This window comes from Sphingobacterium sp. InxBP1 (assembly GCF_026191775.1).
In the GTDB taxonomy this organism is placed as follows: domain Bacteria; phylum Bacteroidota; class Bacteroidia; order Sphingobacteriales; family Sphingobacteriaceae; genus Sphingobacterium; species Sphingobacterium thalpophilum.
In genome coordinates this window covers 403,700-519,042 of sequence record NZ_JAINDX010000048.1, presented here as the reverse complement: position 1 = coordinate 519,042, position 115,343 = coordinate 403,700, and the positions used below count along the sequence as shown (strand labels likewise).

Here is a 115,343-nt window from a genome sequence, read left to right as displayed (position 1 = left end):
AAACTGCCGTTGTCTATCATGTCACGTACCCAAGCAGCATGCCGCGCTTCGACCGAAACGATCTTACCTGCCAATAACAGGTAATTGGGATCTTTAATAAGCCATCCGGCACCGTTATACGCTGAAACGCCCAGGTCTTCAAATGTTTTGGCCGTTGCCAGGACATTTTCCCGGCTACTGAAATTAATACCCGAAAGATTTAAATCAAGGCTGGAGATTGCTTTGGCACCCAGTGCAACTTTAAAAAATTCGCGATGGGCAATCTCATGATCACGGATATCCGTAAAGAATGCCTTTTCCATATCGGTCATGCCAGCGTAGGGGTTATTGACCAATTGAATATAAAAGGCGGCTTCAAGCTGTTCGAGCGCATACGCATAATTGAGAATCGCAATATCGCCGCTGCCAAAATAAAGACCTTTACCGCCGTTATCCATGCCGTCGTCGTGGTCTTTTTTACAGCTAGACAAACCGAGTATAGCTAATGATGCAGCACTAGCGCCTGCAAATTTTAGGAAATCCCTTCTGCGAAGATCCCTTTTTTCAATTTCACCATTGGAATCCAATAGCGAATCATGGTGGGGCTTTGTTGTCTTTTCCATAACAAAAGTCTTTAAGTTTTATAATTTTTCTGTACTTATAACCATTTACGACTTTTTGAATAGCTTGGATTTTATAATTTTATTTTTTTTTAATTTTTTTTTTTGATGTAGGTTTTAGCTAGTGTAAATAAAGATCGTTGCACACGTAAGTGGATAGCTCATTTCGTTACTGTTCGTGGGATAGCAGCGCACAAAAAAACTGATGCAGACTTGCATCAGTTTTTGCTAAGAGCCTTTTAAGCTATACCATTTACTTCTTGGCTAGCAAGGGCAAATATTTTTCATAACCCTTGGCTTTCATTTCTTCTTTAGGCACGAATTGGAGAGAGGCACTATTGATGCAATAGCGTAGCCCCCCTTTGTCGGCAGGGCCGTCATCAAAGACATGTCCTAGGTGAGCGTCGCCAGTTTTGCTACGTACTTCCGTGCGGCGCATGCCGTGAGAATTATCAGCTAATTCTTCGACTAAGTCTGGATTGATCGGTTTGGAAAAGCTGGGCCATCCACAGCCTGATTCAAACTTGTCGGTCGAGACAAATAGCGGTTCACCGGTAGTAATATCTACATAAATGCCATCTCTGAACTCATCATTGTATGCGTTATCAAAGGCACGCTCGGTTGCCTGATTTTGGGTTACATCATATTGTAGTGCTGTAAGTTCTTTTTTAAGTGTGCTCTTGTCCTTTCTTTTGTAGGTTGGTGACACAACTGTATCTTTGGCGGGCGCAGGATTGGCTTTGCGAGCCATCTCGAATAATTCCGGATCAATATGGCAGTAGCCACCTGGGTTTTTGTCGAGATATTTTTGATGGTATGCCTCAGCGTCGTAGTAATTTTGTAAGGGTTCCAGTTCAACAACTATTTTTGCCGGATATTTTCTGGCCAGTTCGGCGAGGCTTTCCTTGATAACCGGAATGGCTGAATCATTTGTATAGTAAATACCGGTACGATACTGTGTTCCGATATCGTTTCCTTGCTTATTGAGCGAGGTCGGGTCGATAGTCTTTAGGAATAAATCTACGAGCAGCTTTAAGTCAACGACTTGTGGATCGTAAGTGACTTTGACAGTCTCCGCAAAGCCCGTTTTTCCTGTTGAAACCTGCTCGTAGCTTGGGTTTTTTAGATTGCCATTGGCATAACCAACTTCGGTAGCGGTCACCCCGCGGACCTGCTTAAGAAAATGCTCCGTACCCCAAAAACATCCTCCTGCAAAATAAATAACCTGATCTTCATCGCCGGTAGGGTTCATAGTTTGTTTTTTAATTATTTTGGAATCATTAGTTTTCTGCGAAAAACCAAATTTGCTGAGCATAAATAAGCCTAATCCTAGTAATAATAATAAAAATACCTGTTTCATAGCGTTTCTCTATTCTTGTTTTTTAATATACGATGTAAAGATCCAGATCGGTTTTAATCAATTTAAAAATTGAGATTCTTTGCTTCGTTATTGGTAAGATATATCTAATTATGAAATTCCATAAAGATCGATAGAGAGTTTTAGGATGCAGGCACTTTTTTTACCTGCACCAGACAATGCGATACAGTTACCGATAGAAATCTATTGTTAAGTTGCTAAAAGTTGACGGATAGGTGCTTCCCATTTTTAAACTTAAATGGATGTTTATTGTTTCCTATTCGAGATAATGCCCTTGGCGGATAAGCAGTGCCCTGTATTTATTGAATACGCTAGATTTGGACACAAAGCCCAGATATTTTTGCTCAGGTCCAAGCACCGGGAGGATCCAAGTGTCTTCTTTGTTCATTTTTGACATCACAGATTCCATACTTTCATGAATAAGGACGATGTCATTGGGTTTTTGAGCCAATTTTTCAAATGCTGTATCCAACCCATCCAATTCGCCAAGTAGAATCGAGAATAGATATTCGCTGTTGACCAGCCCTATGAATTTGCCATCATGGCTCACAATAGGAAATATATTTCGTTTGCTATGAATAATATCGTGCTGCTCCAGTTATCACCCGCAGATGTTGTTGAAAGTTTAAGTGTTTGGCTATGTCAGTAATGTATACAGCAGCCGCAAACTGGAAACGGCCTGCCGGGAGAATATCAACTTTATGTGGCTGAGCGGTACCACATCATTTTTTCCCAACCTTAAAAAGCAGTCCGCAAGCTACCGCAATAGCGGAATAAATCAACACAAACATTAGATTCAACGTTTTTGATAATTGATAGTATGTCAGACAGATTCCAATAACTGTTAGTGATATTAAGATAGGCTTTACCCATTTTATATGGATCTTATAATGATTCAATACAAAAAATACCAAGATATAGGCAAACAGCGTTGGTAGGGAAAGAATAATACCACCGATCAATATATAAGGAAAAAGCCAAAGGTCTCTAAATATTACATTGTTTTCAAACCCTCCAAATATCGGGAGTAGGAGAGCAGCTAGTAGTATTGTACTTCCCCAGTGCAAAAAAATATATGACCATCTCATCCGGATTATTGTTTATTGATGATAAAAGCTGCTTCTCAAACGATTCTATATTGAGACCTAAAACGTTTACTTTTTCGGTAATGTAATATTGATCGGTAAAGAGTAATCTATCCGCCTAGGCTCACCGTCAAATATGACAACTTTCCAGTTTTTAGAGGCTTTAAGTTTTTTTATCACTTCTTCGTCAACTCCAAAGCCCATGCTATCTTTGACTTGAACATCTCTGACGGTACCGTCGGTCTCTACAGTAAACCTATAAACACCCTTTAATATTTTCTTGCCTGTTTCCTTGCGCGTCGGTAGTTTCAATCCCTTAGTTAAGGTGTCGGTGATCGAGCGGTTGTCGACTTGACTGAAGGCGGCTGTCGCTGTGAGCAAGAGGACAGTTGCAGCGAGAATCTTGAATGTATCTAACTTTTTCATTTTTTAAGTATAATAATATGAGAGCGGAAGGCATAATGGTTACCCATCTTTCCAGTTTTTGCGGCGAGATCGCCAAAATAAATGTCTGTGGCCCATTTTTTATTGGTGTTGAAACGCTTGTTTCAATTCATCAGTCGTCGGCTGATGAATTGAATTCATCTTGTAGTCAGAACTTTGTAATTGGTCAGTCAGCGATTGACCAATTTGAATTCCTTTTAAGTTACTTTCGATCAGAGCATCTTTTACAGCAGATATTAGATGGGGGTATGCAATATAAAATTGTCGGAAAGTCTATTCCATTTTCTCACTATTCATCACGTCACGAAGACCCTAGGCAGTAGGATTATTGTCGTCCCTAGGTTTAACAGCTTTTGCGATAACTTTTAGAATATCATTTTGCTCACGGAGCGCTGCGGTGTGATCGCGTTTGGCAGCAAGATATCTATCAAGTAGTTTAGATAGTACGAGGTAAAGTCCATAGAGACAGATTGCTATAAATCCTCCGTATATGAGGTACATCAATAATCCAAATGAGAACATAATTTATAGTTTGTTGGTTAATGTATTATTTTTCTTTATAATATTAAGCTATATCAGTCAGTTTAACTATCTTCCCGTCCGCAGAAAACTCAAACACGGATCTGCCTTTTAAGGTTATCTCATCGCCTTTTTTCAAGCCATTCGGAAAGTCCATTGCGGCAACCGCCCAGTAGTTAATAGAGATCTCTGAAGAGTCAATATTGTGAGTCAATGTCTCGATAGACTGTTTTCTTTCGCTGAAATAGGAGAGAGCCTCGATAGCTTGTTTTTTAAACTCTTCAATTCCTTGCAATTCCATTGTTTTTTCGCCATTCATTAGGTTTAGGAAAACGATGTGGTCATCAAAATCCACTGTCATTTTTCCTACGTCCATACTATTATAAGCCTCAACATATCTGAAAATCTTGTTAGTCCTGTCATTTAGGATGGCTGGTTCCATAATTTTATTCCACTTCTAAATTTGGTAGAGATAAACTACTCTTTAATACTGTTTAATTTGTTTCTTTTATCTATGCTAAGTTTCTGTGCCAATACTCCTGTCACACATACTGCAGTAGATATTAAGAAATTTTTTGAACTGATTTCTCCTATAGAAAATAGAACTATTGAGGTAATTTCTATTACAGCAAATGCTGCGATAATAAAATAAGAAAATTTATTCATAACGTTAGGTTTTAAGAACACGAATCAATTAACGAAGCCGTTGAAAGCCCTTTTCCAACTAAAGAAACAATGAGGCCTGCACCTCTTGTTACAAATGCAAATCCAGCCGTTGCAACTACAGCACCCGCCAATGCAGGCCCACAGCTATAAGTCAGCTATCTACCCCCTCAAGAGACGCCATTTGATCAAAATTTAATGTTTCTATTTTTCTTAGTTTAAGTTTGAAATAATTAATTAATGAGTTTAAATTAGTGATTGTTTAGTAAAAAAGCAAGAATATTTTTATAAAATACAAAAAAATCGACCTCAAACATTAAAAATGCAATGTTTGAATCATTAACGTCCAAAATAAAATTTAGGTTACAAAAAAATGCCATTCTTCTGGTCAAGAAGCGTATTATTTTAGATTCCTCATTAGCTATCTTCCCTTATTTTAAAACATGCCAAACTGCCCGTTTTTATCAGGAGTTTTTTTAAAAATAAAGGGGCGTTTGCCCATTGCCAAAAATCAATCTTCACAGATATGTTCATGCGTATAAAAGCTAACAAGATTGGACAGATTCCACTTGTAGATAACCTTTTTCTGTATATATTTCAGTAAAAGTATTCCGATAGGGGTCGTCCATATCTATACATGGTGACATTAATGCCGAGGACGGATAAGAACGTTGAAAAATTAAATCAAATCCGCATTCGCTAAGCATATTGAAGTACTCATACAATAAGTCCTTATCATAAATGTAGTGCTACAATAAAATAGATTTGTACCTATTCGAACCGCTTCCCTCAAATTAAAAGGCGGGACAAACAGATGCGATTTGATCAACTTTTTTTACGAATTGACCAATACATAATTTAAAAATATTTTCTTATCTTTAGGTGTATGGACCTCTGCCGATTAAAGTTATGGTCCGATCAGTAGGTAAGCCAACTGACAAGCTTCCCCGGCCGATTAGGGGAGGCTTTTATATTTCTAGCCTATGGAGCCGACTTTTCGGTTTCTTCCATATACAGCTTACATACCTATATTTTTTGTTAATATGATAGTTAATAATGTAGATTTTGAAATCGCTTTTACCAATGCTTTTGGTGATTTGAATCGTGTATCCTTATCTTCTATACATGATAATAGATTAAGATTTGAGTTGGCAGGAGATTTGGAAGAAACGCAAAGCAGAATAAGGGAAGCAATTGAGAGAAGTACCGATATTTTAACGTATTGTTTTAAAAATAGAGAAGTGTTGTTGCGTATCCTATTGTGGGATGATAACGCTGTCGAATTATTGGAAAAATTAATAATTGGAACAGATCACCAAGCAGAAAGGACAAGGGACTTAGAGTCGAGTGTGATATGTTATACGTTAAAATGAAAAAATATGACGAATTTATAGGGAATTACATAAAGAAATTGATAATTCATCATGATATGGCAATAGAGCCTTCTGCTAATATAACGTGTTATTATATAAATTTTGAAATCCCTGTTGTCATTAATATTTATGATGATCGTGGGATGGATGTTTTTTCTGCTAATTTTGAATTTATTAATGATTTACGTTTGAATTTCTTAAAATGGATTTTGTGATCAACTGTTGATTGTTAAGAATAAGGAATGCAGAAAGACCGAAAATATTTGTCGTGAACTGGAAAATCAGCAAGGCTACTCAAGAGTTGGATTTAAAAGGATGTTTTCCAGTTGCGGGACAGGCAGTAAATCATTATCATGAGAGGTAAATATTGTGAATAAAATTGAAAGCTACTTAAATATTGTTCATTACTGCTTTTATAGGGCCGAATAGAGACTACATCTTTTATTTAATAAAATCAATCCTGTATGCTTTTGATCTGGCTTTTGATGAAGATTCCTTTTATTAAAAGGAGATATGAAAAAATGGGGGTAACTCGTCAGAGTATTGATACAGATAACAAAAACTTGTGGGGAGACAAGCGGTTTGGTCTCAGTACTGTAGCTGCTGGCGGTTTCCTTTGGGGTGGTTTGGCTCTCTTCTTTTTTTCGGTTTTGATGATGTTGAAGGTAAGCATATCCACACCGCTTATAATAGGCTGTGGGGTCGGCTCTGGTCTGATCTGTTATGTATTTGTTTTCAGGCAGGATAAATACATAAAATACTTTGACAGATATGAAAAGTGGTCTAAACAGGAAAAGCGCAAATATGCCCAGCTGACCGTAGGGTCAATACTTTTTGTTCTGTTATCCTTTTATCTTTGTCTGGTACTCTAATATCGTAAACAAGTAAGTAACATAGCCCAATCTTTCACCCAGATTAGGCTTTTGTTATTTTACTGCATGTACGTTTTTAGCGCCTTATAATCCCTTATTAATGCATTAAGCATAAGAAATATCTGTACTGTACAAACGTTATCATAAACGCGGTTACCGTTATGTGGATGACAGGGGTGTTCCGAGCTCAGGCTATCGAGTGTATAGCTATCGCCATACCGTAGATACAGAGGCCGAGACCCATTTCAAAATGGCAGCGATTGATCAACTTTTTACGAATTCACCAATACATAATTTAAAATATTTTTCTTACCTTTAGGTGTATGGACCTCTGCCGATTAAAGTTATGGTCCCGATCAGTAGGTAAACCAACTGACAAGCTTCCCCGGCCGATTAGGGGAGGCTTTTTTATTTCAAGCCTATGGAGCCGACTTTTCGGTATCCAACACGGTTAATATGCTACGGGAACACCGTATTATTAAAGATACCCCTTCGAGATTTAGAAGACAGCTTATTGTACGAACTTAATTCACGGCAACTTCAAAACTACTTCACTTCCGCAATTGAAGTTGCAAATAGGGGTAGAAAACTTGCGGAAAAGCAAATGATTTTTCTTGAAAAGAGGTTGATAATTTTTCAATTTTACAATGCCGGAGATCGATACATCAAATTATTAGAGTCATCTGCAGAAATTATACAAAGAGTTCCCTTAAAATATATAGCCTCATATCTAGGCATAAACCAAGCAAGCTTGAGCCGAATTAGGAGTGATGTCAAATAAATGATTTTTTAACATTTGTAAAATCAAACAGATAGAAACCATATTACCTTTGTTAAGATTATTTAATATAATAAAACTTTTTATATATGAATTGGTTTGCATTGATTTTGGCTGGTCTTTTCGAAATTGGTTGGCCGCTTGGACTTAAAATGGCACAAAACGGCTCGTCTAATAAATTCGGCTGGATTGCCATGGCTGTTATTAGCATGGGGATAAGTGGTATGCTTTTGTTTTATGCGCAAAAGACAATCCCTATTGGAACTGCCTATGCTGTGTGGACGGGTATAGGTGCAGTAGGGACATTGGCGATAGGTATTTTATTTTTCGGTGATTCCGCCAGTATTTTTAGATTGCTATCCGCTTCACTCATCGTTGCTGGCATTATCGGCCTCAAGGTTTTTTAAGAGTACTGAATGATTAGCCCGATAAACTATTAAACCTGCTTCTTAACAAATGCAGGTTTAATAATTTTTTACAAAATTGGGCGGCTTGAGAAATTGTGATTTAGGCCGTAGTGATACTTTTTAAGATTTTATATTGCAAGAAACCAAACATTGAAATTGAGCCAAAGTATAACATCGCTATTGAAACTGCAGAAATCAGATTTTGGTGTTCAATGTAATGCAGTAATCCGGTGAAAAAAGAAGCGATGAAACTCAACGGGATTAATACAGCCAGCCCAGTGATCATGATAAGGCCTGTAATTTTATCACTGTTGAAAGAGCCTGTAACTTGAATCCGTTTCTTTAAAAATTTATTAAGCTCATATGAAAGCGAATTAATAACCTTTGTAAATAGAGCAAAAACCGGTTGCAAAAGATTCTTATTCTTTATAAAACGAATAAACCCGATTATATGCTTACTGAGAGAAAAAGCAGTATTGATATTTGACAGGATAGGAAAATAGTCAACAATCCAACTAGCCGCTGACTCAAAAAGATCGTTTAGCAATTTTTTCATTTTTTCTTACTTTTAGTTTTATAAGTTGTTTATTTAAGATAGGAAAATAGATCCCTTGCTCAAAGCTGTTGTTTTTTCAGTTATTTTTCACAGATCGGAAGACGCTAGCAGTTTGTACAATCGTTGTAAGAATGCTGATCAATTTGCTAGCAGATTTCGCATTACCTATATAAGTCAAATTTATAAGTGTCAAACTGCTAGCATTTATTTTTTGTAACTATTTTATTATCTTTAATGAGATACAAGAGGAGCATGTAATTTTTTCTACAGTTGCGATTTGATCAACTTTTTTTACGAATTGACCAATACATATTTAAAAATATTTTCTTACCTTTAGGTGTATGGACCTCTGCCGATTAAAGTTATGGTCCGATCAGTAGGTAAGCCAACTGACAAGCTTCCCCGGCCGATTAGGGGAGGCTTTTTTGTTTTTGATGTTTTCCTTTCTTATTCCTCGATTCATTTGACTAATCTTTGCTAAATTAGTATCAATGAACGAAGACCTCTATATACCTATTTAAATGCTCTTGCTTACGTAAAGAGGGCCAATACCAAGTATGGGCTGGTACGGCACAAGCCTGTATTGGTATTGACACTCGTTGAACTCATCGAAAAAGGTATTGTACTTGATAACCGCTTTGAAGTGGGGGTGGATCTCGTGGGGCTGTTTCAGGAAAACTGGCGTCTGCTGGTGCGTACGGCACATCAGTCTGATTTTACGCTGCAATCTTACTACCTGCAGTCTGACAAAGTCCTAGATGAGTGCCTCTGGAAATTATACCTAAATTCAGGGTATCAGATCAATGCCCATTTTCGGAGGGTGCAGACGCTGTCAGAAGTAGTCGCCTACGGATCGTTTAATGTTAAGCTGGTAGTATTCTTCAGCGATGCGATAAACCGTGCCTTTGCGGGCGATTATCTGTATTTATTTTTCTGACGATAGAGATAAAAGCCAATAGATCAATCAATTGAATGATGGTTTTTATCACGAAGTGCAGTCGCTAGTGCTCAATGAACCGGAAGTGCGATATAAGCATATGTCCAGTCAGACGGAGGAAGATGTGTTTGTAAAGTAAACTCTGTCCAAGCGTTGTATCGCGTAACGATATAACTTATATATTAGTATCAAAATCACATTTTGCATTCGAAGGAAATAAAATTAAATTTAACGTTTAAGAGCTACTGGTCTAATAGTAATAGAAGGAAGAAAGAAGGAATGGCATTAATGTATTGTAAACGGCGGCTGTTTTTAACTAGTTTCAAATCATTTTCTCTCAGCAAAGTTTAACTACCATCACAGCGCGAGATTGCTAGGGATCACAATACCAGTGTTTTTACTCTATTTATTGTAGTTTATAAAGATCTAATTTACTATATTTAATTTTTTTTGTTACCCTCGCTTGGTTTTTAATCAATAATTTCTTTATTTTTAGCCCAGCAGATAGTTTAACAAATTATTAACCGTCCTTAGTCCATAGTTAGACAGCGAATTTATTAAATGCTCGGATGTTCATAAGGTATTGTAACAAATGATTTATTCTCAGATATGATTTACTACCATTTTACTGATTTTCTACGAAATCAATGCAAAGGTGATGAAATATTTCTTGAAGTTCTTAGAAGTTTTTTCGAGGAAAACAAGGACAAAAATTCTATAAAAGGTATAGGAAAAGTAAGTGCATTTACAAAAAGCATTTTCGTATTTAGAAACAAAACACCATATTTTGAAGCTATTTTAGAAGAAAGGTCTATTACTCTTCATGATCAAAAATTAACAGTTTATTTTGTTAGAGCTGTTAAAAATCTGAAGAATAGCCTACAAGAATATGTCGATATTAGAGATGGTAAATGGACTGAGAAGAAGCCCTTTGATATTAATGATGAGAGGGATTTCATCGCCGAATATGAACGTTTGCAACATCCGGAAATTGATCTGCAAAAGATGCCGGAGGATCTAATAAGTTGGCAAAATGATTATAAATTGAAGATAACATATGATATTTATGAGTCGGAACAGTGGGCAACCTATGCTATAAATAATTCACCAAAAGACGGATTGAGATTAGAAGATTCTAAAATATTCTTAAACATTTTAAGAAAAGTCGCCAATCAAAACTTGTTAGGTAAACTAGTGTCGCGTAATGAAACCACCGATTATTATAAATATGTAGACGAAGATTTTAAGATAGAAGTGTTGTACATATCAGTAGCACTAGGTCAAAAAGTTTATATTATACTATTTGGAGGATCTCATACGATTGAACAAAAAGATTATAGCTTACAAATTAATGAGAAATTCGAGCATCTTTTTGGTACATGTTTCAACAACATTCAAGAGATTAGCGAATACTGCTTAAAAGCATACCCCAGTTGGACACTTAAAGAAAATGATCTATGGTTGAAAATTCAGAAAAATACAGAGTTCGGAAATCTGTCTTTATTACCTGAACAAACTGATTTTTTGGATAACTTTAAATTTCCTAAATATATTAACGGTCAAGCAGGAAGTGGAAAGTCTACGATCTTATACTATCTATTTTCTAATATTTATTATTACAAATGCGCAGAAGAGATAAAAGGTGATATAATTTTCATTACTGAAAATGAAAAACTACTTGAGCATACGGTAAATTCAGTATATGATTTGGTTATGAATAATCCCGAGTTTCAACTCTCAAGTGAAGATACGGATTTACTTAATCTAAGAAGGCATTTTTATTCGTTTAAGGACTTTTTAAGATCTTTTTTAGCCGACCCAGAAATTTTTAGCGATGACCGATACCTTGATTTTTCAAAATTTAAATTACTATATGAAAATTCTGCAATAAGTAATTCGATCAAACGAAGATTTTCCGCTGAGCTAGTTTGGTTTACTATCACTACTTATGTGTACGGCTTGGAACTTAATGATACTATTACGTATCAAACTTACGATGAAAAAATGCCGAAAGAAGGTAAAGAAATTATCTCTAAAGAGGATTTCGGTATAATCGAAAAGGAAATATTAAAGCCATTTTATGATAAATTAATAGATGCGGACGGCTATTGGAACAAGATAACGCTAATAAAGTATTTAATTCAAACGAACTCTATTAATAGAAAATTTGAGGTCATTTTTTGTGACGAGTCTCAGGATTTCAGTAAAGTAGAACTAGAGTTTATTATTTCGCTTTCTCTTTATTCAGGCTATAATTTAGAAAACGTTTCACAGTTCCCAATAGTATTCGCGGGAGATGCGCTACAAACTGTTAATCCTACAGGGTTTCGGTCGGAAGTGCTTACCTCTATGATCTATACTAGCTTAACGAATCCATTAGTAGGATTCAAATTAAATCAAAAAGATCTTGTCTTTACTCCTGAATATAACTACAGATCATCTCCTACAATTGTAACATTTGCGAATGTTGTACAAAATTGGCGTAAAACCGATTTAAAAGAAGATATTAAATATCTTCAAAAAGCTAAAAGAAAGAACTCCTATGAAAATCAAAACTTGAATATATTTGTAAATATTGACCAATTTTTAGCTGATGGCGAACTGCAAAACAAAATAGAGTTTAAAACAATCATTGTACCAGTAAATAATGAGGAAATAGAGCAATATATCTCGGAGTTCCCAATTCTTAAACAATTCAAGAATATTATTTCCTCAATTGATGCAAAAGGACTAGATTTCTCGGAGGTTGTAATTTTCGGGTTTGGAGACTTTTTTACGAAGAGTAGTTTCGGTATTTACGAACGCAAATATTTTTACAATAAACTTTATGTGGCGATAACAAGAACTCGGGATGAATTAATTATAATTGATTCAAAATCATCAAAAGAAGTTTTTTGGGATAAAATCATTATTAGCTTTATTCATTCTGAATGGAATCAAATAAGTGGAAGATTGACGACAGTTGATGAGCTATTGATTTCAAATGCTGGCAATATTGTGCAAAGCAAAGATAGTATAGTAGAAGATGATGCGAAGGCTCAAAAGGAAATTGGATGGGTAAACAAAAATATTCCATTACTGAAGATAGCTTCAAATCATTTTCTGAAGATTGGGAACAATCAAGAATATTATTTTTGCCTCGGATTGATCGATGAAATAAGCGGAAAATACGAAAAAGCCGCTGAAAGGTACTTGAATAAAGAATTAATATCTAATTCCGCTGCAAAGAAACGTGCGCTCTATTCGTTGTGGAATGGGAAGCATTTCGAGAAGTTGACGTCATTAGTTAGTGTCGATGGGATAGATAAGAAAGTATTGGATTCACTTTGTACAGTTCTTACTGAAAAAGCAGAAGTTTTTGATGAACAGGATATATTGTTGTATGAAAACCATACAAAAAATCTAATTGACATCCGGAAAAATACTGTTTGGCTTGATGATTTCAAGAATTTATTTATTGAGAATATTATAAACAACTATCAGGAAGACCTCAATTTGAGAATCTATGAAGTTCTTAAAGAGGTTTTTAACGATGGAATAAGCAATACGGAGAAGGAGCAAATTGCAGATACTCTACAAAAAAATGGGCAACACAATTATGCGTTGAAAATTTATGAAAACCTTAACGTTAAAAGTGTTAATTATTACCGATGTAAAGCGGAGATATCAAAGAGGAGAAGGAGACACGAAGATTATATATTAAGTTTAGGGAAAATTATTTACGAGGATTTCGGAAAAAATAGACTAGAATCTATTGATAAAGCTATTATTGCTGAAGAGTTATATGAATATTATTTAGAGAACGAACTCGATGTAAATTTACAGCCAAATGATCCCTACTTTTACGCTTACGTTTTATTGGGTAAATTGTATGTTAGAAATGTTGACGATTTTGGCAGTTTGTTCGAATACGATGAGACAATTCACTATTTTACGAAGGAAGGTAGAGAAAACGAGCTACTGGCATTTTTTTATTATTTGCTTGAAGAGGAGGAATTCACACATATTATTTATAACAGGGCTATCATTGATTGGGCGAAATTGTATACAAAATTGTATGGATTAGCTGAGCTTAATAATGAATATAAGATATTATGTGATCTCAGAAAGATCTCATATTTACCCTTTACTGGTAATGATCGGGATTTCGATGAAGTTCATATTACAAAAATTTCGGTTTGTAACTTCAAACAGTTTAATAAGATTGAAATTAAGGATATCGGACTATTAAATTTGATAGTTGGCGATAATAATATCGGAAAAACTACAGCTTTAGAGATGTTTTTGATTACTGATGATCCAGATGAATACTATAAGAGATTAATTTATTCTTATATAGAGAGAGCCAAAATTATTCCTGATAAATATCCTACCTCTGCTAAAACAGAATATTTTTATAGAATCGATGAAACTTTTATAAATGACTTTTTAAATTATAATAATCCTATCAACCCGACCTTTGTTTTAACTTCGGGACGGAGGATAAATAAATTGAATGTTCTTATAAACGAGAACCAAGAACTGCTTTCGTCCTTCAAAAATCTCAACCTAAAACGGATTAAAAAGCGTATAGACATGTTATCGTACAATGATTCGCTGATGTTACCTCTTTATTCCTATGGCAGAGGATATGGAAAGGATTTATCAACATTTTTTGATTCCTATATAAGAAAGGATCGAAAATTGGAAGTGGAATTTATAGAGAATCTGAAGCTTTTTATTTTAAATGTCGAAAATGTCTTGCTCACAGCAGATGGCTCAATCAACTTAAGAATTAAAGATGATATCGTTGATAAACCGTTGCATAGTTTTGGTGACGGAGCTAACAAATTGTTTCGAATCTTAGTTTTATTAACGATTCATAAAGGAAAGATATTACTTATCGATGAAATTGATTCTGGCATTCACTTTAGTCGATTTGAGAGGTTTTGGGAGATAATAATCACAATCGCGGTAAGGGATAACACTCAGATTATTGCAACGACACATAACTTGGAGTGTATCAATTATTTTGCTCGCGCACTTAACAACGGAGCTAAAGACCTAGCAAGAGTAATTCAGATATCTAAAACTGATAGATTAAAAACCACCACATTTGATTTTTTGAATTTTAATTTCGCATTGGAGGACAATTTTGAATTAAGAGGATAGTTATGTTAAAAATATTTTGTGAAGGAATTGGCGATCAGGTATTTATTGCTGATTTTATTGAAATCCATTTTGGTGTAGCGTTCGAGAGAACTATTGGGAATGATACGAGAAAAAAGGCGATCTCAATAAAGAGCAGTGATATTGAAATTATACCGATAGATGGCTGTAAAAACATTCATCAATTGATAATAAAAAAGCAGTTCATGGATAATACTGAAATGGGAGGGAAGAATTTGTTAATATTCGATGCAGATTATTCTGGCGTTAATGGAAATAATGGTGTTTTAAATTGTGTGACAATGATTGAAAATTTGAAGTCGCATCCTGAGCATCCAATAGAGTTTTCCCATTTCTTGTGGCCTAATAACGAAAGTGATGGACTGTTCGAAAATTTATTAGAAAAGTTAATTCCAGAGGAAAACAAAATACTTATACAGTGTTTGGAATCTAACGTATCATGCTTAAATTCATTAAAATCGATGCTACCAATTAAAGTCCCTGGAATAAAAGAAAAAATTAATTCTTATTTACATCTTTTTAATCAGCCTACCCAGTTGGAACGAAGAACTTATAAAAATAGCTTCTGGCAACTTGATGTTGCCACCTGTAATGAATTAAAAATATTAAGAGATTTCTTAGAAAAATTCATTCCATTTGATATGGATTCTGGTAAGTTATTGGAAACAACTCATCAAGTGCGAGGATAATGCTGTGATGAATTCAACGTTTTCTGACTATGCTACTCCCTATTTGCTGGACAACTTTTTACTAAACTAAGATATAATTACGATACATTTTTAATTTCCTGATAGAACTTTTCATGTAGTGTTATTCGTCCTAATGACTTGTGCCTTCTCTGGGTGTTGTAGAAGTGCACATAATCTTTCACCTGTTTATACAAGTCAACCCCACCATTGGGTGGATTTGCTCCAATAAAAATTAATACTACTTGATGTCTCGATAATATAGGGTGAATTATTTATATTTAATCTCCTAAAATTTAAATGTTATGAAGCAAATAGTAAGCAATGAATGTAAGGCGAATTTGGAGATAATAGCATCGTTAATGGCAATAACGGGTGGTGTTTATGCAGTAATACTTAACTGCTATCAACATGGTATATGGCAATATAATGATCAGTATCAGGTTGTTCTTCCTATAATATTGGATAATAAGAAAATGTTGGTGGGGACGTTTTTCGTTTTATTTTTACTTGCTAATGCATTGTTGCTATTGAAAGACCGTTTCGTAGGAGAACCGTATGATTGGGAAATGTTTGGAATAAATTCTATTACATTTTCACTTCCTTTTTTGCTGATCGCATGTCTTGTATCTGTTTTTTCAAAACCTTTGGCTGGGGCAGAGCTTTTTGCTTCTTTAATTTTCGGTGTGCTAATTGGTTGGTTCTTAATTATGAATCTTAAAATAACACTTCACAGAATCAGGAGCCATTTTCAATAATATAGGTTACCTTTTGACTAAATATACCCACAACTGCTAAAATATAGTAGTGTTCAATTTGACCCTCTGTTGTTATTGAAGTTTAACAGCTGTTTTAATACTTGAGGAGAAATCAATCATTCTCTATCATCTCAATTGTGATCATTTTTAGGTTACGTTCTTCAATTCCTATTTCATCTTTGGCAATATCTCTCAGATGTGCCTCTTGACTCTCTCCATAATAACTTATGCTCCAAATCGCATTAGGAAATAAATTTTTAAGCTCTCTGAAATAGATCAAATCTGGCCTTCCGAGCGAATGTCCCAGGACTGTGATCTCAGTTATGTTTTTGAGGCCAGCAAAATACTCTTTGTTATCATTTAATATTTCGTGCGAATTTTTCATGAAGGCATAAAATGGGTATCTCGCTGCATTCTCAGAATCAGTGAATATTGTCCTGTTTGAATTTCCATCCTTATCGAGTTCCTCAATAGCCGGTTCATTTTCTTCCAATTTTCCGTGACCGAAAATCAATTCACCATTAAGGTCATGCGCATTGTTATGGATATACAAAATGTCTTTTTTAGAAATCCTGTATAACAATGCGAGCGTGTCTGTATAATTGAAATTAATAAAACGGGCATTTTCAGGAAATACCAACTTATTGGACTTTGCAGAAGGATATTGTACTTCTTCGATCCAGTCTGTAAATGCAGCTTTCATTTTGTTTATGAAATGGTCGACATTTTCTTTTATATCGTCTTCCAATCCGAAAGCTTCACTTGGACTGAAACTTTCGCTCATGATATCAATATGATTGTAGGCATCAAAAAGATTTCGGTAATTAAAAGTTGCAAGGTCATTTTCGAAATCTTTCCACAGATATTTATCATCGACACTGAATGAAAAATACTCTTCAATATCGTCTTCCAAATCCTTATAGTTTTCTGAAATGAATTTGTGAAAATCAGCGTAGCGTGTATCAAGATCATTGAAAAGATCAAAGCCATTACCAATTATGAATAGAGCCGACATATTTCTTATATTATTTAGGATTTACTTGATTGTTTGTACTGTTTCCTTATCTGTCAATTCTTTTACTTATTTTAGCGTTTGAATAATCGGTTGTGATAGTTCATTTATCAAGTTTGTTCTTTATGTTAGCAGACTAAGTGAATTAAGAAATATCCGTTAAGCGACTTATCTTCCCATCCGCAGAAAACGCAAAAATCGACTTCCCTTGTAAGTTTATTTCATCACCTTTTTTCAGCCCATTTGGAAAGTCCATCGCCGCGATTGCTCTGTAAGCAATTGAGATTTCGGTCGAACGATGGGAATGAGTTATTATCTCGATAGACTGATGTCTCTCGCTGAAATAGGAGAGAGCCTCAATGGCCTGCTTTTTAAAAGCATCGATTCCAAGCAATTCCATCGTTTTCTCACCATTCATAACATTCTGGAAAATAATATCATCAGAAAAATCTGCTATCATATTTTCCACATCCATCTGATTATAGGCCTCGATATATTTGAAAATTTTTTCCGTTCTTTCATTTAAGACGGATGCGCTCATAAGTTTTGCTAGTTGATTTTCCATTTATTTGCTAGTTTGTGTTACACTTTTTCCATATGCGCTCCTCTATTCTAAATCTGAAAATATAGATCCAAAGCGAGTATTAGCTCATCTCGCTGTCATCCAGGATTACACTTTTTTTTTCATTTGACTTTTCAATTTTGGCTCAATTTCATTCTGTATAATATCTATTCTGGATAAATCTGCATGTCTCGGCGAAAATGATCGCTATACGTTCATAAATGATCCCTTTAAGCATATCAGGCGTATTCATTTCTTGATGAATTTTATTGAATTCATATTGCACTATATCGAATTCATAATTGGTTAGCTTTATAACTGGAAAATGTTTCAAGAGATTAATGGAGGAAGAAGACAGAAACGGTATGTGATTAATAATGCTTTTGCCAATTATCAAATAATGGACATGAGTATTTTTCTTGAACGTCCATTGATATAACTGCCCGGTAAAAGCAAAACAAAGTTGATATTCAGGTGCCGCGCAACCAGAAGAATAAGTGTCTTTATCTGAAGGAAATAAAAGGACATAACAAAAGTTGTCGATTTCATTATCTCCAACTATTATTTCGCTGGTTTCCCAAATACCACTTGAAAATCCTCGGAATTGTCTATTTCCTGAAGCTTTTTGGCTAATACTTACGTTAGATATTTTCTTTGTCATTTTGTCCTCTATTCAATCTATCTTCTAATTCTATTAAAAGTTTAGTGCCATAACTACGATGTTTATTTTTAAACATCCCTCAACTTTTTTAAAATCGTTTCATACTGTTTTCTAGAATTAAGTTTAATATTGGAAAACCTTTTGCTTGATATGGTTCCAACGGTTAACCCCAATGCCAGTTCTATCTTCGTTAACTCGTCGATCTTAATAGTTTCATCTTCGTTCTCTAAAATATAGGTAATTCGATGAGAAGAGATTCCTGTTGCCTTACATAATTCTTTCTTTGAAACTACTTCAAGCCTATATTTATCCGTTAGAATTCTTCCAATAGGTGTTAAACTAGCGTGTTTTTCAATTTTTATTACTTCCGAAAAGTGTTCTTTTCCAAAGATCTCATATACAAAATCCTCATAATTTTTATTCAATAAAAGCTTAAGTCTGATAAATTGTTCAGCCTTAAAACTCTCATGTTTTTGATTGCTCATATTACTTATCACGGATGTTGAGATATTTGTCCAAGCATGAATCTCCCTGTCAGAAAAATCTGAATCGTTTATAATTTTAGCGAGGTTTTCTTTCCAATCCATCTTTTGTATAAAATTTTTGTTTTTTAGTTTTTGAAAAATCAAAAACTATTTGTAAGTTTGTTTTGTATTAATAGCGAATTAGTTAAGCGGAATAATATTTCCGCTTATTACGATGTTTGCTCGTGTCACGTTCCGCCAGAATAAACCCACGAGTTAACCTTGAGTTCGCCTATTGACTGGATTTCGTTATATTTACCATATGATATGTAAGTCCAGTAAGGCGATCTCTTGATAAACTTGGGGTACTCATGACTTTAAGTTGTGAGCGGTCTGGCGGCCGAAAAGTGACCAAGCTAAAAGAGGTTTGCATTACTGGCAGTATCACCAATTCTAATCATCTCCTTTAGTTTCGAGAAATCATCGTTTCGTATATAACCAAAAAAATTATGATGAAACGATTAGAAAACACACCCAAACAGTATCAAATCCACCTCCAGGAGGTAGAACACTGGTACGCCCACACCATTCCCATAAAGAACGCTATCCGCGCGCCAGAATAGATTATTAAATCATTAAAAAACCGAAACAGGAGAGGGCTGCTATCGCCAATTTGTAATGTGTCGATAGGATACGAATAAGTACTCCCTTTTTAAAGGTTTTTCGATCTGTCTGTAATACAACATCCCTTTTTGATCTGGTTAATAATAAAGTTAATTGCTCTATTCAAGCGTCGATAACTTAAAGGTAGCACTTAATATATATTCTTCCAAATAAATAAAGGAATTTTTGTATAGTTTTTCTATAAACTGCAGGTCGGTTTTTTACCTGTCCCGACAGGAAGCGCCATAATATTCCCCCAATCAATGCTTTGCAATCGTTTTGAGGCGCTTTGCGGGATTTTGTTAATTCTTAATTTGTGACACCTGCAAGGACTGTGAACTCCCTGCAATGACACCTCTTTGGAATGCAAAATTTTTTGCAATAGGGAAAGGAATGTCCGATTCAAACGAAAGGACATAGCCGAAGTCATCTTTATGAACCTTAAAAATGAACCAAAAATATGCAAATGTGCTCGCGCTGCAGCTAGCCATATACGAAGCACACGACCATGGATATGATCCTATAGAAAAGATCAACGATTTCTGGAAAAAATACGATATCAATACCCTTCAGAATTCGTTCGACACGATATTAAAAAACGCATCCAGCTACAAGAAAAGCGGGAATGTCTTACAGCTCTGCGATAGGCAGGTATTTGCAGCTGATGTGCTGCGCGTACTTATCGCTTACTTCCACGTGCATATCGGTCACATCGATATGCAACAGGTGGATATCTCTGGGACTGAAACCACACTGAGCAGTCTCGAGGAGCTGGAAATCACAAAGCGTATTCACCATTTTTTCAGCGAATCCATTAATCAATAAGCAGATGAGGACTATATCAAATCTTGCGTCTGCCTTATTGGATAAGGTAGCGCACCGGTCCCAGTTTTCGCTGACGACTGTACTGCTCATGCTGGTTTTTAGTTTTCATATGTTTAGTTTATCGGCTCAGACGCCCCGCAAGGACAGCGGGGCGGATGGGGCCTTAGTAATCTCCGGTACTGTAGTGTCGACAGCGGATGGCAAGCCGATCGAAGGGGTGTCAGTTCAGGCCGAGGGGCAAAAGGAGAGGACTTCTTCCAAAAGTGACGGCTCCTTCCGGTTGCCGGTCTCCAAAGCTCAGAGCACTGTTTCATTTTCCCATGTGGGCTTCAGGCGTTTAGAATTGCAATACACTGCTGGAGTATCGATGACTGTAAAATTGATACCGCTGGAGAATCAATTGGAAGAAGTGGAGGTGGTCTCCACAGGTTACCAAAAGATTCCGAAGGAAAGAGCAACGGGGAGTTTTGCTCAGGCGGATATGGGGTATTTTAATAGCCGTCCGTCTACAACGGTGCTTTCCAGATTAAAAGGACTGGTTAGCGGTCTCCGGTTTAATAACGAAAAGGAGATTTCCGTGCGAGGGCAGAGTACGATTTTCGCGAACGATCAGCCTCTGATTGTTATGGACGGATTCCCGTACAGCGGTGATATTGATATGCTCAATCCGGAGGATATCGCTTCGGTTGATGTACTCAAAGACGCGGCCGCGGCCAGTATCTGGGGAGCACGGGCCGGCAATGGTGTAATTGTAATATCGACCAAGAAAGGGAATGCAGGCCAGTCCGCGTCAATTTCTTTTGGATCGCGCTTATCAATCTCGGCAAAACCAAATCTGAAATATGCTCCCAACTACATGGATTCCAAGACGTATTTGGCAGCTGAGAAGCTGCTTTTCGAAAATGGGAGATATAACACATCATTTGATGACACACAGAATTATCCTGTGATTTCTCCCTATGTGCTTTTATTACATGAGGGCAAAACCGCAGAGGCCGAGGCACTGGCAGCGACACTAGCTGGTAATGATGTTAGAGATGATCTTTCGACGGCATTTTATCGCAACCGGCTGCTGCAAAATTATGACTTCAGTGTCTCCGGCGGCTATGGTAAAGGACAGTATTATACCTCCATTGCCTATAATAAGGAATTACAGAGTTTAAGGGAGAACCAGTCGGATAGGCTGTCGGTCAATCTCTCGAATACAATTTCCCTAACCGACCGGATCAAATGGGCCATAGGACTCAACTATATTAAAGCAAAAAATTCGGTAGATAATACGTTAGCGGAAATGATTTCGGGAAATGGGTTATATCCTTACTCACGTCTTTGGGACGAGCATGGTAATCAGATCCCTCTCTATCCGATATTTAATAAGTACTGGATAGATGAATATGCTCCGCATAAAGGTTTCCTTGACTGGACATACTGGCCTTTAGAGGAACTGGGACGTACCGAAAACATGACGAATAATCACGATATCCGCGCTTATACATCGGTAAACTTGATACTGCTAAAGGGACTTGTAGCTGATATAAGTGCACAGATACAGCAAAGCTTTTCGGAAAATGATCTTGTGGCACCGGTGGACGCTTTTATGACTCGTAATCTGATCAATCAATATGCTAAACTACAAGCCGGACAAGTGGCCGGGTTCAATATTCCCAAAGGGGATATTGCTAGTTTCTCAAAGGGCCGAACGAGATCTGCAAATCTAAGAGGGCAGCTTACATACATGAAGAAAGCCGATAAGTGGAGGGTGGATATGTTACTGGGCGCTGAGATTTCCCAGACGGGGCACGGCTCGGATTATTTTAGGCTGTATGGTTACGATGCGGATATCCTGACGGCCCAACCTGTTGACTATACGTCTTACTTTAGTCTAGCACCTTACGGTACTTCTGCGGCAGTTCCAAATTATAGTGGCCAGAGAAAGGGCGTGTCGAGGTTTGTTTCTTCTTATTTCAATGGCTCATTTGATTTACGAGATCGCTACGTACTTTCTTTGAGCGCCAGGGTCGATGGGTCCAATTATTTTGGCGTAAATGCAAATCAAAAATTGGTTCCGCTCTGGTCTGCTGGGTTTAAATGGAGACTGTCAAAGGAGCCATTCTTTGAGATAGGAATTTTGGACAAGCTCGATATAAGAGCTACGTATGGTTATAGTGGGAATCTGGCTTCCAATCTGACTGGTATTACCACATTGACTTATCGGAGCAACGCGAGTATAACGCGTTTGCCCTACGCAGTCATGGCTAATCTTGGCAACCCGGATCTACGCTGGGAACGGATCGGGCAGGCAAATTTTGCTTTAGATTTCCGTCTGGCTGGCAGCCGGTTTGAAGGAAGCCTAGAATACTACATGAAAAATGGAAAGGATATGATCGGAGATAAACCTTTTGCTCCGAGCAGTGGAGTCCGTTTCATGAGAGGTAATTATAGCGAAATGTCTGGGCATGGGATGGATGTTAAGTTAATGGCAGATGTCTTGAGAGGAGAGGCGCTGAGCTATCGATCTGACTTGTATCTCAGTTATACCTATGATAAGGTAAATGCTTATGATAATGGATCTGCATTGGTCACTAGTTACACCGCCGATGACAATATTCCTCGTGTGGGTTTTCCGGTTCACAGCTTATTTAGCTTCCAATGGGCGGGTTTAGATCCTGTGAACGGCGATCCCCGTATTTTGGATGAATATGGAAACCCGAATGCTGATTATAGTTCGGTGCCCGGTACTCTAAGGGTAAATGATCTTGTTTATGGAGGAATGAAGCGAGCGAGGTATTTTGGCAGCTGGATTAATCGGATTCGGTACAAGAATTTGGAGATTGGAGCAAGTATACTGTATAAGCTGGGCTATGTATTTCGTAAGCCGAGCCTTTCTTACACACAGCTAACGAGTTCAGGAAGAATCTTGGGCCACTCCGAGTTTGATGATCGCTGGCAGAAACCGGGCGATGAGCTAAGGACCGATGTCCCTAGCTTTAGGTATCCTGTGAGTAGCGGCCGGGATCAGCTATATCAGCAGAGTACGATCAATGTTGGGCAAGCGTCGCATGTACGTCTGCAGGATGTATTTTTTTGCTATAACCTCCAACCGAGGATCGGGAGTAAAAAAACAGCACTTAAGCTGTCATGCCAGCTCGAAAATTTAGGACTATTATGGAAGGCAAATGATTGGGGGTATGATCCCGATTTTATTTCAGATAACGGTAATCCCCTTTCTGCTCATCCAGCACCTTTTCAGGTGACATTTGGAGCATCCTTAACTTATTAAACAATAAATATGGTTATGAAATTTCTTTTTAACATAGTAATAGTCTTGACGACTGGTTTCTTCGGCTGTTCAAGTTCATGGCTTGAAGTTAAACCTGACCAGTCACTTGTCGTGCCGGGGAATGTAAAAGACTATCAGGCATGGTTGGACAATGTTTCTAAATTCAATGTCTCCAATGCGTTTGGAAATCTGGAAGTAATGGCCGACAATCTTTATCTTCCCGACGAAACGTTCAATGGTTTGAGCTCCTCTGTAGTACGTAATGTCTATTCTTGGGCACATGGCGGTACCGATTTCTATGATGGCGCAGGCAGCGCGAGCTGGGACGATACATACAGCAAATTATTAGAGATCAATGCCGTTCTCGAAGGCATTGACAAGGTGGATAGGAGTAGTAATCCGAACGGATGGGATAATGTCAGAGGAAGCGCACTATTTTACAGAGCTTTTTATCACTATGCGCTGTTGTCAGAATTTTGTCGGTCCTATAGTGAGGACGATCCGCTGGGGATTCCACTTCGCACATCATCCAACGTTAACGACAAGATGGTACGTAGTTCGTTAAAAGAAAGTTATCGATCTGTACTTAGCGATCTTGAGACAGCGGAAAACCTCCTTCCAGTCACGCCTGAAAATAAATTGAGACCGTCACGCATGGCCGTCTGGGCGTTATTATCAAGGATTTATCTGGCTATGTCCGACTATGCGACTGCACTACGATATGCGAAGTTCTGCTTAAGCAATAATGACGTATTGTTGGACTATAACACCTTAGATGCAACAGCAGTTTTTCCGTTTGACCGATTCAATGATGAAGTGATCTTTTCACTATATATTGCCAATCCGTCAGCGCTGTCACAAAGTAATCATGTGATCGATAGTAACCTTTATCGTTCATATGTACCAAATGATCTTCGGAAAGAATTGTTTTTCCGAACGAATGCTGGCCTCCCACGTTTCAAAGGTGGCTACTTTGGTGTTGCCAACTGTTTTGTTGGTCTTGCAACAGATGAAGTGTATCTAAACACAATAGAATGTCTTGTTCGCGGAGGGAAATTGAATGAAGCTGAGATGCTCTATAATAAATTTATGTCGAGCCGCTGGAAGAGCGGTCAGTACAGTTCAATAAATTTTAGAGACTCTGAAACGGCACTTACAGTTGTACTTGAAGAAAGGCGCAAATCATTGCTGTTTAGATGTCTGCGACTACCCGATGTCAAGCGACTGAATAAAACAACAGCTCGCCATGTCTGGATGACGCGAAGATTAAACGGGAAAGAAATCGTTTTGGCACCGAATGACCCAAAGTATGTGTTACCGATTCCCTTACAGGAGTTATTATTAAATCCAATGCCCCAGAATCCAAGATAAATGAAAACAATATATATAGCTTTACTGATACTGTCAAACATGTTTTTTGTGCTTTCGGCGCAAACGAAGACAAGTTTTACAATTGATCTACAAGGTTTTGATGAATATGATCATGCTGTAGCTACGATTCAGCGCTTAGATGAAGAACCCGATATGCTGGTGGAGGAATTGGAGCTGACCAATGGCTATGTCGCGCCGCTGGTGAATGGCGGTGGTAAAATTACGGTCGATAACGTACCTGATCACTTCATAATGTCTTTAAATTTCTACATAAAGGAGTCCAAATATAGATTTATAACGAATTGGTATGTAAATCGCACGGACAGTATCGCTATCAAAAACAACCGATCTAAAAATAATTTTGATCGAGTCACTTTCTGCGGTCGGGAATCCGCTCTATTTGATTTGCAGTATAAACTGGATGGGTTAATCTGGAACAGGGTGGATTATTCACGGTATGCACAGAAATTGTCTTATTTTAAAACTGATCTTGCCCGTTCTTTCGATTATGAACGCGTAGTGGACTGCAATATAGAGGTAGGTAGGCTGGTACACGGGAGCGCGGTGGAGACTGCTGCAAAACAGTGGATACTTATGAACATGTTTTACAAATTGTACTACAGCCGCTTCATTAAGCCACTATTTGTCTCTTTCAAAAAAAATGACCCTAAGCATAGAATGCAGGTTAAAGAGTTGCTTGATATTTTTAGATCGCATTACTTGTCTGCGATCCATGAGAAAAAGGCGCTTTCAACCGATTATATTACTTTTTATCTTTATTATCGAGCATTGGAGGCAAAATGCTTTCCAATAGATAATTTAGTAGATTATCGAGTGAAACAGCTTCAACATGATTTTCAGAATGAAAATCTCGAAAAAATGGCCTATGCATACCTGGCTGGATCCTTCTACTTTATGAATACAGATGATAGGTTAAAAGTACTCAACTGGATAAGTTCTATATCAAAATCCCCCAGACGATTAGCCAAGCTAGAAGAAATGAAAGCAATTGCTCCTGGTATGCCTTTCCCTGAATTTGAGTTAACTGATCTCAGCGGGAAGCGCTGGCGCAAAAATGAATTACAGGGTAAAGTGGTATTCTTTGATTTTTATTATACGGGATGCAGTAATTGTGCGAAATATTATCAGTTTATTGTTTCCAAAGCTGAAGAGCATTTTTTTAATAATCCTGACATAGTGTTTGTAAGTATAAGCATTGATAAGAAAATGGAGGTATGGAGGAAATCGGTCGAGTCAGGACAATATAATTCGGAAGGGAGTCTAAAATTATATACTAACGGGATGGGAGAAGCTCATCCCCTAATCAAAGATCTTCGAATAGTGGGATATCCCTTTCCGATAATTATGGGAAGAACTGGACTTATCGAAACTTCAGATAGTTCTTTGTTAGGAATAGGTGCTTCAAAAGCCGATGGGCTAATTAGCACTATCAACAGGGCATTGGGACAATAAATAAAGGCCGGTCTGAACCGGCCTTTATAGTTAATTTGAGGGGGCTTGATATTCACCTGCAACAGCTGAATTTGGTACGATACTCGCGCCCATTGGAGGCGCCTGTCCTATGGTTGGATTAGCTGTGCCAAGATCCCATTCTCTGGAACATTCTTTTGAATTGTCCGAATTACAAAGCTCCACATCATCTCCCTGATATACAAAATCATTGGGATTTGTTGATGGAGAACCAGTTGTATTGTAATAACGGTGAATACCTGCCAATTTTTTACCATTGGCCGCCTTTTCTGTAAACGACTGCGTCAATACTGCAGTTCCCAAAATTGCTACACCCAGTAGCATTTGCCCATATTTTTTTAATTTAGTTTCCATGGGTTTAATTTTTAATGGTTATTAATTTTGTTTTTAACAGGGCATAGAGTCCCGCTATCAGCCAGATGAAATTAAAGACGATATGCGTTTTCCAGCCCATCGATTCGATTACACCGCCACAATGACAAAGCTTTTTTTCTACGAACTTGACCATCAGACTGAGGTAAAGGGTAAATACACCCATTAATAATGTCGATGCCCAGAGTGCCGAGCGCTTGATCCAATATACAGGGATAATGAGCAGGACAGCCAGCACAATCTCCAGGGAGGGGATGCCATAGCCGATCACTTTCGCATACTGGCCTAGATGGGGGATCTTGCTATTGCCTTTAATAAAGGTGTCCATATTATTGAATTTGGCCCACCCAGTGTACATGTACATAAAGGCATAGCCAAAGATGATCAGATCAGGTAAGCGAATATACATCCAGCGTGCAGCCCGGCGGATTGAACTACCGCGTTTTGTGGAGCTCGCAGGGTGATCCTGTTGATATACCGATATATTGATGCGCTTTTCCATAAGCTTGTACATATTGCTGTTGTAATTTTTTTCTTTGCTGCGGAGCCGCCTGCCATGGCCGACGGATTTCCTGGGTAGTCCTGCTGCTTACCGACATCGCGGGAACAGGGCAAATTTTCTTCTGTGATGTTTCATAATTCTGTTTTTTATTGGGCAGTCCGGAGCGCACAGCTTTTACCTGTACTTTTACTTTCTTCGATTGGATGCTTGTCTTCGATGTGCTGCATCCGACCTGCTATTACAAAATTCAGTAACACCGACCGGTATATTTTGGGATTTTGAGCACTATGTTTTGGGTTTACAAGCCCAAATTATTGGGATTTGGAACCCAAAAAATTGGGCTTCCAACTTTTTGATTTCGCGAATGATCCGCTAGCCCCCCTGCAGATGCGAGTGATGATGGCATCTGCGGCACAGCTGGGCAGTGTGCAAGCCATACCGAAATGACCTGGCAAATACGAAAGTGTGACGGGATAAATGTAACCTTGTGGCGAGCGGCAATAATAACTATCTTTAAGCTAGCCAAGTGACTTTCAAAAATCAAGATGGAGAAAAGTAAGTCCTATTTGCCCCTGATGATCGGCGGTTTTCTGTGTTTGTTTCAGACAGGATGCTCCATGAACCATGGTCACTGTAAGAAAATGAAGTTTCTTTCTCTTTCTTCGTCAGACAGTGGTGACGGTCTCTATATTACGGTATTATCCGATAAATATCAGTCCACATCTTTTGTGTCCGATAGCAGAAGGTCGCTAAGACAAACAGGCTTAAATAAACAAGATAGGATAGAAGTAATAAATGAGTACTTATGCTTTTACAAAAATCAAAATGTAAGTAATCAAAAATTTGCATCTAACTTCGGGAGAAGTAGTAATCGCCTTAGATTAGTAGAGGAAAAAGTCGAATTTCCAATCGAGGTAGAGGCATTATATTCGCTGACCAGTATGTTGTTTGATGATAACGTGCCAATATCCCCGGTTCTTATTAACAAAAAAACGGGGGAAAACTGTAACTTTAAGAGACATGATCTGGATAAAGTTTACGAAATTTATAGGACTTGGTTTAGCCGGATGAAAAACAGCGGATTCTCTGATATGAAATGGCCATTAAAAAATTCAGACTACATGTGGCTGGGTGAGGATGTTGTTGATCATATTGAAACTTTGCTCAGAAAAGAGATATAAATTAGAAAGACAAACTGGGTTTTAATTATTTAGATAACGCAACAAGAGGGTGCAGCTCCTTTAATTCCAATGACTTAACCGACCCAAATGATAAGACCAATAAGCAGAAGAAATCAAATACGGTTTATATGTTAATCAGAATAAAGAACTCAGTATTAATTTTTATAAGTCTTTTCTTTATGGGATGTAGCTCGAGTAAAAATTTCACCACATTTTCAAAGCAAATTTACAAGGCTCAAAAAGGTAAAAAAAAGTGTGGCGTTTCTCCAAAACTATCATTCGAAAGTAGAAAAAAACTGGCCGACACGATTGACTTCATCGATTATAGTAATGATACAGTTTATTGCCTTGAATCTTATTATATAGAAACTGGTGAATATTATGGCGCGATATGGACAAAGAAAGGGACTGTGGAATTCAAAGTCCATCTGAACAACCTCGAATATGGCCAAAATTTTTTTATCAAAAGACTATACAAGATGATTGAAAATTGGGATCTCCCAGCATTAAGAAAAGCTGAAAGAGAATCAAGTGGTATGTTTGGAGGTGGTGTAATGAGCGGAGCCAAAGTAATCATTGATGGCAATTTTAGAATGGACTGTGTCCAATTTGATGAATTCTTTAATCTAAAGTTAGATAGAAAATAGTGAAATGGTTTTATCAGTCTCTTGCCTTAAACCGTACACAAATGTTAGTGTAGAGCTTTGCGAAGCTCCGAAGGCTATATCTCTTTTATATCAATGAGTTATTTTAAACAATTTTTTTGCAGTACTGAGCCTGAATACTCAGTAGTTATCGAAGATGACGATAAGGTTTGTTACGCCTACTTATACTTCAATAAGGAGATCATTGGAGATGTATGGTTGTATAATAACGTAGAGAGTCCTGTCACTATAAAGATTCCCGCTCACGGATGATACGGCGGAGCAGCTCTTCGCTGATTCCCATGAACTGGGCAAGCTCCTTGTGCAGGATGTGCTGCCGCAAATCGGGATACTTGTCCAATAAAAAATCATACTTGTCCTGATTGTGGAGGGAAAGGAGTTTGTGCCTATAGTCCAGGTACTGCTGCTGTCTGGCCATCATCTTGGCGTATAAGAAAAAGACTCTGGGATTGTGGGCATTGATCTCCATAAACTGCGAGAGGGAGCTGCGCAAGGTATTCCCCTCTGTGATCGCCACAAAATGATAGCTGTGCTTTTGAATGGGGATCATCAACGGCTCACCCGCAATGGCGTAGCGGACGGGACAGGTCTTTTCGTATTTGCCAAAGATGCCGTTGACTATCAGATAGAGTTCACCACGGTCATTGATCAGCTGCTCGCCACGCTCAAAGCGCTCCTCATCAAAGATGCTGGCCAATTCGGGTATATCTTTCTGCCAGCTTGCATGGATGTCTTTAAAAAATAGGTCCAAAAGATCTTCTTTACTTTTCTTCATAATTAAGTATTTGGCTATTTGATGGTCTAAAATAAGCCGACAATTTACTAAAGGTGGATGACGATGTCAATTTTAGGGAAATAAAGGTCGATTTGAGGGACGAATGTCCTAAAATAAGGGATGAATAGGGGACGACACGGCTTTCTCTTCCAAAGAAGGGGCGTTTGTCCCAAAATATGGCCTTATTTCCCACGAATCTTTTATTTAAAAAGCAAATTTCATCTTTGTCTCGCTGGCCGGCACGATGAGTTATCAGAGCCTCGAAGGAGGCAGCGAGACAGACCTGACTCGGATGGTTACAGGTCATAAACCGAGAATTACGATGGAAACCGAAATGCAAACAATGGATGCTGTCATCTTGGAAGGAATTTCAATCCTGGACTTTTTTTCAGAAGATCCGCCATTGATCGACTTGGGCGATGATAAATGTTGGCCTGAGTCATTTTAAACATTCATCTACAGATGAGGCTAGGGAAGACGCGATCTTCTCTGGCCTAATCGAGTAACCATTTTGATTTAAACAACTTGTTGATTTATGGAATTACAACAAACAAACGACTTACACCGCTTGCTATGGCTGGCCAATGTACAGCAGTTCTTTCCGGATAAAGCATCTAGTCAAATATGGAATGACTATGCGGCTTGGCGAAAAAATAGGGATGCGTTTCAGCAATTGTATCAGCGTTTTCCGCTCCGGCGTCTATACGACCTGGAAATTCCGGATCTTGGAGTGGATCCTACGGGAACAATACTGATTACATTCCACTATGGGCCGTATAGACTGTTGCCCAAATTACTGGTGCGCTTAGGGTATCGGGTGTCTTTATTGGCGTCAGCTCATATCCTGCAGAGAGAGATGGCCTATTACAGAGCAGAGCTTGAGGAGGCTGGTTCTGCGACCGAGCTATTGGAGTGCATCGACGCCAATAGCCCCAGCTCGCTCAAAAAGATCGTCTCCGGAGTGCGCAACCGCCGTGTTGTCATCGTCATGCTGGATGCTAATGAAGGTCTGCAGCAGCCTGCTGCAACGCCCGGTAAATATACATTGGCAGTGCCTTTCGGGAATCACTACTTGTGTTGGCGGACCAATATCGTCAAACTGGCGGCAAGATTTCAAATCCCTATGTTTTGCTCTTTTATGAAGCGCGACCATAGTGCACTTCAATGGGGGATACACCCCTTGATACCCATCATGGATGCGGTGGGTGACGATTCGGCAGATCAGCTGATACAGGCACTGTCTGCGTTGCAACTGGCCTTCCAGCGGATGATGAAACAGGGATGGATTTACTGGGAAAACTGGGCATTTATACATCAGCACACGAGCCCCACCGCCAGCGAAAAGAAAGGGATGACCGCTGCGGGAAGCTGGCTTATACCCTGGGTATATCAGCAAAACAAATATTTGTTTGATGTATATAATAGACAGTTCTTTAAAATAGAGGATTGATTTCCTTAAAGTTAATTATTATGTTTGGTTAAAAAACTTAAACATATGAAATCAAAACTCTCTTTAGGCGCTATTCAACGTAGCTTGTTGCTGCGGATGGGTATTACATTGGCCATTATGCTCATTGGCCTGACTTTAATTAACGTGGCCAAAATCGATCGCTTCACGCCATTGACCTACGGGGTATATGTGCTGCCTCACGTGGCTTATTTTTGCCTGCTATACGTTGGCTATAGCTATGCGGTGGGGCGTAACAGCTATGCCTGGCTTGCCTGGCTGCTGATGTTTATTGCTGTGCTATCAGCGTATACGGCCGTGAAGTACTATTACTATGAACTTGTCACGCAGTTTATCGATGGTTTTTCGGCTCCTTGGAGACCTGAGCATCGGCCTGTCCTGATGGCTAAGATCATTGGCGGACTGCTGTTCTTTGCCCTGATCCTTGCTGCAGATTATCTGGTATGGGAATGGTATGTGATTAGGATTCAATTTAAAAACACACAGGTCCAGCTCAGGAATCTGTCTGATGTACAGCTATTGTCCGGACATTTTCTGCGGCGACTATACCATATGCTGGATGGAAAGCCGAAGGCCATCCAGGCCAGTAGCCTTCGCTTTTTTCAGTATATCAGCGATAAGATCACGCATCCTCAGGTATTGGTGCCGCTCCGCGAAGAATGGTCCTACCTAAAATCACTGATCTCTTATTGCCATCAGCGGAAATTTGTGGTCCAAGGGGAGGAGCTGCTGGACAGGCAGCTCCTCAACCGCTCGCTGCCGACGCTGTCTATCATGACTTGGATAGAAAACGCCGTGGCATATAGCCCTGCAGATCCTAGCGAATTTATCCTGTTGAGATGGACAAAATTGAACCACGGTATACAGCTCCTTGTTCGTAACAGGATAGCAGCGGTGGATATAGAGAAAGGTACAGGGAAAGGACTGGAGCTGGTCAACCGGCTATTTGAAACGATGAAAAATCAGCGGATCGAACTGGAATACGTGATAGAAAATAGACAATACTTTTTGGTTAAACTGACTTTTATTTACTGATAGTATGGCAAAGTACGACGTTGTTATTATAGATGATGATCCATATGATGTGAGGATGGCCGAAAAAGCATTTCGGGAGATCAAACAAGTTGGGGAGGTGCGAAGCTTCGGGAAAGCGATAGAGGGATTTAATGCCATTATCGAGAATCCTCCGGATGTGCTACTGCTCGATGTGGAAATGCCACAGATGTCGGGGCTGGATCTTTATCAGACCTTGCCGTCTGACAAGCGTCCGCCGGTGATCTTGTACACGAAAACCGAACAATATGCCTACGAAGGGATTAAGCTTGCCGTAGCCGATTATCTGATCAAACCGGTCAGTTTCCCTGACCTGTACGTGGCTTTTAAACGTGCCCTGGAGCAGAACAATATCCATATAAAACTGGATATCCACCTCGAACCTAGTGGCAAATGGTTTCGCTTCAAACATATGGACCGCTTGATCAAGTTCAGTGATATTGTCGCATTGTCTTCGGAAAAGAACTATGTTGTTTTTCATCTCCGGCAGGCAGAGGATGATTTCCATTATCGGCTTACCATGGCCGAAGCGGAGGGCATGCTGCCCAAAAGTAGATTTGTGCGGGTACATCGTGGCTTTATCGTGAATGTCGATTTTGCATCCAAGATCGTTGCCGGTCAACTGGTCTTACCGGACCGTTCGGATCTGAGGATCTTTGTCAGTGGAGAAGGAGTGCGGCGATTGCACGCTTTTGGTTAAAGTACGATCTTTTATAAACCCTAAATAATCAAGTATGCGTAAAAATCAGTACCTCAGGGGCTTTTCCATAAGCCCCCAGCAAGCTCATGCTTATCGCTGGATCTTGCTGGAACTCATGGCAACACGGCGCAAGCTGGCCGCTTACCTCGACCTGCGCGAGGAGATGGAGCAGGAGCAGGTGGTGCTCCGCGATGCCGAATATGTTAAATCGTATGTGGGTATCTCCACGGAGACGCTCTATCGCCTGCAGCGGGACGGCTATATCTGTGTGGCCAGACGGGAACGCAACAAGCGCTACTACCGAGACAGCGATGTGGAGCGGCTGTGGCAGCGTTACCGCGGATAATCCGGCCGGGTCCTCTGATTTTTACCGGTATGCTTTTACTTTCTTCGGACGTCTTCCTGCCAGGGGAGACGTTTTTTATTGGCCCTGATTTTTTTCCATCACGTAGTTGGTCAGCCTGACCCCACGTCTGATGACCTGCTGCTCCTTGACGACACGATAACCGCGACTTTCAAAAAAGGGCTTAGCCGTGATCGAGGCATGTGTGGTAAAACGGGGCGTGTCAACGGCATGCTCCAGCGCGTCACACAATGCCGTGGCGATCCCCTGGCCCTGGTAATCTTTGTGGACAAATAAGCGGTCCAGATAGCCCACATCGGTCATATCACCGAATCCTGCAATTTGTTCATCGATAATGGCAACAAGCGTATGGTGCGCCAGAAATGAGCTGTTCCAGGCAGCTAGATCCAGCTGGCCGCTGGCCCATGCGTCGAGCTGCTCAGGGCTATAGTCCCGGGCGTTGACGGTATGTACGGTGTCGTAAAATAACTGGCTGATCTGCTGCAGATCGGATGGCTGGTAACGTCGTATTTTCATTGCTGATGAATTAGCTTTCAAAAATAGTATAAATATTTCGTATGGACTTTCTTCGGACATACTTCGGACCAACTTCGCCCCGTGATGCAGTTTTCATCGGATGGGCATCGGGATTTCATCGGGAAAATTGCATCAAAACCCGATGCGACCCCGATGAAATCCCGATCAAAAGCCGAAGCTGCTTCCCATTTGGTCGCCTGTATAACCCAATAATCTATCCTGAATTTGAGGCTATTTTCACGCCGGATTTTGGCCGCATTGAGGTGAAAAATAGCAGGCATTCGGTCGTCCATCGGTCAGAAATCCGAGGCTTCCCGGTCAGTAATCGGTCTACTTGTTTGTTGCTATTTGTTGTTGATTTAAAGTGTTTTATGTTTGTTATGTCAATCACAGGTACCGGTACAAACCGTGATGATCACATACATATGGGAACTATTGTAAATGGAGCTAATGGAGGCTTTAAGGGTAAAGCCGGCTCAATTATCGGAAGTAGTTGGAAGAGTATCAATTACATCAAAGGGCTGTATAAAAAACGGACCAAGCCCGCGACGGAAGCACAACTGATGCAGCAGGAAAAATTTAGGACGCTGATGCGTTTTCTGCTGCCGATCAATGTCTTTCTGAAGATTGGTTTCGGACTTAAAAATACGAATAAATTGACACCAATCAATGCGGCATTTCAATTTAATCTGGACCGTGCCATCACGGGCAGTTATCCGGACTACAGTCTGGATTATTCAAAAGTGGTGATCGCGGATGGTTCGCTCTATGGCGGCGGAACGGTGGGCGTAGCCTACGATGCGGGTGACCTGACGTTTAGCTGGAGCACGGGTGCCAGCGATACGTTCGAAACATTTGCGGATGATATGGTCTATGTACTGGCCTACCATCCCGAACGGGACGAGTTTATCTCCGCACCGGCACCGGGGACGCGCGCCAATGGTGAGGTGACCTTTACGGTACCTGAACACCTGGCGACAGGCTCGGTGCACACCTGGATGTTTTTGTCCAACCGGACCAAAACGAGGGTATCCAAAAGTGTGTATCTGGGCGAGGTACAGCTGATCTAATTTTAAAACCTGGGCTGGGCCGTTCTGGCCCGGCCCTTATTTGCAGAAGGTAATTATGACTAAAAAGACAATCAGCCCGGGACAGCAACGGGCGCGGGACTCCTTTAAAGCTGCTGTGGATTTTTTGGCTCCGCTGCATGGACTGGTCAAAAAGGGCTATGGCGAATTGGCAAGGCGCAAAAAATCGCTGGCTGCAGGACTGGCCCTAGGCCACACACTGCAAGTGGCCATAGGGCTGCGCCCCGAGGGGCCCGTCGTGGATCCCGCTCTGGTGCGGCTCAGCGATGGTAGTCTGCCGGGCATCCGTGTGGAACGCCTGATCCGGCATCCGGACCGTTTTGAACTGGTCCATGATGGCTTTTGCGATGCGCCGTTCAGCGGGGATGACCGCCTCATACTCTGTGCGTATCAGGTGGAAAAAGGCTATGCTTTTGTCAACGAACGGATCTGGCAGCGTCAGGAGGGACGGGTCGTCGTGCCGATTCCGGAGGGATTCAGGAGCGATGGGTTCCACCTCTACGTGCTGCTGTCGGACAGGAAAGAACTCCGCTACGCGCGGTCTAATTATTTGGGTTATTCAACAGTATGAACACAAAACATGTCCTGCTGCTCCAACGGAAATATGGAGCACGGGGAACCAACGGCAGCCTGACCTATCTGGGCGAACATATCTGCCACACCATTGAGCTGCCCGACCGTAACAACATCCCGCGGATCAGCTGCATCCCTACGGGGCAGTATAAATTGGAAAAACGGCGCTACCCCAGGCATGGGGAACAGATCGGTATCCCGCATGTCCTAGGACGCGAAGCGATATTGATCCACGCCGCCAATGATGCGCTTAGGGAGCTGCAGGGCTGCATCGCACCGGTCACTACGCTGACCGGCGAAGGGCGTGGTGACCACAGCGGCAAAGCGCTGGCCCGCCTCAAGGCTCTGGTGTACAGCTTGTGGGATATGGGGGATGAGGTGTATTTGAATATTCGATAAATGAAGGGCCTGAATAGATCATTGCATTATTAGGTGTATGAAAAAAATCTTAAACAAAATCGGACGGCTGCTGCAGGTGGTCCTGACGGCTCCCGTAAAACTGCCGGCCAAGGCAGTGAATGTATTGAAGTACCTGGCCTTGGGGCTGGGTATATTGGAAACAGTCATCGACGAAGAGAAACCGCCACCGGAACAGCAGGGGCAGCGGGGACAGAGTGCTGAGCGCATGGAAGCGTCCGTTAGAAATAGACCCGCTGGGGCCTCTACGGACAAGGGGGGCGCAGCTTTACAGGCCACTGGAGGTGCCGCTGCACAGGCTGCAGGGGACGAGTCTGGTCAGCTGGACGTGACCGCGCATGATGATGCCGGAGGGCCCGGAGAAAGGAGCGGCGGCGATGAGGGTGAATGATATCCGTATCTCGGCCGTCGGCGGCACCCTCTGCTCCATCTGGGCCAGCATCTCGCTGGGGGATGTGCTGCAGACCGTGCTCACAGCTGCACTGGGCACACTGGTCAGCTTTGTCACCAGCTGGCTGCTGGGCCGCTACGGCCGCAAAAGGCCACGACGGTAGGGCTTAGCTTGCCCCATTTAACAAAAATTAGCCGTTTGGATAATTCCCAAACGGCTTTTCAATTATAGCGATCAGTTGTTTATTTTGCGCTGACTATTTCTCCCACCAGACCTTGGTATGGAAGTCATCTCCGCCCATCTGCTCGACGGCTTTGGCGTAGTTATCCGGATTAAAGCGGCGTACTTCATTTTTGTACATAAACCGTGTCGGCATGACGCCATTGTAAAACATATACGGCGTCTTAGGTAATTTAGGATAGCCCGTACGGCGGTACTCAAACCACTGCTGGTAGTCCACCATAAAGAGGCCTAAATATTTTTGAAGCATAATCCGCTCCAGCGTGCCATTGAATTTGGCTGCTTCATTGGCAAAATAGTCTGCCGGAACTTTACCTCCATATTGCTCGATCGATGCACGTACACCCTTTTCGTAGGCTGTTTGTGCCTCGGCATCCATGCCCAGCGACAGATAGACTTCGGCTTTGATGAATTCAACCTCTGAATAGGGCATCAGGATCTCCTGGATAGGGGTGCCGACCGCCTCTGGGTACATGAGGTCACCATTTGGGGTGCTCGGATTAAATTTATAAGCGGATAGGTCGCCGGAGTGTCCCGCAGGTATCCCTTTATAACCTATTTTTACGGGTTTGCCGTTGACCATTTCGGTCGCCTCGGTCATGATAAACGGACGGCGCGGATCATTCAGGGTGTTTAGATTATCCACGAAAAATTCGGCCATCGCCGTAAAATTGACATAATCCTGCCGTCTTCCCCAGGCATAATCGTAGGGTGACAGACCTGTGATCTTTACGATGGCAGCATCTTCATTGGAAGTAAAGATCGGATACTGTGCGGGGTTATCCAGGATGTTTTTGATCTTTGCCGCCGCTGGAATGCGTTTGGACTGGCGCAGGTAATAGCGCAACAGGAGTGAGTTGTTGAATTTGCGCCACAGCTCTTTCTTGTTGTTGTAGAGCAGGTCACTTCCAGTCATTGCTTCCTCGCCGGCATACAGCGTGTTTGCGGTCTCCAAGGCTGCGATCATATCCGCGTAAATCTGCTCCTGCTTGTCAAACTTGGGCTGGTTGATGTGCTCTTCGGCACGGAGTGCTTCGGACATCGGCACATCGCCAAAGCTATCGGTCAACAGGCCGGCAATATAGGCCTTTAAGGTGGTGGCCACGGCCTTGTAAACGGCTTGTCCGCTTGTTTCGGCTGCCGATTCCATCTCGCGGATATTCCGAAGGTACCGGTAACAGGTATTCCATGTACCGTCGCCGGAGGTTTCGGTAAAATAATACCGGTGTACGCCATTGGCCGCACTCGGATTGGCCAGGCCGGTCTGCATGATTTCCCAGGTAAAGTCGTTGCTCCGTACAGTGAAATAGGTTGACATGCCGTATACCGTAGGCGTAATTAATGCACTGGGGGTCACATTTTCGACTTTGTTGGGATCAGTATTGATTTCATCAAAGTTTTTGGTACATCCCTGCAGTCCGACCATGGCCGACAACAGAAGTGCAATGCTGATATGTTTGATTTTCATTGGTCTCGATTTAAAAGTTAGCTTTCAGATTAATTCCGAACGTACGTGTGCTCGGCATTTGTCCCATCTCCACACCGGGCATGATCGTGGCACCATTTAATGCGGCTGTCTCCGGATCATACATCGGGAAGTCGGACCACATCAATAGGTCACGGCCAAAAAATGCAATCGATGCACTGTTCATCTTCCAGCGCGACACCAGGCTTTTGGGCAGCCCGAATTCCAGGCGGACCTCGCGCAGTTTCAGATAGGAGGCATCAAAGCTGTTGGTCTCCATATTGGCCCGGCGATAGTAGTCGCCATACCAGGTATTGATAGCCACCTCTTTGGTATTGGGGCGATAGGTTCCGTCGCCATTGTCCACCACGCCCTCTCCGACGATAAATCCGGTCTCACGGCCTTTTAGCGTATGCTCCAGCTTACCTTGCTCGGTCATCTTGTGGTGTGTCTGGGAGTAGACAATGCCACCGTACTGTCCATCCAACAGGAAGCTAAAGGAGATATTCTTGTAACGGAACTCGTTGTGCAGGCCGCCCCGCCAGTCGGCGTAGGCATTTCCGATCTTGACCTTATCCGTAGGGCGGACAGCCAGACCGGTGCTTGCATCAATCAGCACGTCGCCATGCTCATTGCGTACAAGACCATAACCCCACAGGTCTCCTGTCGAACCGCCAATGGTTGCCCGGATCTCTGCGGCGCCAGAACCGCTGCTGGAGATAATCTGATACGGTGTTTCGACACCTTCTGTCAGCTCCAGTACTTTGTTGTTATTCTTCGACCAGTTTGCGGTTGCCGTCCACTGGAAGTTTTCTGTTTTGACGGGTGTGCCCGACACGCTCAGTTCCCAGCCTTGGTTCCTGATCAAACCGCCATTAATGACAGCTTGGCTGAAACCGGTGCTCACGTCCAGCGGAACGGTCAGGATCTGGTTACGGGACCGGTTGTAGTAAAAATTGATATCCGTCGTCAACCGGTTATTTAAAAATGCAAGATTCAGTCCGGCCTCGGTGGATGTGGATATCTCGGGTTTCAGATTTGCATTATGCAGCACCGAAGGGGCCTCGGCAGATCCCGGAAAAATGGATGTCGCAAAATATTTGATGGTGCTGTATGGATCTGCGTCGTTACCGACCTGTGCCCAGGAGAGCCTCAATTTTGCAAAAGATACCGCGGATGGCATCGGCATGAGCTCGCTCAACACAAAACTACTGCTCACCGAAGGGTAAAAATAAGACCGGTTGTTGGCTGGTAAGGTAGATGACCAGTCGTTGCGTGCGGTCACATCCAGAAAGATTTTATCTTTCCAGGACAGGTTTACCAGACCGAACACACTTTGAATTTCTCTTTTTATCAGCGTATTTTCGGCCACGGCATTGGTAAGTGCATTGCTCAATTTGTAAACACCCGGCGAGATCAACCCGCGCGCCACGCCAATGTCTTCCTTCATATCACGCTTCATCACGTTACCGCCCAAGGATGTCCGGAGGCTGAAATACTCGCTCAGCTTGTCGGTGTAGGAAAGCAAGGCGTCGGTATTGGATTCCATATAGAACAGGTCCTGCTGCTTATAGTATCCCTTAGGGAAATTGGCGGTGTCCCAGGGCCGTCTTTGTTCGCGGCGGTCTGAACGCATATTGATACCCGAGCGAAGCATCAGCTCCCATTTGGGGTTAAAGGTGTATATTCCCTGCAGCATACCGTCGATGCCGTTGCTTACCAGGCTATTCGTCATTTCATAGGCAATGACAAATGGATTTTCGATATAGGAGCTAAATGGATGGATCTGCTCGAGATTCTCCTTTCCTTTCTTCCATCTCGGCCGGTACCAGTTGAGGTCAATACTCGGGTTTTGGAAGATCATGAAGTAGGCAATGGACTGATTGTTGTAGCCCGTTCCGGGAAGGTTGTCACTGCTTTTGTTGGTGTAGTTGGCCTTGAAATTAATCTTGAGCTTTTCGCTTAGGTTGGCCGAACCATTGAAGGCAGCCACAAGGCGCTCAAACCCGGTATTGGGCATGATCCATTTATTCGAGGTATGCGTGAGTGATGTTCTTGCGGTAAATTTGTCCGTTCCGCCGTCGAATGCTACGCTGTTCATATAGGTCGCTCCTGTGCGGAAGAAACCTTTGACGCCGTCCTTGTAGGGTACCCATGGTGTCCGTTCGGTACCTGTTGTCTCCAGTTCTGGATCGTACTGGAAGTACATCTGCCCGTCAAATTTAGGTCCCCAGGCACTGGAGGTCGATCCGGTGTTGGGACCATCCTCAGTCAGTCCGTAGGAATAATACAGATCGCCATTGGCATTGCGGTTTAAGTTACCTTGTCCGTATTCATATTGAAAATCAGGCCATTTTAATACATTTTGAAAACTGCTGTTTGAATTGACGGTTACGCCAATGCCTTTACCGTTTCTTTTTCCGGATTTGGTGGTAATAATCAGTGCGCCATTTCCGGCACGGCTACCATATAGTGCGGTCGCTGCAGCGCCTTTCAGCACGGATATGGATTCGATGTCATCGGGGTTGATATCGCCCAGTCCATTTCCAAAATCTACGGGAATATCTTTGTCTGCACCGCTGGAACCGGCGCCATAGGCATCCGTCACACCTGAACTAAACCGGCCATTGACCAGTGGAACACCGTCCACGACTATCAGCGCTTCGTTTTTGGTTGGATCCAATGAGCGGTCGCCCCGTAAGTTGATGCGCGCGGTGTTTAAGGGACCGCTGCTTGCCTGCGTGATGTTGAGTCCGGCGACCTTACCTTTCATGGCATCCACCCAGTTGCTCGGTGTCGCATCGGTCATCTGTTGGCCACTGATCTTACTCACGGCATATCCGAGGGATTTTTGCTCGCGCTTGATGCCCAGGGCCGTCACCACGACTTCCTCCATCTTCTGGTCGGAGCTATGTAAGGTGATGGATGCGTTGGTTGCGTTTGCCGACCATTGTCGTGCTAATGGTTCATAGCCCACGCTTTGAAAGGTCACTTGCTGACCAGCGTCGACCTGGAGGGTAAAGCGACCTTGATTATCTGTCGTTGTCAAGGGCCTGCCGCCTGCGGTGATCGTCACACCGGCTATAGGCTGACGGGTGTTGTCGTCCAGCACCGTACCGGATACCGATATTTTCTGCTGGTTCAACCATACGTGTTTGTTCCCGTGAGGAGAAAAGGAATGCGCCACTGCCGGTGCAAAACCCAATCCGACCAACAGTAAAAATGCGCGGCTTGTACGCCCGGAGTATCGCTGGAACGATGAGGTAACTTTTTTCACTTGTTTCATAATAGACAAATCATAGAGCAGAAATCACTGCCATGGATTCGGCAAAGCTAGTCACCCAGTATAAAGTTTGTGTTAATAAAGGATTAACAATAAGATAACAAAACGCAAGATCACGCATTAAAAACGCATAGATCACGAATAAATAGGGTGTAAATAGTGCATAAAAAACGCAAAATAGAACTTAAATAACCAAGGGTCCCCCTTCATGTAAGGACTCTTGGTTATTTAAATGAGAAGAGCTGTTATTTTGTAGGAGGGGCGGGCTCTGCCTTTCCGGCTACCTGCTGAATGACCAGTTGGTGAAAATAATCAACTATGTCTGCATAGTGCTGATCGTTTGCCAGATTAGTCAGTTGATGGGGATCGCGAAGCACATCTGTCAGCGATTTTCCGGCACCATGGCCGAAAAATTCCGCATAGCGCCATTTTTCAGTTCGAACAGTGATTCCTGTAACACCTTTTCCGTTTTCACTCCAAACCGTATAAGCAGGTCTGTCCCAGGTTTTGTCGGGTTCATAAAGTAATGGCTTTAAGCTTTTTCCTTCTAGGCCTTTATAGCTGGGTAGTCCACATAAGTCGACTAGAGTTGGGTAAATATCGAGCAGTTCCACAACACGTGGAGATGGCTTACCATTGCCCTCAGCGCGTGGATCGTAAATAATAAAAGGCACACGGGTACCCTGTTCCCACAATGAACCGGCCTTGGACCACTTTCCTTTTTCACCGAGTTGATACCCATGATCACTCCAAAAGACCACGATGGTGTTTTCTTTTAATCCGGATTCCTCCAATTTCTTTAACACACGGCCGACATTCCAATCCATATAGCTGATGCAGGCTAGATAGGCCCTAATATATTCTTTGGCTTCCTGTGGCGATGCTGTGCGATTAACGAAAAAATCAGCATTTCTCCGGCGGATGGATCCGGCCGGGAATCCCACGGGGATGCCGGGCAGCGATGAAAAATCAGGTGGCAGCACGATACTGTCCAAATTATATAGATCGAAGAATTCCTTTGGGGCGATGAACGGTGTATGTGGTTTTGAAAAACCACAGGCTAAAAAGAAGGGTTGATCGTTTTTTTTGAGTTCTTCTAAGTATTCAATGGCTCTGTCGGCCACTTTCGTGTCACCCAATAACTTTGCATCTTCACCTGTTAAGGCTGCCCAATTGTCTGATGACGATGATGATGCATAGGGCTCGATTCGGGGAGGTGAGTTTGTATAGCTTTGCCAGTAGGACTGTGAATCTACAGCAGCCGGAGCAGCAGCATTGATCACCGTGCCATATCGGCGGCTCTCTCCTCCAATATCCCAGGCCTCAGTGTCATCTATGCCGCCATGGAACACCTTACCGCTTCGAATGGTTTTGTATCCGTTTTGCTTAAAATATTTAGGAAGGCTGATCCAATCTGGAAAAGACGCGTTAAACCATTCTCTATTGCCATAAAGACCGCTGGTAGTGGGGCGCTTTCCTGTTAACAAGGACGACCTGGAGGGATTGCATAGTGGATATTGACAATAGGCATGTTCAAACCAGACGCCTTTTGCTGCTAAGCCATCTAGCTGGGGTGTATGAGCCAAAGGATGTCCATATATGCCCATATCTGTCCGCAGGTCATCTGCAATCAGAAACAATACATTGTATTTTTTTTGGACCGAATCTACGGATGTTCTGTGTTGAGATTGTCCTCTTAAACAGGGAACAAGATTGAGGAAGCAAAGTGAAAGGTAGAGATATATTTTCATTTTGATGTATTTTCGTTTTCAGTGTCGCGCAATTCACATATTGAATTGGCTATAATTTGGATATTGTTAACCATTTGATGACCTGTCGGCTTGCGGTAAGCCGCAGACCAAAATAGCCTTTGGTATTTTGGATATGTTCATCAGCGAATAGGAGCTTACCGTTCATCCACACTTCTGTTTGTCTCTTTGATGTACGGACAAATGTGCTGATTGTATCGGATCGCCCTGCCTCCAGTAAAAAAGGCTTTTCATTTTTCTCTGCCAAAAGTATCCTTTCGCCAGACCCGTCATACCGGCGAAACCGCGTTGTGCTGTTGTTGTTGCCGCCAATACCCACATAGAAAAGTGTAAGGTCATTGTAACTGTCTAAGCTGCCATTCCGAGGTTTCAATTTTGTTCCGTTGTGCGGCTCCTGTGCGAGCCAAAATTGGTTCAGGTCGGAGAGCCGTTTGTTTTTGCCTTTGTCAAGACTTATCTGTCGCTCGTATTGGATGAGGTAATCGCCAGTCAGCAAGGTGTCTAGCCATAACGTGGCTCCGCCATAGGAATCAATTACTAGCCCTTCGTCAGTCGCTTCAACACGCGACTTGTCGGGATACTCCAGTTCGATGATCCATCGGTTTATTTCGTTTAATGGTACTTTCCATGTCGACTTTTCCTGCGCTGTACTAATGAAATGAATGGACAGCAGCAAAGTCAATGTTAAATAACACCTTTTATAAAATTTGACCATAACTTATCTTTTTAGAAAGTTACCTACATAATGCAGACACTGAAACGTACTTAAGCTCCACTGGGCTGCTTCGTTTGTTGATATATTTCTCCATTCCTGCTGATTGTGGACGTGTTTTACGAGTGGTATAGCAGTAGCTTTTTCAATGGATCCGGTACTTTCACCAAGCAGTTCCCGCCAGGCTCTTTCTGCCATCAAATCATCGCCCAGTTTGAAAGCGGCATAAGCGGTGAGCCTCGCATGGCTGCTTCGTAAGTTAAACTTACCTTCTTTCGTACCCAGTTCATGTATCCGCTCTTCATCGGATGCGTTGTATAAGCGACAGTATTGCAACCAAGCTGTTTCAAATCTTTTATCAGGAATTACCTGCAGTATTTCCTGACAGATCTCAACAAGTCCAAACACAGCATTCAGATGCGATACGTGCACGGTCTTATCTTTTTGGCGGTCAAATTTGCCTGAAGCTATGTCCAACAGACTCAAACCTGTGAAAAATCCCTGCGGTTGGTCAGCAATGCTGTGCATGCTCGCTTTGAGGCGGGCCAATAACCTGGGGTCGAGAGTGCGTTCCCATTCAGTAAACCATGCGGCGGCGATGGCTCCCCAGTCGGTCCCGAAACCTACTAAAGCTTTGCCTTTTGGCGCGACAATAGGTTCGTTCACACGTTTTCGAAGTGCGACAACATCCTGCAGCCTATAAGCGGCCTCCAACTGCTCACGCAGTAGGTCACCTGTACGTTCATCCGCCGTAAGGTAGTAGTAAAATCTTCTGTTGAGCGCCGTACTGATACGGAGCTGCTTGGCACTGCAGCCCCAATGCATCACATTGTGACGGCTTCCTAAGGGGGCAAATCGTCCCAGATGATGTACATCTACTTCTCCAGTGTGACGGCACATGGCTTCGGCAAAACGAAAACAATCCCGATTGCCCGAACGTAGGTAATAATACCAAAGCCAAAGGTCGGTACCCAGTTCGGAATTATCCCAGGCAAAACCGCCCACATCGTATTTCCAGACATGTCTATCCGTATCATAACTATGCATGACGTCTCCGTAGTTCCAGAATCCGTACCAGCCCCTACGATCGACCTCGCCCTGATAGAAAGCAACAAGTGCATCCAGTTTATCTTCCAGTGCTGATTTTAGTGGCGAACTCCGGTCCGGAAGCCCCCAGTTGCCACCGAATACTTTATGCTCGTAGAGATAAGAGGGACTGGCCGACAACAGTGGCGGCTGCTGATAAGCCTGTGCCAGTCGCCCCAATTTTTCAGGCGATGGGGTCTGCTCAAAGCATGATAAATATAATTCGGAAGTACGTGCTGCGCCGACCGGACTTCCGTATCCTGCCTCATAGTCCTCATAAGTTATTTCCAGGCCTTCCCATTGTTTTTCATAGTTATCTTGACCCATGCCGTCGTGATAGAATCGCAGATCCATGGCTTCGGCCATAGGAGCCCACAACCAGGCTGTCAGCGTAGCTTCATCAGATGCTGCATCACGGATGTCAAGCTGGCCGGGATAACTCTGCCAGAAGTTGCGGATACCCAAAGCGATACCATAGGAAGGTGTCCCAAGGTAGAAGGTTCCCATAGCTCTTCCGCCATCATGGCTATGGAGCCAGGCATGTCCGGATCTCGTGCGTTTTTCTATGCGGCTGGCAGAGGGATGTGCCTGGAGCAAGGTATAATCTCCAAATTCTGGAATATAAGGCATCCCTTTTTTTACCGCCTCAGCAATTTCCTCCCATTTGACTTCCTGACCTTGCAGCTGGCGGTCACGCACTTCTTTCCCTGGATCACGTCGCAGTCCAGTGAGTCCCTTTACAGCTTCGGAGAAGACTTCTCCGCCTTCACCGACAAAACGAACGTAACGGTTGTAAGTCGGCGTATCTTGCAGAGGCATCACAACGGACAGACCTATTCCCTTGATAAAATCATGCTGCTCATCACCGTCATATAAAAAGGTGTGTATTATTTTTATCGTAGGCGACTTGTGGTAAAGATAAAAACGGATGATAAACGGAATTTTTTTAAGCTCGCCCTGCTGATGTATTCCCTCCACGCGAATGAGCACCCGCTGGCTGCCGCTGTTTTCTATGGCTGTTTTATCGATATAAGACTGCCACACAGTTCTATTTAACTTGTTCCCGGGTTCCCCGTCAGGAGCATCCTGCATCCATATCTGCAAGATACCGGCTCTGGCAACGAGCCGGCCGTTTTGCCAGATTTCCTGCAGCAGCTCATTTCCGGTCTTTCCGAAAGTCACCTTTAAAAACCCATTGTCGACAGTGATGGACTGATCGCGCTCCTGTACCAGAATACCTGGCGGTGTGTGCTCACTGGTTGTCAAAAAAAGTTTATCCTGCGCCAGCCCAGATGGATCAGCAACTGCACATGCCGACCATTTCACTGAACCATCCGGCCAGAAGGCCAATGGCCAGGTCTGGATGGGGACCGTATGACCATGGCTATCGCGAAGCTCAAACTGCTGCCGTTTCTTAACTTTCCCTTCTGGCCAGGGGACACCGAAAGTTGTGCCCAAATAGGGTGCTTCCTGCTGCCGGTCAATCCAGTTCAATGGAATACCCAAAGTGGCATCTGATGGACTGTCACCGCTTTGATGTGTAGCCGGGATTGGGCGGCCATATAATTTCAGACTGGCGAGCGGCCCGATGCCCAAGCCGAGCAGGCTGGTGTTTTTTAAAAATTTCCGTCTGTTCAATTTCATTTTAACAAAGGTTAATATCCGGGATTTTGATAGACACGACGTGCTGTTTCGTCCAGAAGGACACCATCTTTATCGGTTAACATACTGATATACGATTGCGGAAAGGGTTTGAATGTATGCGCTGCCGAAAAGGTTCCCTTTCCATTTCCGTCCTGACCATTCACGCCGGATGGATTATCGGATCTGGGCCAGCCCGTGCTTCGGTTTGAGGCAAGCTGTGCATGATGCAACATACGCTCCAGCTGGATACCTGCATGGTGTATTCCTTCGTATAAAATCTGCTCTGTATTAAACTCGCGCGAGTATTCATTATAGATAAAATGAACAAAACGTTTCAATTCAGTATTCGCCTCGGGAGGATATTGTTCGGCCTTGGATTTCATAGAGCTTCCGTCCCAATAGGAAGCATCCACTCTAATTTTATCAAAAGTGGCCGTCGCGGAGCGGTAGGGGTAAGAGCGTTCTTCCGCGCGCAATGATTCGGCTCCTGGGTATAGGCGGGCCAATACTTCGGCCCGGTTTTCTCCGGCCTTATAGGCAGCCCGGCTTCGTAATTTGTTGATATCGGCAATAGCACTGGCATAGTCTCCTTTTCGGCCATAGGCTTCTGCCCGGATCAGGAAAGTTTCGGCAAGGCGAAAAATGGCCACGTCACGCGTGCCAAAATGGTTGTCTACCGTACTGCGATTCGGATCGATAAATTTGCGTGAAGAAGGACGTACTTTCCGGTTCAATAGTAGCCCTGCGTTTCCACTGTACCGGTCAGCGCCTGTCTTTCGGTAATAGTATTTTCCATTGTCCTTAATCCATCGTGGATAGAGTATATAGGGCTGTGCGAGAGCTTCACTGATATCGATAGCCGTTTCTTTGCTGTTTTCAAGAAAGACAAGCCCCAGGTCGGCAGTTCCGATTTTCCGCTGTCCAGCCACGGCATTACGCCCATTCCACGAAGGACGGTTATAGCTGGGCTTGATATTCACATTAAAGAACTCGGCTTCATTTGTTTGCCAGGTTAGGGAAGCATTCTTTGCATCCGTATAAGCCAGTCCGGGACCGTCCGATTGGGAGGCGTTATCGAAAGAGGCACTTTGATATTCGAGCTGGAAGGATTTTTCAAAACGGGAATCGTTGATTTTATCCGTAAATACATCATAGCCCCAGTCAGAGGGCAAAAATCCCTGACCTTTTAGCAGGCCATAGGACCAGGTCCAGCTCGGGATATTCCAGGCTGCATTGCGATAATCGGCGGTAAAGGCTGCATTGGTGCGCATACCGTAGCGGCCATTGTCCAAATTATTGCCATAGGAGGCCTGCAGTATGATCTCTGCATTTGTTTCGTTCGCCCAATTGCCTTTCTCAATGGCAAAAAGGTCCCAATAATTTGAGGCAAGACGGATACCTGAATTGATGACCCGTGAGGAATAATAAATGGCGGAATCCAAATCTGCGCTTCCTTCCCCTTTATATAATAGCCCTTGGTATGCATTCGGGCTTGTTGGGTCTACGGTACCGTCTGCATTTCGGTAGGGTTTAAAGGCTGCAGCCTGATGGCGCTGCAGGTAAAGTTTTGCCAGGAAATGCAGGGCAGCATTTTGGGTAATCCGGCCACGCTGGGTCTGCCCGGCAGCAGGTAAATACTGCTCGGCAAATCGTAGGTCTGAAATTAATTTGGCATAAATGGTCGCCGAATTTGTTTTAGGCAGATAAAAGTTTGCAGGAAGACTATTATTGCTTTTCAGCGGAAAGGGAACATCTCCCAATTGGGTAACAAGCAGGTAATAGGCATAAGCCCGCAGAAAATAGAGTTCGGAAAGCTTTTGATTGGCATAGGCGGCATCACTTGCATATTTTCCCGGCGCTCTCTCGGTAATGATTTCGATAGCTTTGTTACAATCGTTTATAATCGGATAGGCTCCCAATAACTGGGTTTGATAATAGCCGATCAGATTATTGGCATATTCGCCGGCAGCACCTGATGGCGACCACACGGCGGGGCTGAAGGTTGCCCAGGCATTATCGAGTGGTTCAGTGATATCGTTGCCTGTTTCAAAAAGAAAGGGGCCTTCCATAAACCCATATTTCCACCGTAAGATGTTGTAATTTGCAACGACCAGTTCGTCAAGTCCTTTTTCAGATTCAAAATAGTCTTGGGTGATCGTAGAGACCATTTCTTCTTTGAGAAAGTCTTTGCATGACGTTAATCCTGCTCCTGTCGAAAGCATTGCTATAGCCCAGAGGGCTGCGGTTTTTATCGTATATTTTTCAAGTCTCATGTTTTGTTGGTACTATAGATTTAAAGACCCATTCTCAAGCCGAGAACGGCACTGCGCAATAAGATGGTGTTGGCGGTCTGACCACCACGCTGGGCTGCGGCAGCATTGTCCCAGCCATTCACATCGTCTGGATTAAGGCCTATTTTCACAGCTTCGCCACCCCAGATCACCGGATTTAGGATCTGTGCATATACCTGCAGACTTCCAATATTGAGCTTATCCAACAAAGATTGTTTGAACGTGTAGCCCAAGGAGATATAGCGCAACGAGACCAAACTGCCACTGGTATAATTCCGTGCAGCATTGTAGTTCGTAAACGTTGCGGTCGTCTGCTGGGGAAAAGAAGCCGAGGTGTTTTCGGAACTCCATACATCGTTTTCTATCCGGCGTCCATACGTCTGCAGTGCACCATAATAGCGGCTGCCGATACGGGCATAGACAAAGAAAGAAAGATCCCAGTGTTTGTAACGGAAAGCGTTGACAATGCCGCCGCTCCATTTGGGCCTATTGCTGCCCAATATCTCTTTATCACTGTCGTTTATGGTTCCAAATCCGTTGTCAAGATAGGTGACGGTTTCACCGGATGTGAGGGTTACAGATTTGGCACCGTCGGTACCGGCCGGCACTTCTACCAGTTGCTGATCTTTAATCTTTACTTGTCCCGGCAAAGCGGTGATGTTGCCAATTTTTTTATAAAGTTCAATCAACCGGAGATCTTCGGGCGTTTGCTGCCACAACCGGTCATATACATAGTCCCTAAATACGGCTATAGGTTGCCCGATAAACCAGCCATTGGCTACATCATCTACCTTACCATCGACCAATTCGACGATCTTCTCGCGGTTTCTGCTCCAGGTCAGGGTGGTGTTCCAGGAAAAATCTGGCCGGTCGACGTTTTTACTTGATACAGAGATTTCAAGTCCGCTGTTACTCGTCTTACCGATATTGCCCAGTATACTGTTGTAACCTAATACTGGAGGAATGGATCGACTGAGCAGGAGATCTTTGGTATTCGCCTTATACCATTCGAGCGAACCTGATATCCTGTTGTTCAGAAATCCAAAATCCAGTCCGACATTATGCTGAACAGTTTTTTCCCAGCCGAGACCTGCATTTGGCATGGAGGATGATTTATAGCCCGGATATTGGGTCTCGTCAAAAACATAGGCTGCTCCGGCGATTGTTCCCGAGGTGGTGTAGGGAGATACGGAGGAATTGCCGGTCACGCCAATTCCATAGCGGACTTTCAGCTGATTGACCCATTTGATCTGTTTTAGCCAGGGTTCTTCTTCCAGTTTATAAGCTACCGCCAGAGAGGGAAAGAAATCAAACTTATGTCCCTGGGCGAGTACCGACGCACCGTCCCATCGTCCGGTAGCTGTAAGGAGGTATCTATTTTTCAGGGCATAATTGGCTCTTAGCATGTACGAAAGAAGTGTGTATTTGCTATAGGATGTCCCATAGCTCATGGGGCGCCCCAGATCATTCGCCTCCAGATTGTACCACAGCGAGGAGGGAAAGGTGATATCCTGTGCCCGGATATTAATGCCATTGGATCTATTTGCCTGTGACGACTGCAAGGCATCCACTTTCAGCGACTGATCAGTCCATTTTTTATCGAACGTCAACATATTCTCAAACACCCAGGATAATCTTTTACTATGGGAATTATAGCCAATCAGAGGAGCCGTACCCACTGCAGAAAACGGGTTGGTATAGTCAGGGCCATAGAAGGAACCATTTTCCACACCCGTATACTGTACCCCAAATTTAAGCTGATATTTTAGCCAGGGAGTAAAATTGAGCTGCGCAAAAGCATTGGAAAGCACACTGTACTGCGTGTACTCATTTTTGCTGTTTTCAATATTTAGCAACACATTATGAGCCGATAAACCTGTGCGATTGGTGTTTAAGAGAAGGCCATTTTCGTCATAAGCAGGCGCATAGGGCATGAGTGCAAGGGCTTGGCTGTAGGAGTCTTTTCCGCCCGAATTGGCGGTATTATCGGCCATGCCATAATTCTGAATGGAGTAACTGCCTATTGTTGACAGGCCCAACTTTAACCATTTCCGTGGAGAAACATCACCTTTTAAAGTCGTGGTATAGCGCTTATAGTCCTGATCGATCATGGCTCCTTGTTGATCCAGCAAGCCTGCTGACAAATAAAGGCTCGAATTTTCGTTACCCGAAGAGAGCGAGATGCTATGGTTATTGGTTTTTGCAAGGCGCGTCACCAGATCTGCCCAATCCTGATTGAGAAGATTATTGCCATTAAATACGGGGACTTGCTGTGCATATCCTTTCGCAATCTCCTCCGCAGTAGCGTCACGAAGTAACAGTTTGCCGTCTGCTCCCCAGCTATACGCGTTTCGGATGGACTCGATACCATAGGTTTCGCCACCGCCAAAATTTTGAATATCAAAATCAGGATCGGGCGCTGTGCCATATTTTCCTGTATAGGTCCCCCCGTTAATGTGGCTCTGCCGTTGCCAGTCCAAAAGCGCCTTTGAATCCATCCAGTCTGTGGTCGAATGGATTTGATCGAAAGATAATGATCCATTGTACTGCACGGAGACCTGTCCTTTTTTTCCTTCCAAAAGTGAAACCAATATAACGCCGTTTGCACCACGTGAACCATAGATTGCCGTTGCAGAAGCGTCTTTTAGAATTTCGATGGAGGCGATGTCTTTTGGATTAATAATAGCGGCTTCACTGGCAGATATTGGAATTCCGTCGACCACATACAGTGGCTCATTGGAAGCATTTATAGAACGGTTACCGCGAATACGTATGGTTCCTATGCCACCGGGACGGTTATTTGAGGTAATGTCCACACCGCTTGCTTTACCCTGTATGCCCTGCACAATATTCGCTATTGGCCGATCATTGAGATCCTGCCCCTTGATCTGGGAAAGTGCACCTGTAATATCGCCTTTTTTGGCCGTTCCATAGCCGACGACAACAATTTCGTCAAGCTGACGGTCGTTCGGCTGCAGTTTGATTTCTACAGGCGAGCGTTGTACAATGAGGGTGTCCGAAACATAACCAAGATGGCTCACAATAATCTTAAAAGGTAATTTTTGACCTGTTCGGAAGGAAAAACGGCCATAGGTATCGGTTTGTACACGGTGTGTGACCGCGTCTAGTTGTACGGTCGCTCCAGCGATGGGCTTATTGGTCCGTGCATCAAGTAGTGTACCAATAAGATCTGCATTGATAATAGGTGAAACTGGTTGCTGTGCGACTACTTTACTTGACTGAAATGAGACAAATAGAGCCACAGACAATCGTTTCCAATTGTTTATACTCATGATTAAAACAGTAGATTAGGTTGATTTTGAACTCTAAAAAAACGAAAGCTTTTCAGCTGGCTTGTATCATGTGATGCACATTCGCCCTTTCATGAAGAATAAGGTGGTCAGCAGGGGACTGTTTTTGGGAGAGATCGCTTGTCTAAAATAATACTTGCTCATAGGAATTTAAATTGTTAAAACTACATTTAATAAAAAACGTTACCAACGCCAATTGAGAAACGGTAAGCAAATATAAAAATAGAATACAATAAAGTCTACTGTTTTTATAGATTTTTTTTTTGTTTGCCTAATAATAGACCTATTCATAATACCAGAAGTGCATATATACGCATTATTAAGGGTGCTGGTCGGCAACAAGGAAGATACTTTCAGCTACATGAGCTATGTATGCTCATCAAACGTAACCGTAAACAGAAAAAAAATCTACTAATCTACTATACATTATTTGTTTTTATTATTACATTTGTACATCGTCGTTTCAATTGGCGTTGGCAACGATCTAATCACTATCTAAACAAAGTAAAAATGAAACAGTATTATCTAAACCCATCTTTTAGTCAAAGTAAGTCATCTTTCCCGTTTGCACACCAAGCGTTCCCTGCGCGACGAATGTGTAGCTAGTCCTTTTCCTCCGGTTCTTTTAACTACAAAAGCAATAGCTAGCCTGTTGCTTGCTTCCTGCTGTCCTAAACACGGTTTACGGCCAGTACCTCTATTTTTTTAACTAAACGATTCAACCTATGAAAAAGAGAAGATTACTACACTATTCTGCCTACCTATTGCTGGCAGGGCTGGCCGAAAAGCCATGCTACACCTATGCTCAGGATTCCCCGAAAACAATCGTCAATGCCTCGTTTAGGGGACTGGTGATCGATGCGGCAAGCGGACAGCCTGTCGAGGGGGCCACAGTCAGGCTTTACGGAGTTACTCATGCGGTGACCACCGACCGAAAAGGCAGTTTCGCTTTTGTCACCGGACAAAAGCTGCCGGCCCGTGTCGTGGTATCCTCCGTCGGTTATAAGGAGCAGACCGCGCTGATCCGCGAGCAGGGGGACACTGTCCGGCTCCACAGGGACGACCGCGCACTGGAGGAAGTGGTCGTCGTGGGGTATGGTACCCAAAAACGCAAAGATTTTACCGGGGCTGCATCGAGTATCACTGCCGAAGCGATCAAAGATATCCCAGTACAGAGTTTCGACCAGGCGCTGGCCGGCAAGGCCTCCGGGGTCAGCATTTCTTTGCCCAACGGACTGCTCAATAATCCGCCTGTCATACGAATAAGGGGACTCAATTCGATATCCCTCAGCTCTTATCCGCTGATTGTCATCGATGGGATTCCGGTCAATACCGGCAATATCGGCTCATCCAACGTGGCCAACAATCCGCTCGCGGATATCAATCCATCGGATATAGAATCGATCGATGTGCTGAAAGATGCGGCTTCCACATCCATCTATGGTTCAAGGGCAGCCGGTGGTGTGCTGATCGTAACGACCAAAAAAGGGAAACAGGGCCGCGCCAAGGTGACCTATGATGTCTGGGGATCTGCTGTCTCCGCTGTTCGCCTGCCCAGATTGCTGAATGCCAGCCAGTATATGGCGATCAAAAATGAGGCTGTCCTCAACAACAAGGTGCTGTCCGGCAATGCGGACAATGACAAGGTGGCGAGCGAACTTTTCTTTCCGCAGTATGATGCCAATGGCAACCTCGTCGAAACAAACTGGTATGATCATGTCTATAATACCGGATATAGCCACAACCACAGCTTAGCGGTCAGCGGAGCGAATGCAAGTACGCAGTATTATTTTTCGGGCAACTACTCGGATCAGGAAGGCTTTTTTGCGAAAAATAGTTTTGACCGAAAGGGTCTGCGGTTTAATATCGAACACAAAGTGAACGACTGGTTCTCGCTGGGCAGCAACCTGACCTACAACAACACCTTCAACGATGCCAAAAATTCGGGCTCATTGCCCAGCAGCCAGCTGCTGCTGATCGGGGGAGCAAGGCTGGCGATTGCTTTGCCGCCAAATGTGTCGGCTTATAACGATGACGGTACATATAATCTGAGCAGCACGGGATTATTGGGCCCCGGGGCCAACCTGTTTACCAATACGCTGTATAATCCCGAAGCTCTCTTTGCCTATAGCAAGTATACCACTCGCAATGATCATATCCTTGGCAATGTGCACGCTTCGCTCAGCTTGCTCAAAGGTTTGAAATTCACAAGCACCTATGCGGTAGACCGTAACCTCTCGACCACGAAGACCTTTCTGAGCCCCAGCCTGGGGTCCTCTGGCTATTCAAATGGGGGATCGGTAACCAATGTGAGCAGCCTGCGCAACAACTGGAACTTTACCAACACGCTGAACTATGACAAGGTCTTTTCCGAAAGGCATGCGCTATCGCTGTTGCTCGGCTACGATATCCAGAAGTACGACAACGACAGCTGGAATGCATCGCAGAATAATGCTTCTGATCCATTTTTTGAAAATTTTCAGGGCAGTTGGACCACACTCTCTGGAGCAGGAGGCAGCATCACCGAACGTTTTTACCGCTCGACATTTGTCCGTGCTACCTACAACTATGACAAGCGCTATTTCCTGACAGCCAATTTCAGGCGGGACGGCAATTCGGCTCTGGGCGCCAACAGCAAATACGGTGACTTTGGGGGCCTGTCGCTAGGATGGTCTGTGTTTGAAGAAGACTTCTATAAGAGCAGCAGCCTGGCTGCGGTGCTGGGCGACTTGCGCCTCCGGGGGAGCTGGGGCAAGGTGGGCAACGGCAACCTCTCGGCCTATGAGTCGCTCAATCTGTACAGCTCATCGCTATATGGTACCGCGCCCACATGGAGCCTCTCCCAGGCCGGTAATCCGGATCTGGGCTGGGAGACTTCTGAACAGACGAATCTGGGGCTGAGTGCCGACCTGGCCAACAAGCGCCTGCACTTGGACGTCGATTATTTTAGAAACAATGTGAACGGATTAATTCTGGATGTGCCGCAGTCCCCATCGAAGGGTATCCCCGGCAACAGTATCCTCAAAAATGTCGGAAGCATGTACAACAGAGGGATCGAGGTGGCCATCAGTGGTGACATCATCAGAAAGGCCGATTTCACCTGGAACGCCGCCTTCAATTTTACCCATGTAAAGAATAAAGTAACATCACTGTCTGACGGAAATGCGGATATCATTGGTTACACGCACACCACTACCGAAGCCAATAATATCACCCGCGTCGGATATGCCGTGGGTAGTTTGTACGGTGCTGTGACGGATGGCGTGAATCCCGAAAATGGCCAGCGCATATTTATCAATAAGAATGGGGAGCGCGTACAATACAGTGCTGCGGTGGCTTCGGGACAGAGCAACTGGACCTACCTCGACGGTCGGGTTGCGAGCCCCATCACGGTGGCTGACTATCAGGTGCTGGGGACGGCCCTGCCAACCTGGTATGGCGGTTTCAACAATGCGCTGCGCTATAAATCCTTTGATGCAGCGGTGAGCTTCACCTTTGCCGGGGGTAACAAAGTCATGAACGGCACTAGGGGTACCTTGCTGGACCAGCGTTTTTACAATAATTCGGTCGAAGTACTCGGCAGATGGACTGCTCCGGGGCAGCACACCGATATACCACGCCTGGTCTACAACGATGTGATATCCAATGGTTCGGCTGGCTTTTCGATCGATCAGAATGCTGAGAAAGCAGATTTTCTGCGTCTGCAGCAGCTCACTATCGGCTACACCTTCCGTGGCAACCTGCTGAATACCGTCGGTCTCTCCAGCATCCGCATCTATGGGCAGGCTTCCAACCTGTTCCTGATCACAGGGTATTCGGGCACTGATCCGGAGTCCTCTTCCAACGGCAATTCCAATACCTCGGTCGGCGTGGAAAAGAATTCTATCGGACAGGGCCGTACGTGGGCGGCCGGTTTAAATGTATCATTCTAAAACTCTGAAAACATGAAAATTAACATAACCACAAAGAGCTACCTGCTCAGCGCATTATTACTCGTATCTGCCCTGTACTCCTGTACAAAGGACAGTGGATTATTTCCCGTGCCGACGACATCCATATCCGACAAAAACGTCTTTGATACACCGGCCCGCATTGAGGGTGTCGTCAACGGCATTTACAAGAGCTTAAAAGGGGCCAGCCTGTACGGTGGGCGTTATCTGCTTTATCAGGATGTCCGGGGTGAGGATTTTATCAACGTCACGGCCAACAGTTACACTGCCTACGAGAGCTGGAACAACTCCTATAGTTCGGGATCCAATGATATCAACAACCTGTGGTCTGCCGCCTACACAGCAATCAACGGCGCTAACATCCTGATCGAGGCGCTGACTCCGGGTACGGATGTGATCAGTGCGGATCTTTCCAGAGCGTATATTGCTGAAGCGAAGTTCCTGCGCGCGGTTGCTTATTTCAGCCTTGTGACCGTGTTCGCTCAGCCCTATAACAAAGATGGGGGAGCTTCCCCGGGACTGCCGCTGCGCCTGAAAGCGGAAGTCGACGGAAACAACAATGATCTGGCCCGCAGTACGGTTGCCAAGGTGTACAGCCAGATCCTGAGCGATCTTGACGATGCTGAAAAGGACTTGCCGGACAGCTATTCAACCGCCCTGCTCAACACAACGCGGGCGCATAAAAATACAGCACGGGCTTTCAAAACGCGGGTTTATCTGACGGTCAGTAATTATGCAAAGGTACTGGAAGAGGCAAAAAAGATCGTTCCGCAGCAGGCCGCACCATTTAAGGCGCAACAGGGGGTCGCCCATGAACTGCAGCCGGATATCACGACGGTGTTTGGAGGCAGCTATACCACGGCGGAGTCTATCCTCAGTATGCCCATGAGCACAACGGATGCGCTGTCGGGGCAGTCAGCAATCGGCTATGTCTATTACATAAATAAGGAATATTATCTTAATCCCAGTGGGATCGTAAACGACACCCAGTGGGGGCAGGCGGATAGACGGCGTAGTCTTCTGCTGGCCAATGCCGGTAAGCAGTACTTAAAAAAGTACGCCAAAGCCTCGCCCTATGTGGATTATATTCCGGTGATCCGCTATGCCGAGGTGCTGTTGAACTATGCCGAAGCGGCGGCACAGACGGAGCAGCTTGCTCTTGCGGCGGCGCTGTTAAAGGCGGTACACCAGCGCTCGGATGCAGACTTTGTATTCCCGGAGGCGTCTCTGGCAAGCAAAACGTCCATCCTCCAGGCGATTGGCAAAGAACGGCGTATTGAGCTGCTCGGAGAGGGACTGCGGGGGCATGACCTCCTGCGCCAGCTAAAGGAACTTCCCGCAAAAGGGGATGCCAGTATACAGACACCCAGCGTACCCGTAAATGCACAGAACTACATTTTTCCGGCACCCAATACAGAGCTGGCGACCAATAAACTTTTTAACTAAATCATCTGAACAATGAATAATCTGACCAAACTCATGATGACTGTACTGCTCGGCACTACCGGATCGTTGCAGGCACAGCAGCAGACCTTATCCCTCCAGGGTACGGTGAAGAACGCGGACGTCCCTTTTGTCTATCTGCAGCGTTTTGAAAACAAAATATTTACGGTCATTGATTCTGCCCGGGTCACAAACGGCGGGTTTTCATTCCGGCGGCAGCTGCCGCTTCCGGATCTGTACGGCATTTCCACACAGCGGGAAGGTGACCCAGCCTATGTATTCCTGGATACAGGCGATAATAAGCTGCTGATCGATGCTGCAGCGGACGACAGAAAGAGGGTATCGCTGTCGGGCTCAAAAAGCCAGCAGATCTTTGAGGAATATCGCGTGCAGCGCAGGCCTGATATCGGCTCTTTTATCCGAAAGTATCCTGATAACATCGTACCGGCTTATCTGCTGTACCGCGAATGGTCCTATCGGCTGTCTCCCGAACAGCTGGAAGCGAATATTGCTCTGCTCTCGCAACAGCAGCAACAGTCGCGTTACATACAGGATCTCAAAAAAATTATTGCAGTCACCCGGCAGGTAGCCGTAGGCAGGAAGGCGCCGGCCATTGTTGCCAATGATCCCGACGGACGGCCGCAGGCGCTCTACGATCATCTTGGCAAATATACGCTGGTTGATTTCTGGGCCTCCTGGTGCCCGCCGTGCCGCAAGGAAAACCCGAATATTGTGGCGAATTACCAAAAGTACAAGTCTCAGGGTTTTGCAATTTATGCCGTCTCACTGGACAAAAACAAAGCCGCCTGGCTGAAGGGTATTGCAGATGACCACCTGACCTGGCAGCATGTGTCTGAACTGAAGTATTGGAACAGTGACATTGCAGCCCGCTATGCGGTGCGTGCGATTCCCGCCAATTTTCTGGTGGATAGGGAAGGCACCATTATCGCCCGGAATGTGCGCGGCGAAGAGCTCGGCAGGGTACTGGATAGCCTGTTTAATCCCGGGAAACCCACTACCGCGGGACTAAAAAAGGATTTTAAAGGACAGGACCCCATTGGCTATGAATCCACAGAATCAAGGGCGATTGTAAAACAGCAAAGGGGTACTTTTTCTGTTGACCAACGTGTCTTTTTTACCAACGACTATGATGGAGCACGTTTGAACGGTCTGACAAAATCCAGTGATGGGGTCTATCATGTGCAGGTCGCCCCGGAGCGGACTCCGGTCAATCCGAGTCCCTGGTATGGCTTTCAGGTCTGGGCGGTCCGGGATACCACGATCCGTATAGCGCTGGACTATCCATCGGGCGTGAAGCATCGTTATGATCCGAAAGTGAGCAGCGATGGTGCACACTGGCGCAGACAAAGTGGTGCTTCTTTTGATCTCCCGGTCTCCAGCGAACGCACCTGGATTTCTGCGCAGCCAAATATTCCTTCCAGTACGGTATATGAGTGGGTAGAGCGGCTGAATCCTACAGCCGAGGTACAGAAAGTCGAAGTGGGCAGAACCGCGCTGGGTAAGGCGATCAATGTCTATGTGGCAGGCAATCGACAGGGTAAAAAGAGTATTGCGGTCCTCGGAAGACAGCATCCGCCCGAAATCACAGGCCATTACGCTTATGCCAGTTTCGTCGAATATCTGCTCGGCGATACCGAAGATGCACGGCTGTTCAGGGATAAATTCCGTATTTATCTGGTCCCGCTGGTGAACCCCGATGGGGTGGATCTGGGGCACTGGCGAACCAATGCTAACGGGGCCGATCTCAACCGGGACTGGTCCGAATTCAACCAGCCGGAGACTACCGCGCTACGCGACTACTTTGCAGGGGAATTAGGCGGACAGGGTAACGAACTCTATTTCGCCATTGATTTTCATTCGACCGGAAGCGATATTTACTACACGGTGGACCCTGCATTGCCAACCCGGTTTCCCGGCTTTATCCCCAGCTGGATAGCCGGCGTCCGGGAGGCTATCCCCGGGTACGAGCCGCTGGTCAAACCCCTCTATCTGGGGGGACCGACCTACACGGCGTATAGTTACCTCTATAAAACCTATGGGGCCGAGGCTCTTGTCTATGAAATTGGTGACAACACCGATCCCGATTTTATCCATCGCAAAGCCCACATCTCTGCTCAGAAACTAATCGAAAAACTCAATGAAATATAGGAAGTACTTTACCTGGAAAGATGGGCTCGGCTGGCTGTTGTTCTTGCTGGCTGCGCTTCCGCTGTTTGCGGGCGCTGCGGTGAGCGATAGTCTGATCGTGGCCAGCGACCTGCTACGGATCAAAAATATCACCGACCTGCAGGTGAAGCCGGACGGAAGTGAACTGGCCTATGCCGTGCGTGGAATAGTCGCAGATACATCCGACCATACCCGCTTCCGCTATGAAACGGTCTGGTATCTGAACAGGACGGCAGCGCCTTCAGCGGCGGAGCGGATACAGGGGGATCATCAGTTTACACAGATTCTGTATAGTCCGGATGGACGCAGATGGGCGATCGGCAAGGGCAGAAATAAGAAGCCGCAGCTCTTTTCCTTTCCGCCGGACGGGCAGCCGCCGCTGCAGGTCACGGCACTGGAGCAGGGGCTGGGTACGGTACACTTCAGCCCAGATGGCTCCAAAGTACTCCTGTCGGTGAGCCATACGCTGGACGAACTCTTAAAAAGCAAAGATTTCAATGCGGCGGGCACACTGCCGCCATGGCCTTTGGAGAAGCCGGGCGACAGTCTTCAGGCTTCTTTGCTGGCAGGTCCCGCAGCGGAGGACCGCGACGGCAGTCTGGCCGGGGTCATGGCCTATCTGCAGCACAACGAACGGCAGGGTATTGCCAAAGTAACGAACAAACTGCAGTTCCAGACCGAAAATTCAACGACCGGTGAGCTTCGCTTCACGCATTGGTATGTTCTGGACTTGGCCGCTAAGGGACAGCAGGTGCCAGTAAGTGAGGGGTTTCGAAACCATTCGGCTGCGGAATTTTTGGGGAACGACAGGGTGCTATTTAGTGTGGAAACGGAAAATGGCCTGCATCCGGACCGTACGGTATCCACTGACCTAGTTCTGCTGGACCTCCGTACGCGTAAACGGCAGCTTGTATTGGGAGACGGCATACATCGCTATCAGCTTGCTGCGGTGGCCGCTTCAGGAAAATGGGTTGCGGTAAATCGTGTACAGTACAATTCACTGACCGTAGGTGAGCTTTTTATTTATGACGCCCGGCATTGGAAAGGTTTCAGCCTGGCACTGGATCGAAGCCTGACCAATGTACAGTTTTCCGCGGATGAACGATCGGTCTATTTCATTGCATTGGACAGAGGCGGGCGGACCATCAATCGCGCTGACCTGAAAACTGGAAAAATCCGCAGGCTGAGTCCGGTGGAAGAGGGAATCGGCGATTATTGGGTAGACGGCGGCCGGGCCTTCTTCACGAAAACAACTTTTGCCAATCCCTCGGAACTGTACCGGGCAGATGCAGACTTTAAACATGCCACTGTCATCAGTGATGTCAACCGACGATGGCTGGCCACAAAAAATATCGGTATCGCCGAGAAAAGCAGTTTTCGAAATGAAAAGGGGCTGGAGGTGGATTATTGGCTGCTGAAGCCTGCAGACTACCGTGAGGGGCGACAGTACCCACTGCTGGTGGAGATCCACGGTGGTCCAGCTTCAATGTTCGGGCCCGCTGATGCCAGCATGTGGCTTGAGTACCAGTACTTTCGTGCGCGGGGCTATGCGGTCTTATTTTCGAATCCACGTGGTTCCAGTGGCTATGGGGAAGACTTCCTGAAAGCGAATTTTAAGGACTGGGGACCGGGACCATCGCGCGATGTACTGGAAGCGGTCGACCGGACGCTTGCGACAGGTATCGTGGACTCTGCGCAGCTGTTTATCACCGGAGGTTCCTATGGCGCTTATCTGACCACCTGGATTCTGGCGCATGACAAGCGGTTCAGAGCAGCATCTAGCCAGCGGGGCGTGTATGATCTTTACGTCTTTTTTGGCAGTGCCAATGTCTGGCCCATGCTGAAGCGATATTTTGATGGGTTTCCATGGGAAAAGGAAACGCGGGAGCTTCTTTTGGCACAATCGCCGACCAGCCATGCCGAAAGAATAAGCACACCCCTGCTTATCTTCCATGGAGAGCAGGACAACCGTACAGGGCCCGTACAGAGTGATTTCCTGTACAAACAGCTCAAGTACCTAGGCCGTCAGACCGAATATGTCAGGCATCCCGGTGCGGACCATGAGATCACGCGTTCAGGGGACGTCGGGCAGCGCCTCGATCAGCTGCTGCGCACCTATGCGTTCTTCGAACGCTATCGGCACTGATCAGGTGGACATGCGATGGCGCTGCAGCAACAAATAGGGGGATTCGCACATAAAGCGCAGCGTTATGTGCGAATCCCCGGCTGTCTATGCTGTCCGGTTTTACTGCTCCTGTTCTTTTAGGTATTCGATCATGGCATCCAGGCTCTGTAGCAGCTTTTCACCTTCAAATCCAACTTTCCGGAAACGGATATTGCGTTTGCTGTCGAGAATCAGCGTGGTCGGAATGGAGGTGATATCGAGCTTGCTGCTCAGTTTCTTGTCCTGGTTGTAGTAAAAGGGGAAGTCGAATTGCGGATTGGCCTGCGCCCATTTGTAGGCATCGTCCCAGCTGTTGCCGCTGCCAGAATTGAGCACGACAAACTTCACTTTGGGGTCGTCTGCATACTTTTTGTACACCTGATGCAGGTAGGGGAAGGAGGCAATACAGGGCTTGCACCAGGTCGCCCAGAAGTCGATGACCACAATCTTGCCTTCCAGATCCTGTGGGCCTAATGGCCTGCGCGACATATCGACGATGCTGAACTCCGCCGGAAAGGGGCTGCTGCCGATGGTCTGCGCAAATTCCTGATAGTAATGCTGCTTCCACTGCCTGTCGAGCTTGCTGAAATAGGCCTGCCGGTCGGCGGCAGTACGGATCCCCCGATGGCCGATTGCATCCTCCAGCAGCTGCCGGATCTTGGGGTCAAAGGGCGCCTGCTGATAGGCAGCTTCGAGTACAGGTAAGGCACTTCCGGCATCATTCCATTGCTGGTACTGCGCGGCGACGGCGCTCAGCAGTGCCGGAGACTTCAGCGTGGGGATGCTCCGGGCAAACCACTGCCGGGCGGCTTCCGGCTGGTTCAGCCGGGCTGCCAGAAGTCCCTGGCTGGCCATGATCTCCGCCTTGACTGCTTCGATTTTGTCGGCCCGCGCAGGATCGTGGGCGACCAGATAGCCGGTTTCGGGAAAATAGCGGATCAGACTCACGGGGTATGCCGCGATACTGTCCAGAACATACAGATTGAGCCTGGAGGCTTCGCGGAGCAGGATCTTGTGGTCCAGCATCAGCTGCACATAGCTGCGGTACGCGCGCCATTTGTAGGGATCTGGCTCCCAGGTGGTGATCAGGGGCAGGTAAGTACGTGCTGCCACACTGTCGCCACGCTGCACGGAGTAGCTGAACAGGTACTCGTAGGCACTGCCAAAGGCCTCCTTGTTGCTGTCCGTGCGGCGCTCGAGCAGCTGCTGTATCCCAGCCACCACCGCGGACGAGTCCGGCTCACGCAGCAGCGTATTGAGCCGGTAGGAGATCCCGATCTTTTCGTTCGGAAACTCGTCCACCACCACACGGCGGATCGAGTCCACCTTCTGGTTCTGTCCCAGGATCAGATAGCCCATCGTCACTTTGTTGAGATTGCCCTCGGAGAGGGGATTGCTCCTGAATCTTTGCTCGATCACGGCCAGCCCTTCTTTCAGCAGCTCCGACTGCCGGGCGGGACTGCTCTCCTTCATCTGCAGAGCGATCAGCCGCAGCCGGGCCTCATAGTTGTCGGGATACAGGCTGAGCTCTTTCTTTAAGTAATGTTCCTGCAGGGCGACGATACGGTCGGAAGTCTTGTTCTGCACCGGCACGCTATAGGATTTACCGAGGTAATTGCCGGCAATGAGTTTGCCCTGTTTATAGATATAAATTTCATACTGGCTGCTGTCGCTGGCCTGCTGCACAAATTTCTTGTCCTTATCGGAAATGGTAAAGCAGGAAAAGTTGGCATAAGGCGGCAGCTTAAACTGTACCTGCCAGCGGCCATGCTGCTGCTGCATGGGCATCCGGCTGGGCAGCTCGTAAAAGTTGGAGTAGCCAAAGTCCACGAAAAAGGGGCCTGCGGCACTGGGTGCAGCGCTGCCACGGGGATTAAAGCTGATCGTCACGGTATCACCGGCCACGGCTTTTGCCGGCACAATGCGGACCTGCGCCCGCAGCACTGGGCCGGTTTGCAGCAGGACGAGCAGCAGCGAAAGGTTGAGTAGTTTAATCATTCTGCTGGAGATTAGGGTTGGTCAATAGAATAGAACTTGCGATCGGTATTTTCAAGTCGCTTTCGCTAAAGTCTGTTTTGGCTGCTTTGAGCACCGGCAGGGCCCGGTTGGTCCGGACCAGGTCAAACCAGCGGTGCCCCCATTCGCCGAGCAGCTCCAGCTGCCGTTCTTTTTCCAGAGCCACTGCGATATCGGCTTTGGCCATCGTGTGGGGCAGGCCATCGAGTCCGGCACGCTCACGGATATGATTGATATCGTCGATGGCGGCACCGAGCTTGTTCTGGTTGAGACGGGCTTCGGCACGGATCAGATACTGCTCGGCCAGACGCAGCACGGTGTTGTATTCGGTGACGGGTGCACCGGTACGCACCTTGTACTTATAAGGCATATAACGGGTCTCACTGCCGACGGCATAGGGCTTCAGCCAGTTGGCCTTACGCAGGTCACCGTCCCCATAATCTGCCAGTGTGCTGCCGTACACCTGATAATAGCTCCGCGCTGTGGCCACTGCCGGAACGATGCTGAACCCTTCCCAGGTATTGACACCAGCAGTGGAGAGGTTGACGGTCTGCAGCTGCCAGATGGCTTCTTTGCTGGTTTTCAGGAACACGGTATTCAGATCGCGGGACAGCTCATAACGGCTGTCGCCGATGACTTTGGTGGCTGTGGCTTCGGCATTGGCCCAGTCCGAGCGGTAGAGGTATACCCGGGCCAATAGGGCTTCCACTGCTTTTCGGTTGGGACGGGTGCGTTCGGTGCCGATGTAGGTATCGGGGATGTCCGCAGCAGCCTGCCTGAGGTCTTCCACCATGAAGGAATAGAGCTCTTCCCGGGATGCTGGACCTTTCTGGTTGTTGGCCTCCAGATTTTTGGTGTCCGTGATCAGAGGGACTTTGTTGAACAGATTGCTGAGGTAAAAGTAGCAGAATACCCGCGTAAAACGGGCTTCGGCAGACAGCTCTGCCTTGACCTCAGCACTCAGCGCCGAGGCTTCCAGACCTTCGATAATTTTGTTGCTATGGTTGATATAGCTGAAAGGCTGGGACCAGAGACGGTCGAGATAAGAGGTGGCGGGACTGAGTTTATTGTATTTATACTCATCATAAGTGGTAAAGGCTGAATTGTACTCGTCGGCCAGGCTCGCCAGGACGATGGTCATCAGTCCACTGGCAAACTGGTTGTTGTAATTGTTCATGCTGGTATACAGCCCGGCTACTGTTGCGCTGGCGGTTTTGGCGTCGCTGAAAGCCGCGCCGGCAGCCACTTCGGTGCGCGGTGGATCGGTCTCCAGAAATTTGCTGCAGGACAGGTGGAGCAGCGGCGTGGCAAAGAGACTGTAGATGATATATTTTTTCATGGGATAGTTCGTTGGTCGTTTCATGATTGATTAAAAAGTGAGCTGCACACCAAAGGTATAGGTACGCAACGACGGTGTGGCGCTGGTGCGTACAGACCCGAAGGGGTTGACATCCGAAAGGTAGCTGCGGTCAAAACCGGGCATCTCGGGGTCCATGCCCCTGAAGCTGGTCCAGGTCAGCAGATTCTGCGCGGTAAACTGCAGGGCGGCCCGGCTGATGTGGATCTTTTGCGCCCACCGCGAGATATCGTAGCTGAGCGACACATTTTTTAGCCGGATGAAGGAGGCGTCGTCCCAGACCGCAGAGGAGTACCGGTAATTGTTGCGGTACACCACATTGGCCTCGTTGGCACTATTGGCCGTGGCACGTGGGATATCGGTGATGTCGCCGGGCTGCTGCCAGCGGCCCAGTACGTATTCGTCCAGATTGGCCATGGCACCGATGGTGGTCGCCAGTGGCCCATAGCCGATGGAGGGGCCTTCCTGCTTGACAAACTGCAGCATGAAGCCCAGACTCAGCGGGCCATAGCTGAGGTTGTTGCTGAGGCCGCCGTAATAGCGCGGCATGGTTGAACCCAGGGTCACGTAGTCATTGAAATCGGTAATCTTGCCGTCGCCGTCCACATCCCTGAACTGGGCGATGCCGGTCTGCGGATCCACACCGGTGAACTGGAACCCGCGCACGATGCGTGTGGACTCGCCGATAACGTAGCGGCGCGCATCGCTGCTGCTCTCAAGCCCCGGATATTCCAGCAGGGTATTGGACGGAAAGGTGATATTGAAGCTGGTCTTCCAGCTGAACTGTTCCCGCTGGATATTGGTGCTGCTGAGCTCCAGCTCCCAGCCGCTGTTTTCGATCTTTGCCGGCTGATTGCCAAAATAGGAGGTAAAGCCCGTCTGTGGCGCCAGGGTAATATCGATCAGCTGGTTGCCGGATCTATTGTTGTAGTAGTTGAGGGTCATGAAGATGCGGTCCTTCAAAAATCCGAGGTCAAGGCCCAGCTCTTTCTTTCTGATTTCTTCCCAGCCAAAATCGGGGTTGTATACCCGTGTCGGGTATAGGCCCGAGATGCCCTGGTAGGCAAAGTTGGTGCCCCAGGTATCGAGATACTGGTAGTCGCCGATCTGGTCATTGCCCGTCACACCCCAGCTGGCCCGCAGCTTTCCGAAGCTCAGTACGGACTGCCCGCGCAGGAACTCCTCGCTGCTGAATACCCAGGCCGCGCCCACTGATCCGAAGTTACCGTACTTGTTGTTGGGGCCGAAGCGCGAGGATCCGTCCCGGCGGTAGCTGACATTGAAGAGGTAGCGGTCATCGTAGGCGTAGCTGATCCGGCCGAAGGCCGACTGGTAGCGGTAGTCGGCATACTGGTTGTTGCGGACCGTGAGCGCTCCGGCTGCAGCCATGTTTTCAAGCTGCGAATCACTCGGGTAGCCGCTGCCGTCGATGTATTTGCCCTCGCTGACCCGCTGCTGCCAGGTGCCGCCGGCGAGCAGCCTGACATCGTGCTTACCAAATGTTTTGCTGTAATTGAGCTGAGGCTCAACGATGTAGGACTCGTAGTCCGAATTGCCGTAAGAGGCCATCGAGCCGGTACTGGTGGCGGGATTGAATCCGGCATTGGGCAGCAGGCGCGTCTGGTCCATGCTCTTGAGGTTGTAGCCCACGCTGATCTTGGCCGTCAGCTCGGGCAGGATCGCATACTCGGCAGACAGATTGGCCAGCAGCGATTTTGACTTCGACAGCGCCGATCGCTCCATATAGGCCGCGGGATTCTGCTGATTCTGCTGGAACCAGTAGTAGTCCCCCTTTTCGTCGTACAGCGGATAGTTGGGTGCCACGTTATAAAACTGTGCGATATCGGTCGGCACCGTGTTGTTGCGGTCCAGATTGAGGCTGAAGCTGCTGTTGAGTTTGAAGCGCTGGTCCCGGGACTGAGTGGACAGATTGAGCAGGGCTCCGCCACGCTGATAGGTCTTGTTGCCGGGCAGGGGATCGCCCTGCCGGTTGAAGTTGGTACTGGCGAGATACTGTGTATACTCGTTGCCTCCGGCAAAGGAGAGCTGGTAGCTTGAGAACGGCGCCCCGGCACCGTAAAATGCTTTCTGCCAGTCACTATTGGCCTTCTGGTCCCAGGTCAGCAGGTCCGGTGCGTTATCCACCGTGGGTTCAAACTGGTCGTTCGCAAAGCCTTCCTTACGGATCTGCAGGTATTGTTCGGTATTGAGCATCTTGAGGTTACGGATGGCTTTACCCGAACCGATGCTGGCGTTGAAGTCTATTTTGAGCCCGCTTTTATTGCCTTTTTTGGTAGTGATCAGGATCACCCCGTTGCCACCGCGGGAGCCATAGATGGCCGTGGCGTCGGCGTCCTTGAGCACGTCGATGCGCTCGATGTCCTTGGGGTTGATCAGGCTCAGGGGACTCTGATTGCCATTGGCAAGGGAAAACTGGTTCATGCTTTCGTCCGAAAAGGGAATGCCGTCGATGATGTAGAGCGGGCTGCTGCCGTTGCTCAGTGAATTGACGCCGCGCAGCTGCACCTGAAACGAGCCGCCGGGCAGTCCTGAATTGGATGCGATGTTGAGGCCGGCGACACGGCCCTGCAGTGCGGCAAGGGGATCCAGTACGGGCTGCGTTCCGATCTCCCGGCTGGTCACACTGGATACCGAACCTGTGTTTTTGCGGACGGAGGAGGTACCGTAACCGATGACCACCACTTCGTCGAGATTGCCGGGATCGGCCTCAAGGCTCAGCTCAAGGGGGCCGCCGCCGGCAACTTTAACTTCTTTGCTGCGGTAGCCCACATAGCTCAGCAACAGGATGTCGTCGGCCTGCAGGCCATGTAAGGTGAAATGTCCGCCGGCGTCGGTGACAGTGCTGGTCACTTTGTTTTTGACACGGACGCTCACGCCCTCAAGGGGGGCGCCGGCGGCATTGCGCACGCGGCCGCTGACAGCGGTCTGCTGGGGGCTGCCTGTAGCTTTGCCCTGAAGCACAATGGTATTGTTGACAATGCGGTAGCGGATGCCCCTGGCGGTAAAGGCCTGCCTGAGCAGTTCCGGAATATTGGTATTGTCCAGGTTCACATCCAGGTTCAGGTCGGGCTTAATTTCGCTGGGGTCATAGACAAAGCGGTAGTCGCTGCGCTGCTCGATGGTTTTGACGAGCTGTCTGAACTGAATCTGATCTGGCGCACCGGCCGGATGCTGGCTAAAGGCATAACCGTTGACATGCATCAGCATAAACAGTACTGCTTTTACGGAGTTTTTCATAGGGTATTAGATTAAAATTCGTTTGTTTAGTTTGTGGGTCAGGGGGCAAGCAGCAGGCGGTCCTTGTCGACCGTGTAATTGATGCCGGCAAACCGCAGTATGCGGAGCACCTCCGCAAAGGGTTCCTTTTTGCTGATCTTTCCGCTCAGGACTTTCTTTTCATAGGCCGGCGACAGGGTATAGGTAAAATTGTACCAGCGGGCCAGGTCGGCCATGATCTCGGGCAGCGGCGTCTGCTCGAAGGTAAAGTAACCGTCTTTCCATTGGCCTTCGGGCTGGCGGCTGTGCTGCTGTAGCTCGAAGCTGCCCTGCTGCAAGTCCACCTGTACCGCCTGTCCGGGCAGCAGCACCTGCTGCCGGCCGGCATTGCTGACGCGTATGCTGCCCTCGTCAAGCCTTGTGGTCAGCAGCTGCCCGTCGCTCTCGTACTGCCGTACGTTGAACGCTGTACCCAGTGCTTCTATGCTTGTGCTGCCCACATGAACGATAAAAGGGACAGTTTTGTTTTTGGCTACCTTAAAATAGGCTTCGCCCTGCAGATAGACGGCGCGCTGTTGCTGATTGTAGTCCTTGCCGATCTCCAGCCTGCTGTCGGCGTTGAGCCACACGGTGGTGCCGTCGGGCAGCTGCATCCGGTATTCTTGTCCTTTTCTAGTCTGTAGGGCCACTTTGTCGCCCTTGTGCCGGTCCATCCATGCGGGGGCCGGGGGCTGCCGCTCATCCAGGCTCACCACCTGATCGCCGATCAGCAGCTCGGCCTGAAACTGGCCGATGCTAAAGGGGGCTGCCGGCTGTGGCTGCGGAGGACTGGAAAAAAAGTAAATCGCCAGTCCGGCCGTCAGAAAAAGAGCGATGCTGGCCGCGACTTTCATATAGGCCCGTTTCCGCTGCGCGGCCTGCAGTTCGTCGCCAAAGAGCGTCTGCCGCAAATAGCGGTCTTCGGCCGCAAGATCAAGTTCGGGGATTTCCTTTGCGTTGTTTGCTTTGCTGAGCTGGTTGTACCAGCTTTCGACCAGCGCAGTCTCCTCAGGGCTGCATAGTCCCTGCTGATATTTTTGCAGTAATGATCTGGATAGCGGTGTCTTCATGGGCAGTTGTTCTGTTTGCTGCTTAGAAGACAGGAAAGGGGCAGGTTAGTGGTAGAAAAAAATGAAAATAGTCCGTATTTTTTTTCTGATAAGGGTCAACGCATTGTAAATCTGTTTTTTAACTGTCTGCTCAGAAATATCGAGCTCTTCGGCAATCTCGCGGTAGCTGCGTTGTTCGTACCGGCTTTTCTTAAAGATCAGCGCCATTTTGCTGGGCAGCTTCTCAATGGCATCTTCGATCTGCCGGGCCAGTTCTTTCTCCCGCAGCAGCTCATCGGGCATGACCTCAAGGGCAGGGCCCGCATGCTCCAGGTAACTTTCGTACCTGCGCCCCACATCGCGGCTGGCGATGCGGTTGATCACCAGATTGCGTGCCGAACGGAAGAGATAGGCCTGATAGGAATGCTCGATCTCGAGGCGCTCCATCCTGTCCCAGAGATTCGCAAAGATCTCCTGTACAATATCACGGGCCTCATCACGGTCGTCCAGCATCCGAAAAACATGCACATACAGCTTGACCCAGTTTTCTTCATAAAGCTGGGTAAACAATTGTCGGACATGGGCTACGTTCATCGTGATGGCTTAGTTAAGTGTCGGTTAGTCAAAATTAGGGTTTATTTTTAGGAAAGACAATTTATGTTGGATTTAGACCACAACCTGTAAGATCATGCAGCTGGGCAGTGGATAGGGAGGCCTCCCTGCATGCCCCCCAGAGGCACGCAGGGAACACGGTATGGACCGGAGTAAACAAGAGGAAGCGGGTGCTCCGCCGGGTGATTTCGAAAAGAATATATTAAATGTTTGTTTTACATTTATTTTTTTCTTAAAATTGATTCTAATAACCGAGGTATAAACGTAAAACGATGCTGATGCTGGTCTCTGCTGATGCGGAGATATTTTTTTGCTCTAATAAATGTCGTTTTAACACTTAAAAAGGTGTTGGGAAGAAACAAACCAATTAAATAAACTTTTATGAGCTTCAGAAATGCGAAGGAAAAATGGATCAATTGGTGTGGATTGATCGTTTTCACAGGTGTGCTGCTACCGTCCCATGGGTATGCACAGGCACAGACGGGATTAAAGGGTAGGGTTGAGGATCAACAGGGCAAGCCGTTGTCGGGTGTCAGCGTGTACTCAAAATCTACCGCTAAAGGTACCGTCACTTCCAACGAGGGGACATTTACGATCCCATCTGCTGCAGCGGACACGCTGACATTTAGTTTTATTGGATACGATACGCAAAAAGTTGGTGTCGGGGGCAGAACGGATCTGCTCGTCAGGCTGACGCCCAACAACGAACAGCTCTCGGAGGTGGTGGTCATCGGCTATGGTCAGCAGCGCAAAGGTGACCTGACCAGTTCGGTCGCTACAGTGACCTCTGAAAACTTTGTGAAGGCACCGGTTCAGGATGCGGGCCAGCTGCTGCAGGGTAAGGTGGCCGGACTCAGTGTCGGTACCACCAGCGGAAACCCGACGGGGGGCAGCCAGATCCTGCTGCGGGGTAATACGACGCTCTTTGGCGCCAACAGCGATCCGCTCGTCATTATCGACGGCATCCCGGGCACCTTGACCACGGTGGCGCCGGAGGATATCGAATCCATCGATGTGCTCAAAGACGGTTCGGCAGCAGCCATCTACGGTGTACGGGGTACCAATGGGGTTATTATCATTACGACCAAACGGGCCAAAGGGCAGGAATCCAATGTCATCGACTACGCTGGTTCGGTAAGTACGCAGTCCATCTTGCGCAAGCCGGAGCTGCTGACGGCCAGCGACTACCGGCGGCAGATCAAGGAGGGTATCCGGGATGCTTCCTGGGACCTGGGCTCGGATACGGACTGGCTGAAGGAAATCTCACAGACGCCACTGACGCACATCCACAACCTCACTTTCCGTGGCGGCAGCAGCACAACCAATTATCTGGCATCGGCAAATTACAGGTATCTCGAAGGGATCTTAAAACGCTCCGACAATGAGACGTTCAGCGGCCGCATCGATGTGAACCACTCCATGCTGGACAATAAGCTCAGATTCAACCTGAGCCTGCTCAATCAGACCAACAGTTTTACGCAGACACAGGATGGAGGCAGTTTTAACGGCTATACGTACCGGCAGGCGCTGATATTCAATCCGACCTCGCCTGTGCATGACACAAACGGCAAGTGGTTTGAACAGCCCAGCAATTTTAACTACGAAAACCCGCTGGCCCGCTTATATGAGAGCGATGGAAAGACACGGAGTGTAAATTCGAGGATGGCCGGTACGGTCACCTATAATCCCGTGGCCGGCCTCAAACTGAGCTCGCTGTTTTCGTATTCGAGAGAGAATATCACGGCAGGCTATTCGGAAACCAAAAATCATATTTCGAATCTGCGGGACAGCCGCAATGGCTATGCTGCCCAGGGCAACAGGCTGATCATCGACCGGCTGATGGAACTGACGGCCGAGTACTCCAGGACCATCGGCAGGCATCGTGGCAGCATCCTCGCAGGTTATGGCTATCAGGAAAATGAAAACTCCAGTAGCTTTATCCAGAACTGGGACTTCCCGACGGATATCTTCGGGTACAACAATATAGGCCTGGGAAATGCGATAAAGGAGGGTAAGGGAGCCATCGGCAGTGACAAGTTTGAAACCAACCTGATCAGCTTTTTTGGCCGGCTCACGTATAGTTACGACGACCGCTACCTGTTGCTGGCCAGTGTGCGCCACGAAGGGGCCAGCCAGCTGGTCGGTGCCAAAAGCCCCTGGGGTACTTTTTCGGCCATTTCTGGAGGCTGGCGCATTTCCAACGAATCGTTTATGGCTGACCAGAAGCTGTTTGACGACCTGAAACTACGTGCAGGCTATGGCGTCACCGGAAACCCACCGTCCAACCTCTTTCTGGGGCAGGCGCAGCTGGGCTACGGTGGTTATATTTACTCCAACGGCCGTTGGGTACAGTCGCTGGGGCCGACTTCCAACCCCAACCCGAATATTCGCTGGGAGGAAAAGCACGAAAGCAACTTTGGACTTGACTTTAGCATGCTCAAAGGACTGATCAGCGGTAACATCGACTATTACATCCGCGACATCAAGGGCTTATTGTACGACTATCAGGTGCCTAGTCCGCCCAACCTGGTTACCAGCACCAGGGCCAATGTGGGTACGATGCGCAACAACGGTATCGAGGTGCTCCTCAATGTGGCCCCGGTGCGCAAACCGGATTTTGAGTGGCGTACCAGTCTGCTGTTTTCCACCAATACCAATAAGCTGAAAAGCCTGTCCAACGAACTTTACCAGACCACCAACGACTACTTCACTGCCGGTGGTACGGGTGAGCCCATTCAGACCTTCACCAATATCGTCTATATCGGTCAGCAGATCGGGGATTTCTACGGTTTTAAAGTCGTGGATATCGATGAAAACGGCAAATGGATCTATGAGGGGGCAGACGGTGCTCCCGTCGCCTACGACGATTTCGGTCACACTTTTGAAGATAAGAAAGTCCTGGGAAACGGACTGCCTAAATATTATGCGGGCTGGAACAACAATTTCCGCTACAAAAATATTGACCTCTCGGTCACCATGCGCGGCGCATTTGACTATCAGATCCTGAACTTTCAGCGCATGTACCTGGAAAATCCGACCCTCCAGAACTATAACCGCCTGGCGTCGTCAGAAGATCTGGTATTTGGTAAGGCCAGGCTCAATGCTCCGCTCGAGTACAACAGCTATTACATCGAAGATGGTGACCACTGGAAGATCGACAACATCACGCTGGGCTATACTTTCCGGAACAGCAAAACCAAATGGCTGAACAATGCCCGGATCTACGCAAGTTCGCTCAACACCTTTGTCATCACGGGCTATAAGGGTATAGATCCGGAGGTGAACCGGCTGGGACTGGCTCCGGGCAATGACGACCGTGACAAGTATCCGACCACACGTACCTTTACCTTTGGAGTCAATGTCAGTTTTTAATCCGTAAAAGATGTCAATCATGAAAAGAAATAATTTCGCAACGATCTTATTGCTGAGCTGTGGCGTTCTGTCGGTCAGCAGCTGCACCAAACTAAAAGATGATTCCTATACAACGATCATCATCGACAAATTTCAGCCAACGGCTGATGATCTGGCTTCGCTGCTGGGTACCGCCTATTCAAACTGGCGCTTTCTGCTGCTGGACTGGGACGGTCTCTGGCGGGCGCAGGAGCTCAGTGCCGATCAGGAAGTCATCCCGGCGCGCCCCAATGGCTGGGTGGACGGCGGCGTGTACAAACGTATACACCAGCATACCTGGACCGCCGACGAAGGAATCGTCGTGCAGACCTGGAACCGCACATTCGCCGGAATCACCAACTGCAACCGGATCATCTATCAGATCGAATCCGGCCGGATTCCGGTGGAAGAAAACAAAGAAGCTGTCGTCGCGGAGCTCAAAGTGCTGCGCGCAGCCTACTACGCCATCCTCTGCGACTTCTTTGGCAATGTCCCCATCGTCACACAGTTTGATCTGCCCGAAGGCTTCCTGCCCAAACAGAATTCACGTAAGGAAGTATATGAGTTTGTTGTCGGTGAAATTGAATCCAATATCGGCTTGCTGAGCGACAAAAATGACAAAAGTACCTACGGCAAATTCAATAAATGGGCGGCATACGCCCTGCTGGCACGGGTTTACCTGAACGCAGAGGTCTATAGTGGTACGGCACAGTGGCAGAAGGTCATTGCTGCCTGTGATGCGGTCATCAGCTCGGGGGCCGGCTATGTACTGGAAAATATCCAGAAAAATGTCTTCGTTACCGACAATGAGAACTCCAGGGAGATCGTGTTTGCCCTGCCCCTGGATGAAAATTATACCAACAACTGGAACGCCTTTGACCTGCACATGCAGTCCCTGCCTTCGGAAAGCCAGGCAACCTATAACCTGCTTTCAGCACCATGGGGCGGTATGTGCGCCACTCCCCAATATATCCGTTCTTTTGACAAAGACGATATACGCAACCAGCGCAACTGGATCCAGGGGCAGCAGTATTCCTCCTCGGGAGAGCAGCTGCTGGTCGGGCTGGGAGCCTATAAGGGAAAACCGCTGAATCTGATCAATGAAGTGCCCTCGATCGATGCCTCGGAGGCCGTACACGGCTTCCGCCTGGGCAAATTTGAGATCAAGCAGGGTGCCGCGGTGCAGCTGAGCAATGATTTTCCGGTGTTTCGCTATGCGGAAATCTTGATGATGAAAGCGGAAGCGCTCCTAAGGACAGGCAGGGCCGAAGAGGCGGCACAGATCGTGACAAGGGTCAGACAGCGTGCTTTCCCGGGGCAGCCTGCCAAAGCGGTCGTCACCGGAAGCCAGCTGCTGGCCGGCAGCACCTACGACTACGGGCAGCGTGATAGCTATGGCAGCACGCAGGAGGGCGGCGCCGATATCAAGTACGGCCGATTTTTGGATGAACTGGGCTGGGAATTTGACCAGGAAGCGCACCGGCGCACAGACCTGATCCGCTTTGGCGTATTCAGCAGCAAATCCTGGTTTTCGCACAAGGCAACCAAAAATGTAAGCCGCAACTTGTTTCCCATTCCCCGGGCTGCGCTCAATACCAATACTAACCTGAAGCAGAATCCTGGATACTAATGGAATAATACGATGAAATAAAATGTTGTTATGGATAGATTAAAATGTTATGTCGTACTGACGATGCTGCTCAGCAGTATCTTTGTGGGCGAGAGCCGGGCACAGACCGGGGCGGATAAGAAGCTGGACTATCCGATCGAGCCGGTTTCGTTTGTGGATGTCAAGTTTACCGACAAATTCTGGGCCCCGAGGCTCAAAGTCAATCAGCAGGTGACCATCCCCATTGCGTTGCAGCAGTGCTACTCCACCGGAAGGGTGGACAATTTTAAGAAGGCGGCCGGACTGATGAAGGGATATTTCAGTACGGAATATCCTTTTGACGATACGGATATCTACAAGATCATCGAAGGAATGGCTTATTCGGTGCAGACCAACCCCAATGCTGCCCTGGAGCGGCAGATGGATTCGCTGATCTACTATATCGGAAAGGCACAGGAGCCGGATGGCTACCTATTTACCGCCCGGACTGCCGCTGAGCCGGGTAAGCTGCACGGCTGGGTAGGCAAGCAACGCTGGGAGAAGGATCCGGACCTGAGCCACGAACTGTACAATGCCGGACATCTATATGAGGCGGCGGTGGCCCATTATATGGCCACGGGAAAACGCAGCTTGCTGGATATCGCCATCAAGAACGCGGATCTGCTGGTCAAGGATTTTCTGATCGGCGGCCTGAAATACGAACCGGGCCACCAGATCGTCGAAATGGGGCTAGCCAAGATGTACCGGGCCACCGGGAAAAAGGAATACCTGGACCTGGCAAAGTATTTTCTTGACCTGAAAGGGAAGGGTGTCCGCGGTGAATATGCCCAAAGTCACAAACCGGTCGTCGAGCAGGATGAGGCCGTGGGCCATGCGGTGCGTGCCGTGTACATGTACTCGGGAATGGCTGATGTCGCGGCACTCACGGGCGACAAGGCATACCTGAACGCAATAGACAGGATATGGGACAATGTGGTGGACAAAAAATACTACGTCACCGGCGGGATCGGCGCCCGCGGTCATGGGGAAGCATTTGGCGATAATTACGAGCTGCCCAATATGTCGGCCTATTGCGAAACCTGCGCCGCCATCGGCAATGTCTACTGGAACCACCGGCAGTTTCTGATGCATGGTGATGCAAAATACTATGATGTCATCGAGCGTACTTTGTACAATGGCGTGCTCTCGGGTGTCGGCCTTGCGGGCAACCGCTTTTTCTATCCCAATCCCCTGGCATCGGAGGGACAGCATACGCGCAGTGAATGGTTTGGCTGTGCCTGCTGTCCGAGCAACGTCTGCCGCTTTATCCCTTCCATCCCGGGATATGCTTATGCACACAAGGACAACCATATCTATGTCAACCTTTTTGTCGAAAGCGAAACGACTATAGACTTGCCCGGAAATAAGGTGCATATCGCGCAGAAGTCCAATTATCCCTGGGAGGGCAATACAGCAATAGAGGTCAGCCCCGAACAGTCGGGTACTTTTGAGCTGCTGCTCCGGATACCGGGATGGGCGGTTGACCGTCCGGTTCCGGGGCAGCTCTATACCTACCTGAAGCCCGAGCGCAAGGAGGTGGAGATCATGGTAAACGGGCAGCCGGTCGAGTTTACGATCCAGGCAAACGGTTATGCCAGCCTCAATCGCCAATGGAAAAAGGGTGACCGCATCGACCTGGTACTGCCCATGGACGTAAAGCGCACGATCGCCAATGATCAGGTGAAAGACGACAGGGGCAAGGTGGCCCTGGAGCGGGGTCCGATTGTCTACTGCCTGGAGTGGCCGGACAACGATGGTAAAGTTTCCAATGCCGTGCTGACGGATGACGCTACGGTCAAAAGCAGCTATCAGCCGGATAAGCTCAACGGTATCGTGACCCTGACCATGGACGGCAAGAGTGCCGCCCGCAATCCGCAGAACACGATCGTCGAACAGGATAAACAGCTCACGGCGATCCCTTATTATGCCTGGGCCAACCGCGGCGCGGGGGAGATGGAGGTCTGGATCCCCAGGACGGTAGAATATACGCGGCCACTGCCGGCAGCGACGATAAGCACCAAGGCAGAAGTGGAATCTTCTAAAGGTCCGGGTGCCTCGCTGGCAAAAGTCAATGACGGCTACTGGCCCAAAAGTTCTTCGGATCGCGACGTGTCATTTTATTCGCTATGGCCCGCCAAAGGTACGGAAGAATGGATAGCTTATACGCTGGAAAAACCTGCAGAGATCTCTCAGGCAAGCGTATTTTGGTGGGACGACCGCCCCTGGGGCGGCAGCCGCATCCCTGACAGCTGGTCGGTCGAATACCTGGATGCGAAGGGCAACTGGACGGCCGTAAAAAACACGAGCGCCTATCCAAACGAACTGGATAAGGTCAATACCGTCAGGTTTGAGCCGGTAAAGGCGCAAAAGGTTCGGCTAAAATTCAGGATGGGCAAAGAGGTATCCGTAGGGATCTACGAGTTTGAAGTCAAGTGATGTTGTCATTCACAACAGCATAAATAGGTGCTTAAGGAAAAGGCATTTATTTTATTTAGGTGGTTAAAGAAAGCCGCGTCAAATTTATTTTTGGCGCGGTTTCTTTTTTGATAAGCGTTAAGACGATGGCCCGATTTTACTATAATCTGTCAGCCCTAGCTTGTTCCCAAAGGGATCATTGAATTCAACGGCATAGCCGGTCATAATCTCAAATGGTTCGCTCAGAAATGATATGCCCCTGGATTTTAGGTCTTCATAGGCCGTTTTTACACTCTCCACCGTAAACCATATCGCCGGCTGGGCATGTCGGGTGCTCAAGATAATCGCCGGCTCGTGGGCGCCTACCCGGAATGCTGTCATTCCTTTGTCCGCAAAATCAAATTTGACTTTTAGACCAAGCTGCCTGCCATAAAATTCTTTTGCCTCTTCCAGATTATCTGCTGGAAGGAAAAAGTTGTCGTAATCGCTGATGCTGTTCATTGCTGTGGATTTGCTAAATGATATCTATTCTTTCATGATACGAATGTAGGCATAACTACTTCGAGTAGAGGTGACAGCGATCATATTTTCAGGTGATTGTACGCCATATGCACAAATCATTGCAGGCATGCTCTTCACTTTATGCATGTTGGAAGCCGGCGCTTATGCTCACCGGCTGCGCATTGCACAACAGTTTATTGCTGATAGCGCGGTTGTGGACCGAAGTGTTTTTTGCGGAACCAAAAGGCTAGATTGACCAGCGCAATCAAGGCCGGAACTTCCACTAGCGGGCCGATCACCCCAACGAATGCCTGACCGCTATTGATTCCGAATACGCCTATCGCTACCGCAATAGCCAGCTCAAAATTGTTACCTGCAGCGGTAAAAGCTATCGCTGTGCTCTGCGAATAGTCTGCACCTGCCTTTTTACCTGCAATAAAACTGACTACAAACATAAGGACAAAGTAAATGACCAGCGGCAGGGCTATACGGAGGACGTCGGAGGGCAGCTGCAGGATCGTTTCTCCCTTTAGGCTGAACATAACGACGATGGTGAATAAAAGCGCGATCAGCGTGACCGGCGAGATCAATGGGATAAACCGGGCTTGAAACCACTCTTCCCCTTTTAGTGCAATCAGTCCGTAACGGCTAATGATGCCCGCAAGAAAGGGGATACCGAGATAAATACCGACGCTTTTTGCAATTTCAGTAATAGAGATATTCACAGCGAGTCCATCAACACCGAATAGCGGTGGCAGTACCGTAATAAACAGATAGGCGTAAAGGCTGTACAGCAGAACCTGGAAGAGGCTGTTCAGCGCGATCAGCCCGGCAGCATACTCGCGGTTTCCTTCAGCCAGCTCATTCCAGACCACGACCATGGCAATACAACGGGCAAGACCGATCAGTATCAGACCCGTCATGTATTCGGGATAACCGTTGAGGAAGACGATGGCCAGGGCAAACATCAATATCGGGCCAATGACCCAGTTGAGCAACAGGGAGGCGCCCAGTACCTTTACATTGCGGAACACCTTTCCGATCTGTTCATATCGGACCTTGGCCAGTGGCGGATACATCATCAGGATCAAGCCAGCAGCGAGTGGGATATTCGTCGTCCCGCTGCTGAAACTGTTTATCCACCCTGCGGATGAAGGCAAAGCTTTGCCCAGGGAGATACCTGCGGCCATGGCGAGAAATATCCATAAGGTCAGGTATCGGTCGAGAAACTTTAGTTTGGATTTCATAGACTAATGGTGAATACGTGAAAAAGCATAAAATAGTGCCGCCGCGATCTCCAGGCTGCGCGCAGCATAGACGCGGTCCTGATCCGGACTACCGTCAGCTTGTTTCGGATCGTCAAAAGGCAATGATATGCGTTTTTCGGCCCCCGCGATAAAAGGGCAGTCGCCGTCGGCCTGCGTGCAGGTCAGAATCGCCGCGAAATCTGCTGTCGGGTTGAAGGGGCTATCGTAGGTTTTGGAAAAACCGATGACCGGACTGATATTGCCGCCAGCCTTGATCGCATATACCGGATTGCTGCCGCCGGCGATCTGGAATACCTCAAACCCTTGGGTGGATAGCGTTCCGGCGACTCTGGGGAACAAGGCGGTCGCCTCGGTACCACCTGAATAGCAGTGCACCTGCGGTACATGAAAGTAGAGGGCGGCCGTCTGCGCCCATACCTGAGCCAAGTGACTGCGCCGTGAGTTGTGGGTGCAGATAAAATGGAGATTGACGGGTGCCCCGGCATGTACTTTGGCCTGCACATAGTCAATCAGGGGCTGCAGGGCAGCCCGGCGCGCTGCGCTGACCAGCTGCTCCTGGCGCAGCTGGCTGATGGTGTCGGATAAGGTCGGGTACATCATGTGACAAGACAGGTTACATCGTTTAACAGCATCCGGAGCCCGGCGTGCAGCAAGATGATGATACTACAGTAAGGCTGCGAAGATCTTTTTTAATTTTTTCGGAAGGTATTCCGCAGGCATCCTGCGCCAGGCAGGCAGTGCTTTTGTTTTTCAGGACAAAGGTCTTGCCGTTATAGTCCAGGCCGTATTTACCGATGGTCTCGCTTTGGTATTCCACTTCGATCTCTGCATCTTCAATGCCCAGTTTTTCTTCGGATAAGTTGATGATGTGCAGTAATTTACCGGGTTTGAGGCGATGTTCCAGATCATCTGCATTCCAGAGCTGAAAGTTGACGGCTTTTTCTTCACGAACCACGCCGCCGCAGTCAATAAATTTTTTCGTGATCTGTCCCACTTCGGTAACATGGAAATGCTCAGGAACAAAAGTGCCGTTTTCCAGCTGAAACTCGACATTGTCCAATGTCGGAAGGATTTCTTTGATTTCGGATAGTCTCATAACGATGTATTTTATGTGTTAATGATATATTGCAATATGACGATGATAATAGTTAAAAAAAAGCTACGGACAGCAGCTCGACACTTTAACCTCCTGATTGAAGAAGGTATTGAAATCCTGCTGTATCCTTTTCCATACCGCTTCGTTGATGCAGTAGCAGACGGATTTGCCTTCGATGGTTCCCTGAATGATACCGGTACTTTTGAGTTCCTTCAGATGCTGTGAGATCGTTGCCTGGGCAAGTCCCAGTTCCTCAACCAGGTCATTGCAGATACAGGCTTTCCTGTCGATAATATACTGCAGTATGGCGATCCGCGCAGGATGGCCCAGGACTTTGAAGGCGGTGGCCAGCTGGTTCTGTTCGTCTGCAAAAATCTCTGTTTTGGTAATTCCCATAGCTGATGATATTTAATATCGCAATATTACGATATTAAAATGAGTTTTGCAAATGGAAATTTGAAACAGCAGTCGCTCAATAGGACACTGAACCAGAATGGCTGTTTTTTTTTTGCTGGCCACACTGCGGCGTTAATGTATTCTTTACCTGTCCTTAATACTGTATTTGTATTAAAGCCTGATCTTTACGGCAGACGAAGAATTATTGATCTAGAAAACATGCTTGTGAAAACGATAGACGCCATGCTATTAGAACGTCTGGCAAATGCGGATTACAGTGCTTTTGATGAAATTTATGAGCAGCATTGGAGCACGCTTCTCCAGATCGCTATCCGAAAGGTCGGAGACGTGGATGTGGCGATGGACCTTGTCCAGGATCTTTTTGTCGACCTATGGCAGAGACGATATAGGATCAATATCCATAGCGGATTGCGAGCCTACCTGATCTCTGCCTTGTATCACAAGCTTTTCCAGCATTTCCGAAGGGAAGGGGTACATCAAAAACATATTGAGCACTATAGCCTCATGATTCAGGATGGCCTTCAGGAAGTATTCCCGATCGATGGCTATGAAGAGAACTATATGGATGTACTGGTGGCCATCGAACAGTCTGTGGTCGACATGCCCGACCGGATGCGGGTCGTCTTTAACCTCAAGTATCAGCGCAGCCTCAGTAACCATGAAATAGCCGAACAACTGGGGATCTCACTACAGACCGTAAAAAACCAGTTAAGCAAGGCGCTGATCCTGGTGCGCCAGCATATGCAGCAACAGCAACTGAATCCCACTGTTTTCCTGTCCTTATCTTTCCTGCTTTTCTTTTAGTGCAACCGTCTTGCCCCGGGCTTGGGACACAGTTCTGAAAACCCTGCAATTCCTTAAAATAAACTTTACATAAGCTTAACGCATTTGGAATGGTACGATTGCCGCATTGCAGCAACTATAGGGTGTATGCAGCAAGAAAAAAGAGAACTGGAAAGATTGATTGAAAAATATATCTCGGGGCAGATCACCGATGTGGAGCGCGCGCACTTAATGCAATGGCTGCGGGAGCTCGATGTGGCTGCGGGATCTTCACTGGACGGTGATGCAGCAAAGCTGCGTATGAAGGAGCGGATTGACGCGCGTCTACTGCCAGCAGAAACAGCGGTAAGACGTGTTCCTGTTGCCTGGAAGCCACTGCTCAAAATTGCGGCAGCCGCGCTCCTATGTTTTTCATTCGCATGGTATCTATGGGAAGACCGTCCGGGCGAGGAGCCCGTGCAAACGATCTCTGCTGTAGTGAACAGAACTCCGGTCAAGCCGGGCCGGATGTCCTGTACCGTACCGCGCGATAGCACGCTTATATTGGAGGATGGCAGCAAGGTCCGCCTGCTGGCACATTCGACGCTGACTTGGATGCAGCCCTTCCCGCAGGGGCAACGCGCAATTCAATTGCAGGGTAAGGCATTTTTTGAGGTGGCGCACGATACAGCCCGCCCATTTACCGTGCTGGCCGGCAATATCCTAACGACAGCATTGGGCACCGCGTTCTGGGTGAGCCAGGAGACGAAAGACGCCAAACCCGAAGTACGCCTGATAACGGGCCGGGTGTCCATTAAGGAACGCGACCAAAATGGGAAGGAGAGGCTCCTTGCCTACCTGACACCGGGGCAGACCTGGAATGAGCCGGCCGTACAGCCGAAAAAGGAGCCGTTTTCGAAAATACAAAAACCGGTGGAAGAGGTCATTCAGACGTCATTGGTATTTCATCATAAGCCGCTTGCTGAAGTGCTGCCCGCCATAGCGTCGTTCTACCGCACCTCCATTTTATTTTCGGCGGACCAAGTTTCCGGATTATCATTTTATGGTACGTACAGCAGAGAGAATGATGTGGGGCAGATCCTACAGACAATCTGTCTTGCAAATGATCTGGAGCTCAGGTTTAATAACGAAACAAATACCTATACGATCATAAAAAACAGTCCGTAAAAAATCAATGAGAAACACCATGATGTGCACCCCCATAATAGGGGAGCCCGGGTAAACTATGCACCATTATTAATGAAAAATATGCAACTATCGTTAACCAGCAAGAGGCCAGCCAAAGGGGCCTTGTTACTACTATTGGCAATTGCTGCCGGCCAGGAGGGCTTTGCCCAGCAGCGTGGTGAACTTGTTGTCATCGTGCAGGATACCAAGTCGAAGGGCTTGGCGAATGCAACGGTCACGGTGAACAACAAGGTAAGTCACTTCAGGCGTGCTGCACAGGCCGACCAGCAGGGGAAAGTGGTCTTCAACGACCTGCCCGTGGACAGCAACTATTGCATTACCGCGAGCTTCACGGGACTCAAGGGTAAAGAAGAATGTGAATTTATCGTCAGCCCTGGAAAGCGCTCCAGCGTAGTCTTCCAGCTGACGGATGCCAACCAAATGGATGAAGTCGTCGTCGTGGGCTACGGCACGCAAAAAAAGACCAACCTGTCAGGGGCGGTCGACCATATCAGCGGTGAGGTACTCGACAGCCGCCCGATTTCGAATGCAGCCCAGGGGCTGCAGGGGATCGCGCCCAACTTGAATATACGGTTCAATTCTGGAGCACCGGGGGCCGTGCCCAATATCAATATCCGGGGCATAACTTCCATCAACGGGGGCGATCCACTGATCCTGGTAGACAATGTACCGGTATCGGCCGAAGAGCTGATCCGTATTGCGCCACAGGATATCGAGTCCTTCACCGTGATCAAGGATGCCTCAGCAGCAGCGATATATGGTGCCCGCGCCTCGTTTGGGGTACTGATCGTGACCACCAAGACCGGAAAAGGCGATGCGAAAGTCAGCTATTCCAACAATTTTACCTGGAATACGCCCACGGTGATGCCCGACAAAATAACCGACCCGTATGTGTTCTCCAGGTTGCTGGAGACTTCGACCGACAATACGCCCTGGGACAATGTCAATTACTCCGATCAGTTTTACCAATATGCCAAGGAACGCTCAGACGACCCTTCGATTGCCGGTGTGCGCATCAACCCCTCGGATTCCAAAGTCTGGGAATACATGGGCAACAGGGATTGGACGCGCTATTTCCTGTCTGACTGGAACGCCACCAGCTCGCATGACGTCTCCATATCGGGGGCTAATGAAAAGGTACAGTACTATATCAGTGGCAGCTACAATAGGCAAAATTCACCGGTTAAACTCACGGAAGACTATTTTGACCGCTACAATTTGCGATCAAAAGTTAATTATAGACTTTCTGACTTGATCTCATTTGGCAACAATACGGTGATCGGAAGCATTCGTCGGCTTACCCCCTCACAGATGAGCCTGGCAGATATTTACAATATCTTCCCGACTTCTTTTGACAAGAATCCGGACGGCACCTGGGCCAATTCCTCGGCCGGCATCATTGCGGCGCAGATGGTCGATGGCGGGAAAAGTGACCGTAAGTACCTGGACGTGCAATCGACCTTCAATACCGAACTCCGTTTTTTTGGTAACAGATTCAAACTCAATGCAGACTACACGTTCCGTCGCAACTCCCTGAACCGCAATTGGTATACTAATCAGTACGAGATCGGCTACGGTCCCGACGATGTGCGAAAAGAGGGAACCACAGGTGCTTACCGGGAGGCGGGGTTTATCTACCATAACGTGTATAATATATACGGCACCTATATGCAGTCTTTTGACAAACATCAGGTCAACGCGGTATTGGGGTTCAATCAGGAGGATTACCGCTACGAGCTCATCAATGCCGAGCGGGCGGGCTTGATCTCGGAATCTTTTCCAACAATCCAATTTGCCACCGGTACAATGAAAATGGGTGAAGCGATTGATACTTATGCCTTGCGTGGTGCTTTCTATCGGCTCAACTACACCTACGATGATAAGTATATTGTCGAATTTAACGGGCGCTATGATGGCTCCTCGCGTTTTCCCAAGAACAAACGTTTTGGCTTTTTCCCTTCGGGATCCGTGGCTTGGCGCCTTGACCGGGAGAATTTTATGGCGCTGCCTGGCCTGGATCTCCTGAAACTGAGGGCCTCTTACGGGCAGCTCGGCAATCAGTCCGTCTCTAGCTATGGCTATCTGCCTGCAATGGAAAAAAAGGATGCAGATTACTTGTTCGGCAGCGAACGGGGGATCTTTATTCAGGTTCCTTCACTGGTGTCTCCAAACTACACCTGGGAAAAGGTCAATACCGTAAACGTGGGCATGGACGTGGCCGTACTTAAAAATAAACTGTCTGCCAGTTTTGATTATTATTCAAGGCGTACCCTGGGTATGCTGACGCTGGGCAAGGACCTGCCAAATATTCTGGGGGCGGCTGAGCCTCGGGAAAATGCGGCGGATCTCAAGACCAACGGCTGGGAACTGACCGTCAATTTTCAGGATCGCTTCGAACTGGCCAATGCGCCCTTGCGCTTCAATGCGAAATTGCTGCTGTCGGACTCACAATCCAAGATTACCCGCTTTGACAACCCGAACAAAAGCATCTTACAGTACTATGAGGGCATGCGCATGGGCGAGATCTGGGGCTTGCAGAGTAATGGGCTTTTTAAAGATGAGGCAGAGATCGCCAAATTGGACCAGACGTCCATCATCCCCTGGGGAGCGCTGTCGATCGTACCGGGATGGCCGACTTATGTCGATCAGGATGGTAATGGCAAGATTGAAAAAGGCTATACCCTCGGAGATACCAAAGATCTTAAGATCATTGGCAATTCCACGCCACGGTATCAATTTGGGCTAGACCTTTCTGCAGATTGGAAAGGTTTTGATGTCCGCGCATTTTTTCAGGGAATAGGCAAACGCGATTATTATCCGCTGGATTACCTGTATTGGGGAACATACCAACAACCTTACGGTAACTTCTACGGGCATCTGCTGGATTTCTATCGCCCCGAAAGTGATTCGGAGATCGATCGTGCCAAGCATTCTCAGGCTTATCTCAACCTGGGCCTGGCAGATCAGAACCTGGATGCGGCTTACCCCATCTTGCAGTCCTGGCTCGCCGACCGGAATTTGGGTACCCGTATTGATCAGGCGCAGGGCTTGGCCATACCACAGACCAACTACTTGCTGAATGCAGCATACCTACGTCTCAAAAACCTGACGATCGGCTATACACTGCCGAGATCCCTTACTTCAAGGGCCAAGATCAGCAGCTTACGTGTCTATCTGAGTGGTGAGAACATCATCGAATGGTCTGCCGTGAAGCGCTATTTTGATCCGGAGACCTTGAATGAAAATATTTATACAAACCCGACTGCAGGTTCGGATCGTGTCGGCAACGGGTTGACATATCCTTTCCAGCGCAGTTTTTCTGCTGGTATTCAATTGACTTTTTAATCGCATATCATGATAAATAAATATATAAAATTAGCCGTTGTATGTTCGGGGCTTTCACTGCTGGGAAGCTGTAACGACAGCTACTTAGACCGTGTTCCGGAGACCGCGATCAATAATGAGAACTTTTTTAATACAGCCACTGACCTGGAGCTGTATATCAATGGCTTGTACGACTTTTCGGGGCTGGGCATTTATGAGTCCGATGCAACCTCGGACAATGCCAGTACGACGGGCAATACGGAGATCAAAACAATCATGGCAGGTAATGCGTCTGCGGCGACCATCACGGGTGGCTGGAACTGGGAGCAGCTCCGCAAAATTAATTTCTTTCTGGAGCATATGGCTAAAGCCAAGGTTAGCGAAAGTGAGAAAGCACATTATGAAGGATTGGGCCGGTATTTTCGGGCTCGGTTTTATGTGGAGAAGGTACAGCGCTTTTCGGACGTGCCCTGGGTGGATAAGGCTTTGGAGGTGAGTGACACGGATTATCTCTTCGCCAAACGTGACCCACGGGCGACCGTCGTCCAGAAAATTATGGAGGATTTTGAGTTTGCTGCCCAACATGTACAGCCCCGGATAAAGCTGGGTACCGTCAACAAGTGGGTCGTCTTACAGGAGTACAGCCGCTTTGCTCTGTATGAGGGTACCTACCGAAAATACCACAATGAACTGGATCTGAAAAGTTCGGCAAATGACTTTTTGACCAAAGCACAACATGTGAGTGACCAGATGATGCGGGAGGGGGGCTTTGTGATCCATACTACCGGCAAGCCTGATCAAGACTATGGAAGCCTGTTTTTTAGTGAAAACCTGGAAAACAACAAGGAGGTGGTGCTCGGTCGCTTTTTTGCCAACAATGTGCTCAATGCAAGCTCATGGCCGGGTATGTTTGGTAATTACGAATATTATCCGCTGCGCGACCTGGTGCAAGCGTATTTAATGAAAGATGGTTCGTTTTATTCGGCGCAGCCTGGTTACCAAAAGTACTCTTTTGTTAAAGAATTCGAAAACCGCGACCCCCGTCTGGCGCAGACTTATGCTTACCCGGGATGGCAACTGATCTATTCCCATACCTATGCGCAGGGGGCTGGCCTGTATGTGCAGCAGCTGGCCAAAAACTTTTCGGGTTACCACCAGATCAAAGGGTTTCAGAATACATTGAGCTTGGAAGCGCGCAACAACCTGGATATCCCACTGTACCGCTATGCCGAGGTCCTCTTGAATTTTGCGGAGGCAAAGGCAGAACTGGGGCAGCTGACGCAGGCGGATCTCGACCGCAGTATCAATCTGTTGCGCGCAAGGGCGGGGATGCCGGCGATGACTCTTGGTGTAGCGATAGATCCGGTACTGGCATCGCGCTATGCCAATGTAGAAAGCAGCCAGCGTAATCTCGTTCTGGAGATCAGACGGGAACGTCGGGTAGAACTTGCCTTTGAGGGCTTCCGGTTTACAGACCTCATGCGCTGGAATGTGGGTGAGCTGTTAAAGAATAAACGGGAAGGCATCTACTTCGCCGGGCTGGGCCAGCACGACCTGACCGGCGATGGTATTCCGGATATCGTGTTATTGGCATCGTCCGCATCCATACCGGCCGTAAAGGAGAAAAACAGCCTGGGAAGGGAATTGCAGTATTATCGGGTTGGGCGTTTTGGTCAGGATGTCGGCGTGTTTCTTTCGGAAGGAAATAGCGGTACCGTCGAAACAATCGAAAATACAGGAACTTTTGAAGCACCTAAATTTTATTATCGCCCTATACCGCAAGCGGAAATACTTTTAAATGATAACCTGAAACAAATATTTGGATGGTAATGAAACGTATAAAAACACCTATCTTACTTCTTATGCTGCTGGCATTTTGCTGTGGGACGGCAGAAGCGCAGCAATTTAAGTTCGCATTTTTCACGGATATGCATGTTCATAGCGACTCTACTCTCGATCAGGTGCACCGACGGTTAACATCCCTGCCGCCGGGTGTCGAATTGATCGTCAGCGGTGGTGACAATGTGGATATTGACAACTTAAAAACCGCTGACTTAACGGTAGGGGAGCAACGGCTCAAGCAGCTGAAGAACCTTTTTGACCGGACAGGTAAACCTTATCATATGACCATTGGCAATCACGACAGGTTGCCCCGGGGCATACGCAATGGCCTTAATGACTTTGCGCTCTTTGAAAAGGTTTTCGGCCAGACTTACTACAGCTTTGAGCATAAAGGCTGGAAGTTTATTGTATTGAATACTGTGGAAACCAAAGATCACCAGTATGTCATCGCTGAGAAGCAGTTGACATGGTTGCAGGAGCTGGTTAAGAATACCGCCAAAGACCAGCCCTTGGTGGTCATCTCACATGTCCCTTTTTTATCTGTGTATTATCCGGTGCTGGAAGGGCGTTACACAGCTACGGATACCTTTGTCAATCAAAAGCAGGTATTTGACCTTTTCAAGGAGCATAGCCTCAAGCTGGTGTTACAGGGGCATATGCACCTGTATGAAGAAATCAAGGTCAAGGGTGTACAGTTTATCACGGCTGGGGCGGTGTCCGGAAATTGGTGGCATGGAAGCTTTGAGGGGACTGCGCCTGGACATCTGGAGGTGGAGGTCCGCGGAAAGGACTTTAGCTGGAAATACATCAAATAAAACCAGCATATTTCCCCGATGCTCCCGGGATACGAACACCAGCAGTTGGCGAGCATGGAACAGGCCGTCCGGATCTCATCCGGACGGCCTGTTGTTTGTCTCCTGGAATCCTCAGTGTCTGTAATAGAAAAAATACGAAAACGTTGTAGTTAAATTACGAAAACGTTGTAGTTAAATTTTTGACAATCTTCTTTTGGCCTGATTTTATACAGGAATTAGTTTGTTTATTATCGTTTTACACCTTTCTTTACTCCGTATATAGCGTTATTGAGACAAAATAGCACTTTTTTGATACGATTAGGTACTGTTTTTCTAGATGTTAATCGGGACTTTTACAGTTAAAATTCCTTTGTAGAGGGAAGCCAATTATAAAATTTCTAAAACGTCTAAAGTTAATATTGCTTTATGAGAAACGGTTATAAACTAAAAAAAGATCATTTTTCTGGCATTGGAAAAGGAAAATGGGTGTCTACATCCTGCCTGATGTGCCTCGCTGCTTTCGGTGGTCCCATCACCGCGTTACAAGCCAACGTGCCTGTCAGATCAATCGACAGACTTCATGTACAAACCCGCGAGATCACGGGCAAAATATCGGATAGCCATGGTCAGCCGCTATCGGGGGTAACCATAACTGTGCTGGGTAGCCCGATCAGTACGGTCTCAAGGGCTGATGGCACCTACGTGATAGCTGCACCTTTAAAGGCAGAAAAGCTTGTTTTTAAGCTTCTTGGTTATAAGAGCCAGGAGGTGGTCCTCACAGCCGCCAAAGTGCTCAACGTTGTGCTCGATGCATCAGCAGACGAGCTGGACGAAGTGGTGGTAGTGGGCTACGGCACCATGCGTAAGAAAGACCTGACGGGTTCGGTGACGCAGATTCAACCGGATAGGATAGCGAATGAAAATCCAAAAACCGTACAGGATATCTTGCGGGGTACTGCAGGGATGAATATCGGATATGACGCTTCGGCCAAAGGTGGCGGTTCGATTGAAGTGCGTGGCAAACGTTCGGTGTATGATAGCAATAGTGGGCACAATAACCCTTTGCTTGTGCTCGACGGCATGATATTCTATGGCGAGCTTTCGGAAATCAACCCAGACGACATCGAGCAGATTGATATCTTAAAAGATGCCTCGGCTGCCGCTGTTTATGGTTCAAAGGCAGCGAGTGGCGTGATTATCATCACTACCAAGAAAGGCAAGCAGGGTAAACCCACGATCAACATGACCATGAATGTCGGAGCCACACAACTGAGTGAATACCGCAGGCGATTTACGCCAGAGGCATACATGCAGCACCGGCAAGATTGGTATACAAAAAATACATATGGCATCAACCCGCAGACCGGCCTCTATGAAGCGTATCAAACCCGAGACGATAACGGAAATTTGACGGTACCTTATGGATTTTACCTGAACCCGGGGCAGCTGCCCACATCGTTGTCGATCGATGCCTGGCGTGCACTTTCGAACAATGAGAATGGCGAGTCTGACCGAAGTATCTGGGGCCGCCGATTGGGCCTGCAGGGAAATGCGCTCCAAAACTTTCTGAACGGAAAGGCGATTGACTGGGCAGATCATACCTTTCGAACGGGGCTCAACCAAGATTATAATGCGAGCGTTAGCGGGGCGGGCGACAGGGTGAATTATTACCTGTCCATGGGGTACCTGAAAAATGAAGGGACGGTAATCAGCGACAGCTATAGGGCCGTTCGGGGAAATATGAAGGTCAATGCGCACGTAAATAGCTGGCTGGAATTGGGAGCAAACGTGAATTTTCAGGATCGGTCAGATGGGAATATTGACATTGATATCGATCAGACGCTACGTAACAGCCCTTTTGCAGATTACGCCGACGCGAATGGCAATCCCTTACAATATCCGCTAAGTGAGGAGTTCAGTCAGCGGGGATACAACTATGATTTCCAGAAGAAATATCTGGAGCTTGACAAAGGCTATACGGTATTTAATTCCATCTTCAATGCGAAAATAAAACTACCCTTTAACATTACATATTCCTTTAATGCATCTCCACGCCTGCAATATTTTCATGATCGCTATTTCATGTCGGCAGAGTTGCCGGGATCGAACCCTGCGGATCGGGGTGCCAACCGTGAGCAGACCAAGCGTTTTGACTGGTCGCTCAACAACACGATCAATTGGGACCATACTTTTGCAGATAAACATCACTTGATGTTGACCTTGGTACAGGAGGCGGAGGAACAGCAATCCTGGAAAGACCGTATTGAAGCCCGCAATATTTTACCCTCGGATGCACTGGGCTTTCACAATACCAAAAATGGCTCGAAAGAAAACAGCAGTTACGATAGCTTCGACAGCCATCAGACGGCTGATGCCTTATTGGCTCGTTTATTCTATTCTTATGACGACCGCTATATGCTGACCACCTCCATCCGGCGCGACGGCTATTCGGCTTTTGGTACCTCTAACCCTTATGCGACTTTTCCATCTCTGGCATTGGCCTGGAACTTTACAAACGAAAAATTCTTTAAATGGGGAGATGTCATGAACTATGGCAAGCTGCGGGCTTCATACGGTAAAAACGGTAACAGGCAGCTCGCAGATCCCAACCTGGCGCTTGCTAATCTCTATCCCGGCGGTGGTAAAATGCATGGCTACCTCAATGCCGCTGGTGAGTTGGTCTTATACCGTTATTTGATGGTCGACCGCTTGGCGAATCCCAACCTGCAGTGGGAAAAGACAACTTCATGGAATTTTGGTCTGGACTTTGGACTCTTCAAAAACCGGATTTCAGGTACTTTGGAATATTACCTGATGCAGACCCACGATATGATCATGGAGCAAAAGTTGCCCAATTTTACGGGATTTAGCCGGATCACCACCAACCTGGGACAGGTAGACAATACCGGAATCGAACTAACACTGAATACGCTCAACCTGAAAAAAGATAACCTGCAATGGTCCACTACCTTTAGTTTTTGGTACAATAAAAATAAGATTGTACATCTCTATAATAACTTCGAAGATGTCATCGATGCCAATGGAAACGTCGTCGGCCAAAAGGAAATGGATGAGATTTCGAATGGCTGGTTTATCGGCCAGCCGATCGGTGTGCTATGGAATTATGAGGTGACTGGCATCTGGCAGGCCGATGAGGCGGCTGAAGCTGCGCGATATGGTCAGGCACCCGGCGATCCAAAAGTGACGAATCATTATACTGCCGACGATGCCCTGCAAGCCGACGGCTCCAAAAAACCGGTTTTCAATAATAATGACAAAGTGTTTTTAGGACAGACAGACCCCCGCTTCCGTTGGTCAATGCGAAATGAATTTACCTTATGGAAAGACCTCAGTGTTTCATTTAATATCTATTCGTACATGGGGCACAAAAGCTTGTCGGGTGAATACTTGAATAATGATGACGATGGTGGGCGGATGGCTTATGGACTGGCCAACCTGCCCGCAAAAGAATACTGGACACCCGACAACCCTACGGACCGTTATGGTCGCATCGAAGCAAAAGGGCCCGTAGGAGCGGAAGGGGCACAGAGACTGTATGATCGCTCCTTTATCCGCCTGGACAATATTTCTGTAGGTTATACCCTTCCAGCCTCTTGGACCTCGAGGTATAACTTAAATCGGGTCAAGCTCTATGGGACGGTACGCAATGTGGCTGCCTGGACAAATGACTGGGAGTACGGCGACCCGGAAACAGGCTCTTGGGCCTCACGTGTGTTTACCTTCGGTGTGAATTTATCTTTATAACCTGATCAATTGATGCAAATGAACTATCTAATAAAAAAATCCAACTTTATGTGCAAAGGTATCGCCTTGATGCTGGGCGGTACGCTTTTAGTAGCTAGCTGTTCGAAAGAATTCTTGCGGCCAGATCCACTGTCCATATACTTACCCAACGAGACTTTCAATACAGAGTCTGGGCTGCTATCGGCCATGGCCATCTGTGACCGTCATCTGAAAGGCTATTGGGCCACGGATCACAACGAAATGCTAACCCTGGGAACAGAGTATATTTTTTCTGAACTGATGGTGGCAAGCAATACGGACAAGCGTAGCATGATGGCCGACGTTGCCAACATGCTCACACCGACAAGCGACAATTCGAGCTTACAAAATCTCGACAGATCGAATAGCATGTGGTATTTATGGGAAGAGACGTATAAGGGGATCAGCTACGCCAACACCATTATCAAATACGTGGACCAGGTAGAGACATTGAGCCAGCAGGACAAAAACGCCTACAAAGGGCGTGCTTACTTTCACCGTGCTTTTCGGTATATGGCGCTGGTATTTGAATACGGGGACGTGCCCTTGGTCACGACTATTATTGACGTACCCAAGCAAAACTACCGCAGTACCAAACGTGATGCTATTTTGCAAATGATTACCAAAGATCTGGAATTTGCGGTCGAATGGGTTCCTGATCAAAAAAGTATGAACTTGATAGGCATGGTCAACAAGGGTGCCTGCCGCATGTTGTTGACGAAGTGCTACCTGGCCCTCGGGGAGTACCAGAAAGCGAAAGAGCAGACGGATATTCTGATCGGTCAGTCAGGATACTCCTTAATGACCGAAAGCTTTGGCTCGTTTAACGATGGGGGCGAGCCGCAGACCTGGCCCATCAGCCGCAATGTGATCTGGGATATGCACCGCCCCGAGAACAAGCTCATCCCGTCCAATCGTGAGGTCATCATGGGAATGCCCAATCGGGGTGCGGATGCCGAAGCTTTCGTACAGATGTTGACGATGCGAATCTTATATCCCTTTGTGTTCGACGGCCGCCTACAGACTACTGACGGCAAACAGGCCTTGTTAAACATTAAACGGAACAGTCAGGATTACAACCCTAAATACGATTACATGCGCGCATTTGGTCGTGGCATAGCAACTTTCCGGCCAACGGATTTCCAGTCACGGGGGCTATGGCGCGTCAATGGCAAAATGGATGAAGGGGACCTGCGCCACAGTTCCAAGGTGGGAAACTGGGTCCGGATGGAAGATTACAAGGTCAACAACAAAGCTTCAAAAGATTTTGGAAAACCGATCTCGCTGAAAGATCCGGAAACAGGAAAATTGTTATGCACGGATTCCATCCGCCGCTGGTACGATGTACCTCATTATAAATTTTATCTGGATGACCCCGTCAATGAAGCCAATATCAACGGGTCGGACGGTCTGCGCGGGGCGACAAATGGGGGTATTGCAGACTGGTATTTGTATCGCCTGGCCGAGGCTTACTTGCTGCGTGCTGAAGCGAAATATTATATCAATCCGGCCGACGGCACGATCAAAGATGATTTGAACGCCGTGCGTCAACGCGCCAAATGTACAGAGTTGTACCAGGATGCAGTGACTATTGGTGATATTATGAACGAACGGGCCCGTGAACTATACTGGGAGGAATGGCGGAATGTGGAATTGAAACGCGTATCGCTGTGCCTTGCCCGCAGCGGCAGACCCGATGAATGGGGCAATGTGTACAATCTGGAAAATTTTGACAAGCAGACAGGTACTGATGCCAGCGGCGGAAGTTATTGGTATCAACGTATCGTGCATTACAGCTTGTACAATAAAGGTGTTATCCATGTGAGCGCGACCGGCCTGAGCGACATCAAGTACACCATGGACAAAAAGAATATGTACTGGCCGATTCCGAACGTGGCAATTACGTCGAATATTAAAGGCCAGCTAAAACAAAATTATGGTTATGATGGCTACAACCCCGCAACGCCGGTCTGGGATAAATGGGAAGATGCAGTGGCGGACGAGGCCAAGTTCGAATAAATACCGGATTGCCAACGATTATTTTTAAACTTCATATGGATATTGAATGATGACAAAGTATGTGTTTTTATTTTTATTAGTTCTTCCGTTTACATCTTTGATTGCACAAACGGACTTCGAAAATTTTCCTGCGGGCGCAGATCCGAAAGAGATCGGTCATAAAGTTGCTTATCGCTTTGTCGAGGGCAAACATGCTCTTCATGGCGGCAAATGGATCAGTTATCCCGAAACTTTCTACTGGGCGGGAGCGATTAACTATGCCAACTTAACCGGCGATAGGAAGCTGATGCAGGCAATGAAAGACAGGTTTTCAAAATTAGTTGTCAGTGAGAGCAACCTGCTTCCGATCAAAAATCACGTAGATCTAAATATGTTTGGAAGCTTACCGCTGCGGCTGTATCAGCTAACCAGCGAGAGAAGCTACCTGGACCTGGGGTTGCCTTATGCGGATACGCAATGGGAAGTGCCGCAACATGCTACCCAGCAGCAGAGAGACTGGGCGCAAAAAGGTTATTCTTGGCAGACGCGTCTTTGGATCGACGATATGTACATGATTACCATCGTACAGACACAAGCTTTTAAAGCTACCGGGGATCCAAAATACCTCGACCGTGCCGCCAGGGAAATGGTACTTTATCTAGATGATTTGCAGCGTCCGAATGGTTTATTTTATCACGCGCCTGATGTCCCCTTTTATTGGGGACGCGGCAATGGATGGGTGGCTGCAGGAATGACCGAATTGCTGCGTGTGCTGCCGCCACATCACCAAGACCGGAAGCGTATCTTGAAGGGGTATCACACCATGATGGAAAGCCTTAGAAAATATCAAACCGAAAGTGGTATGTGGAATCAATTGATCGATCAATCAGACTGTTGGCCGGAAACCTCTGGATCGGCCATGTTTGCTTATGCTATCATTTCGGGTGTTAAGCAGGGATGGCTGAACGCCAAGGTGTATGGCCCTGTTGCCAGGAAGGCCTGGCTGGCCTTGGCGAAGTATGTGGACGGGGTGGGGGCAGTATCAGAGGTCTGCGTAGGCACAAATAAAAAGAACGATAAGCAGTATTACTACGACCGCCCACGCCATACCGGTGACTACCATGGGCAGGCAGCTTATATGTGGTGCATCAATGCGCTGTTGGAAGGCGGAGGCAGCTAGACCTTACTGCTTATCAAGTTTAGCTAATTGTTTAAGATCTCCCGGTTGATATTGCTGAAGGTTCCGGCTTTAAAAATGTATTTGTCGGAACCGTTTTTCCAATCTGCCTTGCCGCGATGATATAAGAGCAATCTGTAGTTTACCGTGACAGTATCCTGTTGGGTACTGAAGCTCAGGGAGGCATATTCTGAAAAACTGGATGCTCCACTGGGCCGTAAATAGCAATCTTGGGCAAGTGTCTGCTGAGCCAGGCTATCGGTCGGAAAATATCTTGCAATAAGCGATTTATGGGCTTCGGAACCCTGCTTGCCAAGCTTTAGGGCGGTGGTCAAAGCGCAATGTGCTCCATTACAGTCGGTACCTCCCGTAGCAGCGTAGAAGGCTGCCATTGCCCGCAAGGGCTCGTCGAGCGCGTCTAAGGCGGCGCTATCCAGGATGCCTGGGGCCTGCTTGGACGCCCGGATTAGCACGAGATTTTGCGGGCTGTCGGGGAGCCGTATTCCAGCGGCGGCTGCCATCGGTGCAGGACGTTCGGTCGTGACGCTATCATCGGCTGATACTGTCTTTTTGTCGGCGCTGCCTTGGCCACAGGCAGCCATCAGTACTGTGGTGCCCAAAGCAAACAGCAGTTCTCTTACACGTAATTCCATACTGGAAAATCAGCCATTTTTGTGCCAGTTTGGTACTTAAGCCTCAATTGCGGGGCTTATGTGCTTAAAAGGCCGCTGCCCGGTAGAATTTTTTTGCGGCTTTGGCGGGCTGAACCTGCTGCAATGGGATCATTTTGAGATCGATTGCGTAAAAATGTCCTTGCAATATGCGCACAATATGTTAATTTTATAGGATAACCAAATTCTTGATGGTCTGCATCGGGGATCCTAAACTGTGATTATGCTAGAATCCAACATGTTGTTGTCTAAACCATAAATCTGTTGATATGAAGATCAAACACCTTATTTTTTGTATGCTATTATGCCTGTGCGGAGCGCTGAGCCCAGCGCAGGAACTGAAGCTGACTTACGATAAAGCCGCCGCAAATTGGAACGAAGCTTTGCCCTTGGGCAATGGCCGTCTCGGTGCCATGGTATACGGTGGCGTCCCCCAGGAGGAGATCCAGCTCAATGAAGAGACGATCTGGGCGGGCCGCCCCGGAAATAATGTACCTAAAGGGAAGTATGATGATATCGTAAAGATCCGCCAGCTCCTGAATGAAGGAAAAAACAAGGAAGCGCAGGAACTGTCCAACAGGGCATTTCCCAGGGCCGCCCCCGAGGGCCTGGATTATGGCATGCCTTACCAGACTTTCGGAAGCCTGCTGATCGGGTTTCCCGAACACCGGAGCCCGCAGCACTATCGGCGCGAACTGGATTTGGATAGGGCGATATCAACGGTTGCGTATGAAGCCAACGGTGTCCGCTACCGACGGGAGCTGTTCACTTCACTAGCGGACAGTGTGCTGCTCGTGCGGATCACGGCCGATAAAAAGAAAAGCATTTCTATGGACCTAAGCTGGAAGACGCCCCACCAGGATGTGCTCATAGGCCAACATGAGGGGGCTCTTTTCCTTCGCGGAAAAGGCGGCAGCGTCGATGCCAAGGATGGACAGGTGGTTTTCTACGGAATGGTGTATCCGCAGGTGAAAGGGGGACAGGTGGATCTTACCGAGGAGCAGATTTCTATTCAAGATGCGGATGAGGTTATACTTTATGTGTCCATAGGTACCAACTTCAAGAATTACCGGGATCTGTCGGCTGATCCGCAGCAAAAGGCGAGCCGCATACTCGAACAGGCCCGAAGGGTCAGCTACGGCGAAGCGCTGAAAAATCATGTGCAGCATTATCAGCGCTACTTCAATCGGGTAAAGCTGGACTTGGGCAGCAGTGCGCAGGCGCAGAAAACAACGGATGTACGCATACGTGAGTTTGCTTCCAGCTTTGATCCGCAGTTGGTGGCTCTTTATTTTCAGTTTGGCCGTTATCTGTTGATTTCATCCTCGCAGCCTGGTGGTCAGCCGGCCAACCTGCAGGGGATATGGAATGATAAATTAGCTCCGCCCTGGGATAGTAAATACACGATAAACATCAATACCGAAATGAATTATTGGCCCGCTGAGGTGGGCAACTTGAGCGAGATGCATGAGCCGCTGTTCAGCATGCTAAAAGACCTGGCCATCACAGGGCAGGAGAGTGCCCGCGAAATGTACCACGCCAGAGGCTGGAATGCGCATCACAATACGGACTTGTGGCGCATCACAGGGATCGTGGACGGTGGCTTTTACGGGATGTGGCCCATGGGGGGCGCTTGGCTGAGCCAGCATATCTGGCAGCACTATCTCTACCGCGGCGACATGCAGTTTTTGAAAGCGTACTACAACGTGCTGAAGGGGGCGGCCTTGTTTTACCGGGACGTGCTGATAAAAGACCCTTCCGGCAAATGGCTGGTGGTAAGTCCATCTATAAGCCCGGAAAACAGTTACGAAGCGGATGGTGTAGGTGTCTCGGCGGGCACAACGATGGACAATCAGCTGGTGTTTGATGTGTTCAGCAATTTTATCCGAGCGTCTACCGCGTTGGAGGCCGATGCGGCCCTGCGCGACTCGGTGCGTCAGTGCCTGCAGCAATTGCCCCCCATGCAGATTGGCCGACATGGACAGCTTCAGGAGTGGCTCCAGGACCTGGACCGCACCGACGACCATCACCGGCATATTTCGCATCTATATGGGCTCTTTCCTTCGGGCCAGATTTCACCCTTTCGGCACCCTGAGCTCGCACAGGCAGCCAAAAATTCGCTGATCTACCGTGGGGACAAGTCTACAGGCTGGTCCATGGGCTGGAAAGTGAACTGGTGGGCCCGGCTGCTGGATGGAAACCAGGCGTATAAGCTGATCAAAGACCAGCTGAGCCCGGCGCCAGAACAGCAGCAGGGACAAAACGGCGGTACCTATCCCAATTTGCTGGATGCCCATCCGCCCTTTCAGATTGATGGCAATTTTGGCTGTACATCGGGCATTGCCGAAATGCTGGTGCAGTCTTACGATGGAAGTATCCATCTGTTGCCGGCCTGGCCGGAGCAGTTGCCGAGTGGCGAAGTCAAAGGACTGGTCACCAGAGGCGGATTTATCATCGACATGCGCTGGAACGACGGACGCCTGACTGCCTTAAAAATTGAATCCACCCTCGGAGGCAATTGCCGTCTCCGTATAAGTGATCGTACGACGCTTACCTTAAAGGGAAAAACTTTGCAGAAAGCCAGCGGAGAAAATTCGAATCCTCTGTTTGCTGTCGATGAGATCAAGACACCAGCGGTAAAAACGCAGAAAGGTACATTCGCACTACCGCAGACGGTACTCTATGATGTCCCCACAGTCAAAGGCAAGGTCTATGAGTTTGCCGTCAAGTGACAGGGGATAGCTTCCAGTTTTGAGATCCCGGGGCCGATCTGATGTAAGGTGGCCCCTCCCGTCCGTACACGAGCTTACCGTGTTGCTCAGGCTGGTATACATAGCGAATGAGTTGCCGGGCTTTAGGGAACCGCCTAACCTCGAAAGAGACTGCGGGTATACCATCGTATCGTTTGTAATATTATTGTTCATCTGTGCACTGAAAAAGTTTAAATGACATCTTTGTACTATTAAACCCCGATACCATAAACATGATTTGTCCCGAAAAAGTATGGCGAAGGGTGTTTTCGTGTTAATTTGGTAAATCAATTTAGCATGCGTAGGGACGGGTCAAACAAACATATAGAAACAAACCAAAACCTGATAGAATGATCACAAGCATCAACTTTCGTTTCTGGGCTACTTTAATGGCATTGCTGGTGACAGCGCATGCTGAGGCTCAATCGTTAGCGGACTTTACGCTGCCCACGCCTTGGACACAGGAGGCGCTGGACGCCAATGTACCCCTGCCCGAATATCCACGGCCACAGATGAAACGCAGCGAATGGCAAAACCTCAATGGCCTATGGGATTATATGGGGGGCGGCTCGCAGCAGGATCCGCGGACAGCAGCCATCGCACCAGAGTTTCCTGCCAGACCTGAAAAAATAAGGGTGCCCTTTGCCCCGGAAGCGGAACTGTCGGGCATCGCCCGGAGTGGCGAGCAGTGTCTGTGGTATAGGCGTAATATCGTGATTCCGCCGACATGGAAAGGCAGTCGTATCTTATTGCATTTTGGGGCTGTGGATCATTATGCGGCCATCTTCGTCAACGGCAAAAAGGCGGGCGACCATAGGGGCGGATACCACGCATTTACTGTGGACATTTCGGACTTTCTAAAGCCGGGCGACAATAGTCTGGTCGTAGGTGCCTATGACGCCAACGATGGTAAGACTTCTTCAGGCAAAAATGGTGATAAGGGTGACTACACCTTCAGTTCGGGCATATGGCAGACCGTCTGGATGGAGCCCGTGCCGAGGGAGTATGTGAGACAGCTGAAACTGATCCCTGACCTAAAGAATAACCGTTTACAGATCACGGTATCGACGCAAGGAAAAAGTCTTAAGGTGCTGGCGACGGCGCACGACGGAAAGACGGAGGTCGCCCAAGTGGAGGGCAGAGGGAGTGAGGCCTTCTTTCTGCCTATCCGCAATCCGCACCTGTGGAGCCCCGAAGATCCTTTTTTGTATCAGCTGAAAGTAGAACTAAAAGATAATCAGGGGCGTATCGTGGATCATATAGACTCCTACTTCGCCATGCGTTCGATCAGCATTGGCAAGGTGGATGGCGTCAATAGGACGCTGCTGAACGGCAAATTCCAGTTTCAGATCGGTGTGCTGGATCAGGGCTACTGGCCCGACGGAATCTTCACGGCGCCGACTGAGCAGGCGCTGCTGTATGATATCGAACTGGCCAAACGGTCAGGTTTCAACGTGATCCGCAAACATATCAAGGTCGAACCGATGCGCTGGTATTACCATTGTGACCGGCTCGGGTTGATGGTATGGCAGGATATGCCCAACTTGTGGTATCCAGATGAGGCGGATTCGGTGGCGGTGCGGCAGCAGTTCAGGACTGAACTCAAGCAGATGATAGACCAGTTGATCAGCGTGCCTTCCATCGTCACCTGGGTACCTTTTAACGAAAATTGGGGTGCCTTTGAGGTACCCGATATCACCAGGTGGACCAAAGCCTATGATCCTACGCGGCTTGTCAACGGCAATTCGGGCTTCAACTATGCTCCGGGCTACCGGCCGGCACAGGGTGACCCTGGCAACGGCGACTTTGTGGATATGCATCATTACGGGAAAATGGAGGACAAAGCGTTTCCGCGACCCGACGAAAAGCGGGCAGCCTCCTTGGGTGAATTTGGTGGCAAGGGACTGTTTGTACGCAATCACCTATGGCCAGTGCCTAATAATGCCTACGAAATATTGATTAACAAGGAAACATTGACGGATACCTACATTTACCTGCTCAACGAGATAGAACAGCGAATGATATACAGGGGATTAAGTAGTGCTATCTATACTCAAACTTCAGATGTAGAGCATGAGATCAATGGCTTGGTCACCTACGACCGCCAGGTCGAAAAGCTCGACTTGGATAAAGTCAGGTGGATAAATACCGAGGTCATCAAAAGCAGTGAACGTATCGGCAAAAAGAAAAAGATCAGTTCCATATCTAGAGTGTATCCCGTAGAATAGGTACGGGATATTATACTTAAGGCTCGCTGATGATGTAATTCCGGTGGGACTTACCCCACTCAGCCAGTATGCTAATAATCGCTTTGGTAGACTCGCCATAGGGGGTAAGTGCATAGGTCACTGTCAGGGGTGCTGTGCCGCTCACGGTCCTGGTCAGTAGACGATTGGTTTCCATTTCCTTGAGCTCCCGGCTCAGTACCTTGCCCGAGATGCCGTTGATGTCCCGCAAGAGGTCCGAGTAACGCTTGGGGCCGAAGAGAAGGGCCGCAATAATATAGATTTTCCATTTGCCGCCAAGCACATACATGGCATCATGCACGCCCATAATGGCTTTCTTGCATTCGTGTGCCGGCAAGGCGCAGTCATGCGCGACTGCTGTGACCGCTTCGGTCAGGCCTGTCTCTTCTGCTGTTGTGATTTCTTCCATGGTTACCTTGATGTCACTATTACTTTTTGTCACCTGATGACAAAAGTAAACAATTATTCGCGAATTTTGGTGCATAAAAAAAATTATCCATGAATACGATCAAACATCTTGAATGGCGTTATGCCACTAAAAAATTCGGTAAACAAAAGGTTACTACTGAAGATTTAAACAAAATTTTGGAGGCCACCAACCTCTCGGCTTCATCGGCGGGCTTGCAGCCTTATCGCGTCATCGTAGTCGAAAACGAGGGGCTTCGCGAGCAGCTGGGCGAGGGTTCTTTCAACAGCCAGATCGCGCAGTCCTCCCATTTGTTGGTTTTTGCTGCTTATGAGAAAGTCACCGAGAAGCAGGTCGATGACTATATGGCACGGATCGCCCGTGAACGTGACATCCCGGTAGAGGCATTGGCCGACTTCAAGGCTGCCTTGGTAGGCGGTATATTGTCCAGACCTGACGAAGATAACTTTAATTGGGCGGCCCGACAGGCGTACATCGCCCTAGGTACTGCCTTGGTTGCGGCCGCGGAGCTAAAAGTAGATTCGACTCCCATGGAAGGTTTTGATGCAGCCAAATTTGATGCATTGCTGAAACTGCGGGAGCAGGGGCTGCGGTCGGTGGTCATACTGGCTCTGGGATACCGCGATGCCGAAAACGATCACTTCGCCCAACTTAAGAAGGTGCGGCTCGACCTCACTGAATTTGCTACTTTCATTAATTAACTCTTTATAATATAGGTTTTATTTTATTGATAATGAGTGACTGATATTATGTATTATCAGATATCAGTCGCTCATCTTTCTTGCTATTCATCCCGCAGGCTCTTTACGGGATTGGTCAGCGCAGCTTTGATGGATTGGTAGCTGACGGTGAGTAAGGTCAGGGTAACAGCTCCTAATCCGGCAATCAGGAAGATATCCCAGCTGATACGAATGCGGTAGCTGTAGGAGCTCAGCATGTGGTCCGCGATGTAATATGCAATCGGAAAGGCGATCAGGCAGGATAGGAGCACCAACAACACAAAGTCTCTGGAGAGCATGGTCGTTATCGAACGGATCGAAGCGCCCAGTACCTTACGAACGCCAATCTCCTTGGTCCTGTTTTCGGCCATGTAAGCGGTAAGGCCATATAAGCCGAGGCAGGAAATGAAAATCGTCAATACGGCAAAAAGACTGGAAAGCTTGCCCAATTGTTCAAAATCTTTGAATTTCTCGGCGTATGCGGCATCCACAAATGTATATTCAAACGGATAATCCGGATTAAATTCCTTAAAAATTTTCTCTAGCCGTGCCAGCGCATCCCGCGTTTCGATATGATCGCTTAATCGAATATTGGTCACGCTGGTTCCTGAAGCCGCACCCTGGATCACCAGCGGGGTGACAGGATTAAATGGCGACTCCTGCACAAAGTCTTTGATGACACCGATGATATGCCAGGAGATGCCATCGACAATGGTCTTGCCGATCGGATTGTCAAAATGGAAAACCTTGGCTGCGGATTCGTTGATGATCATGGCGCTAGAGTCTGTCGGGAATTTGCTGAGATCGAAATCGCGGCCGGCGATCAGCTGCAGTCCAGCAGTGCCGACCAAGTTGTCATCGACCCCGATCCGGGCAAATATAGTATTGTCATCCTCGGGTTTGCCGGCCCATTGCATCGGGTTGTTGCTCCAGTTTTCGGTCAGTGGAGAGGAGGTTCTCGATACATGAGATGCTACGCCGGAGCTTAGCAGAGCGTTTTTTATCAGCCGGCTGTTTCTGTGGATTTTGCCCTGATCCATGACATTGACCAGCCGCTCCTTGTTGTATCCAACTTCTCTTTCTTGTGCGTATTTTATCTGTTTCTGAATAGATACTGTGGTGATGATGAGGATAATGGCAATGCAGAACTGGGAGATGACCAGCAGCTTTCTGAGGCTAAACTTGCTTTGCATGTGCAATAGCTTGCCTTTTAATACACTTACCGGTCTAAAAGACGACAGATAAAAGGCTGGATAGCTTCCCGACAGAATGCCGGTCAACAGGATGAAGCCTATGAATGCCGACCAGAAGGGGATATTATTGAATGGGATCTGCAATTGCCTGGACACCAGCTGGCTAAAATGCGGTAAGGCAAGCAGGACGATTAGCAGGGCCAAGATGCCTGAAATGGCGGCGATTAAGATTGACTCGGTCAAGAATTGCCCGATCAATAACTGTTTATTGGCGCCGATCACTTTGCGCACGCCCACCTCTTTGGCCCGTTTTTCACTCTGTGCGGTACTCAGGTTCATAAAATTTATGCAGGCAATGAGCAATATGAAACAGGCAATGACGATAAAGGTACGTACCATGCCGATCCGCGCAGCGGTTGGCTTCCCCATATCGGTAAATTTGCTATAGAGCCATTTTTCACCTACTGGTTGGATAAAATTTTCGGCTTTGGTTTCGGTATGTTTCTGAAGGAATCCTTTGATCTGATTTTCAAATTGCTCGATATTGGTAGTCTTATCGAGTTCGATGTAAGTCTGGACAGAGTTGTTGCCCCAGTAATTGTCTGAATAGCCAATTTGCTCCATAAACGTCCAAGGGACCAAATAGCTGACGCCTTTCATAAATGAGTTGTCAGGGATATCTTCTATGACTGCGGCCACTGTAGCGATAACGGTACTATCGAGTTTGACCGTCTGATTGATGGCTTCACCTTGTCCAAATAAACGTTGCGCCAAGGATTTGGTCAGTACAATTTGATTTGGATTTTTAAGCGCTTCGCTAGCATTTCCAACGGCTACCTGATAATCAAACATGTTGAGAAAAGCGCTGTCCACAAATGCACCATGCTCCTTGGCAAGTTTGATTTCACCTTTTGTCAACAAAAAGCCTGTACCGGCGTTGACCCTACTGATATTTTTGATCTCCGGAAAGTCTGTTTTTAATGCGGCCGCCATCGGTTTGGGTGTGTAAAAATGTTGCACCGTTTCGCTACCCCAGACGTCTTTGAGTCCTACGGCATAGATTTGCCCAGCCTTAGTATAAAAACGGTCAAAGCGAAATTCACTCTGCACCCACAGCATGATCATCATGGACGCCGCCATCCCAATGGCCAGCCCGACGATATTTATTGCCGTGAAGCCCCGGTTCTTCTTTAAATTCCGAAACGCGATTTTAATATAGTTCTTAAGCATAGTGGTCGTTTTTATGAAATGCGACCAATTCGTTTGCCAATAATTTAATTTATTGATATTGTGCTTTTTATGTAATCTGTGTATTGCTAAAATGTTCGATCTCGAACGTTTTTTGTACGAAAGCGAACATTTTTGCAGCGTTTAGTGGCTGGCCCGCCACATTTAAATCGGATGGAGCCTGTCGATCCCGAAAGCGTTTTTAAGCTGTTGAATCCCGATCTTATGATAATAGGAAATTGCGCCCGGAGCAGACAACCAGATGAGTGAACAGTCATCGCCTGCCGTAGCTTTGGTCAAATGGATGAGCTGTCTGCCGATGCCTCGTTTCTGGTAGCTGGGATGTACAGCCAGGTCTGCCAGATAGCAGCAGAAGCCTCCGTCATTCATGGAGCGCGCAATGCCGATCAGATGCTCTCCCTGCCAGGCGGTGATCAAAAGATTGGAATTGGCAAACATCTTCATCATTCGCTGTTTATCGTCGATGGGCCGTTTTAAGCCGGCTGCGGCATAGAGGGCGATGATATGCTCCAAAGCAGGTACAAAACCTACTTGATAGTTTATTTCTGTGTTCATTGTAGTCCTGTCAAAAGATCATTGCGGCTCGCGGCCTGTGGTGATTCCGATACGGTTCCAGGCATTCATTGCGACGACGCCCATGATGACTTCAGTAAGATACTGCTGACCCAATACTGCTAGCGCCCTGTCATAGACTTCATCTGTTACGCCATCAACCGAAATGAGCGTGATCTGTTCGGCCAAAGCCAGTATAGCCTGTTCTTCTTCCGAAAAGAAAGGTGTGTCCCGCCAGTGGGACAGTACAAATATCCGGCGGGGATCTTCGCCATATGCCAGGGCATCCCGGATATGTTTGTCCATGCAATAGGTGCAGCCATTTATCTGGGAGACCCGGATCTTGATCAGTTCGGCATGAATCCTGTTTAATGAGCTTTCGGACAGATACTGTTCAAATCCAAGCATGACCTTAAAGGCCTTGGTGTCGACGTCTTTTAAAAATTCTCGCTTTTTCATGGTGTTTTTTTCAAATATATTTTCAAATATAAGATGGTTTTGGACTATCTTTAGGGGACAGATTAAAAAAAGATAGTAGTCCAGATGCTCCCGTTTAAAACACTGATACCGATCGACCCTAATAGTAAGCCAGCTGTGTATGAGCAGATTGCGCTAGCACTTATTCAGCTGGTGAAATCAGGAAAGCTGCAGTCGGGTATGCGGCTGCCGAGCACACGTACCATGGCCGCCTTGTTGGGCGTGCATCGGAAGACCATCGTAGCCGCTTATGAAATACTGACGATACAGGGCTGGGTAAGCACGAAGTACAAAAGTGGGTATTTTGTCAGTACGGATATACAAGTCGCTGCCGTTAACGGGCAAGCAATGTCGGAGACAACCTTCGCAGGCCGCTTTCCACTGACATTGAAGACTGTCGATAAAGGCAAGGCTCGACAGGTAGAACAAAGCGGGCAGTTATTTTTGGATGATGGACTGCCTGATCCAAGAATTGCTCCATATAAGGAGCTGCTGCGTGAGCTGGGATCGATTACCGAACGACAACATAATCTCCAGAAAGCGAACTACGGGACAGCCTTTAACGCCTCGGGCCTCAGCACTGCGCTGCTGACTCATCTTTCCCATTCGAGGGGCCTCAATCTGTCGGAAGGCAATATCCTGATCACCAATGGTGCTCAAATGGGGCTTTACCTGGTGGCCCGGGTGCTGGCCCAGCAGGGAGACCTATTTATCGTCGGCACACCGGGTTATGATCTTGGCCGGTCCGCCTTCCTATTGAACGGCGCGGCGGTGATCGATGTCGCTGTGGACGAAAACGGCATCGACGTGGATCAAATTGCAGAAATATGCCGCACGACAAGGGTTAAAGGCGTATATGTGATCCCGCATCACCATTATCCCACGACTGTAGCCCTAAGCCCGCGAAGGCGTTTACAATTATTATCCCTGGCCCGGCAATACAATTTTATCCTTATCTAGGACGATTACGACTATGACTTCCATTACTCTTCTGCACCTCATTTGCCCATGGCGAGCTACGACCACCGTGGGCGTGTGATTTATGTGGGTAGCATTTCCAAACATTTTTCCTCTTCCTTGCGACTGGGATACGTCGTCGGAACTCAAGATCTGATCAGATCCCTCGCGCATATCCGAAAACATATGGACATACGGGGCGATGTGCTGCTGGAACAGGCTGTCGCGGAGCTCTTTAATAGCGGTGCAATGGAACGGCATCTTCGCAGGTCTATCAAGCTGTACAGGGAACGACGGGATTATCTATGTGCTAAACTGACAGCATATAGCGGCCACTACTTGTCTTTTCGGGTACCGGCAGGCGGAATGGCCATCTGGATCAGGTTTGGGGACGACTATGACGTACGTAGCGTAGCCGCCCAACTTAGAAAACGGGGAGTGGCCTTTGACGAGCGTATTGTGTTTGCCGATGCTCCGCACCTGAATCACCTGCGACTGGGATTTTCATCGCTCGACCTGAACGCTATCGATTTTCTGGTCGAAGTGCTAGGGCAGGTGCTCGAAAATTATCCGGTGCAGTAGGGCTGTAGATGGGCAGTGGGCTGCTGCTAGGGGCATGCTAGCCCAATGGAGCTGCCGGTAAATTTTCAGTGCTCTGCAGCCAGTTTTTCCATATCCTCCCGGTTGATCTGTATCGATCTACTCAGAAAACTGATGATCAGCTGTTGTTCCTGTGGGCTATACTCATCCAGCAGTGCGTTGACGGCCCCCACCAACGACTGGTACAAGGGCAATACCTTCGATTCCAGATTGTTGACATGAAGCGTGATATAAACCTTTCTGCGATCGTTTGGATCAGTCTCCCGGAGGATGAAGCCGGCTTTCTCGAGCCGGTCCACCATTTTGGTGACAGCGCCACCCGTAATGCCAGTTTCTGCCGCCAGAATGCCTGCGGTCGCTTTACCTAGACGCATAAGTACTTCCAGCGCTTCAAGGTCCGTGGAATTGATGCCAAGAATGGCAGAAACCAAATTGCTCCGTTTGATGGCCTGCGTACTGACTTCGCGTAATAAAGCCCCTATCTGTTGAATTTTTTCTGTTGCCATGTATGGTAAATTAGTATAATTTACTTTACTTTGTAAAATGTTTACTTGGTAAAGTAAATAGAACTATAGTGCAAATTAACTTAATTTTTCTTTACATCATGGAAAATAACAGAAAAGTGATCATCATCGGTGCGGGTATAGCCGGAATTGGCCTTGCCTTATTTCTCAAAAAAATCGGTTTGAAAGCGGCATTATTTGAGTTTCGTGGGCCTCAGGAAAGTCTGGGCGGCGGACTGAACATTGCTCCTAATGGAATGCATGTGCTGGGGGCGCTGGGCCTGGCGGGAGAGGTCATGGAGAAGGGCTGTCCAGTAAGCTTCGGTGTGTTTAAAAATGCGAAGGGTTCTGCGTTGGCGCGAATGAAATATTCAGACAGCAGCAAATATGCTTATCCGGCAGTCAATATCCGGCGGCAGTCCCTGCTGGATAGCTTGAAAGCTGCTGCGCTTGAGCAGGGCATAGAGGTTCATTACAACAAAAAGCTGCTTTCGGTCGATCAGTCGGCCCACGGGGTGCGGGCCTGCTTTGAAGACGGAACTGAGGTGTCCGGCCTGTTTTTGGTGGGGGCAGACGGTGTCCATAGCCAGGTGCGACGTATGGTATGTCCGTCGGTGCTGCCTCAATTTACTGGTATCATCGCGCGCGGAGGTTTTATCGGCCGGGACAAATTGCAGCATATGACTTCCCAGGAAGTCAACAACCTGAACTTTGTGTTCGGAAAGGACGGCTTTTTTGGCTACGGTGGAGCCAACGAGCAGGAAATCATGTGGTGGACCAATATTCCTGCGGATCAGCCCTGGAGCAGGGAAGAGCTGCAGGATTTTGACCGCAATGCCGAACGGCGGTTGTTGCTCGATTCCTTCGGCAATTATGCCAGTCCGGTCCCCCAGATCATCCGAGAGGCTGACAGTTATCTGCGGATCAATGTATTTGATGTACCCTTTCTTCCGAACTGGTACAGGGATCGCTTGCTGCTGATCGGCGATGCCGCCCATGCGGTGAGTCCGAATTCAGGACAGGGAGCTTCGCTGGCGCTCGAGGATGCGATGTTGCTGGCCAAGCTACTGCGCGACGAGAAGTCGCTGGCCTTGGCCTTCCGGAAGTTTGAGGATGGCCGGCGGCCCAGGGTCGAGCGAATCGTCAGGGAAGGGCGCCGACGGGGCGAAGATAAACTGGTGGTCGGTCCGGCCATGCAGCTATTCAGGGAATGGATGATCCGGATCTTCGTCAACCTGTTTGGTACAAAAGGCAACGATTGGCTTTTTCGCTATACCATTGAATGGTAACGTGTGCATGGTGGGCTGGTACTTACAGCGAGCCAGCAATCCCTGAAAAACGACGGATTGCTGGCCGTAAGACTATGCTATTTCATTGCATAAGTAATGTACCCGCCGTCGGCCAGAAGTTCGGTGCCATTGATAAAGCTTGCCCTGTCCGAAGCTAAAAATAACACGGTATTCGCGATTTCTTCGGGTTTGCCAAGCCGTTGAAGTGAGGTTGCAGCAGCCAGATGGGCTATCGCTTCTTTGGGCACTGCATTTTCCAGTCCGGGCGTCTCTACAGGACCGGGGCTGATGATATTCACACGGATTTTGCGGTCTGCCAGTTCATTGGCAGCAATCTGGGCGATCTTATTTAAGGCCCCTTTGGTCGCTGAGTATACGGATGTCCCGATATTGGTGGCAGTGGCTACCGTGGAAGAGGTGAAGATAACCGATGCGCCGTTATTGAGCCGCGGGATCAATTTCTGTAAGGTGAAAAAGTGCCCCTTGACGTTGGTGTTAAACTGTGCATCAAAGTCTGCTTCTGTCGCCTGTTCTATCGGTGCGAACGTGGCGATGCCGGCATTGAGAAAAAGCACATCAATTTTGATAACCTGTTGCGCAAGGTGATTTGTCAGGGCATCGATTCCTGCGAGATTGGACGTATCGGACAAGACCGTATGCAATCGGTCATGACTGATGCTCTGGGCCGCCTTCTTCAAATTGTCTTCGCTTCTTCCGGTGATCCAGACATGGGCGCCGGCATCAATAAAAGCGGCTGCGGTGGCAAGCCCGATACCAGTGGTGCCGCCGGTAATAATGACATTTTTTTCGCTGTAATCCATTTTTTTATTGTTTTTGATTTACTGGAGCAAATGTAGTTTGGATTTATTAATTTTAGTAACTTTGTATCGAAAAGTAACAGTAACATTGGAGTAACCAGGTAACATATGGAAGAGATAAAATGCAATGAAGAGATCAGCAAGAAACAGGTCATGGCGGTACATGATGCGATGGACGTTTTAAACGGAAAATGGAAAATCTCAATTCTCTCAGCGGTCTGCTATTACAATAAGAGACGTTTTTCGGATATTCTGAATGATGTCAGTGGCATATCCAACCGGATGTTGAGTAAGGAGCTGAAAGAGCTGGAGATGAACCAGCTGGTGACACGCACCGTTTTGGATACGCATCCTGTCACCGTGGTATACCAGCTGACGGAGTACGGCAAGACCTTGCGGACAATTATCGATAACCTAGCACAATGGGGTAAGGAACACCGTAAGGTGATCACAGGGCGTTAACTTCCTGTTGACGGCGAGACATTTCAGTGCTTCGTGCAAGGCGACGGATATCGTACAGCATAGCGCTACTGTACGATCCCTTCTTTCGTTATAATTGAGACGATCTGGTCCAGGCGACTTAACTATCAGGATTTTGCCGAAATTGGTAAACTGGCCCGAAGCGTATTCCGTTAGTATGGAATCGTCACGGTGCCAAATTAGGGCTGCTTTTTGGACCAAAGATCCATATTCGGAAATTTATATTTACTGTTGTCAAATACAGGATCCTGTTTGGCTTTCTGCTGTCGCCGATAGTCGTCGTAGAGAATGAGTACTTTTTTGTGTAGTAGCAATATGGCAATTAGGTTGAGCCAGGCCATCAATCCGACACCGATGTCTCCCAATGTCCAAGCAGATTTGGCTGTACTGACACAGCCCAGGTATGTCGATCCCAGGATGAGGATGCGCAATACCCAGATGAGCCATACTTTATGCATTTTGCGGCTGACAAAACTGATGTTGGTTTCGGCGATATAGTAATAGGCCATGATCGTCGTAAAGGCAAAAAAGGCAAGGGCCAATGCGACAAAGGCATCGCCTATGGCTGGAAAGTGATGGGAGACTGCCTGCTGTGTAAAGCCAGGGCCCATTTCGGTGGCAGGGAGATTTTGTACGATAAAACCACCATGGGGATTTTCGACGTTATACTGACCTGTAAATAAGATCATCAGCGCCGTTGCCGTACAGACGAATAGCGTATCCACATAAACAGAAAACCCCTGGACTAAGCCCTGCTTGATAGGATGGCTGACTTCTGCTGCCGCTGCTGCGTGCGGGGCTGTGCCTTGTCCGGCCTCGTTGCTGTAGATACCCCGCTTGACGCCCCAGGAGATCGCCATGCCGACGACAGCGCCGAAGGTCGCCTCCATGTTGAAGGCCGCTTTGATGATTAGGCTGATGACGGCGGGAATCTGTGAAAAATTGAGACCGATGATCACCAGCGCCATCAGAATGTAAGCACCCGCCATAAAGGGTACTACATACTCCGCTACTGTACTAATTCGCTTTACGCCGCCAATGATGATAACTGCCAGCAGACCCGCTATGGCAACACCGGTGATACTTGGTGATACATGAAAGGCAGACTCAACAGCTGTACTGATGCTGTTGCTTTGAACGCCGGGTAACAAAAAACCGGTACTGACTATCGTCACGATGGCAAAGGTCCAGGCGAACGCCTTAGAACGCAAGCCGTTGAGGATATAAAAGGCTGGACCGCCACGATACTCCCCGTCGTTAACCTCCTTGTACATCTGACCTAAGGTAGCTTCAACAATAGCCGAGGCACTGCCCAGAAATGCAATGATCCACATCCAAAAAACCGCCCCGGGCCCTCCCATGGCGATAGCAGTAGCCACGCCGGCAATATTGCCAGTGCCCACACGACCAGAGATGGCCAGGGAAAAAGCTTGAAAGGACGAAATACCCTTGTCCGAACGGTCACCATTAAACAGCAGCCGGAGCATTTCCTTGATCTGTGTCAGCTGTGGGATACGAAAGCGGATGGTAAAATAGATACCGGTTAGCAGGCAGAGATATACTAAAGCGTCGCTCCAGATGATATTATAAATTTTGTCTATCCAATTGTCCATATGGTATAATTGATCCTTGAGGCTGCCTAAAAGTAGGGAAATCCTGGCAAGGCTTTGGGAAATATCGGATAGAATCTATTGATCTATTGTGAGCTGATTATATATTTTCTCTATAACGCGCTTTTTTAGGCCGAAATCGACTGTTGCCTAAAAGGTTACCTTTTGATGACCTCGACGCTGTCTTTCGGAAAATGATTCTTCAACCATTTTTGCAATTTTTCCTGCTGAGCTTGTACAAGTGGTGTAGCAGCAGAATAAATGAATGCAACCCGATTCGCCAGACTGTCTTTCTTGGCATAGTGCTGCTGCATGCCGATACTGTAGGAATTTAATTCGGGAAAAAGCACGGCGATGTCCCGGTCAAGTTCGGGGTTGGCGATCTGGTAACGGGCAAGTTCATTGTTGAGAGCCCGAATGGTCAGGTCTTTTTCACTGACTGCCGCATTTCGCTTATCAATCTCGCTCAGAATGCTGGATTTGAGGTCAAGGCTATCCTGGTGAATGACCAAGGCCGTGTTGTCAATGCCAAATGATTTCATGGCCTGCTCCAACGATTTGATCTCCTGTTGGCTGAATTTTTTGGACAGAAAGGCCAGTTCGAGTTTTTTTGGTTTGCTGTTTTGCTGGAGTTTTTCGTAAATAACGGTATAGCCTCTATTGCTGAGTTCCTGTTGCACAAACTGCTTCACCTTGTTGCTGTATTTCTTTTCTTGAAGCAGGTTGTAGGCAAAATATATACTGGGGACGACCAACGCAAGCGTAAGGATAGTAATACTTTGTGTAATTCGCTTTTCACGCTGTTGATCGACATAGTGCTTCTTGGGGTAGCGCAGATACTTGACGATGATAAAAGTGGCGATACAAATAAATACACAGTTGATGACATATAAAAACAATGCGCCACCAAAATAGCTAAAGTTACCAATGGCAAGCCCATAGCCTGCTGTACACAATGGCGGCATCAGGGCTGTGGCAATCGCTACACCTGGGATTGGATTTCCCTTGTCGACCCGCGTGATCGCAATCACGCCCACAAGACCACCAAATAGTGCAATCATGACGTCATAGATGTTGGGCGAGGTACGGGCTAGTAGTTCGGACTGAGCTTCCTTAAATGGGCTCAGCAGAAAATAAATAAACGATACCACTAGGCTGATCAGAGTGGCGATCAGCAGATTTTTAATGGACTTTTTCAATAGGGGGAAATCGAAGGTACCTAGCGCAAATCCCGCGCCGACAATTGGTCCCATCAAGGGGGATATCAGCATGGCTCCGATAATGACAGCGGTAGAATTGACATTCAGACCCACGGAAGCAACTACAATGGCACAGGCCAGAATCCAGGCATTGGCACCGCGAAAGGAAATGTTGCTCACGACATTTTCCAATACCGTTTCCTTTTTGTCTTCGCCCTCATGTAAATTAAAAAATCGGAGTAGTTTGTTCATTGATGGTATACTTTAAGCTTATCTAAGCGAATATAATCAACAAAATTTATTTTCTGGATTAAAAAGAAGTGATCGCGCTTTTGTTGTAGCCTAAAGATGACAGGATGCATCTTGTGGACTGATAATTAATTCTTTTTTTTTGCGAAACAATTTGTTTGGATTTTTGTTAAAAATGTAAGTATTGATGCTTTCGTTTGAAATAACGTTAATATATTATTATATTATCCCCCTTACTTTACATTTTTATTAAAAAAACAGTACTATGAATGATTTAGAATTAAATGAAGTCCAGCGACATTGGGACAAATTTGTCTCGTCTGCCATTGCCTGGGCTCCACGTATTATTACTGCCGTAATCTCTGCTTTACTGATCTATCTGATAGGTTCGTGGATCATCCGGCTGGTCAAGCGGATGATCGACAAGGCCTTTGAACGACGCCAGATGGATGTGTCGCTACAAAGGTTTTTAAGTAACCTGATCAGCTGGATTTTAAATATTTTACTGTTTATTGTTGTGGTCACGCAATTGGGCGTTCAGACCTCGGCATTTGTCGCAATTATCGGCGCGGCAGGTTTGGCCATCGGATTGGCGCTCCAGGGGTCGCTATCGAATTTTGCGGGTGGGATATTGATTTTACTGCTCAAACCTTTTCGGGTGGGCGATTATATTACGTCGAGTGCAGACGTATCGGGAACGGTCAATGAGATCGATATCTTTAACACCAAATTGACTACTCCCCAGAACCAGGAAGTCGTGGTACCTAACGGCGTCTTATCCAACAGTAGCATCACCAATTATACCAAACTTGGTACCAGACGTACCTGGTTTGACATTGGCGTGGCGTACAATGCCGATCTAAAGCAGGCTAAAGAAGTATTGATGCGCGTGATTCAACATAATGAGTTCGCGTTTAAGGATCCTGCTCCACAGGTTGTAGTCACCGAGCTGGGTGATAGTGCAATCAACCTCTCTATTCGCGTGACGACTTCCAACGAGAACTTCTGGACAATGCAGGAGCAATTGATCATGGATTGTAAAGAAGCCCTGGATGGCGCAGGTATCGAAATTCCGTTTCCGCAACGCGATATTCATATCCGAAGTAACGCTTAATAATAAAAGGAGTAGCTAAGGTCAAACAATGACCTTAGCTACTTTATTTGTAAACTAAAATTGTATTATCTTGTCAAAATCGACTTTTAACAAAGGGATAGTTGTTCCCAGTCTTATTTTTATCATTGGTGTATGCTTGTTGTC

Annotated in this window: 88 protein-coding genes and 3 pseudogenes (2 of these 91 running past the window's edge); 47 read left to right on the top strand and 44 right to left on the bottom strand. The window is 46.9% G+C overall.

Features of this window, described 5'->3' with window-relative positions; genetic code table 11:
• The 4 genes and pseudogenes from K7A41_RS20020 to K7A41_RS20010 form a co-directional block, all read right to left on the bottom strand.
• On the bottom strand, nt 1–602 hold the 5' portion of the coding sequence (locus K7A41_RS20020) for a ferritin-like domain-containing protein (protein WP_265715152.1). Its footprint begins 124 nt before the window's first position; 602 of the gene's 726 nt are visible here — the first part of the coding sequence; its start codon is at nt 600–602; its stop codon lies off the left edge, out of view.
• 250 nt (nt 603–852) lie between these two features.
• On the bottom strand, nt 853–1,350 hold the full coding sequence (gene msrB / locus K7A41_RS23805) for a peptide-methionine (R)-S-oxide reductase MsrB (protein WP_398456133.1): 498 nt from the start codon (nt 1,348–1,350) through the stop codon (nt 853–855).
• A gap of 33 nt (nt 1,351–1,383) precedes the next feature.
• A pseudogene (gene msrA / locus K7A41_RS23800) lies at nt 1,384–1,851 on the bottom strand (peptide-methionine (S)-S-oxide reductase MsrA); the annotation flags it as partial.
• Nucleotides 1,852–2,233: 382 nt separating this feature from the next.
• A complete protein-coding gene (locus K7A41_RS20010; protein ID WP_265715150.1) occupies nt 2,234–2,527 on the bottom strand; it encodes a hypothetical protein in 294 nt (97 codons plus the stop codon).
• 43 nt (nt 2,528–2,570) lie between these two features.
• On the opposite strand from K7A41_RS20010, the pseudogene K7A41_RS20005 reads away from it, so the two are divergent.
• Nucleotides 2,571–2,690 (top strand): annotated as a pseudogene (locus K7A41_RS20005) (transposase); the annotation flags it as partial.
• A 441-nt stretch (nt 2,691–3,131) separates the two neighbouring features.
• Here the strand turns inward: K7A41_RS20005 and K7A41_RS20000 are convergent.
• Nucleotides 3,132–3,488, bottom strand: a complete 357-nt coding sequence (locus K7A41_RS20000) for an energy transducer TonB (protein WP_028071183.1) — start codon at nt 3,486–3,488, stop codon at nt 3,132–3,134.
• A gap of 17 nt (nt 3,489–3,505) precedes the next feature.
• Between K7A41_RS20000 and K7A41_RS19995 the strand changes: the two genes are divergently transcribed.
• Entirely contained in the window at nt 3,506–3,829 is a 324-nt protein-coding gene (locus K7A41_RS19995) for a hypothetical protein (RefSeq protein WP_265715149.1), read from the top strand.
• 242 nt (nt 3,830–4,071) lie between these two features.
• Here the strand turns inward: K7A41_RS19995 and K7A41_RS19990 are convergent, their stop codons facing one another.
• Entirely contained in the window at nt 4,072–4,467 is a 396-nt protein-coding gene (locus K7A41_RS19990; RefSeq protein WP_265715148.1) for a nuclear transport factor 2 family protein, read from the bottom strand.
• Between the two features lie 35 nt (nt 4,468–4,502).
• Nucleotides 4,503–4,691, bottom strand: coding sequence for a hypothetical protein (locus tag K7A41_RS19985; protein WP_265715147.1), 189 nt, complete (start codon nt 4,689–4,691; stop codon nt 4,503–4,505).
• 1,040 nt (nt 4,692–5,731) lie between these two features.
• Between K7A41_RS19985 and K7A41_RS19980 the strand changes: the two genes are divergently transcribed.
• The 4 genes from K7A41_RS19980 (at nt 5,732) to K7A41_RS19970 (ending at nt 8,118) form a co-directional block, all read left to right on the top strand.
• The gene (locus K7A41_RS19980) at nt 5,732–6,061 is read left to right on the top strand and encodes a hypothetical protein (protein ID WP_265715146.1); all 330 of its coding nucleotides are present in this window, start codon (nt 5,732–5,734) and stop codon (nt 6,059–6,061) included.
• Complete coding sequence (locus K7A41_RS23795; protein WP_416221955.1) at nt 6,043–6,276, top strand: DUF3885 domain-containing protein; 234 nt, start codon at nt 6,043–6,045, stop codon at nt 6,274–6,276. Before K7A41_RS19980 ends, K7A41_RS23795 begins: the two co-directional genes overlap by 19 nt.
• Before the next feature lie 249 nt (nt 6,277–6,525).
• A complete protein-coding gene (locus K7A41_RS19975; RefSeq protein WP_265715145.1) occupies nt 6,526–6,933 on the top strand; it encodes a hypothetical protein in 408 nt (135 codons plus the stop codon).
• Nucleotides 6,934–7,800: 867 nt separating this feature from the next.
• Complete coding sequence (locus K7A41_RS19970) at nt 7,801–8,118, top strand: DMT family transporter (RefSeq protein ID WP_265715144.1); 318 nt, start codon at nt 7,801–7,803, stop codon at nt 8,116–8,118.
• Nucleotides 8,119–8,218: 100 nt separating this feature from the next.
• Here K7A41_RS19970 and K7A41_RS19965 read toward each other — a convergent pair whose 3' ends face one another.
• Nucleotides 8,219–8,674, bottom strand: a complete 456-nt coding sequence (locus tag K7A41_RS19965; protein ID WP_265715143.1) for a hypothetical protein — start codon at nt 8,672–8,674, stop codon at nt 8,219–8,221.
• Between the two features lie 583 nt (nt 8,675–9,257).
• Here K7A41_RS19965 and K7A41_RS19960 point away from each other — a divergent pair.
• The 3 genes from K7A41_RS19960 (at nt 9,258) to K7A41_RS19950 (ending at nt 15,469) form a co-directional block, all read left to right on the top strand.
• Complete coding sequence (locus K7A41_RS19960) at nt 9,258–9,611, top strand: hypothetical protein (RefSeq protein ID WP_265715142.1); 354 nt, start codon at nt 9,258–9,260, stop codon at nt 9,609–9,611.
• Nucleotides 9,612–10,220: 609 nt separating this feature from the next.
• Nucleotides 10,221–14,762: an AAA family ATPase gene (locus tag K7A41_RS19955; protein ID WP_265715141.1), complete on the top strand. Its 4,542-nt coding sequence runs from the start codon at nt 10,221–10,223 to the stop codon at nt 14,760–14,762.
• Nucleotides 14,763–14,764: 2 nt separating this feature from the next.
• On the top strand, nt 14,765–15,469 hold the full coding sequence (locus K7A41_RS19950; RefSeq protein ID WP_265715140.1) for a DUF3226 domain-containing protein: 705 nt from the start codon (nt 14,765–14,767) through the stop codon (nt 15,467–15,469).
• Between the two features lie 77 nt (nt 15,470–15,546).
• On the opposite strand, the gene K7A41_RS23790 is transcribed toward K7A41_RS19950, so the two are convergent.
• Nucleotides 15,547–15,663, bottom strand: a complete 117-nt coding sequence (locus tag K7A41_RS23790; protein WP_416221954.1) for an IS3 family transposase — start codon at nt 15,661–15,663, stop codon at nt 15,547–15,549.
• A gap of 108 nt (nt 15,664–15,771) precedes the next feature.
• On the opposite strand from K7A41_RS23790, the gene K7A41_RS19945 reads away from it, so the two are divergent.
• Nucleotides 15,772–16,224, top strand: coding sequence for a hypothetical protein (locus K7A41_RS19945; RefSeq protein WP_265715138.1), 453 nt, complete (start codon nt 15,772–15,774; stop codon nt 16,222–16,224).
• Between the two features lie 112 nt (nt 16,225–16,336).
• Here K7A41_RS19945 and K7A41_RS19940 read toward each other — a convergent pair whose 3' ends face one another.
• The 4 genes from K7A41_RS19940 to K7A41_RS19925 form a co-directional block, all read right to left on the bottom strand.
• On the bottom strand, nt 16,337–17,239 hold the full coding sequence (locus K7A41_RS19940) for a bacteriophage abortive infection AbiH family protein (protein ID WP_265715137.1): 903 nt from the start codon (nt 17,237–17,239) through the stop codon (nt 16,337–16,339).
• A 142-nt stretch (nt 17,240–17,381) separates the two neighbouring features.
• On the bottom strand, nt 17,382–17,801 hold the full coding sequence (locus K7A41_RS19935; RefSeq protein WP_265715136.1) for a nuclear transport factor 2 family protein: 420 nt from the start codon (nt 17,799–17,801) through the stop codon (nt 17,382–17,384).
• A 148-nt stretch (nt 17,802–17,949) separates the two neighbouring features.
• A complete protein-coding gene (locus K7A41_RS19930) occupies nt 17,950–18,459 on the bottom strand; it encodes a hypothetical protein (RefSeq protein WP_265715133.1) in 510 nt (169 codons plus the stop codon).
• 68 nt (nt 18,460–18,527) lie between these two features.
• Complete coding sequence (locus K7A41_RS19925) at nt 18,528–19,046, bottom strand: helix-turn-helix domain-containing protein (protein WP_028070924.1); 519 nt, start codon at nt 19,044–19,046, stop codon at nt 18,528–18,530.
• Nucleotides 19,047–20,033: 987 nt separating this feature from the next.
• Here K7A41_RS19925 and K7A41_RS19920 point away from each other — a divergent pair.
• From K7A41_RS19920 to K7A41_RS19905, 4 genes are read left to right on the top strand one after another with little or no spacing between them, the layout of a single operon-like run.
• A complete protein-coding gene (locus tag K7A41_RS19920; RefSeq protein WP_265715131.1) occupies nt 20,034–20,411 on the top strand; it encodes a hypothetical protein in 378 nt (125 codons plus the stop codon).
• Nucleotides 20,412–20,415: 4 nt separating this feature from the next.
• The gene (locus K7A41_RS19915; protein ID WP_265715129.1) at nt 20,416–23,691 is read left to right on the top strand and encodes a SusC/RagA family TonB-linked outer membrane protein; all 3,276 of its coding nucleotides are present in this window, start codon (nt 20,416–20,418) and stop codon (nt 23,689–23,691) included.
• A 15-nt stretch (nt 23,692–23,706) separates the two neighbouring features.
• Nucleotides 23,707–25,062, top strand: a complete 1,356-nt coding sequence (locus K7A41_RS19910) for a RagB/SusD family nutrient uptake outer membrane protein (protein ID WP_265715127.1) — start codon at nt 23,707–23,709, stop codon at nt 25,060–25,062.
• Nucleotides 25,063–26,535, top strand: a complete 1,473-nt coding sequence (locus K7A41_RS19905) for a TlpA family protein disulfide reductase (protein WP_265715125.1) — start codon at nt 25,063–25,065, stop codon at nt 26,533–26,535.
• A gap of 30 nt (nt 26,536–26,565) precedes the next feature.
• Here K7A41_RS19905 and K7A41_RS19900 read toward each other — a convergent pair whose 3' ends face one another.
• Together K7A41_RS19900 and K7A41_RS19895 are read right to left on the bottom strand one after the other, a co-directional pair.
• Entirely contained in the window at nt 26,566–26,907 is a 342-nt protein-coding gene (locus K7A41_RS19900) for a hypothetical protein (protein WP_265715123.1), read from the bottom strand.
• A gap of 4 nt (nt 26,908–26,911) precedes the next feature.
• Entirely contained in the window at nt 26,912–27,439 is a 528-nt protein-coding gene (locus K7A41_RS19895; RefSeq protein ID WP_265715121.1) for a DoxX family protein, read from the bottom strand.
• Nucleotides 27,440–27,972: 533 nt separating this feature from the next.
• Here K7A41_RS19895 and K7A41_RS19890 point away from each other — a divergent pair.
• Both K7A41_RS19890 and K7A41_RS19885 read left to right on the top strand, forming a co-directional pair.
• Nucleotides 27,973–28,608 (top strand): hypothetical protein, encoded by a 636-nt coding sequence (locus K7A41_RS19890; protein ID WP_265715120.1) that lies wholly within the window; start codon nt 27,973–27,975, stop codon nt 28,606–28,608.
• 128 nt (nt 28,609–28,736) lie between these two features.
• A complete protein-coding gene (locus tag K7A41_RS19885; protein WP_265715119.1) occupies nt 28,737–29,255 on the top strand; it encodes a hypothetical protein in 519 nt (172 codons plus the stop codon).
• A gap of 244 nt (nt 29,256–29,499) precedes the next feature.
• Here the strand turns inward: K7A41_RS19885 and K7A41_RS19880 are convergent, their stop codons facing one another.
• A complete protein-coding gene (locus tag K7A41_RS19880) occupies nt 29,500–30,048 on the bottom strand; it encodes a hypothetical protein (RefSeq protein ID WP_265715118.1) in 549 nt (182 codons plus the stop codon).
• A 535-nt stretch (nt 30,049–30,583) separates the two neighbouring features.
• On the opposite strand from K7A41_RS19880, the gene K7A41_RS19875 reads away from it, so the two are divergent.
• From K7A41_RS19875 to K7A41_RS19860, 4 genes are read left to right on the top strand one after another with little or no spacing between them, the layout of a single operon-like run.
• On the top strand, nt 30,584–31,498 hold the full coding sequence (locus K7A41_RS19875) for a hypothetical protein (RefSeq protein ID WP_265715117.1): 915 nt from the start codon (nt 30,584–30,586) through the stop codon (nt 31,496–31,498).
• Nucleotides 31,499–31,543: 45 nt separating this feature from the next.
• Entirely contained in the window at nt 31,544–32,551 is a 1,008-nt protein-coding gene (locus tag K7A41_RS19870) for a hypothetical protein (protein WP_265715116.1), read from the top strand.
• Nucleotides 32,552–32,555: 4 nt separating this feature from the next.
• Nucleotides 32,556–33,269, top strand: coding sequence for a LytR/AlgR family response regulator transcription factor (locus tag K7A41_RS19865; protein WP_265715115.1), 714 nt, complete (start codon nt 32,556–32,558; stop codon nt 33,267–33,269).
• Nucleotides 33,270–33,303: 34 nt separating this feature from the next.
• Nucleotides 33,304–33,615 (top strand): MerR family transcriptional regulator, encoded by a 312-nt coding sequence (locus tag K7A41_RS19860; protein ID WP_265715114.1) that lies wholly within the window; start codon nt 33,304–33,306, stop codon nt 33,613–33,615.
• A gap of 75 nt (nt 33,616–33,690) precedes the next feature.
• Here the strand turns inward: K7A41_RS19860 and K7A41_RS19855 are convergent, their stop codons facing one another.
• Together K7A41_RS19855 and K7A41_RS19850 are read right to left on the bottom strand one after the other, a co-directional pair.
• A complete protein-coding gene (locus K7A41_RS19855; protein ID WP_265715113.1) occupies nt 33,691–34,149 on the bottom strand; it encodes a GNAT family N-acetyltransferase in 459 nt (152 codons plus the stop codon).
• A gap of 17 nt (nt 34,150–34,166) precedes the next feature.
• Nucleotides 34,167–34,442 (bottom strand): hypothetical protein, encoded by a 276-nt coding sequence (locus K7A41_RS19850; protein WP_265715112.1) that lies wholly within the window; start codon nt 34,440–34,442, stop codon nt 34,167–34,169.
• Between the two features lie 132 nt (nt 34,443–34,574).
• Between K7A41_RS19850 and K7A41_RS19845 the strand changes: the two genes are divergently transcribed.
• The 4 genes from K7A41_RS19845 to K7A41_RS19830 are packed head-to-tail and all read left to right on the top strand — an operon-like array spanning nt 34,575 to nt 36,618.
• Entirely contained in the window at nt 34,575–35,219 is a 645-nt protein-coding gene (locus tag K7A41_RS19845) for a DUF6266 family protein (protein WP_265715111.1), read from the top strand.
• 55 nt (nt 35,220–35,274) lie between these two features.
• A complete protein-coding gene (locus tag K7A41_RS19840) occupies nt 35,275–35,808 on the top strand; it encodes a DUF6266 family protein (RefSeq protein WP_265715110.1) in 534 nt (177 codons plus the stop codon).
• Entirely contained in the window at nt 35,805–36,209 is a 405-nt protein-coding gene (locus tag K7A41_RS19835) for a DUF5675 family protein (RefSeq protein ID WP_265715108.1), read from the top strand. Before K7A41_RS19840 ends, K7A41_RS19835 begins: the two co-directional genes overlap by 4 nt.
• 37 nt (nt 36,210–36,246) lie before the next feature.
• Nucleotides 36,247–36,618 (top strand): hypothetical protein, encoded by a 372-nt coding sequence (locus tag K7A41_RS19830; protein ID WP_265715106.1) that lies wholly within the window; start codon nt 36,247–36,249, stop codon nt 36,616–36,618.
• A gap of 256 nt (nt 36,619–36,874) precedes the next feature.
• Here the strand turns inward: K7A41_RS19830 and K7A41_RS19825 are convergent, their stop codons facing one another.
• From K7A41_RS19825 to K7A41_RS19795, 7 genes are all read right to left on the bottom strand, one after another.
• Entirely contained in the window at nt 36,875–38,326 is a 1,452-nt protein-coding gene (locus tag K7A41_RS19825) for a SusD/RagB family nutrient-binding outer membrane lipoprotein (RefSeq protein ID WP_265715104.1), read from the bottom strand.
• Nucleotides 38,327–38,336: 10 nt separating this feature from the next.
• Nucleotides 38,337–41,609: a SusC/RagA family TonB-linked outer membrane protein gene (locus K7A41_RS19820; RefSeq protein WP_265715103.1), complete on the bottom strand. Its 3,273-nt coding sequence runs from the start codon at nt 41,607–41,609 to the stop codon at nt 38,337–38,339.
• Between the two features lie 242 nt (nt 41,610–41,851).
• Nucleotides 41,852–43,357 (bottom strand): sulfatase, encoded by a 1,506-nt coding sequence (locus K7A41_RS19815; RefSeq protein ID WP_265715102.1) that lies wholly within the window; start codon nt 43,355–43,357, stop codon nt 41,852–41,854.
• A gap of 49 nt (nt 43,358–43,406) precedes the next feature.
• Nucleotides 43,407–44,090 carry a DUF6250 domain-containing protein gene (locus K7A41_RS19810; RefSeq protein ID WP_265715101.1) on the bottom strand — a complete coding sequence of 228 codons (684 nt, stop codon included), beginning with the start codon at nt 44,088–44,090 and terminating at the stop codon, nt 43,407–43,409.
• A gap of 3 nt (nt 44,091–44,093) precedes the next feature.
• Nucleotides 44,094–46,817: a hypothetical protein gene (locus K7A41_RS19805; protein WP_265715099.1), complete on the bottom strand. Its 2,724-nt coding sequence runs from the start codon at nt 46,815–46,817 to the stop codon at nt 44,094–44,096.
• A gap of 11 nt (nt 46,818–46,828) precedes the next feature.
• Entirely contained in the window at nt 46,829–49,090 is a 2,262-nt protein-coding gene (locus tag K7A41_RS19800; protein WP_265715098.1) for a RagB/SusD family nutrient uptake outer membrane protein, read from the bottom strand.
• A gap of 20 nt (nt 49,091–49,110) precedes the next feature.
• Nucleotides 49,111–52,401 (bottom strand): SusC/RagA family TonB-linked outer membrane protein, encoded by a 3,291-nt coding sequence (locus K7A41_RS19795; RefSeq protein ID WP_265715096.1) that lies wholly within the window; start codon nt 52,399–52,401, stop codon nt 49,111–49,113.
• 743 nt (nt 52,402–53,144) lie between these two features.
• Between K7A41_RS19795 and K7A41_RS19790 the strand changes: the two genes are divergently transcribed.
• The 4 genes from K7A41_RS19790 to K7A41_RS19775 are packed head-to-tail and all read left to right on the top strand — an operon-like array spanning nt 53,145 to nt 62,145.
• Nucleotides 53,145–56,351: a SusC/RagA family TonB-linked outer membrane protein gene (locus K7A41_RS19790; protein ID WP_265715095.1), complete on the top strand. Its 3,207-nt coding sequence runs from the start codon at nt 53,145–53,147 to the stop codon at nt 56,349–56,351.
• Nucleotides 56,352–56,363: 12 nt separating this feature from the next.
• A complete protein-coding gene (locus K7A41_RS19785) occupies nt 56,364–57,815 on the top strand; it encodes a RagB/SusD family nutrient uptake outer membrane protein (protein WP_265715093.1) in 1,452 nt (483 codons plus the stop codon).
• Nucleotides 57,816–57,827: 12 nt separating this feature from the next.
• Nucleotides 57,828–59,981 (top strand): M14 family zinc carboxypeptidase, encoded by a 2,154-nt coding sequence (locus tag K7A41_RS19780; protein WP_265715092.1) that lies wholly within the window; start codon nt 57,828–57,830, stop codon nt 59,979–59,981.
• Nucleotides 59,971–62,145 carry an alpha/beta hydrolase family protein gene (locus K7A41_RS19775; protein ID WP_265715090.1) on the top strand — a complete coding sequence of 725 codons (2,175 nt, stop codon included), beginning with the start codon at nt 59,971–59,973 and terminating at the stop codon, nt 62,143–62,145. Before K7A41_RS19780 ends, K7A41_RS19775 begins: the two co-directional genes overlap by 11 nt.
• Nucleotides 62,146–62,244: 99 nt before the next feature.
• Here the strand turns inward: K7A41_RS19775 and K7A41_RS19770 are convergent, their stop codons facing one another.
• The 5 genes from K7A41_RS19770 to K7A41_RS19750 are packed head-to-tail and all read right to left on the bottom strand — an operon-like array spanning nt 62,245 to nt 70,455.
• On the bottom strand, nt 62,245–64,161 hold the full coding sequence (locus tag K7A41_RS19770; RefSeq protein WP_265715089.1) for a TlpA family protein disulfide reductase: 1,917 nt from the start codon (nt 64,159–64,161) through the stop codon (nt 62,245–62,247).
• Nucleotides 64,154–65,542 carry a RagB/SusD family nutrient uptake outer membrane protein gene (locus K7A41_RS19765; protein ID WP_265715088.1) on the bottom strand — a complete coding sequence of 463 codons (1,389 nt, stop codon included), beginning with the start codon at nt 65,540–65,542 and terminating at the stop codon, nt 64,154–64,156. Before K7A41_RS19765 ends, K7A41_RS19770 begins: the two co-directional genes overlap by 8 nt.
• Before the next feature lie 6 nt (nt 65,543–65,548).
• Entirely contained in the window at nt 65,549–68,794 is a 3,246-nt protein-coding gene (locus K7A41_RS19760) for a TonB-dependent receptor (RefSeq protein WP_265715087.1), read from the bottom strand.
• A gap of 38 nt (nt 68,795–68,832) precedes the next feature.
• Entirely contained in the window at nt 68,833–69,882 is a 1,050-nt protein-coding gene (locus K7A41_RS19755) for a FecR family protein (RefSeq protein WP_265715085.1), read from the bottom strand.
• 45 nt (nt 69,883–69,927) lie between these two features.
• A complete protein-coding gene (locus K7A41_RS19750) occupies nt 69,928–70,455 on the bottom strand; it encodes an RNA polymerase sigma-70 factor (protein WP_265715084.1) in 528 nt (175 codons plus the stop codon).
• A gap of 399 nt (nt 70,456–70,854) precedes the next feature.
• Between K7A41_RS19750 and K7A41_RS19745 the strand changes: the two genes are divergently transcribed.
• From K7A41_RS19745 to K7A41_RS19735, 3 genes are read left to right on the top strand one after another with little or no spacing between them, the layout of a single operon-like run.
• Entirely contained in the window at nt 70,855–73,845 is a 2,991-nt protein-coding gene (locus K7A41_RS19745; protein ID WP_265715083.1) for a SusC/RagA family TonB-linked outer membrane protein, read from the top strand.
• 19 nt (nt 73,846–73,864) lie between these two features.
• The gene (locus K7A41_RS19740) at nt 73,865–75,493 is read left to right on the top strand and encodes a RagB/SusD family nutrient uptake outer membrane protein (protein WP_265715082.1); all 1,629 of its coding nucleotides are present in this window, start codon (nt 73,865–73,867) and stop codon (nt 75,491–75,493) included.
• Between the two features lie 30 nt (nt 75,494–75,523).
• Nucleotides 75,524–77,947, top strand: coding sequence for a glycoside hydrolase family 127 protein (locus tag K7A41_RS19735; protein WP_265715081.1), 2,424 nt, complete (start codon nt 75,524–75,526; stop codon nt 77,945–77,947).
• Between the two features lie 117 nt (nt 77,948–78,064).
• Here K7A41_RS19735 and K7A41_RS19730 read toward each other — a convergent pair whose 3' ends face one another.
• From K7A41_RS19730 to K7A41_RS19710, 5 genes are all read right to left on the bottom strand, one after another.
• Complete coding sequence (locus tag K7A41_RS19730; protein ID WP_232048734.1) at nt 78,065–78,427, bottom strand: VOC family protein; 363 nt, start codon at nt 78,425–78,427, stop codon at nt 78,065–78,067.
• 194 nt (nt 78,428–78,621) lie between these two features.
• Nucleotides 78,622–79,674 carry an ACR3 family arsenite efflux transporter gene (gene arsB / locus K7A41_RS19725; protein ID WP_265715080.1) on the bottom strand — a complete coding sequence of 351 codons (1,053 nt, stop codon included), beginning with the start codon at nt 79,672–79,674 and terminating at the stop codon, nt 78,622–78,624.
• A 3-nt stretch (nt 79,675–79,677) separates the two neighbouring features.
• Nucleotides 79,678–80,295, bottom strand: a complete 618-nt coding sequence (locus K7A41_RS19720; protein WP_322784041.1) for a protein-tyrosine-phosphatase — start codon at nt 80,293–80,295, stop codon at nt 79,678–79,680.
• Nucleotides 80,296–80,317: 22 nt separating this feature from the next.
• Nucleotides 80,318–80,791, bottom strand: coding sequence for a DUF6428 family protein (locus tag K7A41_RS19715; protein WP_265715079.1), 474 nt, complete (start codon nt 80,789–80,791; stop codon nt 80,318–80,320).
• Nucleotides 80,792–80,854: 63 nt separating this feature from the next.
• Entirely contained in the window at nt 80,855–81,187 is a 333-nt protein-coding gene (locus K7A41_RS19710; protein ID WP_265715078.1) for an ArsR/SmtB family transcription factor, read from the bottom strand.
• 225 nt (nt 81,188–81,412) lie between these two features.
• Here K7A41_RS19710 and K7A41_RS19705 point away from each other — a divergent pair, with 225 nt between their 5' ends.
• The 8 genes from K7A41_RS19705 to K7A41_RS19670 all read left to right on the top strand — a co-directional run bounded on the left by K7A41_RS19705 (nt 81,413) and on the right by K7A41_RS19670 (nt 96,100).
• Complete coding sequence (locus K7A41_RS19705; protein ID WP_265715077.1) at nt 81,413–82,012, top strand: RNA polymerase sigma factor; 600 nt, start codon at nt 81,413–81,415, stop codon at nt 82,010–82,012.
• A 126-nt stretch (nt 82,013–82,138) separates the two neighbouring features.
• The gene (locus K7A41_RS19700) at nt 82,139–83,158 is read left to right on the top strand and encodes a FecR family protein (protein ID WP_265715076.1); all 1,020 of its coding nucleotides are present in this window, start codon (nt 82,139–82,141) and stop codon (nt 83,156–83,158) included.
• 81 nt (nt 83,159–83,239) lie between these two features.
• On the top strand, nt 83,240–86,524 hold the full coding sequence (locus tag K7A41_RS19695; protein WP_265715075.1) for a SusC/RagA family TonB-linked outer membrane protein: 3,285 nt from the start codon (nt 83,240–83,242) through the stop codon (nt 86,522–86,524).
• Nucleotides 86,525–86,533: 9 nt separating this feature from the next.
• On the top strand, nt 86,534–88,333 hold the full coding sequence (locus K7A41_RS19690) for a RagB/SusD family nutrient uptake outer membrane protein (RefSeq protein ID WP_265715073.1): 1,800 nt from the start codon (nt 86,534–86,536) through the stop codon (nt 88,331–88,333).
• Entirely contained in the window at nt 88,333–89,160 is an 828-nt protein-coding gene (locus K7A41_RS19685) for a metallophosphoesterase family protein (RefSeq protein ID WP_265715072.1), read from the top strand. Before K7A41_RS19690 ends, K7A41_RS19685 begins: the two co-directional genes overlap by 1 nt.
• A gap of 405 nt (nt 89,161–89,565) precedes the next feature.
• A complete protein-coding gene (locus K7A41_RS19680; protein WP_265715071.1) occupies nt 89,566–92,904 on the top strand; it encodes a SusC/RagA family TonB-linked outer membrane protein in 3,339 nt (1,112 codons plus the stop codon).
• Nucleotides 92,905–92,952: 48 nt separating this feature from the next.
• A complete protein-coding gene (locus K7A41_RS19675; RefSeq protein ID WP_265715070.1) occupies nt 92,953–94,941 on the top strand; it encodes a RagB/SusD family nutrient uptake outer membrane protein in 1,989 nt (662 codons plus the stop codon).
• A gap of 46 nt (nt 94,942–94,987) precedes the next feature.
• The gene (locus K7A41_RS19670) at nt 94,988–96,100 is read left to right on the top strand and encodes a glycoside hydrolase family 88/105 protein (RefSeq protein ID WP_265715068.1); all 1,113 of its coding nucleotides are present in this window, start codon (nt 94,988–94,990) and stop codon (nt 96,098–96,100) included.
• 23 nt (nt 96,101–96,123) lie between these two features.
• On the opposite strand, the gene K7A41_RS19665 is transcribed toward K7A41_RS19670, so the two are convergent.
• Complete coding sequence (locus K7A41_RS19665) at nt 96,124–96,750, bottom strand: hypothetical protein (RefSeq protein ID WP_265715067.1); 627 nt, start codon at nt 96,748–96,750, stop codon at nt 96,124–96,126.
• A gap of 287 nt (nt 96,751–97,037) precedes the next feature.
• On the opposite strand from K7A41_RS19665, the gene K7A41_RS19660 reads away from it, so the two are divergent.
• A complete protein-coding gene (locus K7A41_RS19660; protein ID WP_265715066.1) occupies nt 97,038–99,500 on the top strand; it encodes a glycoside hydrolase family 95 protein in 2,463 nt (820 codons plus the stop codon).
• 368 nt (nt 99,501–99,868) lie between these two features.
• Nucleotides 99,869–101,746: a glycoside hydrolase family 2 protein gene (locus K7A41_RS19655; protein ID WP_265715065.1), complete on the top strand. Its 1,878-nt coding sequence runs from the start codon at nt 99,869–99,871 to the stop codon at nt 101,744–101,746.
• Nucleotides 101,747–101,762: 16 nt separating this feature from the next.
• On the opposite strand, the gene K7A41_RS19650 is transcribed toward K7A41_RS19655, so the two are convergent.
• Nucleotides 101,763–102,248: a winged helix-turn-helix transcriptional regulator gene (locus tag K7A41_RS19650; RefSeq protein WP_265715063.1), complete on the bottom strand. Its 486-nt coding sequence runs from the start codon at nt 102,246–102,248 to the stop codon at nt 101,763–101,765.
• A 14-nt stretch (nt 102,249–102,262) separates the two neighbouring features.
• Between K7A41_RS19650 and K7A41_RS19645 the strand changes: the two genes are divergently transcribed.
• Nucleotides 102,263–102,892, top strand: a complete 630-nt coding sequence (locus tag K7A41_RS19645) for an NAD(P)H-dependent oxidoreductase (RefSeq protein ID WP_265715062.1) — start codon at nt 102,263–102,265, stop codon at nt 102,890–102,892.
• 83 nt (nt 102,893–102,975) lie between these two features.
• Here K7A41_RS19645 and K7A41_RS19640 read toward each other — a convergent pair whose 3' ends face one another.
• From K7A41_RS19640 to K7A41_RS19630, 3 genes are all read right to left on the bottom strand, one after another.
• Entirely contained in the window at nt 102,976–105,333 is a 2,358-nt protein-coding gene (locus tag K7A41_RS19640) for an ABC transporter permease (protein WP_265715060.1), read from the bottom strand.
• 162 nt (nt 105,334–105,495) lie between these two features.
• Nucleotides 105,496–105,906, bottom strand: coding sequence for a GNAT family N-acetyltransferase (locus K7A41_RS19635; protein ID WP_265715059.1), 411 nt, complete (start codon nt 105,904–105,906; stop codon nt 105,496–105,498).
• Nucleotides 105,907–105,924: 18 nt separating this feature from the next.
• A complete protein-coding gene (locus K7A41_RS19630) occupies nt 105,925–106,362 on the bottom strand; it encodes a carboxymuconolactone decarboxylase family protein (RefSeq protein WP_265715057.1) in 438 nt (145 codons plus the stop codon).
• An 84-nt stretch (nt 106,363–106,446) separates the two neighbouring features.
• Here K7A41_RS19630 and K7A41_RS19625 point away from each other — a divergent pair.
• Nucleotides 106,447–107,919: pseudogene (locus tag K7A41_RS19625) on the top strand (PLP-dependent aminotransferase family protein).
• Nucleotides 107,920–107,984: 65 nt separating this feature from the next.
• On the opposite strand, the gene K7A41_RS19620 reads toward K7A41_RS19625, so the two are convergent.
• Nucleotides 107,985–108,443 carry a MarR family winged helix-turn-helix transcriptional regulator gene (locus tag K7A41_RS19620; protein WP_265715056.1) on the bottom strand — a complete coding sequence of 153 codons (459 nt, stop codon included), beginning with the start codon at nt 108,441–108,443 and terminating at the stop codon, nt 107,985–107,987.
• Nucleotides 108,444–108,541: 98 nt separating this feature from the next.
• On the opposite strand from K7A41_RS19620, the gene K7A41_RS19615 reads away from it, so the two are divergent.
• Entirely contained in the window at nt 108,542–109,729 is a 1,188-nt protein-coding gene (locus K7A41_RS19615) for an FAD-dependent oxidoreductase (RefSeq protein WP_265715055.1), read from the top strand.
• Between the two features lie 77 nt (nt 109,730–109,806).
• Here K7A41_RS19615 and K7A41_RS19610 read toward each other — a convergent pair whose 3' ends face one another.
• Entirely contained in the window at nt 109,807–110,550 is a 744-nt protein-coding gene (locus K7A41_RS19610) for an SDR family oxidoreductase (protein WP_265715054.1), read from the bottom strand.
• Between the two features lie 105 nt (nt 110,551–110,655).
• On the opposite strand from K7A41_RS19610, the gene K7A41_RS19605 reads away from it, so the two are divergent.
• Nucleotides 110,656–111,009 carry a winged helix-turn-helix transcriptional regulator gene (locus K7A41_RS19605; protein ID WP_265715053.1) on the top strand — a complete coding sequence of 118 codons (354 nt, stop codon included), beginning with the start codon at nt 110,656–110,658 and terminating at the stop codon, nt 111,007–111,009.
• Nucleotides 111,010–111,206: 197 nt separating this feature from the next.
• Here K7A41_RS19605 and K7A41_RS19600 read toward each other — a convergent pair whose 3' ends face one another.
• Both K7A41_RS19600 and K7A41_RS19595 read right to left on the bottom strand, forming a co-directional pair.
• Entirely contained in the window at nt 111,207–112,640 is a 1,434-nt protein-coding gene (locus tag K7A41_RS19600; protein WP_265715052.1) for an alanine/glycine:cation symporter family protein, read from the bottom strand.
• A 155-nt stretch (nt 112,641–112,795) separates the two neighbouring features.
• Entirely contained in the window at nt 112,796–114,088 is a 1,293-nt protein-coding gene (locus K7A41_RS19595) for a TIGR00341 family protein (protein ID WP_265715051.1), read from the bottom strand.
• A 262-nt stretch (nt 114,089–114,350) separates the two neighbouring features.
• Here K7A41_RS19595 and K7A41_RS19590 point away from each other — a divergent pair, with 262 nt between their 5' ends.
• Together K7A41_RS19590 and K7A41_RS19585 are read left to right on the top strand one after the other, a co-directional pair.
• Entirely contained in the window at nt 114,351–115,199 is an 849-nt protein-coding gene (locus K7A41_RS19590) for a mechanosensitive ion channel family protein (RefSeq protein ID WP_265715050.1), read from the top strand.
• Nucleotides 115,200–115,269: 70 nt separating this feature from the next.
• Nucleotides 115,270–115,343 carry the 5' portion of a BCCT family transporter gene (locus K7A41_RS19585; protein ID WP_265715048.1) on the top strand. Its footprint extends 1,927 nt past the window's final position, so 74 of the gene's 2,001 nt are visible here — the first part of the coding sequence; its start codon is at nt 115,270–115,272; its stop codon lies off the right edge, out of view.

Bases quoted from the DNA above. Each gene is read 5' to 3' on its own strand.
- msrB (WP_398456133.1), bottom strand. From the start codon at position 1,350: ATGGCTCGCAAAGCCAATCCTGCGCCCGCCAAAGATACAGTTGTGTCA.
- K7A41_RS20000 (WP_028071183.1), bottom strand. From the start codon at position 3,488: ATGAAAAAGTTAGATACATTCAAGATTCTCGCTGCAACTGTCCTCTTG.
- K7A41_RS19995 (WP_265715149.1), top strand. From the start codon at position 3,506: ATGAGAGCGGAAGGCATAATGGTTACCCATCTTTCCAGTTTTTGCGGC.
- K7A41_RS19990 (WP_265715148.1), bottom strand. From the start codon at position 4,467: ATGGAACCAGCCATCCTAAATGACAGGACTAACAAGATTTTCAGATAT.
- K7A41_RS19985 (WP_265715147.1), bottom strand. From the start codon at position 4,691: ATGAATAAATTTTCTTATTTTATTATCGCAGCATTTGCTGTAATAGAA.
- K7A41_RS19980 (WP_265715146.1), top strand. From the start codon at position 5,732: ATGATAGTTAATAATGTAGATTTTGAAATCGCTTTTACCAATGCTTTT.
- K7A41_RS23795 (WP_416221955.1), top strand. From the start codon at position 6,043: ATGTTATACGTTAAAATGAAAAAATATGACGAATTTATAGGGAATTAC.
- K7A41_RS19975 (WP_265715145.1), top strand. From the start codon at position 6,526: ATGCTTTTGATCTGGCTTTTGATGAAGATTCCTTTTATTAAAAGGAGA.
- K7A41_RS19970 (WP_265715144.1), top strand. From the start codon at position 7,801: ATGAATTGGTTTGCATTGATTTTGGCTGGTCTTTTCGAAATTGGTTGG.
- K7A41_RS19965 (WP_265715143.1), bottom strand. From the start codon at position 8,674: ATGAAAAAATTGCTAAACGATCTTTTTGAGTCAGCGGCTAGTTGGATT.
- K7A41_RS19955 (WP_265715141.1), top strand. From the start codon at position 10,221: ATGATTTACTACCATTTTACTGATTTTCTACGAAATCAATGCAAAGGT.
- K7A41_RS19950 (WP_265715140.1), top strand. From the start codon at position 14,765: ATGTTAAAAATATTTTGTGAAGGAATTGGCGATCAGGTATTTATTGCT.
- K7A41_RS19945 (WP_265715138.1), top strand. From the start codon at position 15,772: ATGAAGCAAATAGTAAGCAATGAATGTAAGGCGAATTTGGAGATAATA.
- K7A41_RS19940 (WP_265715137.1), bottom strand. From the start codon at position 17,239: ATGTCGGCTCTATTCATAATTGGTAATGGCTTTGATCTTTTCAATGAT.
- K7A41_RS19935 (WP_265715136.1), bottom strand. From the start codon at position 17,801: ATGGAAAATCAACTAGCAAAACTTATGAGCGCATCCGTCTTAAATGAA.
- K7A41_RS19930 (WP_265715133.1), bottom strand. From the start codon at position 18,459: ATGACAAAGAAAATATCTAACGTAAGTATTAGCCAAAAAGCTTCAGGA.
- K7A41_RS19925 (WP_028070924.1), bottom strand. From the start codon at position 19,046: ATGGATTGGAAAGAAAACCTCGCTAAAATTATAAACGATTCAGATTTT.
- K7A41_RS19920 (WP_265715131.1), top strand. From the start codon at position 20,034: ATGAACCAAAAATATGCAAATGTGCTCGCGCTGCAGCTAGCCATATAC.
- K7A41_RS19915 (WP_265715129.1), top strand. From the start codon at position 20,416: ATGAGGACTATATCAAATCTTGCGTCTGCCTTATTGGATAAGGTAGCG.
- K7A41_RS19910 (WP_265715127.1), top strand. From the start codon at position 23,707: ATGAAATTTCTTTTTAACATAGTAATAGTCTTGACGACTGGTTTCTTC.
- K7A41_RS19905 (WP_265715125.1), top strand. From the start codon at position 25,063: ATGAAAACAATATATATAGCTTTACTGATACTGTCAAACATGTTTTTT.
- K7A41_RS19900 (WP_265715123.1), bottom strand. From the start codon at position 26,907: ATGGAAACTAAATTAAAAAAATATGGGCAAATGCTACTGGGTGTAGCA.
- K7A41_RS19895 (WP_265715121.1), bottom strand. From the start codon at position 27,439: ATGTACAAGCTTATGGAAAAGCGCATCAATATATCGGTATATCAACAG.
- K7A41_RS19890 (WP_265715120.1), top strand. From the start codon at position 27,973: ATGGAGAAAAGTAAGTCCTATTTGCCCCTGATGATCGGCGGTTTTCTG.
- K7A41_RS19885 (WP_265715119.1), top strand. From the start codon at position 28,737: ATGTTAATCAGAATAAAGAACTCAGTATTAATTTTTATAAGTCTTTTC.
- K7A41_RS19880 (WP_265715118.1), bottom strand. From the start codon at position 30,048: ATGAAGAAAAGTAAAGAAGATCTTTTGGACCTATTTTTTAAAGACATC.
- K7A41_RS19875 (WP_265715117.1), top strand. From the start codon at position 30,584: ATGGAATTACAACAAACAAACGACTTACACCGCTTGCTATGGCTGGCC.
- K7A41_RS19870 (WP_265715116.1), top strand. From the start codon at position 31,544: ATGAAATCAAAACTCTCTTTAGGCGCTATTCAACGTAGCTTGTTGCTG.
- K7A41_RS19865 (WP_265715115.1), top strand. From the start codon at position 32,556: ATGGCAAAGTACGACGTTGTTATTATAGATGATGATCCATATGATGTG.
- K7A41_RS19860 (WP_265715114.1), top strand. From the start codon at position 33,304: ATGCGTAAAAATCAGTACCTCAGGGGCTTTTCCATAAGCCCCCAGCAA.
- K7A41_RS19855 (WP_265715113.1), bottom strand. From the start codon at position 34,149: ATGAAAATACGACGTTACCAGCCATCCGATCTGCAGCAGATCAGCCAG.
- K7A41_RS19850 (WP_265715112.1), bottom strand. From the start codon at position 34,442: ATGGACGACCGAATGCCTGCTATTTTTCACCTCAATGCGGCCAAAATC.
- K7A41_RS19845 (WP_265715111.1), top strand. From the start codon at position 34,575: ATGGGAACTATTGTAAATGGAGCTAATGGAGGCTTTAAGGGTAAAGCC.
- K7A41_RS19840 (WP_265715110.1), top strand. From the start codon at position 35,275: ATGACTAAAAAGACAATCAGCCCGGGACAGCAACGGGCGCGGGACTCC.
- K7A41_RS19835 (WP_265715108.1), top strand. From the start codon at position 35,805: ATGAACACAAAACATGTCCTGCTGCTCCAACGGAAATATGGAGCACGG.
- K7A41_RS19830 (WP_265715106.1), top strand. From the start codon at position 36,247: ATGAAAAAAATCTTAAACAAAATCGGACGGCTGCTGCAGGTGGTCCTG.
- K7A41_RS19825 (WP_265715104.1), bottom strand. From the start codon at position 38,326: ATGAAAATCAAACATATCAGCATTGCACTTCTGTTGTCGGCCATGGTC.
- K7A41_RS19820 (WP_265715103.1), bottom strand. From the start codon at position 41,609: ATGAAACAAGTGAAAAAAGTTACCTCATCGTTCCAGCGATACTCCGGG.
- K7A41_RS19815 (WP_265715102.1), bottom strand. From the start codon at position 43,357: ATGAAAATATATCTCTACCTTTCACTTTGCTTCCTCAATCTTGTTCCC.
- K7A41_RS19810 (WP_265715101.1), bottom strand. From the start codon at position 44,090: ATGGTCAAATTTTATAAAAGGTGTTATTTAACATTGACTTTGCTGCTG.
- K7A41_RS19805 (WP_265715099.1), bottom strand. From the start codon at position 46,817: ATGAAATTGAACAGACGGAAATTTTTAAAAAACACCAGCCTGCTCGGC.
- K7A41_RS19800 (WP_265715098.1), bottom strand. From the start codon at position 49,090: ATGAGACTTGAAAAATATACGATAAAAACCGCAGCCCTCTGGGCTATA.
- K7A41_RS19795 (WP_265715096.1), bottom strand. From the start codon at position 52,401: ATGAGTATAAACAATTGGAAACGATTGTCTGTGGCTCTATTTGTCTCA.
- K7A41_RS19790 (WP_265715095.1), top strand. From the start codon at position 53,145: ATGAAAAAGAGAAGATTACTACACTATTCTGCCTACCTATTGCTGGCA.
- K7A41_RS19785 (WP_265715093.1), top strand. From the start codon at position 56,364: ATGAAAATTAACATAACCACAAAGAGCTACCTGCTCAGCGCATTATTA.
- K7A41_RS19780 (WP_265715092.1), top strand. From the start codon at position 57,828: ATGAATAATCTGACCAAACTCATGATGACTGTACTGCTCGGCACTACC.
- K7A41_RS19775 (WP_265715090.1), top strand. From the start codon at position 59,971: ATGAAATATAGGAAGTACTTTACCTGGAAAGATGGGCTCGGCTGGCTG.
- K7A41_RS19770 (WP_265715089.1), bottom strand. From the start codon at position 64,161: ATGATTAAACTACTCAACCTTTCGCTGCTGCTCGTCCTGCTGCAAACC.
- K7A41_RS19765 (WP_265715088.1), bottom strand. From the start codon at position 65,542: ATGAAACGACCAACGAACTATCCCATGAAAAAATATATCATCTACAGT.
- K7A41_RS19760 (WP_265715087.1), bottom strand. From the start codon at position 68,794: ATGAAAAACTCCGTAAAAGCAGTACTGTTTATGCTGATGCATGTCAAC.
- K7A41_RS19755 (WP_265715085.1), bottom strand. From the start codon at position 69,882: ATGAAGACACCGCTATCCAGATCATTACTGCAAAAATATCAGCAGGGA.
- K7A41_RS19750 (WP_265715084.1), bottom strand. From the start codon at position 70,455: ATGAACGTAGCCCATGTCCGACAATTGTTTACCCAGCTTTATGAAGAA.
- K7A41_RS19745 (WP_265715083.1), top strand. From the start codon at position 70,855: ATGAGCTTCAGAAATGCGAAGGAAAAATGGATCAATTGGTGTGGATTG.
- K7A41_RS19740 (WP_265715082.1), top strand. From the start codon at position 73,865: ATGAAAAGAAATAATTTCGCAACGATCTTATTGCTGAGCTGTGGCGTT.
- K7A41_RS19735 (WP_265715081.1), top strand. From the start codon at position 75,524: ATGGATAGATTAAAATGTTATGTCGTACTGACGATGCTGCTCAGCAGT.
- K7A41_RS19730 (WP_232048734.1), bottom strand. From the start codon at position 78,427: ATGAACAGCATCAGCGATTACGACAACTTTTTCCTTCCAGCAGATAAT.
- arsB (WP_265715080.1), bottom strand. From the start codon at position 79,674: ATGAAATCCAAACTAAAGTTTCTCGACCGATACCTGACCTTATGGATA.
- K7A41_RS19720 (WP_322784041.1), bottom strand. From the start codon at position 80,295: ATGATGTACCCGACCTTATCCGACACCATCAGCCAGCTGCGCCAGGAG.
- K7A41_RS19715 (WP_265715079.1), bottom strand. From the start codon at position 80,791: ATGAGACTATCCGAAATCAAAGAAATCCTTCCGACATTGGACAATGTC.
- K7A41_RS19710 (WP_265715078.1), bottom strand. From the start codon at position 81,187: ATGGGAATTACCAAAACAGAGATTTTTGCAGACGAACAGAACCAGCTG.
- K7A41_RS19700 (WP_265715076.1), top strand. From the start codon at position 82,139: ATGCAGCAAGAAAAAAGAGAACTGGAAAGATTGATTGAAAAATATATC.
- K7A41_RS19695 (WP_265715075.1), top strand. From the start codon at position 83,240: ATGCAACTATCGTTAACCAGCAAGAGGCCAGCCAAAGGGGCCTTGTTA.
- K7A41_RS19690 (WP_265715073.1), top strand. From the start codon at position 86,534: ATGATAAATAAATATATAAAATTAGCCGTTGTATGTTCGGGGCTTTCA.
- K7A41_RS19685 (WP_265715072.1), top strand. From the start codon at position 88,333: ATGAAACGTATAAAAACACCTATCTTACTTCTTATGCTGCTGGCATTT.
- K7A41_RS19680 (WP_265715071.1), top strand. From the start codon at position 89,566: ATGAGAAACGGTTATAAACTAAAAAAAGATCATTTTTCTGGCATTGGA.
- K7A41_RS19675 (WP_265715070.1), top strand. From the start codon at position 92,953: ATGTGCAAAGGTATCGCCTTGATGCTGGGCGGTACGCTTTTAGTAGCT.
- K7A41_RS19670 (WP_265715068.1), top strand. From the start codon at position 94,988: ATGATGACAAAGTATGTGTTTTTATTTTTATTAGTTCTTCCGTTTACA.
- K7A41_RS19665 (WP_265715067.1), bottom strand. From the start codon at position 96,750: ATGGAATTACGTGTAAGAGAACTGCTGTTTGCTTTGGGCACCACAGTA.
- K7A41_RS19660 (WP_265715066.1), top strand. From the start codon at position 97,038: ATGAAGATCAAACACCTTATTTTTTGTATGCTATTATGCCTGTGCGGA.
- K7A41_RS19655 (WP_265715065.1), top strand. From the start codon at position 99,869: ATGATCACAAGCATCAACTTTCGTTTCTGGGCTACTTTAATGGCATTG.
- K7A41_RS19650 (WP_265715063.1), bottom strand. From the start codon at position 102,248: ATGCACCAAAATTCGCGAATAATTGTTTACTTTTGTCATCAGGTGACA.
- K7A41_RS19645 (WP_265715062.1), top strand. From the start codon at position 102,263: ATGAATACGATCAAACATCTTGAATGGCGTTATGCCACTAAAAAATTC.
- K7A41_RS19640 (WP_265715060.1), bottom strand. From the start codon at position 105,333: ATGCTTAAGAACTATATTAAAATCGCGTTTCGGAATTTAAAGAAGAAC.
- K7A41_RS19635 (WP_265715059.1), bottom strand. From the start codon at position 105,906: ATGAACACAGAAATAAACTATCAAGTAGGTTTTGTACCTGCTTTGGAG.
- K7A41_RS19630 (WP_265715057.1), bottom strand. From the start codon at position 106,362: ATGAAAAAGCGAGAATTTTTAAAAGACGTCGACACCAAGGCCTTTAAG.
- K7A41_RS19620 (WP_265715056.1), bottom strand. From the start codon at position 108,443: ATGGCAACAGAAAAAATTCAACAGATAGGGGCTTTATTACGCGAAGTC.
- K7A41_RS19615 (WP_265715055.1), top strand. From the start codon at position 108,542: ATGGAAAATAACAGAAAAGTGATCATCATCGGTGCGGGTATAGCCGGA.
- K7A41_RS19610 (WP_265715054.1), bottom strand. From the start codon at position 110,550: ATGGATTACAGCGAAAAAAATGTCATTATTACCGGCGGCACCACTGGT.
- K7A41_RS19605 (WP_265715053.1), top strand. From the start codon at position 110,656: ATGGAAGAGATAAAATGCAATGAAGAGATCAGCAAGAAACAGGTCATG.
- K7A41_RS19600 (WP_265715052.1), bottom strand. From the start codon at position 112,640: ATGGACAATTGGATAGACAAAATTTATAATATCATCTGGAGCGACGCT.
- K7A41_RS19595 (WP_265715051.1), bottom strand. From the start codon at position 114,088: ATGAACAAACTACTCCGATTTTTTAATTTACATGAGGGCGAAGACAAA.
- K7A41_RS19590 (WP_265715050.1), top strand. From the start codon at position 114,351: ATGAATGATTTAGAATTAAATGAAGTCCAGCGACATTGGGACAAATTT.